The 113014-nt window shown below is 70.7% G+C and carries 114 protein-coding genes (2 of these 114 only partly in view); 63 read left to right on the top strand and 51 right to left on the bottom strand.

Annotation, left to right across the window (positions count from 1 at the left end; all coding sequences use genetic code 11):
* Window positions 1–859 carry the 3' portion of a CaiB/BaiF CoA-transferase family protein gene (locus tag ND450_RS22770; RefSeq protein ID WP_305885230.1) on the top strand. It extends 140 nt beyond the left edge of the window, so only the last 859 of its 999 coding nucleotides appear in the window; the start codon falls outside the window, past its left edge; its stop codon occupies window positions 857–859.
* Window positions 860–870: 11 nt separating this feature from the next.
* Window positions 871–1800, top strand: coding sequence for an LLM class F420-dependent oxidoreductase (locus ND450_RS22765; RefSeq protein WP_253320774.1), 930 nt, complete (start codon window positions 871–873; stop codon window positions 1798–1800).
* 18 nt (window positions 1801–1818) lie between these two features.
* Here the strand turns inward: ND450_RS22765 and ND450_RS22760 are convergent, their stop codons facing one another.
* The 6 genes from ND450_RS22760 to lpdA form a co-directional block, all read right to left on the bottom strand.
* A complete protein-coding gene (locus ND450_RS22760; protein WP_253320773.1) occupies window positions 1819–2229 on the bottom strand; it encodes a hypothetical protein in 411 nt (136 codons plus the stop codon).
* 126 nt (window positions 2230–2355) lie between these two features.
* A complete protein-coding gene (gene lipB / locus ND450_RS22755) occupies window positions 2356–3081 on the bottom strand; it encodes a lipoyl(octanoyl) transferase LipB (protein WP_253320772.1) in 726 nt (241 codons plus the stop codon).
* Window positions 3038–3616, bottom strand: a complete 579-nt coding sequence (locus ND450_RS22750) for a phosphatase PAP2 family protein (RefSeq protein WP_253320771.1) — start codon at window positions 3614–3616, stop codon at window positions 3038–3040. The genes lipB and ND450_RS22750 overlap by 44 nt, the downstream gene beginning before the upstream one ends.
* Window positions 3613–4503 (bottom strand): TIGR01777 family oxidoreductase, encoded by an 891-nt coding sequence (locus ND450_RS22745; protein ID WP_253320770.1) that lies wholly within the window; start codon window positions 4501–4503, stop codon window positions 3613–3615. The genes ND450_RS22750 and ND450_RS22745 overlap by 4 nt, the downstream gene beginning before the upstream one ends.
* A gap of 170 nt (window positions 4504–4673) precedes the next feature.
* Entirely contained in the window at window positions 4674–6431 is a 1758-nt protein-coding gene (gene sucB, locus ND450_RS22740) for a 2-oxoglutarate dehydrogenase, E2 component, dihydrolipoamide succinyltransferase (protein ID WP_253320769.1), read from the bottom strand.
* Window positions 6432–6482: 51 nt separating this feature from the next.
* Window positions 6483–7871: a dihydrolipoyl dehydrogenase gene (gene lpdA, locus ND450_RS22735; protein WP_245786492.1), complete on the bottom strand. Its 1389-nt coding sequence runs from the start codon at window positions 7869–7871 to the stop codon at window positions 6483–6485.
* Window positions 7872–8054: 183 nt separating this feature from the next.
* Between lpdA and ND450_RS22730 the strand changes: the two genes are divergently transcribed.
* Window positions 8055–8381 (top strand): oxidoreductase, encoded by a 327-nt coding sequence (locus ND450_RS22730; RefSeq protein ID WP_089922483.1) that lies wholly within the window; start codon window positions 8055–8057, stop codon window positions 8379–8381.
* On the opposite strand, the gene ND450_RS22725 is transcribed toward ND450_RS22730, so the two are convergent.
* The 3 genes from ND450_RS22725 to ND450_RS22715 all read right to left on the bottom strand — a co-directional run bounded on the left by ND450_RS22725 (window position 8378) and on the right by ND450_RS22715 (window position 11538).
* Window positions 8378–9340 (bottom strand): MerR family transcriptional regulator, encoded by a 963-nt coding sequence (locus ND450_RS22725; protein WP_253320768.1) that lies wholly within the window; start codon window positions 9338–9340, stop codon window positions 8378–8380. The two genes, ND450_RS22730 and ND450_RS22725, sit on opposite strands and share 4 nt — an antisense overlap.
* Before the next feature lie 34 nt (window positions 9341–9374).
* Complete coding sequence (locus ND450_RS22720; protein ID WP_253320767.1) at window positions 9375–9842, bottom strand: OsmC family protein; 468 nt, start codon at window positions 9840–9842, stop codon at window positions 9375–9377.
* Window positions 9843–10065: 223 nt separating this feature from the next.
* Complete coding sequence (locus tag ND450_RS22715; RefSeq protein WP_253320766.1) at window positions 10066–11538, bottom strand: leucyl aminopeptidase; 1473 nt, start codon at window positions 11536–11538, stop codon at window positions 10066–10068.
* Between the two features lie 198 nt (window positions 11539–11736).
* On the opposite strand from ND450_RS22715, the gene ND450_RS22710 reads away from it, so the two are divergent.
* Window positions 11737–12984 carry an APC family permease gene (locus ND450_RS22710; RefSeq protein ID WP_253320765.1) on the top strand — a complete coding sequence of 416 codons (1248 nt, stop codon included), beginning with the start codon at window positions 11737–11739 and terminating at the stop codon, window positions 12982–12984.
* Here the strand turns inward: ND450_RS22710 and ND450_RS22705 are convergent.
* Window positions 12923–13192, bottom strand: coding sequence for a hypothetical protein (locus ND450_RS22705; protein WP_253320764.1), 270 nt, complete (start codon window positions 13190–13192; stop codon window positions 12923–12925). The genes ND450_RS22710 and ND450_RS22705 overlap by 62 nt on opposite strands.
* Window positions 13193–13284: 92 nt before the next feature.
* Here ND450_RS22705 and ND450_RS22700 point away from each other — a divergent pair, with 92 nt between their 5' ends.
* On the top strand, window positions 13285–14376 hold the full coding sequence (locus ND450_RS22700; RefSeq protein WP_253320763.1) for a branched-chain amino acid aminotransferase: 1092 nt from the start codon (window positions 13285–13287) through the stop codon (window positions 14374–14376).
* On the opposite strand, the gene cobS is transcribed toward ND450_RS22700, so the two are convergent.
* The 3 genes from cobS to cobU are packed head-to-tail and all read right to left on the bottom strand — an operon-like array spanning window position 14373 to window position 16709.
* Window positions 14373–15074, bottom strand: coding sequence for an adenosylcobinamide-GDP ribazoletransferase (cobS, locus tag ND450_RS22695; protein WP_253320762.1), 702 nt, complete (start codon window positions 15072–15074; stop codon window positions 14373–14375). The genes ND450_RS22700 and cobS overlap by 4 nt on opposite strands.
* A 10-nt stretch (window positions 15075–15084) precedes the next feature.
* Window positions 15085–16128 (bottom strand): nicotinate-nucleotide--dimethylbenzimidazole phosphoribosyltransferase, encoded by a 1044-nt coding sequence (gene cobT, locus ND450_RS22690; RefSeq protein WP_089922491.1) that lies wholly within the window; start codon window positions 16126–16128, stop codon window positions 15085–15087.
* A 41-nt stretch (window positions 16129–16169) separates the two neighbouring features.
* Entirely contained in the window at window positions 16170–16709 is a 540-nt protein-coding gene (gene cobU, locus ND450_RS22685; protein WP_253320761.1) for a bifunctional adenosylcobinamide kinase/adenosylcobinamide-phosphate guanylyltransferase, read from the bottom strand.
* A 16-nt stretch (window positions 16710–16725) separates the two neighbouring features.
* Between cobU and ND450_RS22680 the strand changes: the two genes are divergently transcribed.
* Window positions 16726–16926 (top strand): hypothetical protein, encoded by a 201-nt coding sequence (locus tag ND450_RS22680; protein WP_089922493.1) that lies wholly within the window; start codon window positions 16726–16728, stop codon window positions 16924–16926.
* Between the two features lies 1 nt (window position 16927).
* Here ND450_RS22680 and ND450_RS22675 read toward each other — a convergent pair whose 3' ends face one another.
* The 3 genes from ND450_RS22675 to ND450_RS22665 are packed head-to-tail and all read right to left on the bottom strand — an operon-like array spanning window position 16928 to window position 19201.
* Complete coding sequence (locus ND450_RS22675; RefSeq protein WP_089922494.1) at window positions 16928–17914, bottom strand: aldo/keto reductase family protein; 987 nt, start codon at window positions 17912–17914, stop codon at window positions 16928–16930.
* A 31-nt stretch (window positions 17915–17945) separates the two neighbouring features.
* Window positions 17946–18575 (bottom strand): trans-aconitate 2-methyltransferase, encoded by a 630-nt coding sequence (locus tag ND450_RS22670; protein WP_253320760.1) that lies wholly within the window; start codon window positions 18573–18575, stop codon window positions 17946–17948.
* Window positions 18575–19201 (bottom strand): DUF3043 domain-containing protein, encoded by a 627-nt coding sequence (locus ND450_RS22665; protein ID WP_089922495.1) that lies wholly within the window; start codon window positions 19199–19201, stop codon window positions 18575–18577. Before ND450_RS22665 ends, ND450_RS22670 begins: the two co-directional genes overlap by 1 nt.
* A gap of 42 nt (window positions 19202–19243) precedes the next feature.
* Here ND450_RS22665 and ND450_RS22660 point away from each other — a divergent pair, with 42 nt between their 5' ends.
* Window positions 19244–20353, top strand: a complete 1110-nt coding sequence (locus ND450_RS22660) for a glycerate kinase (protein ID WP_253320759.1) — start codon at window positions 19244–19246, stop codon at window positions 20351–20353.
* A 169-nt stretch (window positions 20354–20522) separates the two neighbouring features.
* On the top strand, window positions 20523–20894 hold the full coding sequence (locus ND450_RS22655) for an iron-sulfur cluster assembly accessory protein (RefSeq protein ID WP_089922497.1): 372 nt from the start codon (window positions 20523–20525) through the stop codon (window positions 20892–20894).
* Window positions 20895–21133: 239 nt separating this feature from the next.
* Here the strand turns inward: ND450_RS22655 and ND450_RS22650 are convergent, their stop codons facing one another.
* Window positions 21134–21307, bottom strand: a complete 174-nt coding sequence (locus tag ND450_RS22650) for a hypothetical protein (protein WP_253320758.1) — start codon at window positions 21305–21307, stop codon at window positions 21134–21136.
* 157 nt (window positions 21308–21464) lie between these two features.
* Between ND450_RS22650 and ND450_RS22645 the strand changes: the two genes are divergently transcribed.
* Both ND450_RS22645 and ND450_RS22640 read left to right on the top strand, forming a co-directional pair.
* Window positions 21465–22397 carry a carbohydrate kinase family protein gene (locus ND450_RS22645; RefSeq protein WP_253327977.1) on the top strand — a complete coding sequence of 311 codons (933 nt, stop codon included), beginning with the start codon at window positions 21465–21467 and terminating at the stop codon, window positions 22395–22397.
* 7 nt (window positions 22398–22404) lie between these two features.
* Window positions 22405–23169, top strand: a complete 765-nt coding sequence (locus ND450_RS22640; RefSeq protein ID WP_253320757.1) for a class I SAM-dependent methyltransferase — start codon at window positions 22405–22407, stop codon at window positions 23167–23169.
* Between the two features lie 37 nt (window positions 23170–23206).
* Here the strand turns inward: ND450_RS22640 and asnB are convergent, their stop codons facing one another.
* A complete protein-coding gene (gene asnB, locus ND450_RS22635; RefSeq protein ID WP_253320756.1) occupies window positions 23207–25135 on the bottom strand; it encodes an asparagine synthase (glutamine-hydrolyzing) in 1929 nt (642 codons plus the stop codon).
* A 193-nt stretch (window positions 25136–25328) separates the two neighbouring features.
* Between asnB and coxB the strand changes: the two genes are divergently transcribed.
* Together coxB and ND450_RS22625 are read left to right on the top strand one after the other, a co-directional pair.
* Window positions 25329–26261 carry a cytochrome c oxidase subunit II gene (gene coxB, locus ND450_RS22630; RefSeq protein ID WP_245786494.1) on the top strand — a complete coding sequence of 311 codons (933 nt, stop codon included), beginning with the start codon at window positions 25329–25331 and terminating at the stop codon, window positions 26259–26261.
* 12 nt (window positions 26262–26273) lie between these two features.
* Entirely contained in the window at window positions 26274–26690 is a 417-nt protein-coding gene (locus tag ND450_RS22625) for a cytochrome c oxidase subunit 4 (RefSeq protein WP_089922501.1), read from the top strand.
* A 153-nt stretch (window positions 26691–26843) separates the two neighbouring features.
* Here the strand turns inward: ND450_RS22625 and ND450_RS22620 are convergent, their stop codons facing one another.
* The 4 genes from ND450_RS22620 to ND450_RS22605 form a co-directional block, all read right to left on the bottom strand.
* A complete protein-coding gene (locus tag ND450_RS22620) occupies window positions 26844–27524 on the bottom strand; it encodes a 1-acyl-sn-glycerol-3-phosphate acyltransferase (protein WP_253320755.1) in 681 nt (226 codons plus the stop codon).
* Between the two features lie 183 nt (window positions 27525–27707).
* Window positions 27708–28757, bottom strand: a complete 1050-nt coding sequence (trpD, locus tag ND450_RS22615; RefSeq protein WP_253320754.1) for an anthranilate phosphoribosyltransferase — start codon at window positions 28755–28757, stop codon at window positions 27708–27710.
* A 7-nt stretch (window positions 28758–28764) separates the two neighbouring features.
* On the bottom strand, window positions 28765–29175 hold the full coding sequence (locus tag ND450_RS22610) for a hypothetical protein (protein ID WP_253320753.1): 411 nt from the start codon (window positions 29173–29175) through the stop codon (window positions 28765–28767).
* Window positions 29176–29240: 65 nt separating this feature from the next.
* Window positions 29241–29654: a hypothetical protein gene (locus ND450_RS22605; protein WP_253320752.1), complete on the bottom strand. Its 414-nt coding sequence runs from the start codon at window positions 29652–29654 to the stop codon at window positions 29241–29243.
* 93 nt (window positions 29655–29747) lie between these two features.
* Between ND450_RS22605 and ND450_RS22600 the strand changes: the two genes are divergently transcribed.
* The 4 genes from ND450_RS22600 (at window position 29748) to ND450_RS22585 (ending at window position 34018) form a co-directional block, all read left to right on the top strand.
* Complete coding sequence (locus ND450_RS22600; RefSeq protein WP_253320751.1) at window positions 29748–30356, top strand: heme-copper oxidase subunit III; 609 nt, start codon at window positions 29748–29750, stop codon at window positions 30354–30356.
* A 61-nt stretch (window positions 30357–30417) separates the two neighbouring features.
* Window positions 30418–31230, top strand: coding sequence for a c-type cytochrome (locus ND450_RS22595; protein ID WP_253320750.1), 813 nt, complete (start codon window positions 30418–30420; stop codon window positions 31228–31230).
* A complete protein-coding gene (locus ND450_RS22590) occupies window positions 31227–32357 on the top strand; it encodes a ubiquinol-cytochrome c reductase iron-sulfur subunit (RefSeq protein WP_089922508.1) in 1131 nt (376 codons plus the stop codon). The genes ND450_RS22595 and ND450_RS22590 overlap by 4 nt, the downstream gene beginning before the upstream one ends.
* Window positions 32354–34018 carry a cytochrome bc complex cytochrome b subunit gene (locus tag ND450_RS22585; protein WP_253320749.1) on the top strand — a complete coding sequence of 555 codons (1665 nt, stop codon included), beginning with the start codon at window positions 32354–32356 and terminating at the stop codon, window positions 34016–34018. The genes ND450_RS22590 and ND450_RS22585 overlap by 4 nt, the downstream gene beginning before the upstream one ends.
* Window positions 34019–34099: 81 nt before the next feature.
* Here ND450_RS22585 and ND450_RS22580 read toward each other — a convergent pair whose 3' ends face one another.
* Entirely contained in the window at window positions 34100–34387 is a 288-nt protein-coding gene (locus ND450_RS22580; RefSeq protein WP_030465012.1) for an Lrp/AsnC family transcriptional regulator, read from the bottom strand.
* A gap of 190 nt (window positions 34388–34577) precedes the next feature.
* On the bottom strand, window positions 34578–36278 hold the full coding sequence (locus ND450_RS22575; protein WP_253320748.1) for a DEDD exonuclease domain-containing protein: 1701 nt from the start codon (window positions 36276–36278) through the stop codon (window positions 34578–34580).
* 170 nt (window positions 36279–36448) lie between these two features.
* Between ND450_RS22575 and ND450_RS22570 the strand changes: the two genes are divergently transcribed.
* From ND450_RS22570 to ND450_RS22555, 4 genes are all read left to right on the top strand, one after another.
* The gene (locus ND450_RS22570; RefSeq protein ID WP_371927394.1) at window positions 36449–37828 is read left to right on the top strand and encodes an NYN domain-containing protein; all 1380 of its coding nucleotides are present in this window, start codon (window positions 36449–36451) and stop codon (window positions 37826–37828) included.
* Window positions 37829–37893: 65 nt separating this feature from the next.
* A complete protein-coding gene (locus ND450_RS22565) occupies window positions 37894–38898 on the top strand; it encodes a C40 family peptidase (protein ID WP_253320747.1) in 1005 nt (334 codons plus the stop codon).
* Window positions 38899–39006: 108 nt separating this feature from the next.
* Window positions 39007–39774: a basic secretory family protein gene (locus ND450_RS22560; RefSeq protein WP_253320746.1), complete on the top strand. Its 768-nt coding sequence runs from the start codon at window positions 39007–39009 to the stop codon at window positions 39772–39774.
* A gap of 10 nt (window positions 39775–39784) precedes the next feature.
* Complete coding sequence (locus ND450_RS22555; RefSeq protein ID WP_253320745.1) at window positions 39785–40888, top strand: glycosyltransferase family 4 protein; 1104 nt, start codon at window positions 39785–39787, stop codon at window positions 40886–40888.
* A 94-nt stretch (window positions 40889–40982) separates the two neighbouring features.
* On the opposite strand, the gene ND450_RS22550 is transcribed toward ND450_RS22555, so the two are convergent.
* The gene (locus ND450_RS22550) at window positions 40983–43850 is read right to left on the bottom strand and encodes a BTAD domain-containing putative transcriptional regulator (RefSeq protein WP_253320744.1); all 2868 of its coding nucleotides are present in this window, start codon (window positions 43848–43850) and stop codon (window positions 40983–40985) included.
* Window positions 43851–44097: 247 nt separating this feature from the next.
* Entirely contained in the window at window positions 44098–45894 is a 1797-nt protein-coding gene (locus ND450_RS22545) for a long-chain fatty acid--CoA ligase (protein WP_253320743.1), read from the bottom strand.
* A 98-nt stretch (window positions 45895–45992) separates the two neighbouring features.
* Here ND450_RS22545 and ND450_RS22540 point away from each other — a divergent pair, with 98 nt between their 5' ends.
* The 6 genes from ND450_RS22540 to ND450_RS22515 are packed head-to-tail and all read left to right on the top strand — an operon-like array spanning window position 45993 to window position 50255.
* Complete coding sequence (locus tag ND450_RS22540; protein ID WP_089928373.1) at window positions 45993–46373, top strand: polyketide cyclase / dehydrase and lipid transport; 381 nt, start codon at window positions 45993–45995, stop codon at window positions 46371–46373.
* Between the two features lie 58 nt (window positions 46374–46431).
* The gene (locus ND450_RS22535) at window positions 46432–47220 is read left to right on the top strand and encodes a metallophosphoesterase (RefSeq protein ID WP_253320742.1); all 789 of its coding nucleotides are present in this window, start codon (window positions 46432–46434) and stop codon (window positions 47218–47220) included.
* A gap of 23 nt (window positions 47221–47243) precedes the next feature.
* Window positions 47244–47684 (top strand): SRPBCC family protein, encoded by a 441-nt coding sequence (locus ND450_RS22530; protein ID WP_253320741.1) that lies wholly within the window; start codon window positions 47244–47246, stop codon window positions 47682–47684.
* Complete coding sequence (locus ND450_RS22525; protein WP_253320740.1) at window positions 47681–48889, top strand: ArsA family ATPase; 1209 nt, start codon at window positions 47681–47683, stop codon at window positions 48887–48889. Before ND450_RS22530 ends, ND450_RS22525 begins: the two co-directional genes overlap by 4 nt.
* Before the next feature lie 23 nt (window positions 48890–48912).
* Window positions 48913–49269, top strand: a complete 357-nt coding sequence (locus tag ND450_RS22520; RefSeq protein WP_253320739.1) for a hypothetical protein — start codon at window positions 48913–48915, stop codon at window positions 49267–49269.
* A 14-nt stretch (window positions 49270–49283) separates the two neighbouring features.
* Window positions 49284–50255, top strand: a complete 972-nt coding sequence (locus tag ND450_RS22515; RefSeq protein WP_371927782.1) for an ROK family glucokinase — start codon at window positions 49284–49286, stop codon at window positions 50253–50255.
* A 2-nt stretch (window positions 50256–50257) separates the two neighbouring features.
* On the opposite strand, the gene ND450_RS22510 is transcribed toward ND450_RS22515, so the two are convergent.
* The gene (locus ND450_RS22510; RefSeq protein WP_256557241.1) at window positions 50258–50590 is read right to left on the bottom strand and encodes a DUF3140 domain-containing protein; all 333 of its coding nucleotides are present in this window, start codon (window positions 50588–50590) and stop codon (window positions 50258–50260) included.
* 50 nt (window positions 50591–50640) lie between these two features.
* Here ND450_RS22510 and ND450_RS22505 point away from each other — a divergent pair, with 50 nt between their 5' ends.
* Window positions 50641–50856, top strand: a complete 216-nt coding sequence (locus ND450_RS22505) for a DUF2945 domain-containing protein (RefSeq protein ID WP_253320737.1) — start codon at window positions 50641–50643, stop codon at window positions 50854–50856.
* A gap of 245 nt (window positions 50857–51101) precedes the next feature.
* On the opposite strand, the gene ND450_RS22500 is transcribed toward ND450_RS22505, so the two are convergent.
* Window positions 51102–51587, bottom strand: a complete 486-nt coding sequence (locus ND450_RS22500) for a hypothetical protein (RefSeq protein WP_245786738.1) — start codon at window positions 51585–51587, stop codon at window positions 51102–51104.
* Window positions 51588–51762: 175 nt separating this feature from the next.
* Between ND450_RS22500 and ND450_RS22495 the strand changes: the two genes are divergently transcribed.
* From ND450_RS22495 to ND450_RS22475, 5 genes are all read left to right on the top strand, one after another.
* Window positions 51763–52497, top strand: a complete 735-nt coding sequence (locus tag ND450_RS22495) for a 1-acyl-sn-glycerol-3-phosphate acyltransferase (protein WP_253327974.1) — start codon at window positions 51763–51765, stop codon at window positions 52495–52497.
* 21 nt (window positions 52498–52518) lie between these two features.
* A complete protein-coding gene (locus ND450_RS22490) occupies window positions 52519–53031 on the top strand; it encodes a polyadenylate-specific 3'-exoribonuclease AS (RefSeq protein WP_253320736.1) in 513 nt (170 codons plus the stop codon).
* 76 nt (window positions 53032–53107) lie between these two features.
* The gene (locus ND450_RS22485) at window positions 53108–54136 is read left to right on the top strand and encodes a 6-phosphofructokinase (protein WP_089928455.1); all 1029 of its coding nucleotides are present in this window, start codon (window positions 53108–53110) and stop codon (window positions 54134–54136) included.
* Between the two features lie 299 nt (window positions 54137–54435).
* Window positions 54436–54792: a putative quinol monooxygenase gene (locus ND450_RS22480; RefSeq protein WP_253320735.1), complete on the top strand. Its 357-nt coding sequence runs from the start codon at window positions 54436–54438 to the stop codon at window positions 54790–54792.
* Window positions 54793–54794: 2 nt separating this feature from the next.
* Window positions 54795–56591, top strand: coding sequence for an FAD-dependent monooxygenase (locus ND450_RS22475; protein ID WP_253320734.1), 1797 nt, complete (start codon window positions 54795–54797; stop codon window positions 56589–56591).
* A 33-nt stretch (window positions 56592–56624) separates the two neighbouring features.
* Here ND450_RS22475 and ND450_RS22470 read toward each other — a convergent pair whose 3' ends face one another.
* The 4 genes from ND450_RS22470 to ND450_RS22455 form a co-directional block, all read right to left on the bottom strand.
* Window positions 56625–57002: a nuclear transport factor 2 family protein gene (locus ND450_RS22470; RefSeq protein ID WP_253320733.1), complete on the bottom strand. Its 378-nt coding sequence runs from the start codon at window positions 57000–57002 to the stop codon at window positions 56625–56627.
* A complete protein-coding gene (locus tag ND450_RS22465; protein ID WP_253320732.1) occupies window positions 56999–57448 on the bottom strand; it encodes a cupin domain-containing protein in 450 nt (149 codons plus the stop codon). The genes ND450_RS22470 and ND450_RS22465 overlap by 4 nt, the downstream gene beginning before the upstream one ends.
* Window positions 57417–58925, bottom strand: a complete 1509-nt coding sequence (locus tag ND450_RS22460; RefSeq protein ID WP_253320731.1) for an NAD(P)/FAD-dependent oxidoreductase — start codon at window positions 58923–58925, stop codon at window positions 57417–57419. The genes ND450_RS22465 and ND450_RS22460 overlap by 32 nt, the downstream gene beginning before the upstream one ends.
* 77 nt (window positions 58926–59002) lie before the next feature.
* Window positions 59003–59785 carry an IclR family transcriptional regulator gene (locus ND450_RS22455; protein WP_253320730.1) on the bottom strand — a complete coding sequence of 261 codons (783 nt, stop codon included), beginning with the start codon at window positions 59783–59785 and terminating at the stop codon, window positions 59003–59005.
* A gap of 39 nt (window positions 59786–59824) precedes the next feature.
* Between ND450_RS22455 and ND450_RS22450 the strand changes: the two genes are divergently transcribed.
* The 4 genes from ND450_RS22450 to ND450_RS22435 are packed head-to-tail and all read left to right on the top strand — an operon-like array spanning window position 59825 to window position 62948.
* A complete protein-coding gene (locus ND450_RS22450; protein WP_253320729.1) occupies window positions 59825–60595 on the top strand; it encodes an SDR family oxidoreductase in 771 nt (256 codons plus the stop codon).
* 12 nt (window positions 60596–60607) lie between these two features.
* The gene (locus ND450_RS22445) at window positions 60608–61138 is read left to right on the top strand and encodes a cupin domain-containing protein (RefSeq protein ID WP_253320728.1); all 531 of its coding nucleotides are present in this window, start codon (window positions 60608–60610) and stop codon (window positions 61136–61138) included.
* Window positions 61135–62019, top strand: a complete 885-nt coding sequence (locus ND450_RS22440) for an alpha/beta fold hydrolase (protein WP_253320727.1) — start codon at window positions 61135–61137, stop codon at window positions 62017–62019. The genes ND450_RS22445 and ND450_RS22440 overlap by 4 nt, the downstream gene beginning before the upstream one ends.
* Window positions 62019–62948, top strand: a complete 930-nt coding sequence (locus ND450_RS22435; RefSeq protein WP_253320726.1) for a 2,3-dihydroxyphenylpropionate 1,2-dioxygenase — start codon at window positions 62019–62021, stop codon at window positions 62946–62948. The genes ND450_RS22440 and ND450_RS22435 overlap by 1 nt, the downstream gene beginning before the upstream one ends.
* 20 nt (window positions 62949–62968) lie before the next feature.
* On the opposite strand, the gene dmpG is transcribed toward ND450_RS22435, so the two are convergent.
* From dmpG to ND450_RS22420, 3 genes are read right to left on the bottom strand one after another with little or no spacing between them, the layout of a single operon-like run.
* The gene (gene dmpG, locus ND450_RS22430) at window positions 62969–63967 is read right to left on the bottom strand and encodes a 4-hydroxy-2-oxovalerate aldolase (RefSeq protein ID WP_253320725.1); all 999 of its coding nucleotides are present in this window, start codon (window positions 63965–63967) and stop codon (window positions 62969–62971) included.
* The gene (locus ND450_RS22425; protein WP_253320724.1) at window positions 63964–64881 is read right to left on the bottom strand and encodes an acetaldehyde dehydrogenase (acetylating); all 918 of its coding nucleotides are present in this window, start codon (window positions 64879–64881) and stop codon (window positions 63964–63966) included. The genes dmpG and ND450_RS22425 overlap by 4 nt, the downstream gene beginning before the upstream one ends.
* A complete protein-coding gene (locus tag ND450_RS22420) occupies window positions 64882–65661 on the bottom strand; it encodes a 2-keto-4-pentenoate hydratase (protein WP_253320723.1) in 780 nt (259 codons plus the stop codon).
* A gap of 80 nt (window positions 65662–65741) precedes the next feature.
* Here ND450_RS22420 and ND450_RS22415 point away from each other — a divergent pair, with 80 nt between their 5' ends.
* Window positions 65742–66506 carry an IclR family transcriptional regulator gene (locus ND450_RS22415; protein WP_253320722.1) on the top strand — a complete coding sequence of 255 codons (765 nt, stop codon included), beginning with the start codon at window positions 65742–65744 and terminating at the stop codon, window positions 66504–66506.
* 39 nt (window positions 66507–66545) lie between these two features.
* Here the strand turns inward: ND450_RS22415 and ND450_RS22410 are convergent, their stop codons facing one another.
* Window positions 66546–67553 carry a DUF2891 domain-containing protein gene (locus ND450_RS22410; protein ID WP_253320721.1) on the bottom strand — a complete coding sequence of 336 codons (1008 nt, stop codon included), beginning with the start codon at window positions 67551–67553 and terminating at the stop codon, window positions 66546–66548.
* A 176-nt stretch (window positions 67554–67729) separates the two neighbouring features.
* Here ND450_RS22410 and ND450_RS22405 point away from each other — a divergent pair, with 176 nt between their 5' ends.
* Entirely contained in the window at window positions 67730–69118 is a 1389-nt protein-coding gene (locus ND450_RS22405) for a class II 3-deoxy-7-phosphoheptulonate synthase (RefSeq protein WP_253320720.1), read from the top strand.
* A 73-nt stretch (window positions 69119–69191) separates the two neighbouring features.
* Here ND450_RS22405 and pknB read toward each other — a convergent pair whose 3' ends face one another.
* The gene (pknB, locus tag ND450_RS22400) at window positions 69192–71216 is read right to left on the bottom strand and encodes a Stk1 family PASTA domain-containing Ser/Thr kinase (RefSeq protein ID WP_253320719.1); all 2025 of its coding nucleotides are present in this window, start codon (window positions 71214–71216) and stop codon (window positions 69192–69194) included.
* Window positions 71217–71293: 77 nt separating this feature from the next.
* Here pknB and ND450_RS22395 point away from each other — a divergent pair, with 77 nt between their 5' ends.
* Window positions 71294–71659: an Rv2175c family DNA-binding protein gene (locus ND450_RS22395; protein WP_229905306.1), complete on the top strand. Its 366-nt coding sequence runs from the start codon at window positions 71294–71296 to the stop codon at window positions 71657–71659.
* A gap of 152 nt (window positions 71660–71811) precedes the next feature.
* On the opposite strand, the gene ND450_RS22390 is transcribed toward ND450_RS22395, so the two are convergent.
* The 3 genes from ND450_RS22390 to ND450_RS22380 all read right to left on the bottom strand — a co-directional run bounded on the left by ND450_RS22390 (window position 71812) and on the right by ND450_RS22380 (window position 75726).
* Window positions 71812–72984: a squalene/phytoene synthase family protein gene (locus ND450_RS22390; protein WP_371927393.1), complete on the bottom strand. Its 1173-nt coding sequence runs from the start codon at window positions 72982–72984 to the stop codon at window positions 71812–71814.
* The gene (gene mptB / locus ND450_RS22385) at window positions 72981–74429 is read right to left on the bottom strand and encodes a polyprenol phosphomannose-dependent alpha 1,6 mannosyltransferase MptB (protein WP_253320718.1); all 1449 of its coding nucleotides are present in this window, start codon (window positions 74427–74429) and stop codon (window positions 72981–72983) included. Before mptB ends, ND450_RS22390 begins: the two co-directional genes overlap by 4 nt.
* A gap of 193 nt (window positions 74430–74622) precedes the next feature.
* Window positions 74623–75726: a polyprenyl synthetase family protein gene (locus ND450_RS22380; RefSeq protein ID WP_371927781.1), complete on the bottom strand. Its 1104-nt coding sequence runs from the start codon at window positions 75724–75726 to the stop codon at window positions 74623–74625.
* Between the two features lie 68 nt (window positions 75727–75794).
* On the opposite strand from ND450_RS22380, the gene metF reads away from it, so the two are divergent.
* Complete coding sequence (metF, locus tag ND450_RS22375) at window positions 75795–76676, top strand: methylenetetrahydrofolate reductase [NAD(P)H] (protein ID WP_089924350.1); 882 nt, start codon at window positions 75795–75797, stop codon at window positions 76674–76676.
* Between the two features lie 35 nt (window positions 76677–76711).
* Here metF and ND450_RS22370 read toward each other — a convergent pair whose 3' ends face one another.
* Complete coding sequence (locus ND450_RS22370) at window positions 76712–77290, bottom strand: DUF3153 domain-containing protein (protein WP_245786562.1); 579 nt, start codon at window positions 77288–77290, stop codon at window positions 76712–76714.
* A 183-nt stretch (window positions 77291–77473) separates the two neighbouring features.
* Between ND450_RS22370 and ND450_RS22365 the strand changes: the two genes are divergently transcribed.
* A complete protein-coding gene (locus ND450_RS22365; RefSeq protein ID WP_253320716.1) occupies window positions 77474–79126 on the top strand; it encodes a DUF885 domain-containing protein in 1653 nt (550 codons plus the stop codon).
* A 48-nt stretch (window positions 79127–79174) separates the two neighbouring features.
* Here the strand turns inward: ND450_RS22365 and ND450_RS22360 are convergent, their stop codons facing one another.
* Complete coding sequence (locus tag ND450_RS22360; protein ID WP_253320715.1) at window positions 79175–79669, bottom strand: VOC family protein; 495 nt, start codon at window positions 79667–79669, stop codon at window positions 79175–79177.
* A 24-nt stretch (window positions 79670–79693) separates the two neighbouring features.
* Here ND450_RS22360 and ND450_RS22355 point away from each other — a divergent pair, with 24 nt between their 5' ends.
* Window positions 79694–81265, top strand: coding sequence for an alkaline phosphatase D family protein (locus ND450_RS22355; protein ID WP_253320714.1), 1572 nt, complete (start codon window positions 79694–79696; stop codon window positions 81263–81265).
* Here the strand turns inward: ND450_RS22355 and ND450_RS22350 are convergent.
* Window positions 81242–81988, bottom strand: coding sequence for a maleylpyruvate isomerase N-terminal domain-containing protein (locus ND450_RS22350; RefSeq protein ID WP_253320713.1), 747 nt, complete (start codon window positions 81986–81988; stop codon window positions 81242–81244). The genes ND450_RS22355 and ND450_RS22350 overlap by 24 nt on opposite strands.
* The gene (locus ND450_RS22345; protein WP_089924465.1) at window positions 81985–82416 is read right to left on the bottom strand and encodes an SAV_6107 family HEPN domain-containing protein; all 432 of its coding nucleotides are present in this window, start codon (window positions 82414–82416) and stop codon (window positions 81985–81987) included. The genes ND450_RS22350 and ND450_RS22345 overlap by 4 nt, the downstream gene beginning before the upstream one ends.
* 203 nt (window positions 82417–82619) lie before the next feature.
* Here ND450_RS22345 and ND450_RS22340 point away from each other — a divergent pair, with 203 nt between their 5' ends.
* From ND450_RS22340 to ND450_RS22325, 4 genes are all read left to right on the top strand, one after another.
* Window positions 82620–83108, top strand: a complete 489-nt coding sequence (locus tag ND450_RS22340; RefSeq protein ID WP_253320712.1) for a YbaK/EbsC family protein — start codon at window positions 82620–82622, stop codon at window positions 83106–83108.
* A complete protein-coding gene (locus ND450_RS22335) occupies window positions 83105–83668 on the top strand; it encodes a GNAT family N-acetyltransferase (protein WP_089924334.1) in 564 nt (187 codons plus the stop codon). Before ND450_RS22340 ends, ND450_RS22335 begins: the two co-directional genes overlap by 4 nt.
* A 119-nt stretch (window positions 83669–83787) precedes the next feature.
* Complete coding sequence (locus ND450_RS22330) at window positions 83788–84417, top strand: GntR family transcriptional regulator (protein WP_253320711.1); 630 nt, start codon at window positions 83788–83790, stop codon at window positions 84415–84417.
* Window positions 84414–85400 carry a 1-aminocyclopropane-1-carboxylate deaminase gene (locus ND450_RS22325; RefSeq protein ID WP_253320710.1) on the top strand — a complete coding sequence of 329 codons (987 nt, stop codon included), beginning with the start codon at window positions 84414–84416 and terminating at the stop codon, window positions 85398–85400. The genes ND450_RS22330 and ND450_RS22325 overlap by 4 nt, the downstream gene beginning before the upstream one ends.
* 488 nt (window positions 85401–85888) lie before the next feature.
* Here ND450_RS22325 and ND450_RS22320 read toward each other — a convergent pair whose 3' ends face one another.
* A complete protein-coding gene (locus ND450_RS22320; protein ID WP_253320709.1) occupies window positions 85889–90430 on the bottom strand; it encodes an ATP-dependent helicase in 4542 nt (1513 codons plus the stop codon).
* 109 nt (window positions 90431–90539) lie between these two features.
* Between ND450_RS22320 and ND450_RS22315 the strand changes: the two genes are divergently transcribed.
* The 7 genes from ND450_RS22315 (at window position 90540) to ND450_RS22285 (ending at window position 97183) form a co-directional block, all read left to right on the top strand.
* Window positions 90540–92402: an Hsp70 family protein gene (locus ND450_RS22315; protein WP_253320708.1), complete on the top strand. Its 1863-nt coding sequence runs from the start codon at window positions 90540–90542 to the stop codon at window positions 92400–92402.
* Window positions 92403–92455: 53 nt separating this feature from the next.
* Window positions 92456–93712 (top strand): MFS transporter, encoded by a 1257-nt coding sequence (locus tag ND450_RS22310; RefSeq protein ID WP_253320707.1) that lies wholly within the window; start codon window positions 92456–92458, stop codon window positions 93710–93712.
* A gap of 9 nt (window positions 93713–93721) precedes the next feature.
* Window positions 93722–93916, top strand: coding sequence for a DUF3046 domain-containing protein (locus ND450_RS22305; protein ID WP_177230101.1), 195 nt, complete (start codon window positions 93722–93724; stop codon window positions 93914–93916).
* A gap of 147 nt (window positions 93917–94063) precedes the next feature.
* The gene (gene recA / locus ND450_RS22300; protein ID WP_089924312.1) at window positions 94064–95110 is read left to right on the top strand and encodes a recombinase RecA; all 1047 of its coding nucleotides are present in this window, start codon (window positions 94064–94066) and stop codon (window positions 95108–95110) included.
* A gap of 13 nt (window positions 95111–95123) precedes the next feature.
* The gene (locus tag ND450_RS22295; RefSeq protein WP_089924309.1) at window positions 95124–95633 is read left to right on the top strand and encodes a regulatory protein RecX; all 510 of its coding nucleotides are present in this window, start codon (window positions 95124–95126) and stop codon (window positions 95631–95633) included.
* 75 nt (window positions 95634–95708) lie between these two features.
* A complete protein-coding gene (locus tag ND450_RS22290; RefSeq protein WP_177230100.1) occupies window positions 95709–96167 on the top strand; it encodes a MarR family winged helix-turn-helix transcriptional regulator in 459 nt (152 codons plus the stop codon).
* A gap of 215 nt (window positions 96168–96382) precedes the next feature.
* Window positions 96383–97183 (top strand): alpha/beta fold hydrolase, encoded by an 801-nt coding sequence (locus ND450_RS22285; RefSeq protein WP_253320706.1) that lies wholly within the window; start codon window positions 96383–96385, stop codon window positions 97181–97183.
* A 54-nt stretch (window positions 97184–97237) separates the two neighbouring features.
* On the opposite strand, the gene ND450_RS22280 is transcribed toward ND450_RS22285, so the two are convergent.
* Complete coding sequence (locus tag ND450_RS22280; protein ID WP_253320705.1) at window positions 97238–98035, bottom strand: serine protease; 798 nt, start codon at window positions 98033–98035, stop codon at window positions 97238–97240.
* 145 nt (window positions 98036–98180) lie between these two features.
* Between ND450_RS22280 and ND450_RS22275 the strand changes: the two genes are divergently transcribed.
* From ND450_RS22275 to ND450_RS22265, 3 genes are read left to right on the top strand one after another with little or no spacing between them, the layout of a single operon-like run.
* Window positions 98181–98942, top strand: coding sequence for a hypothetical protein (locus ND450_RS22275; RefSeq protein WP_253320704.1), 762 nt, complete (start codon window positions 98181–98183; stop codon window positions 98940–98942).
* A 42-nt stretch (window positions 98943–98984) separates the two neighbouring features.
* The gene (locus tag ND450_RS22270; protein ID WP_253320703.1) at window positions 98985–99752 is read left to right on the top strand and encodes an RNA ligase family protein; all 768 of its coding nucleotides are present in this window, start codon (window positions 98985–98987) and stop codon (window positions 99750–99752) included.
* Window positions 99745–100878, top strand: a complete 1134-nt coding sequence (locus tag ND450_RS22265) for an AAA family ATPase (protein WP_253320702.1) — start codon at window positions 99745–99747, stop codon at window positions 100876–100878. Before ND450_RS22270 ends, ND450_RS22265 begins: the two co-directional genes overlap by 8 nt.
* A gap of 3 nt (window positions 100879–100881) precedes the next feature.
* Here ND450_RS22265 and ND450_RS22260 read toward each other — a convergent pair whose 3' ends face one another.
* Complete coding sequence (locus ND450_RS22260; RefSeq protein WP_253327973.1) at window positions 100882–102066, bottom strand: DUF4142 domain-containing protein; 1185 nt, start codon at window positions 102064–102066, stop codon at window positions 100882–100884.
* A 308-nt stretch (window positions 102067–102374) separates the two neighbouring features.
* On the opposite strand from ND450_RS22260, the gene ND450_RS22255 reads away from it, so the two are divergent.
* The 3 genes from ND450_RS22255 (at window position 102375) to ND450_RS22245 (ending at window position 106110) form a co-directional block, all read left to right on the top strand.
* Window positions 102375–102902, top strand: coding sequence for a sigma-70 family RNA polymerase sigma factor (locus ND450_RS22255; RefSeq protein WP_253320701.1), 528 nt, complete (start codon window positions 102375–102377; stop codon window positions 102900–102902).
* Window positions 102903–102904: 2 nt separating this feature from the next.
* Window positions 102905–103336, top strand: coding sequence for a zf-HC2 domain-containing protein (locus ND450_RS22250; RefSeq protein ID WP_253320700.1), 432 nt, complete (start codon window positions 102905–102907; stop codon window positions 103334–103336).
* A gap of 236 nt (window positions 103337–103572) precedes the next feature.
* The gene (locus ND450_RS22245; protein ID WP_253320699.1) at window positions 103573–106110 is read left to right on the top strand and encodes a LuxR family transcriptional regulator; all 2538 of its coding nucleotides are present in this window, start codon (window positions 103573–103575) and stop codon (window positions 106108–106110) included.
* A gap of 3 nt (window positions 106111–106113) precedes the next feature.
* On the opposite strand, the gene eda is transcribed toward ND450_RS22245, so the two are convergent.
* The 3 genes from eda to edd all read right to left on the bottom strand — a co-directional run bounded on the left by eda (window position 106114) and on the right by edd (window position 109004).
* Window positions 106114–106749 (bottom strand): bifunctional 4-hydroxy-2-oxoglutarate aldolase/2-dehydro-3-deoxy-phosphogluconate aldolase, encoded by a 636-nt coding sequence (gene eda, locus ND450_RS22240; RefSeq protein WP_253320698.1) that lies wholly within the window; start codon window positions 106747–106749, stop codon window positions 106114–106116.
* Between the two features lie 146 nt (window positions 106750–106895).
* Entirely contained in the window at window positions 106896–107081 is a 186-nt protein-coding gene (locus ND450_RS22235) for a hypothetical protein (protein WP_253320697.1), read from the bottom strand.
* Window positions 107082–107147: 66 nt separating this feature from the next.
* The gene (gene edd / locus ND450_RS22230) at window positions 107148–109004 is read right to left on the bottom strand and encodes a phosphogluconate dehydratase (RefSeq protein ID WP_253320696.1); all 1857 of its coding nucleotides are present in this window, start codon (window positions 109002–109004) and stop codon (window positions 107148–107150) included.
* Window positions 109005–109231: 227 nt separating this feature from the next.
* On the opposite strand from edd, the gene ND450_RS22225 reads away from it, so the two are divergent.
* The 4 genes from ND450_RS22225 to ND450_RS22210 all read left to right on the top strand — a co-directional run bounded on the left by ND450_RS22225 (window position 109232) and on the right by ND450_RS22210 (window position 112996).
* Window positions 109232–109522, top strand: coding sequence for a hypothetical protein (locus ND450_RS22225; protein WP_253320695.1), 291 nt, complete (start codon window positions 109232–109234; stop codon window positions 109520–109522).
* A gap of 86 nt (window positions 109523–109608) precedes the next feature.
* Complete coding sequence (locus ND450_RS22220; protein ID WP_089924259.1) at window positions 109609–110373, top strand: hypothetical protein; 765 nt, start codon at window positions 109609–109611, stop codon at window positions 110371–110373.
* A gap of 8 nt (window positions 110374–110381) precedes the next feature.
* Complete coding sequence (locus ND450_RS22215; RefSeq protein ID WP_253320694.1) at window positions 110382–112250, top strand: fumarate reductase/succinate dehydrogenase flavoprotein subunit; 1869 nt, start codon at window positions 110382–110384, stop codon at window positions 112248–112250.
* Window positions 112247–112996: a succinate dehydrogenase/fumarate reductase iron-sulfur subunit gene (locus ND450_RS22210; protein ID WP_089924256.1), complete on the top strand. Its 750-nt coding sequence runs from the start codon at window positions 112247–112249 to the stop codon at window positions 112994–112996. Before ND450_RS22215 ends, ND450_RS22210 begins: the two co-directional genes overlap by 4 nt.
* Here ND450_RS22210 and ND450_RS22205 read toward each other — a convergent pair.
* Window positions 112983–113014: the end of a response regulator transcription factor gene (locus ND450_RS22205; RefSeq protein WP_253320693.1), read on the bottom strand. It continues 625 nt past the right edge of the window; the window shows 32 of its 657 coding nt (coding positions 626–657); the start codon falls outside the window, past its right edge; it ends in the stop codon at window positions 112983–112985. The genes ND450_RS22210 and ND450_RS22205 overlap by 14 nt on opposite strands.

Here is a 113014-nt window from a genome sequence, read left to right as displayed (position 1 = left end):
GGACGCCTCCCGCGACTTCCTGTTGCGCGGCAGGCGTTCGGTGTCGGCGGACCTGAAGTCCGCCGAGGGCCGTGCCGCCGTTCTCGCGCTGATCTCGTCGGCCGACGTGGTGATCGAGGGCTTCCGCCCCGGCGTGCTGGAGCGGCTCGGCCTCGGGCCGTCGGACTGCCTGGCGGTCAACCCCGGGCTGGTCTACGCGCGGATGACGGGCTGGGGGCAGGACGGACCGCTCGCGCAGCGCGCCGGCCACGACATCAACTACCTGTCGGTGACCGGGGTGCTGCACGCGATCGGCAAGCCGCCGCTGAACCTCGTCGGCGACTTCGGCGGCGGCTCGCTCTACCTGGTGCTCGGGGTGCTGGCGGCGTTGTGGGAACGGCAGCGCACCGGCCGCGGCCAGGTCGTGGACGCGGCGATCGTCGACGGGGTGGCGTCGCTCGCGCAGATGATCTGGTCGATGAAGGCGCAGTCGGTGTGGGAGGACGCGCCGGACTCCAACCTGCTCGACGGCGGGTGCCCGTTCTACTCGATCTACGAGTGCGCGGACGGCCGTTCCGTCGCGGTGGGGTCGCTGGAGCCGCAGTTCTACGCCCTGCTGGTGTCCGGTCTGGGGTTGTGCGCCGACGACCTCCCCGCGCAGATGGACCGCGCCTGCTGGCCGTCGCTGCGCAAGACGTTCACCGAGGTGTTCCTGACCAGGACGCGTGACGAGTGGTCGGAGGTGTTCGCTGGCACGGACGCGTGCGTGAGCCCCGTTCTGACGCTGGAGGAAGCCGCCTCGCATCCGCACCTCGTGGCACGCGGGGTGTTCACGCAGGAAGGCGCGGCCGTTCCTGCACCGCGGTTTTCCAGCGACTAGATTTGGTCTTCGTGGAACTGCGCATCTTCACCGAGCCCCAGCAGGGGGCGAGCTACGACGACCTGCTCCGGGTGGCGCGGACGGCCGAGGACGCCGGCTACGGCGCCTTCTTCCGCTCCGACCACTACCTCAAGATGGGGTCGGTGGAGGGACTGCCCGGCCCGACCGACCCGTGGATCACGTTCGCCGGCCTCGCCCGCGACACGTCGACGATCCGCCTCGGCACGCTGATGACCGCCGCGACGTTCCGCCACCCCGGGCCGCTGGCCATCAGCGTCGCCCAGGTCGACCAGATGTCCGGTGGCCGCGTGGAGTTCGGCATCGGCGCCGGCTGGTACGAGGCCGAGCACACCGCGTACGGCATCCCGTTCCCGCCGCTGGGGGAGCGCTTCGAGCGCTACGAGGAGCAGGTCGCGATCATCACCGGCCTGTGGGAGACCCCGGAGGGCGGCACGTTCTCGTTCGAGGGCAAGCACTACACGTTGACGGACTCGCCCGCGCTGCCCAAGCCCGCGCAGGACCGCGTGCCGTTGCTGATCGGCGGCATGGGAGCCAAGCGCACCCCGGCGCTGGCCGCGTCCTACGCCACCGAGTTCAACCTGCCGTTCGTCGGCATCGACGCCGCCGTCGAGCAGTTCGCCCGCGTCGACGCCGCGTGCGAGGAGATCGGCCGCGACCCGAAGGAGCTCATCCGCTCCGTCGCCCTCGTCGCCGCCGTCGGCCGCACCGACGCCGACGTCGCCCGCCGCGCTGCCGCGATCGACCGCGAGGTCGGCGAGCTCAAGGAGAACGGCCTGGCCGGCACCCCCGCCGAGGTCGTCGACCGCATCGGCGCGTGGCGTGACGCGACCGGTGTGCAGCGCGTGTACCTGCAGGTCCTCGACCTGGCGGACCTCGACCACATCACCGAGATCGCGTCGGACGTGGCGCCCCAGCTCTGATATATCGGGTATTGGATATCAGGCGAGCGCTTTGCGCACTGCCGAAGGCATCGGCATCACGTAGCCCGCGAAGCGCCGCCGATATCCGATGTATCGCAGTTGCAACCCCGGTTCGTCGAGGTAGCGCTTCTCCAGGCCGTCCTGGCCGAGCACGACCTTCAGGCCGCACCCGAGCATCGACGGCGAGTCGAGCCCGAAGCGCGCCCGGAGCACGTCCGCAGCCGCGTGGTCGCCGAACTCCAGCGCGGCCCGCCGCACGGACTCGACCGGCACGACCAGGTACGGCTCGTCGGCGCGGACCCCGTCGCGGTGCGCGATGCCGAGCGCGGCCAGCGCCTTCTGGTGCGCGCCGCCGTCGAGCCCGAGGTGGTACTGCTCCCACTCGCCGACCTGGATCTCACCGGACCACGTGCGGACAGGAGCGGCCACCGCCGCCGGTCCTGTCCCGAGCCCCGTGGACGTCAGTGCCGTGATTCCGGCAGCAGTGAACAATTGGCGTCGGGACAACCTCACGACGCACCCTCCTCCGCAAGCCTGCGGTTCCCCGCCGCAGGGCTACGGAATGCTAGCGAAGGTGATACCCGCCGCGACGGGGCCAGAGCGGGTCAAAGTGCGGTCCGTCAGGGGGAGCGTTCCGTCGAGCGCCGCGAGCACGGAGTCACGGGCGAGCGGCAGGACCTCGGCGACGGTGACGTCACGGCCCAGTTCGTGCGAGAGGGAAGCGACGCCCGCGTCCGCGATGCCACACGGGATGATGTCGCCGAACGCGTCGAGGCTCGCGTTGCAGTTGATCTCGAAGCCGTGCATGGTCACGCCGCGCTGCACGCGGATGCCGATGGCGGCGACCTTGCGCTCCGGGCCCCGGTCGTCGGCGGGGATCCACACGCCGCTGCGGCCCTCGACCCGGCCGGTGTGCACGCCGAGCTCGTCGCAGACGTCGATCAGGCCCTGCTCGACGCGTCGCACGTAGTCGACGACGTCGATCGGGTCGGAGAGCTTGACGATCGGGTACCCGACGAGCTGGCCGGGGCCGTGCCAGGTGATCTTGCCGCCGCGGTCGACGTCGATGACCGGGGTGCTGCCGCCACGCGGGCGCTCCTCGTCGAGGGTGCGCTTGCCGCAGGTGTAGACGGGCGGGTGCTCCAGCAGCAGGAGGGTGTCGGGGCCGCCGGCGGTGCGTGCCTCGGCGACCTCCTTCTGCAGGTCCCACGCCGCCATGTAGTCGATGAGCCCCAGCTCACGGATGACGACGGGGTCTGACGTGGTGCGACACGAGTTCACGACCCGACGTTACCAACCCCAGCACCATCGCGGCCAAGAGACCGACGCCCGTCACACCCAGCACGGCGCCGACGACGTCGGTGACCCAGTGCATCTCGAGGACGATCCTCGCGAACCCCGCGACCAGCACCGCGAGCACCGCCCACAGCACGCCTCGCTTCAGCAGCACGACCATCGTGAACCCGACCGACGCGACCGCGACCGTGTGCCCGCTCGGGTAGCTCGGCAGGTGGTACTCGACGGGCCGCACGCGGTCGAACAGGAACCGCGTGAGCAACGTCGCGCAGCAGACCGCGTGCAGCGCCAGCGCCTTCCACAACCGCGCGTCGCGCCGCTTCCAGGCGAGCACGAACAGCACGGCCGCGAACGCCCAGCCGATCGTCGGCCCCATCACGAGGCTGACCGCGAACGCCGTCGCCTTCAACCACTCCGGCCGGGGCAGCGCGTCGTGCACCCACACGTCCAGCCCGGTCGTCTCGGGGAGTCCCAGGAGGATCCACGAGATCACGAGCACCGCCGCGACAGCCCGCGTCATGCGACCGCCGCGGTCAGCGCGGAGGGCAGTGCCGGGTGCAGGAAGTGGAACCCGCGGCTCTCCAGCACCTTCGGCGTCAGGCCGGGGCCGGTCAGCAGCAGCTCCTGCGCCATCTCACCGCCGAGCAGAGCCTTGAGCGCGAACGCGGGCACCGTCCACGGCGTCGGCCGGCCCAGCGCGTGGCCGACCGCCTTGGTGAACTCGGCGTTCGTGACCGGCGCCGGGCCCGCGACGTTGACCGGCCCGCGGATGTCGTCGTGCTCGACGACGAACCGGTAGGCGGACACGACGTCGTCCAGCGAGACCCACGGGAAGTACTGCTCACCGGTCCCGAGCTTGCCGCCCAGGAAGAACTGGAAGACCGGCTTCAACCGGCCGAACACGCCGCCGGAGGGGGAGATGACGACGGCGGTGCGCATCAGCACGACGCGGACGCCGCCCTCCTGGGCCGCGGACGTCGCCGCCTCCCAGTCCTGGGTCAGCCGCGACATGAACGTGTGGCCGCCCGGCGCGTCCTCGTCCACGAGCCGCGAGCCGGTGTCGCCGTAGAAGTGGGCGCCCGACGAGCTGACCAGGGTCGGCACGCCGTGCTCGACGACCGCCGCCGACAGCACCTCGGCGGGCACGACGCGGCTGTCGTGCAGCACCTGCTTGCGGGCGTCGTCCCAGCGCTTGTCGCCGATGCCCGCGCCGCACAGGTTGACGACGGCGTCGACGCCGTCGAACGTGCCGTCGTCGATGCGCCCGGCGTACGGGTCCCAGCCGCGTTCGTCGGGAGCGGCGGCCTTGCGGCGCACCAGCCGCAGCACCTCGTGACCGGCGGCGCGCATGGACGCCACCAGGCTCGTTCCGATCAGGCCCGACGATCCCGCGATGACGACTCGCATACCTAGATCGTTCCCCACCGCGACGTCACCTGCACAGCCGCATCCGACATATCGGACCCAGGATGTGCCGAAGGCCACCCCGGTAAACCGGGGTGGCCTTCAGATCACACTGCTGCTCACATTGCGACTCGCAGTGCGGCGATATCCGATATATCGGATATCAGTCCTGCTCAGAGGCCGAGGTCGGCCTCGAACGCGCCCTCCTCGAGACGGTTCTTGACCGTCGTGAGGAAGCGGCCCGCGTCGGCACCGTCGACCAGGCGGTGGTCGTAGGTGAGCGCGAGGTACATCATCGAGCGGATCGCGATGGTGTCGTTGCCGTCCTCGTCGGTCATGACGACCGGGCGCTTCTTGACGACGCCGACGCCCAGAATGCCGACCTGCGGCTGCTGGATGATCGGGGTGTCGAAGAGGGCGCCGTTGCTGCCGAGGTTCGTCAGCGAGAACGTGCCACCGGCGAGCTCGTCCGGCGTGAGCTTGTTCGAACGGGCGCGCGCCGCCAGGTCACCGATCTTGTGGGCGATGCCCGACAGGTTCAGGTCACCGGCGTTGTGGATCACGGCGTTGAGCAGGCCGCGCTCCGTGTCGATCGCCAGACCGAGGTGCTCGGCACCGTGGTAGGTGACCTCCTTGCGCTCCTCGTCGATCGACGCGTTGAGCACCGGGTGGGCCTTGAGGGCCTCGATGGCGGCCTTCGCGAAGAACGGCAGGAAGGTGAGCTTCGCGCCCTCACGGGCCTCGAACGCCTTCTTGGCCTGGTTGCGCAGCCGGGCGATCTTGGTCACGTCGACCTCGAACACCTGGGTGAGCTGGGCCGACTGCTGCAGCGACTCACGCGTGCGCTGCGCGACGATCTGGCGCAGGCGCGGGAGCTTCTGCACGGTGCCGCGCTTGCCCGAGTTGTCGACCGCGGCCGGGGCGGCGGTGCGAGCGGCCGGAGCGGACGCCGCGGGAGCAGGGGCGGCGGGGGCCGGAGCCGGGGCCTTCTTGGCCTCGACGGCGGCGAGCACGTCCTGCTTGCGGATGCGGCCACCGACGCCGGTGCCCTTGAGCGAGCCCAGGTCGATGCCGTTCTCCGACGCGAGCTTGCGCACGAGCGGCGTGACGTACGGCGTGCCGTTCGCGTCGTCGCTCGAGGAAGCGGCGGCGGGAGCGGGCGCGGCCTGCGGGGCCGGAGCGGCCTGCGGAGCCGGTGCCTGCTGCTTCGGGGCCTCTTCCTGCTTCGGAGCGGGAGCCGGGGCGGCCTCCTGCTTCGGCTGTGCCGTCTCCTGGGGCTTGGCCTCGGGGGCGGGCGCGGCCTGCGGGCTGCCGGAACCGACGACGGCGAGCTTGCCGCCGACCTCGACGGTCTCGTCCTCACCGGCGACGATCTCGAGCAGCGTGCCCGCGACCGGCGAGGGGATCTCGGTGTCGACCTTGTCGGTCGAGACCTCGAGCAGCGGCTCGTCGACCTCGACGCTGTCGCCGACCTGCTTCAGCCAGCGGGTGACGGTGCCCTCGGTGACGGACTCGCCGAGCGCCGGCATCGTGACGTCGGTGCCCTCGGCGGAACCACCCGACTGGGCGGGAGCCGCGGGGGCCTCCTGGGCTTGTTCGGAAGGCTGCTGCGGCGCGGGCTGCGTCTGCTGCGGCTCGGGCTCCGGGGCGGACTCCTGCGCCGGGGCGGGCGCGGGCTCGGCGGAACCGCCGTCACCGTCACCGATGACCGCGAGCTCGCCGCCGACCTCGACGGTGTCGTCCTCCTGCGCGACGATCTTCTGCAGGACGCCGGCCGCCGGGGACGGGATCTCGGTGTCGACCTTGTCGGTGGACACCTCGAGCAACGGCTCGTCCACCTCCACCCGGTCGCCTTCCTGCTTCAACCACCGGGTGACCGTGCCCTCGGTGACGCTCTCACCGAGTGCGGGCATCTGGACGGAGAAGGCCATTGTTCGCTGACTCCTCGTGCTCTCGTGTGGCTGACTTTGTGTGGGGAACGGTCAGCCGTGCACGTGCAGCGGCTTGCCGGCCAGGGCGAGGAACGCCTCGCCGAGGGCTTCAGTCTGGGTCGGGTGGGCGTGGATCAGCGGAGCCACGTCCTCCGGGAAAGCCTCCCAGCTGTAGATCAGCTGGGCCTCACCGATGAGCTCGCCGACGCGCTCGCCGACCATGGTGATGCCGACGACCGGGCCGTCGGGCGCCTTGACGAGCTTCACGCCGCCGGCGGTCTTGAGGATCTGGCTCTTGCCGTTGCCCGCGAGGTCGTAGACGAACGTCTTGACGTCGCCGTACTTCTCCTTGGCCGCGGCCTCGGAGAGACCGACGGAGGCGACCTCGGGCTTGCAGTAGGTGACGCGCGGGATGCCCGCCTCGTCGATGACCTTCGGGTTCTGGCCCGCGATCTCCTCGGCCACGAAGATGCCCTGCTGGAAACCGCGGTGCGCGAGCTGCAGGCCCGGCACGATGTCACCGACGGCGTAGACGTTCGGCAGGTTCGTGCGCAGGCGCTCGTCGGTGATGACGAAGCCGCGCTCGATCTTGATCCCGGCCTCCTCGTAGCCGTGGCCCGCGCTGTTCGGGCCGCGGCCGACCGCGACGAGCAGCAGGTCGGCGTCGAGGACGTCGCCGTTCTCCAGCGTGACGGACACCGACGAGTCGGTCTGCGTCGCGCCGGTGAACTTGACGCCGGTCTTGAACTTGATGCCGCGCTTGCGGAAAGCGCGTTCCAGCTGCTTGGACGCGTACTCGTCCTCGGCCGGGACCAGGCGGGGCAGGGCCTCGACGATGGTCACGTCGGCGCCGAAGGAACGCCACACGCTCGCGAACTCCACGCCGATGACGCCGCCGCCGAGGACGACGACCTTCTCGGGGATGAAGTCGAGGTTGAGCGCCTGGTCGCTGGTGATGACCCGGCCGCCGATCTCCAGGCCGGGCAGGCTCCGGGCGTACGAACCGGTCGCGAGGACCACGTTCTTGCCGGTGTAGCGCTGGCCGTTCACCTCGACGGTGTTCGGGCCGACGAACGTGCCGGCGCCCTCGACGAAGGTGACCTTGTTGGCCTTCGCGAGACCCTGCAGGCCCTTGTAGAGCCGCGAGATCACGCCGTCCTTGTACGAGTTCACGCCGGCGATGTCGATGCCCTCGAGCGAGGACTTGACGCCGAACTGGTCGCCTTCGCGGGCGTTGTCCGCGACCTCGGCCGCGTGCAGCAGCGCCTTGGTCGGGATGCAGCCGCGGTGCAGGCAGGTGCCGCCCAGCTTGTCCTTCTCGACCAGGACGACGGACAGGCCGAGCTCGGCCGCGCGGAACGCGCAGGCGTAGCCACCTGAACCACCGCCGAGGATGACGAGATCGGCGTTGGTGGCCGACTCCAGTTCCGGCGAAGTCACTTCGGATCTCCTCGGGATTACTTACTACGCGCGGGTGCGCGCGAGGTACGCGGCCATCTTGTCACTAGTTGTCGAAGCGCGGTGATCCGGCATGGGGAACACCGCCTCCGAATCTCGATCATTCACCTACTCATAACACCCTTTCCTGGCACCATGGAGGTGGCAAGCCACAGGAGGTGCCCGATGGGGCTGTTCGACCGTTTCCGCAGGAAGCCGCGCCCAGGTGTGCTGCGTACCGCCTCCAACCAGGACACGAGTCACCTCGAGCAGTGGACCAGGAGCCGCCAGGGCGTCGAGGCCTATGTGGAACCGAAGACCACGGTGACCGAAACCACTGTGGTCCTGGTCGCCCACGACGGCGAGTGGACCCGCCGCCGGGTCGCGTCGCCGGATGCCGCGAGGTCGTTCGCACGCAAACTCGGCATGCCGATCTACGACGCCGGCATCGTCGGTTACCCCAAGCGCATGCGCGACTACACGGCGCGCCAGAAGAAGCTCGGCAACGGCTAGACGGCCCGGACCGCCGCGGCGATCCACGCCTCGCTCGCACCGGTGCCGACGTCCTCGGTCCGGTTGATCGCCGCCATCAGCGCCACGTACCGCTCCAGCACGCCCTCGAACTCCGCGACGGCCTCCCGCGCGTGGCGGTCCACGACCGGATCGGGTTCGCTCAGCGCGCGCCCGACGTCCGTCGTCCCGCCGGTGAGCCCGGCGAGCGAGGCGAGCAACCGCCCGCCGATCTCACGCCCGCGCGGCGAGCCGGGCTCCACTCCGGACCGTTCCGCCTCCCAGGCCTCGACCTCGATCAACCGGTGCGCCTCGACGCGCGCCATCACCTCCGGCGACGTCGCCCGGCCCGCGCCGGCCGAGGCGAAGGCGGTGTGGAAGTACGTGCGCACCTCGCGCCGGAAGTCCGCGTCCTGCACCAGGTCCGCGAGCTCGATCCACGCCTGCAACTGCTCGGTGTCCGGCTCCTGCGGCAACACGGGCCGCATCCGGTGCAGCTGCCCGACGAACGCCGGGTGCACCGCCAGCCCGTCCGTGACCTCACCCCAGAAGTCGTCGAGCAACCGCTCACGGTCCTCATCGGACAGTGACACGAGCGCGTGCATCAACGCGGTCCGCCGCGCACTGCTGCCTTGCCCCACAACGGTCCGCAGCACCGCTCGCCGCCCCTGCAACTGCCGCAGCTGCCGCTCGACGACCACGAGGTGCGCACTGGCGAGTTCGTGCAACGACATCTCGTCGGCCAGCACCCGCCGCACGTCCTCGACACCGGCCCCGAGATCGCGCAACGTCCGCACGAACTCCAGCCGCGCGATCGCCTCGACGTCGTAAAGCCGATAGCCGCCACCGGTGAGAGCGGTGGGCGGCACGACACCTTCGTCCGAGTAGAACCGGATGGCGCTCACACTCAACCCGGTGCGGCGCGCGACGTCCCCGATGGGGTAGAGCTGTTCGTCGGTCATGACAGCCACCCTGCTGTCTCGACCGGCTTGAGACTCAAGCCGTTTTCACGATCGGCTCGTGCCGCACCGGGAAGTTGACGCTGGCCGCGATGAAGCACATCGAATGGGCCTTCTCGTGCAACGCCTGCGCCGTCTCCCTGGTACCCGGATCGGCGACGGTGACGACGGGGTTCAACATCACCTCGGTCATCCGCCCGGACCCGTCCGGGTGCTCGGTCATCGTGCCGGTCGCGTGGTCGCGGTAGCCGGTGACCACGACGCCGTTGACCGACGCGAGGTGCAGGAACCACAGCATGTGGCACTGCGACAGCGCCGCGACGAGCAACTCCTCGGGGTTGTGGCGGGTGCGGTCACCCCGGAACGACGGGTCCGACGACCCGAGGATCGTCTCCTTGCCCTCGATCCGGATCTCGTGCGCGCGCTCGTAGGAGTTGTACCCGGAGGTCCCGCTCCCGGTGTTGCCGGTCCAGACGACGTCGGCTTCGTAGCGATGCGTCCCCATGTGGAAATCCTCCTCTCCTCGGGCTCGGAGGCCTAGCCCGTCGAGGCGGGCCGCCGAACGAGCAGGCCGGCGCTGCTCCCGCGGTTCGAACGAAATCCATTCGCCCGCCAAATCTCTACGAGGCCACCACCTCCCGCCCGTGTTGGCAGCGCGTCCCCCGTGGCCCTGAAAAGCAGAACGGGCGGAGACCCCGAAGGATCCCCGCCCGCTCGAACGAGAGAACTCAGCCGTTGGCCGCGATGTCCGCCAGCACGGCCGCGATGGTCCGCACCGGGACACCGGTGCCGCCCTTCGAGGTGTAGCCGTACGGCCCGCCCGTGTGGAACGCCGGACCGGCGATGTCGATGTGCGCCCACTGCACGCCCTCGGCCACGAACTCGCGCAGGAACAGGCCCGCCGCGAGCATGCCGCCCCAGCGGTGGCCGGTGACGTTCGCGAGGTCCGCGAGGCGCGAGTCGAGGTCCGCGCGCAGCTCCTCGGGCAGCGGCATCGGCCACGCCGACTCGCCGACGGCGGTGCCGATGGCGGCCACGCGGTCGCGGAACTCGTCGGAGCCCATGACGCCCGAGGTGCGCTTGCCCAGGGCGACGACCTGCGCGCCGGTCAGGGTCGCGGTCTCGATCAGGTAGTCCGGGCCGTCCTCGCACGCGCGCACGATGGCGTCGGACAGGATCAGGCGGCCCTCGGCGTCGGTGTTGAGGACCTCGACGGTCTTGCCGCCGTACATGGTGAGCACGTCGCCGGGGCGGTACGCGTCACCGGACGGCATGTTCTCCGCCATCGGGATCGACGCGATGATCTCCAGCGGGTACTTGAGCTTCGCGGCGAGCACCATCGTGGCGACGATCGCGGCGGCGCCCGACATGTCCGAGGTCATCTCGTCCATGCCCGCGGCCGGCTTGATCGAGATGCCGCCGGTGTCGAACGTGATGCCCTTGCCGACGAGCGCGACCTTCTTGGTGGCCTTGGCGCCCTTGTACGAGATGCGCACGAGGCGCGGCTGGCGGGTAGAGCCGCCGCCGACGCCCAGGATGCCGCCGAAGCCCTGCTTCTTCAGCGCCTTCTCGTCGAGCACCTCGACGTCGAGGCCGGCGGCGGTCGCGAGCTTCGCGGCGCGGTCGGCGAACGAGCCCGGGTAGAGGTCGTTCGGCGGCGTGTTGATGAAGTCGCGCGCGATGGCGACGGACTCGGCGATCGCCACGGCGGCCTTCAGCGCGGCCTTGTTCTCCTTGGAACCGGCGGCGTGCAGGTCGACCTTCGCGACCGGACCCTCGCCCTTCTCCGACTTGTACTCGGTGAACGAGTACGCGCCGAGCAGCGTGCCCTCGGCCGCGGCACCGACGTGCAGCGCGGCGAGCGTGTTGATCGCGCGCTTCTTGCCGCCGAGCGCGCGGGCGGCGACACCGGACGCGCGGCGCACCTGCTCCTCGCCGGCGGTCTTGCCCAGGCCCACGGCGAGAACCAGCGGAGCGGCGATCTTGCCGAAGGTCGGCACCTTCACGAGCTCGTCGGCCTTGCCGGACGCGCGCAGCGTGCCGAGCACGTCGAGCAGAGCGCCGTCGAACGCGGCGGCGACCGCTTCCGCACCGGGGGCGAGCTCCAGACCGTCCGCACCCTGCAGGGTGCCCACGACGACTGCGTCCGCGGCGGTGGTGCTCAGGTCACCCTCGGTGAGGGCCAGCTTCGGGGCTGTCACGTGCTGCTCCAGGGTTGTGCGTGCGGGGCTCAGGATCGTGACCCATGCTAAAGGTCGGATTGGTCCAGCCAAGCCCAGCCCCGCCACGTTCGCCGCAATCCGTGACGTTCACAGTTGCGCACAGTGGCGATTCGCCCGTTTCACGTATCAACCGACCGGGTGGTTACGGCCGGATGCCCCATCTGAGAACGTGTACGCGTGACCCACAAGCCACGCGAGGTCGTCACGACGGTCGCGCTCGGTCTTCCCGCGGTGCTCGGTGCGGGGGTCTTCGCCGGATTCGCCCCTGCCGCAGGTCTTGCGGGCTGGTGGGTGCTCCCGGCGCTGGCCATCTCCGCGTTCGCCGCCCTGTGCTCGGCCTTCTCCACCGCTGACCAGTCCCGGGCCTACCCGGACGTCGGCGGCGGTTACGGATACGTACGGGCTCAGCTCGGCGTGTGGCCCGCGAGGATGACGGCGAGCGCCCACCTGCTGGGCCGCGCCGCCATGGCGGGCGCCGTCGCGTTGATGTTCGGCGCGTACGTCGTGCCTGACCAGCCTGTGCTGGGCGCGCTCGCCCTCGTCGTCGCCACGGCACTGCTCGGCGCGGCCGGGTTCCGCTTCACCGCGGGCGTCAGCGTGCTGGTGTCGGTGGTCGTCCTCGGCGTGCTGGCGCTGGTCGTCGCGTCGAGCTTCTCGATCGCGCCCGTGCCGTCGGCGGGGGAGTCGGGCACCGTCAACGAGCTCGTCGGAGTCGCCGGGCTGATGTTCGTGGCGTTCGCCGGGTTCGAGCGGATCACCGCCCCGCACCGCGGCGAGCAGCCGCACCCGCCGTCCGTGCTGAGGATCGCGATCCCCGTCCTGATCGGACTGTCGTTCGCCGTCTACCTGGCCGTGGGCGCCGGTGTGCTCCGCCAGCTCGGCAGCGCGCGCCTCGCGTTGTCTCCCGCCCCGCTGCGGGACGCGCTCGTCGCGGCCGACGCGGCGGCCCTGGTGCCGCTCGTGCAGATCGCCGCGGCGGTGGCCGGTGTGGCCGCGCTGCACTTCGTCCTCGCGTCCGCGCACCGCACGCTGACCGGCCTCGCCGAGGACGGCGACCTGCCGACCCGCCTGCGGCCCGCCGCGCTGTCGATCGTCGTGGCCGTCGCGGCCGCGCTCGCCGTCGTGCTGATGCCGCTGGGGCTCGCGCTGGGCGTGGCGGCGTGCAGCACGTTGTTCTACTACGCCTTCACGAACGCGTCGGCGCGCGTGCTGTTGCAGAACGACCGGACGTGGCCGATGCGCACGGCCTGCCTCGGCCTCGGGCTCTCGGTGCTGCTCGCGATGAGCACGCCGGTGCCCGCGCTGCTCATCTCCCTCGCGGGACTGGGCGCGGGCACGGGCCTGATCGGCCTCTCGGCATCGGTCAGGACGACGCTGAAAGGAAAACGAGAAGCGTCACCACAACACACACCGCAAGGCCGATGACCCGGCCGTTCGTCGCGGGCTTGTCCTTGCTGATGCCGTAGTACATGGCCAGGAAGAAGATCGCCAGGAACACCGCGCCGACGACCCCGCCGACGCCGCCGACGACCCAGCCGTCCAGGAGGGTCATGCCGGTGCCCAGGACGAGCAGTGCTGCCTGCAAGACGGTGCGGACGTCGGCACCCGTCGAAGATCGCTGCGGCTCGGTCATGTCCGGGGACTCTATAAGCTGTGACTTAGTAGGACGTCCGAGTTTTGGGAAGTGGATTTTCCGTATCCCCACCTGCGGGTTACCGTGCTCCCATGACGAGCGCGTTGCCTTTCACCCGGACTCCCCACCCGCACCCGGCGACCCCGGAGCGCGTAGCGGAGGTACTTGCCAAGCCGGGCTTCGGGCAGCACTTCACCGACCACATGGTGACGATCCGCTGGAACCGCGAGAAGGGCTGGCACGACGCTGAAGTCGGCCCGTACTCCACCCTCGCACTGGACCCCGCGGCAATGGTGCTGCACTACGGCCAGGCGATCTTCGAAGGGCTCAAGGCCTACCGGCAGCCCGACGGTTCGATCGCGTCCTTCCGCCCCGCGGCGAACGCCGAGCGCTTCCGCGCGTCGGCCCGCCGCATGGCGATGCCCGAACTCCCCGACGAGCTCTTCCTGGAGTCCGTGCGGCAGCTCCTCGCGGTCGACGACCGCTGGGTGCCCTCGGCCGCGGAGGAGTCCCTCTACCTGCGCCCCTTCATGATCTCCACGGAGAAGGGCCTCGGCGTGCGACCCGCGTCCGAGTACCTCTACGTGCTGATCGCCTCTCCCGCCGGCTCGTACTTCGCGGGCGGCGTCCGCCCGGTGAGCGTGTGGCTCTCGACCGAGTACGTCCGCGCGGCTCCCGGTGGCACCGGCGCGGCCAAGTTCGCCGGCAACTACGCCGCGTCCCTCGTGGCGCAGGCGCAGGCCGCCGAGAAGGGCTGCGACCAGGTCGTCTGGCTCGACGCGGTGGAACGCCGCTGGGTCGAGGAGATGGGCGGCATGAACCTGTTCTTCGTCTTCGGGGACAAGGTGGTCACGCCCGAGCTGACCGGCACGCTGCTCCCGGGCATCACCCGGAACTCGCTGCTGGAGCTCGCCTCCGACCTCGGCCTGACCGTGGAGGAGCGCCGCATCTCGACCGACGAGTGGGAGAAGGCCAACGCCTCCGGTGAGCTCACCGAGGTCTTCGCTTGCGGCACGGCGGCTGTCATCACGCCCGTCGGCCACGTCAAGCACGCCGGCGGCGAGTTCGACGTCGCCGACGGCGGCACCGGTTCGGTGACGATGAAGCTGCGCGAGCGTCTGACCGGCCTGCAGCACGGCGCCGTCGCCGACACCCACGGCTGGATGACGACCCTCAAGTCCTAAGCGATCACCAGCACGGCCAGAAGCGCGATTTCGGCGGCAGCACCGAGCACATCACCGGTGATGCCGCCGAAACGCTTTCCGGTGTGCTTCACCAGCACCCACACGAGCGCGAACGCGACGACGACGGCGACGACCGCGCGCCATCCGAGCGGAACCGCCGCGGCCGCGAGCACCACCCACGTGCCGATGACCACCAACGGGTGCTGAGTGCCCGCAACGAGTGCACCGAGCCCCTCAGGTCGTGCGGCGGGCACGCCACGCATGCAGCAGATGCCGAACGCCGCCCGGCTCGTCGCGAACGCGAGCAGCACCACGCCCCAGTGCGCGTGGGGGAGTGCGGCGGCCTGCGCGCCCAGCACCACGATCAGCGAGACGACGCCGAACGGCCCGGCGCCGCCGTCCTTCATGACCTTCAGCGCGCGTTCCGGCGGCCCATAACAACCGAGCCCGTCGGCGACGTCCGCGAGCCCGTCGAGGTGCATACCGCGCGTGAACAGCGCGACGACGCCGACGACCAGGAACCCGGCCACGAGCGCCGATATATTGGATATCGCGAGCGCTTGGAGCACGCCGACGACCAACGCGCCGATGACGACGCCGACGACGGGCGTCCAGGCGATGGCCCGGCCCGCCGCTCCGCGATCGACGTCGTCGACGCGCAGCGGCAGGACCGTCAGCCAGGAGAACGCCAGTTTCACGGGCGGAGCGTCATTCCTTGTTCGTCACGCCGGCGCTCTCGAACGTCGCCATCTCCGCGAGCACCTTCACCGCCGAGACCAGCAACGGCAGCGCCGCCACCGCGCCGGAACCCTCGCCGAGCCGCATGCCGAACTCCAGCAGCGGCTTCAGGTTGAGGTGCCCGAGCGCGATCGCGTGCGCGGGCTCGGCCGACTCGTGCCCGGCCACCCACCACGCGCGCGCACCCGGCGCGAGCTCCTCGGCGACGACCGCGGCCGCGCCGACGACGACGCCGTCGAGCACGACCGGCGTCTTGCGCACGGCGGCCTGCGCCAGGAAGCCGGCCATCGCGGCGATGTCGGCGCCACCGGCCGTGGCGAGCAACGACACCGGGTCGCTGATCTGCAGGCGGGCCCGGCGCAGCGCGTCGCGGATCGCCGCCGTCTTGCGCATCCACGCCTGGTCGTCGATGCCGGTGCCGCGCCCGACGACGGAGACGGGCTCCGAGCCGGTGAGCGACGCGATCAGCACGGCGGCGGGCGTCGTGTTGCCGATGCCCATGTCGCCGGCGACGAGCACGTCGGCGCCCGCGTCGACCTCCTCGTCGGCGAGCGCGCGGCCCGCCGCGATCGCGAGCTCGCACTGCTCGCGGGTGAGCGCGTCCTCGCGGTCGATCGACCCGGACGAGCGCCGCACCTTGTGCTGGCTGACCGCGGCCGGGGTGTCCGCGTCGACGGCCATGTCGACCACGCGCACCGTCGCGCCCGCGACCTGCGCGAGCACGTTCACCGCGGCGCCGCCGGTGAGGAAGTTCGCGACCATCTGGCCGGTCACCTCGCTCGGGAACGCCGACACGCCCTGGGCGGTGATGCCGTGGTCGCCCGCGAACACGACGACCCGCGGGCGCACGAACGGCTTCGGCGGCACGACGCCCTGGCAGGCCGCGACCCAGTTGCCCAGCTCCTCGAGCCGCCCGAGCGAGCCGACCGGCTTGGTCAGCACCGCGTGCCGGGCCTCGGCCTCGCGCAGAACGGTCTCGTCCGGCGGTTCCACCGGCGGGAACTCGGTGCTCACCTGGTCGCTCCTAACCCTGCTCGTGATCAACCCTGTTGTGATCAACGCAGTTTCAACGGGATGCCGGCGACGAGGAGCGTGACCTCGTCGCACACCTCGGCGACGCGCGCGTTGAGCGCACCGAGGTGATCGCGGAAGAGCCTGCCAGAGCGCGTCGACGGGATGACGCCGAGGCCGACCTCCGCCGTCACGAGCACCAGCCGCGCCCGGCACGTGGCGACCGAACGCACGAGCTGGTCGAGGTGGGGAGTGACCGAGTCCGAGTGGCCGCCCTCCCACGCACGGGCGTCGTCCAGCACGCCGACCAGCCACGTCGACAGGTCGTCCACCAGGATCGGCGGGTCGTCGTACTGCGTCGCGGTGAGCAGGGCGGGCAGGTCGGCCGGAGCGGACGCCTCGACCGTGTGCCACGTGGACGGCCGCCGCGCCACGTGCAGGGCGATGCGCGCGTCCCAGTCCGGGTCGTCGGGATATCTGCGCGCCGTGGCGACGTAGGTCACGACCTGCTCCGTGAGCAGGCCTTCCGCGTGCGCCGACTTGCCTGAACGCGCTCCTCCGAGCACGAGCGTGCGAGGTGACAAGGGTTAGCCTTCGTCCGTGGAATACCGCTGGCGGTACCAGGATGCACACGGACGCGACGTCGCGGGCCCGGATGTGATGTTCGCGGACCAGACCGAGGCCGAGGAGTGGTTCGGCGCCCAGTGGCGTGACCTGCTCGACGCCGGGGTCGAGCAGGTCACGCTGCTGCGTGCGGAGTCCGAGGTGTACGGCCCGATGAGCCTGCACCCGGCCGAGTAGATCAGCCCTGGGCGGTGAGCCGCGGGTCGTCGGTGACGAGGCCCTCCAGGACGGCGTCGATCTTCTTCAGCAGTTCGGCGTCGAGCTTCACGCCGACGGCCTTGACGTTCTCCGTCACCTGCTCGGGACGCGACGCGCCGATGATCGCGGAGGCGACGTTCGGGTTCTGCAGCACCCACGCCACGGCGAGCTGGGCCAGCGTGAGACCGGCCTCCTCGGCGATCGGCTTGAGGTTCTGCACGGCGGTGAGGACGTCGTCGCGCATCCACCGGGCGATCATCTTCGAGCCGCGCTCGTCGGCCGCCCGCGAGCCCTCCGGCAGCTCGGCGCCCGGCAGGTACTTGCCCGTCAGGACGCCCTGGGCGATCGGCGAGAAGACGATCTGTGAGATCCCCTCACGCTCGGAAGTGGGGATCACCTGGGGCTCGATCACGCGCCACAGCATCGAGTACTGCGGCTGGTGGGAGACCAGCGGCACGTTCAGCTCGCGGGCGAGGGCGGCGCCGCGCGCGATCTGCTCGGCCGTCCACTCCGAGACGCCCAGGTAGAGGACCTTGCCCTGCCGCACGAGGTCGGCGAAGGCCGTCATCGTCTCCTCCAGCGGGACGGTCTCGTCCCACCGGTGCGCCTGGTAGAGGTCGACGTAGTCGGTCTGGAGCCGCTTCAGGGACGCGTTCGCGGACTCCATGATGTGCTTGCGGCCCAGGCCCCGGTCGTTGGGGCCGCCCGGGCCGGTCGGCCAGTAGACCTTCGTGAAGATCTCGAGGGACTCGCGGCGCTCGCCCTTCAGCGCGCGTCCGAGCACCGATTCCGCCGCTGTGTTCGCGTACACGTCGGCGGTGTCGTAGCTGCTCACACCCGCGTCGAGGGCCGCGCGCACACACGCGGTGGCGGCGTCCTCCTCGATCTGCGAGCCGTGGGTCAGCCAGTTGCCGTACGTGATCGCGCTGATGTTGAGGCCGCTGCGCCCGAGACGTCGAAACTCCATGCTCGCAGCCTAGACCAGATCGTTCGTGCTGCTAATGAACTTCCGGAGCGTGCCACACCATGGAATACCGCCAGAACAGGTGCCGCCGGATCCGTGCGCCGGGCACGATCTCGGCCGCCGCCGCACGGATCTCGTTCAAGGTCGGGGCGTGCATCACGACCGGCATCTCGGGGTCGTGCGGCTCCTCGCCACCACCCAGGGCCTTCACGAGCCCGACGAGCGCGTTCGCGGGCAGCGTCACGAGCTCCATCGCCCTGTCCGCCCGCGTCGCCGTCCTGTACAGCCCGACGACGACCAGCCTGCCGCCCGGCCCGACCAGCTCGGCGAGCCGGGTCAGGCCCACCCGCAGCGGCAGGTGGTGCAGGCTCGCCTCCGCGGTGACGACGTCGTACCGACCGAGGTCGTGGGTGAGCACGTCACCGTGGATCCACCGCACCCCGGCGCTCGTCGCGCTCGCCCGTTCGATCATGCGGGCGCTGGCGTCGATCGCGGTGACCTCGTCGGCCCTGATCTGCCGCGCCAGCTCGCCGAGCCCGCAGCCGACGTCGAGCGCCGACCCGGCCCGGGACGGCAACTGCCGGAGGAGCCATCGGCGGTACCACGCGTTGTGGTTCCACCGGAGCTTCTCCGGCAGCTGGAGCCTGCGAGGCTTCTCGCGCACTACTTGAGGGTGTCGCCCGGCTTCACGCGCGGCTTGGGCACGCGCAGCTTGCGGATCTGGCTCGCGCGGATGAACGAGTACCAGCCGATCGACAGGCCCTTGATCGGCTCGGTCGGGAACTTGGCCCGCACCCGCTTCGTGACGAGGCGGCCGAGCACGATGCCCTCGATGACCATCGCGAGCAGCATGAACGTCGTCGCGAGCGTCGCGTACCGCTGCACGGCCAGCGACGGCGTCAGCAGCGCCACGAACACCAGGATCGCGAGCGGCATGAACAGGCCCATGAGGTTGCGGCGCGAGTCGACGAGGTCGCGGATGTACGCCTTCACCGGACCGCGGTCGCGCGGCAGCAGGTACTTGTCCTCGCCCGCCATCATGCGCTGACGGCGCTCGGTGGCCGCGGCACGGCGCTCTTCCTTGCTCACCTTGTTGCCGCGCATGCGCTTGAACGCCTCGCGCTGCGTGCGGGGAGGCGGCGGGACCGGACCGGTGCGCCGACCCTGCGCCTCACGCCTCTTGGGCGTGGGCCGGCCCTTGCCCGCGGTGCGGGTGGACTCGGCGACCTCGTCGGTCGCCTCCGTGGCCGTGGCTGCGGTGTCGTCGGAGTTGCGGCGCAAGAACCTCACACCATCAGGGTAGGGCAGCGGGTTTTCTGTACCTTTCGCGAGGTGCGCGTACTCATCGCCCCGGACTGCTTCGGCGGCACCCTGACCGCCCGCGAGGCCGCCGACGCCATCGCCACCGGCTGGCACGAGGCCAAGCCCGACGACGTCGTCGTCCAACGCCCGCTCGCCGACGGAGGCCCCGGCTTCGTCGACGTCCTGCACGCCGCGACGGGCGGCGATATCCGATATATCACCGTCACCGGCCCGCTGGGCGAGCCCGTCGAGGCCCGCTGGCTCAGCGTGCGCGCGGACGGCCCTGATGCAACCGGTCGACACGTTGCATACATCGAGTCCGCGGAAGCCTGCGGCCTCCACCTCATCCCGAAGGAGCTCCGCCCACAGGTCTGCGAGACGGCGACGACGCGAGGCGTCGGCGAGTTGATCGCGGCTGCCGTCGCGTCCGGGACGGGCGCGGATGACAACGATGTCATCCCGGCCGGTGCCAGCCGCGTCGATGTCGTCATCGTCGGACTGGGCGGCTCCGGCACGACCGACGGCGGCGCCGGCATGCTCGCCGCCCTGGCCGAGGCCGACGGCGCCGCCGGCGTCGACCTGACCGGTGTATCGCTCGTCGCCGCGTCCGACGTCGAGAACCCGCTTCTCGGCCCGCACGGCGCCGCCAGGACGTTCGGCCCGCAGAAGGGCGCGTCCCCGGAAGCCGTCGAACGCCTCGAAGCGAAGCTCGCCGCCATGGACGTCCTCAAACCCGTATCCGATATATCGGGTGCCGGGGCGGCGGGTGGCCTGGGCGCCGCGCTGCTCTCCCTGGGCGCGACGGTGACGTCGGGCGCGGGTCTCGTCCGCGAACTCACCGGCCTCGACGCCGCCCTGGACGACGCCGACGTCGTCGTCACCGGCGAAGGAAGCTTCGACTGGCAGTCCCTGCGCGGCAAGCTCATCACCGCCGTCGCGGGCGGCGCCGCTGAACGCGGCATCCCGTGCGTCGCCGTCGCGGGCCAGGTCAGCGTCGGCCGCCGCGAGATGGGCGCGGCCGGCGTCCAGGAGGCGTACTCGGTGTCCGAGCACGTCGGCTCCGTGCAGAAGGCGATGGAGGAGGCCCGCGACAGCCTCGTCACGACGGCCAGGCACGTCGCGAACCAGTGGTCTCGCTGAAGTGCGTGTCCAGCGCTGATATATCGGCCGGCCCGAGCGTGGTCCACGTGACAGTCGACACCCGGGGCGACATGACGTGTCGTTGTGGGACCATGGGAAGTGGAACAAGGCGGGGCACGCCCGTGTTGTTGATGGGTGAACCGCCCGCAAAGGACCTCTTAGGAGAGCCATGACGACCGCTCAGGATGCCGCTTCGACCGCCTCCGAGGCGCCCAGCCACGGCGTGACGCTGACCGATGCGGCCGCCGTCAAGGCCAAGGCGCTGCTGGACCAGGAGGGTCGCGACGACATGCACCTGCGCATCGCCGTCCAGCCCGGTGGTTGCGCAGGCCTTCGTTACCAGCTGTTCTTCGACGAGCGTGCGCTCGACGGTGACGCGATGGTCGACTTCAACGGCATGAAGGTCGCCGTCGACCGCATGAGCGCCCCGTACGTCGAAGGCGCCGTCATCGACTTCGTGGACACGATCGAGAAGCAGGGCTTCACGATCGACAACCCGAACGCCGGCGGGTCGTGCGCCTGCGGCGACTCGTTCCACTAAGGCGACCACGCGGAGAGGCCGCGTTCCCGCATCGACGGGAACGCGGCCTCTCCGCGTGTGGACCGGAAACCCCTGCCGGGTGAGACCCGGACGCGAGACCCGGGGTCAGCTTTTTCGTCGAGGGCTGGCGCTGGGAGCCCGACCCTGGAAGTCAGACGCCGGAGGTCGGAGACCAGGCCCCTGAGACGGAACCACGGCCACCGGATCCTGGAGCCCGCGCCGGACCAGATCTCCGAAGGTCACACGCCGTATTCGGCGAGGCCTTCGACCTGGTGGGCGCACCGCTCGTCGACCTGCCACGGCGCGGCGTCGCGCGGGGCGGGGAGGGGGTGCTCGGGGTGGATGAGCACGACGGGGAGCTGCGCGCAGTCCTCGATCAGTTCACTCATCGTGGTCGCCTCTGGGATCGTCACACCGTGACCGTATGTCGGCGGTCTGACCTGCGATAGCCCTACCAAACAGTAGTCTTCACGCGGTACTCGTCCGGGTGAGTTGTCACGTAGCGCAACAAAGAAAAGAGGAGCCGACGTGCCCCTAGCCGTGTGCGGCAGCATCGCGACCGACCATCTGATGCACTTTCCGGGTCGTTTCGCGGACCAGCTGGTCGCGGAGCGTCTCGACCGCGTGTCACTGAGCTTTCTGGTCGACGACCTGGTGGTCCGTCGCGGTGGCATCGGCGCGAACATCGCGTTCGGCCTCGGTGTGCTCGGGGTCAGGCCTGTGCTCGTCGGCGCCGTCGGCAAGGACTTCGACGACTACCGCTCGTGGCTCGAGCGGCACGGCGTCGACACGTCCGGTGTGTACGTGTCGGAGGTCGCGCACACCGCGCGGTTCGTCTGCACGACGGACGCCGACATGTGCCAGATCGCCTCGTTCTACGCGGGCGCGATGGCCGAGTCGCGCAACATCGAGCTCGCGCCGATCGCCGGTCGTGTCGAGAACCTCGAGCTCGTCGTCATCAGTCCGGACGACCCCGCGGCCATGCTCCGCCACGCCGAGGAGTGCCGTCAGCGCGGTTACAAGTTCGCCGTCGACCCGTCGCAGCAGCTCGCCCGCATGGACGGCGCCCAGGCGCGCGCGTTCGTCGAGGGCGCCGAGTACCTCTTCAGCAACGACTACGAGTGGGAACTGCTGCTGCAGAAGACCGGCTGGACCGAGGCCGACGTCCTCGCCCGCGTCGGCAAGCGCGTCACCACGCTCGGCGCCAAGGGCGTCGAGATCGTCGACCGCGACGGCTTCTCGCTGCACGTCCCCGCCGTCCCCGAGGTCGCGAAGACCGACCCGACCGGCGTCGGCGACGGCTTCCGCGCGGGCTTCCTGGCGGGCATCACCGCGGGCCTGAGCATCGAACGCGCCGCTCAGCTGGGTTCGTTCATCGCCGTCGAGGTGCTCGAGACCGTCGGCACGCAGGAGTGGGTGATCGAGCGCGAGGCGGCGCTCGCCCGCATTCGTGGCGCGTTCGGTGCGGAAGCCGCTGAGGAGATCGCCCCCGTCCTGCCATGATCGGACAATGGGGACGTACCTGTTCGGCGACACCGCTGAGTCGCCCGACCCGAAGTTCGACGCGCTGAGCTCCCTGCTCGACGCGGGCACGTTCGCCCGCGTCGAGCAGCTGGGTGTCGCGGACGGCTGGCGCTGCCTCGAGGTCGGAGGTGGCGGGGGATCGGTGGCGAACTGGCTGGCCGACGTCGTCGCCCCGTCCGGGCACGTGACGGTCACCGACATCGACGTCAGGCGGCTCGAGGAGCGTGACAACGTCACGGTCCTGGAGCACGACGTGGTATCCAATATATTGCCGGGCAACGCGTTCGACCTGGTCCACGCCCGCCTGGTGCTCTTCTACCTGCCCGCTCGCGAACTCGTCCTGCGCAAGCTGCGCGACTCGCTGCGGCCCGGCGGCTGGCTCGTGCTGGAGGAGTTCGACTGCCTCCCGCTCGAAGTCCTCTCCGCCGCTCCCGACGACGCGAAGCTGATCATGCGGGTGAAGAACGCCCTGCTGACGCTGCTGGACCAGGCGGGCGCCGAACTGGCGTGGGGTGCGCGCATCGAGAGGGCGCTGCTCGACGCCGGGCTGAACGACGTCAGCGGCTCCCGCGACGTGCAGGAGTGGGAGGGCGGGTCCGCCGGCTGCCGGTTGCTCGCCACGACCGCACGCCTGGTGCGCGCGAAGCTCCCGCTCACCGACGCCGAGTTCGACCGCTACCTGGAACTGATGGCGTCTCCCGAGGTCGTCCTCAGCTCGTACGCGATGTGCAGCGCGCAGGGACGCCGGTAGAACGGGAGAGGGCCCCTCCGGAGAGGGGCCCCGCGACCTACAGCTTCACCGGGTAGTGCGGCTCCGGCACCACCGGCTGGATGCGGCCCTCGACGAAGATGCCGTGCCAGATCATGAACACCAGCAGCGCCCAGATGCGGCGGCTGTGGTCGAGCACACCCGAGCGGTGCTCCTCGATCAGCCGCAGCACCGCGGTCTTGTCGATGTACTGGTCGGTCTGCGACGCGCGCACGACGTCGACGGCCCAGTCGTGCATCTCGTCCTTGAGCCAGTGCCGGATCGGCACCGGGAAGCCGAGCTTGCGGCGGTTCAGCACGTGCGCCGGCACGATGTCGCGGATCGCCTTGCGCAGCGCGAACTTCGTCGTGTCCTTCGTGATCTTCAACTCACTCGGGATCTGCGACGCGATCTTGAAGACCTCGGGGTCGAGGAACGGGACGCGCAGCTCCAGCGAGTTCGCCATGGTCATCTTGTCGGCCTTGACCAGAATGTCGCCGCGCAGCCACGTGAACAGGTCGACGTGCTGCATGCGCGTCACCGGGTCCCAGGCGGCGGACTCGCGGTACGGCTTCGCCGTCACGTCCATGTGGGACACCGACGGGTCGTACGTCTTGAGCACCTGGCGCAGGTGGTCGTCGAGGAAGATGCGCGCGTTGCCGTAGTAGCGCTCCTCCAGCGTCAACGCGCCACGACGCAGCAGGTCCTTGCCGCGCACGCCGTGCGGGATCTTCGTGGAGACCTTGCCCATCGCCTTGCGCAGCGCGCCCGGCACCTTCTCGAAGCCCGCCAGCGACAACGGCTCGCGGTAGATCGTGTACCCGCCGAACAGCTCGTCCGCGCCCTCACCGGACAGCACGACCTTCACGTGCTGACGCGCCTCACGCGCGATGAACCACAACGGCACGAGCGCCGGGTCGGCCACCGGGTCGTCGAGGTACCAGGTGATCAGCGGCAGGGAGTCCATCATCTCCTGCGCGCTGACCGTGCGGACCACGTGCTTCACGCCGATCAGCGCCGCCGACTCCGCGGCCACGTCGACCTCGGAGAACCCCTGGCGCTCGAAGCCCGTGGTGAACGTGATCAGGTCCGGGTTGTGCTCCTTGGCCAGGGCCGCGACGACCGTCGAGTCGATGCCGCCGGACAGGAACGAGCCGACCGTCACGTCCGCGCGCATGTGCTTGGCGACCGAGTCGCGCAGCGCGGCCGTGATCTCGTCGTACAGCGCGTTCGCCTCGGCCTCGCTGCGGACCGTGCGGACCTTGAACTGCGCCGGGAAGTACCGCTCGAACCGCGGCGACTCGCCCGGGACCAGCGTGAACGAGTGCCCGGACTCGACGCGGTGGATCGAGTCGTGCAGCGACTCGGGCTCCGGCACGTACTGCAACGTGAGGTAGTGCTGCAGACCCTTCACGTTCATCTTCGGCGCGATGCCGATCGAGGACGCGATCTCCAGCAGGACCTTCTTCTCGCTGGCGAACGCGACACCGCTCTGGCCCTGCGCCCAGTACAGCGGCTTGATGCCGAACGGGTCGCGGCCGCCGAACAGGACCTCGCGCTCGGCGTCCCAGATGATGAACGCGAACATGCCGCGCAGCTTCGAGATCGCCGCCGGGCCGAGGTAGTGGTACGCGGCGACGATGGTCTCGGTGTCGCCGTCGGTGTGGAACACCGCGCCGTGCTTCTCGGTGAGCTCGGCCCGCAGCTCGAGGTAGTTGTAGATCTCGCCGTTGAAGTTGATCGTGTACCGGCTCGGCGACTCCGCCGGACCCCAGGTCAGCGGCTGGTGGGAGTGCTCGATGTCGATGATGGCGAGGCGGTTGAAGCCGAAGACGACCTCGTCGACCCGACGGGTGCCGCTCTCGTCCGGACCGCGGTGCCGCATGCAGCGCAGCGCCGCCTCCACCGCCGGACGTGCGTTCTCAGCCTCGTTCTCGCTGGGGCAAACAAGTCCTGCCAGGCCGCACAAGGCTCTCGCACCTCTCAAAAGACATGAAGGGGAAGACCACGGGGAAGTCCCCAGTATGCCGAAAGGGCTCCGTGTGACCGAAACTGCACCGCAGCGGCGGTGCCCCCAAGGGGTGAGCGAGGTTGCGCTGGGCTACGCTCCCGCTTGATCCGTTGGCATGACCAGTAGTTGTGAACGAGGAGGCGGGCGAGCAGTGGGCCTGAAGGAGGGCACCAGGGCATCCCGGCTGGTGAAGACCGCTGGGCTTGTGAGCCTGGTCGGTATCGGGGCCACCGGTTGCTCCACGGACGAGGTGCTGCGCTTCGGATGGCCGCAGGCCGTCACGCCGCAGGCCGAGAAGATGCGCGAGCTCTGGACCTGGTCCGTGATCGCCGCGCTCGTCGTCGGCGTCATCGTGTGGGGCCTGATCCTGTGGTCGGTGGTGTTCCACCGCAAGAAGTCGGAGGAGCTGCCGCGTCAGACGGCGTACAACCTCCCGCTGGAGATCGTGCTCATCGTCGTGCCGACGGTGATCGTGGCGGTGTTGTTCTACTTCACCGCCATCACGCAGAACTACGTCACGGACAAGTCGGGCAAGCCCGACGTGAACGTCGACGTCATCGCGTTCCAGTGGAACTGGGAGTTCCAGTACCCGGACCACAAGACCGAAGAGGGCAACGTCGTCAGCACGGTCGGCACCTCGGGCGAGGTCCCGATCATGGTGCTGCCGGCCGGCAAGCGCATCCAGTTCACGCTGCGCTCGACGGACGTCATCCACTCGTTCTTCGTGCCGGAGTTCCACTTCAAGCGCGACGTCTTCCCGCAGCCGGAGAAGAACAACCAGGACAACGTCTTCCAGATCGATCAGATCGACCGTCCCGGTGCATTCGTCGGCCGCTGCGCCGAGCTCTGCGGCTCGTACCACGCGGTGATGAACTTCGAGGTCCGCGCGCTCGAGCAGGCCGACTTCGACAAGTACATCGCGCTCCGCAAGGAGATCAACGAGAAGACGGGCAAGCCGTACACCACGGCCGAGGCCCTCTCCCAGGTGAACTGTGACGAGTGGTGCTCACCGCTGGCCACGACGACGACCCCGTTCAACACCGACCGGACGGCTCGTGAAGCCTCCGGTGCGGGCCAGAAGTAGGGACATTCCGCGATGAAGATCGAAGCTCGCGTATTCGACCTGGTGATGGCCTTCTCGTTCCTGATGGCCGTCGTCTACGGCTACTGGACGCACCTGGCGACCGGCCACGTCGAGCCCACCGGCACGGTGGCGCTCGCGCTGACCGGTGGCCTGGCCCTCATCACCGGCACCTACTTCCGGTTCGTCGCCCGCCGCATCGAGGTGCGGCCGGAGGACAACCCCGACGCCGAGGTGTCCGACGGCGCCGGTGAGCTGGGCTTCTTCAGCCCCGGCTCGTACTGGCCGGTCGGCCTCGCGGCCGCGGCGGCGACCACGGGTGTCGCGGTGGCGTTCTGGCACGTGTGGCTGCTGGTGATCGCCGTCGTCATGGTGCTGATCATGGTCGGTGGCCTGGTGTTCGAGTACCACACCGGTCCCAACCACGACTGATATCCGATATACCGGATATCGCTCAGGTTCGTTCGAGGCCCTCTCCGTCACGGAGGGGGCCTCGAATTTTTGCCGCCGATATGTGATACATCGCATATCGCACGAAAAAGGCCCCCTCCGTGACGGAGAGGGCCTTCGTGGTTCACGCGAGAATCACGCCGCCGCGGGCACCGGGGTCTTCTGGTACGCGTCGACGTACTCCTGACCGCTCAGGTCCAGGATGCGGTAGATGATCTCGTCGGTGACGCTGCGCAGCACCGGCAGCGACTCCTGCATGCCGTCGTAGCGGCTGAAGTCGAGCGGCTCGCCGAAGCGGACCGTCACCGGGACGATCTTCGGGAACCTGCTGCCGACGGGCTGCACCTTGTCCGTGCCGATGATGCCGACCGGGATGACCGGGGCGCCGGACTCGAGCGCCATGCGGGCGACGCCCGTGCGGCCGCGGTGCAGCATGCCGTCGAGCGAGCGCGTGCCCTCGGGGTAGATGGCGAACGCGTCCCCGCGCGCGAGGATCTCGGCGGCCGTGTCGAGGGCCGCACGGGCGTCGCGGCCCTTGCCGCGGTGCACCGGCACGTGGCCGAGCGAGGAGAAGAACCAGCGCGACAGCGAACCCTTGAGGCCCGTGCCCGTGAAGTACTCGGCCTTCGCGAGGAACGACACACGGCGCGGCACGACCATGGGGATCACGACGCTGTCGATGAAGCTGAGGTGGTTGGCCGCGAGGATGACGGGGCCGTCGGTGGGGATGTTCTCCAGACCTTCGACCACCGGGCGGTAGACGAGACGGGCTGTGCGAGCGACGACGTGCTTCATCACCGGGTAGAGGAAGGCCATGACTCCAGCATTCCAGGTGACGATTGCCACGGCGTTACCACGTGAGGCGCATCTCCGGCCGATCACTCGCTCGGGCTAGGCCGATGCGGCGTCCGTGCGAGCAGGGTCACGCGCCGACGACGACGCGTGACCGAAACCGCTCCGCGGCTCCCGCAATGCGTGCTCCGGGGCCTACTCCGGGGCCTACTTCGGGGACGCCTTCAACGCCTGCGAGAGCTCCACCCAGCGGCTCAACAGGCCCGCCGCGGCACCGGAGTCGATGGCACCGGCCGCGCGGCTCAGCGAGGCCGTCAGGTCCGCGTGCAGGTCGTCGGAGAACCCGCCGTGCGCCGCGATGGCCCCGGCCGCGTTCACGAGCACCGCGTCCCGCACCGATCCGGTCTTTCCCGCCACCAGGTCGCGGACCACCTGGGCGTTGACCGACGGGTCGCCGCCCTTCAGGTCCTCCTCGCGGGCGGGCTTCACGCCGAGCACGGCCGGATCGATGGTCGCGGTGCGCACCACGCCGTCCTGCGCGAGCCACGCGGACGTCGTCGTGGTCGTGGTGATCTCGTCGAGGCCGTCGTCGCCCCGCACCACCAGCGCCGTGTTGGCGCGCCGGGCGAACACGCCGGCGATCAGCGGCGCCGCGGCCGCCCGCGCGCAGCCGATCAGGCCGACGGTGGGCTGCGCGGGGTTCGTCAGGGGGCCGAGCAGGTTGAACGACGTCGGGATGCCGATCTCGCGCCGCACCGGGCCCGCGTGGCGGAAGCCGGGGTGGAACACCGGCGCGAAGCAGAACCCGATCCCGAGCTCGCGCACGGTCTCCCGCACGCCCTCGGCCGGCAGGTCGATCGCGACGCCCAGCGCCTCCAGCACGTCCGCCGTGCCGCACTGCGACGACGCGGCCCGGTTGCCGTGCTTGACGACGGGCACGCCCGCGGCGGCCGTCACGATCGCGGCCATCGTCGAGATGTTCACCGAACCGGAGTGGTCACCGCCGGTGCCCACGATGTCGGTCGCCCGCACGTCCACCGTGAACCGGTTCGCGTGCTCGAGCATCATCGTCGCGAGGCCGTCGACCTCCTCCGGCGTCTCGCCCTTGGCGCGCAGCGCGACGATGAACGCCGCGATCTGCGCCGCCGTCGCCTCGCCCGACATCACCTGGTCCATTCCCCAGGCGGTGTCGTCCGCGGTCAGGTCGACGCCGTCGAGCAGCCGGTTGAGCAGCGAGGGCCAGGTGCGCTGGCTCATGACGGGATCAGCCCTTGACGACGGGCACAGCCGAGCCCCGCAGCACCTCGGCCACGGTCTCGGCGGCGGCCAGCGGGTCGAGCGGGTGCACCAGCACCGCGTCCGCCTGCGACCAGGTCGCGAGCCACCTGTCGTCCTTGCGGCGCACGGCCACGACGACCGGCGGGCAGTTCGTGATCTCGTCCTTGAGCTGGCGGGACAGGCCCATGCCGCCGGTCGGCTGGGCCTCGCCGTCGAGGATCAGCAGGTCGACGGTGCCGTTGTCGACCTCGTAGAGGACGTCCGCGATGGTGCCGACCTCGAGGTACTCGACGCGGGACAGGTCCGGCGCGGGACGGCGGCCGATCGCAGTGATGATCGTCTCACGCACCTCGGGACGGTGGCTGAACACCAGGATCTTCGTGGTCTGCGTGCTCATCTCTGGGCCCTCCGCTGCGACTGCCGACTGCGGTCCTGAAGAAAGTGACCAAGGTCGCCGTGATGCTATCGGGCGGGCTCGCCCGGCTTCTGCAGGGCGTCCCACCCCAGGGCCTCACCGCCGAGCCGCTGCGCCAGCGAGGCCATCCGCGACCGCTCCTGGGCGCAGTGCAGCGCGTCCAGCTTCTGCACCCGACTGATATGCGATATATCACCGGCGACCAGCACCCAGCCTTCCGGCGTGAGCAGCTCTCGCGCGCGTTCTACCTGGTCAGCGGGGATGCGCACGTGGTGCCGGAGCACGGCGAGGTCGTCGGCACGCCACCGCGGGGACCGCGCCAGGGCGGCCGAATCGGCCTCCGCGATGTCGAACGCCTCGACCACGACGACGAGGTCCGGGTCGTCGACGGCCAGCGACGGCTCCTCCTCGCGACCCAGGAACCTGCGCAGCACGTCGCGCAATCGGCCCAGCAAGCTCATTCGTCGATCTCCTCGCGATCACCCTGCGTGTGACCCGCCCGGCCCAAGATCTGCCCAGGACCCGATGGGCGGACGGAAATAGCGCAAGCAATAATGCTGCTCGTGACCACGGCAGCGCCTTCAATCGGCCAGCGCGTGCACTCGCTGAACCGCCCGAACATGGTCAGCGTCGGCACGATCGTCTGGCTGTCCAGCGAGCTCATGTTCTTCGCTGGCCTCTTCGCCATGTTCTTCACGGTGAAGGCCCAGAACGAGGGACCTTGGCCCCCGCCCCCCACGCACCTGAACATCCCCTACGCGTCGGTCTTCACGATCATCCTGGTCGCGTCGTCCTTCACCTGTCAGTGGGGCGTGTTCGCGGCGGAGCGGGGAGACGTCTTCGGTCTGCGTCGCTGGTACATCGTGACGCTGATCATGGGTGCGATCTTCGTGGGTGGTCAGGCGGGTGAGTACATCGAGCTCGTCGAACACGGCACCACGATCCCGTCCTCGGCCTACGGCACCGTCTTCTACCTGACGACCGGCTTCCACGGCCTGCACGTCATCGGCGGTCTGATCGCGTTCGTATACCTGTTGATCCGGACGAAGCTCAGCAAGTTCACGCCGGCACAGGCCACCTCCGCGATCGTCGTGTCGTACTACTGGCACTTCGTCGACGTCGTGTGGATCGGCCTGTTCGCCATCATCTACATCGTGCCCTGACCCAGCCGGCACGCAGCCAAGCCACGAGCTCCCGAACTGACAGCAAGGGTTGCCGCACACCATGACCACCACGACGAAACGCCCCCGCGGCGCCCGCACCAAGCTGCGCCGCCGGGTCGCCGGACTGCTCGCACTGGGCTTCGGCCTGCTGAGCGCCGGCATGCTGTTCGCCGCCTTCGCGCCCCAGGCGCAGACCGCCCAGGCGCAGCAGCAGGACGCACTGGTCCGCCAGGGCGAGCAGATCTACCTGAACACCTGCCTGAGCTGCCACGGCTCATCCCTCGAAGGTGTGAAGGACCGCGGGCCGAGCCTCGTCGGCGTCGGCGACGCCGCGGTGTACTTCCAGACTTCCTCCGGCCGCATGCCCATGGCACGGCAGGAGGCGCAGGCCATCCGCAAGCCCGCGAAGCTCTCCCCCGAGGAGATCAACGCGCTGATGGCCTACATCACCGCGAACGGTGGCGAGGGCCCGAAGAAGCCCTCCGAGTCCGGTGAGGCCCTGCGCGGCGACAACCCCGCCCGCGGTGGCGAGCTCTTCCGCCTCAACTGCGCCAGCTGCCACAACTTCACGGGTCGTGGTGGCGCGCTGTCCTCCGGCAAGTTCGCACCGGCGCTCGACGGTGTGACCGAGGAGCAGATCTACACGGCGATGCTGAGCGGTCCGCAGAACATGCCGAAGTTCGGCGAGCGCCAGCTCACGCCGGAAGAGAAGAAAGACATCATCGCGTACGTCAAGTCGGTCACCGACGGGAACAACAACTCCGGCGGCAACGCCCTGGGTGGGTTCGGACCTGTTTCCGAGGGCTTGATCGCGTTCATCGTGGGCATCGCCGCGCTCATCGGCGTGACCCTCTGGATCGGAGCCAAGGCATGAGCGGCGACAAGCCGACCGAGCTGCCCAGCGAGGCAGAGCTCGCGGAGATGAGCCGGGACGACCTCGTCAAGCTCGGCACGAAGATGGACGGCGTCGAGCTCGTCCACTACGAGGAGAAGTTCCCGGTCCCCGGCACCCGCGCCGAGCGTCGCGCTCAGCGTTCGGTGGCCGTGTGGTTCCTCGTCTCGGCGCTGTCGGGGCTCGCGTTCCTCGGCGTCTTCCTGTTCTGGCCGTGGGAGTACGAGTCCCCGTCGAACGAGTCGGGTCACTTCCTGCACAACCTGTACAACCCGCTGATCGGCCTGTTCCTGGGCCTGTCGGTGGTGGGCCTCGGCATCGGCGCCCTGCTGTACACCAAGAAGTTCCTGCCCGACGAGCTCGCGGTGCAGCAGCGCCACGACGGCCCGTCGACCGCGGTCGACCGCGCCACGCTGGTCGCGGAGCTCGCCGACGCGGGTGAGCGCAGCGGCATCGGCCGCCGCAGCCTGATCAAGCGCACCGCGGGCCTCGGCGCCGGCGTGCTGGGTCTCGGTGTCGCCGCCGTTCCGCTGGGCGCGCTCGTCAAAAACCCGCACTCGGACAACGAGACCAAGAACTCGCTCTGGCACACCGGCTGGAAGCCGGAGAAGCCGGGCGAGAAGGTCTACCTGCGCCGCCACACCGGCAACTTCCACGAGGTCTCCCTCGTGCGTCCCGAGGACGTCGAGCCCGGCGGTTTCGAGACGGTCTTCCCGTTCCGCGAGTCCGAGCGCGACGACGAGCACGCTTTGGTCGCCGCCCTCAAGCGCGCCGACGCCCCGGTCATGCTCATCCGCATGCGCCCGAACCAGGCGATCACCAAGCGCGCGGGCCAGGAGGACTTCAACTACGGTGACCTCTACGCGTACTCGAAGATCTGCACGCACCTGGGTTGCCCGACGTCGCTGTTCGAGCAGCAGACCGGTCTGCTGCTCTGCCCCTGCCACCAGTCGCAGTTCGACGTCTTCGAATACGCGAAGCCGCGGTTCGGCCCGGCGACCCGTCCTCTTCCGCAGCTTCCGATCACTGTGGACGAAGAGGGATACTTGGTAGCCCGCAGTGACTTCATCGAGGCTGTGGGTCCGGCGTTCTGGGAGCGGAAGTCATGAGTGCCATCACCACGCCGACGAAGCCGGCCAACGCGGCCGCGCGCGTCGCAGGGGCGGCGGCCAACGCTGCCGACGAGCGGTTCCACGCGGCCTCTGGCCTGCGCAAACAGCTGAACAAGGTCTTTCCGACGCACTGGTCGTTCCTGCTCGGTGAGATCGCGCTGTACAGCTTCATCGTGCTGTTGCTGTCGGGTACGTACCTGGCGTTGTTCTTCGACCCGTCGATGACGGAGGTCACTTACAACGGGGCGTTCGAGAACCTGCGCGGGATCGAGATGTCGCGGGCGTTCGCGTCCACTCTGGACATCTCGTTCGAGACCCGTGGCGGGTTGTTCGTGCGTCAGGTGCACCACTGGGCGGCCCTGCTGTTCATGGGCGCGATCGTGGTGCACATGTTCCGGATCTTCTTCACCGGTGCGTTCCGCAAGCCGCGTGAGATCAACTGGGTCATCGGCATCGTGCTGTTCATGCTGGGCGCGATCGAGGGCTTCCTGGGCTACTCGCTGCCCGACGACCTGCTCTCGGGTACGGGCCTGCGGGTGATGGCGGCGCTGCTGATCTCGTTCCCGGTGATCGGTACGTGGCTGAACTGGCTGATGTTCGGCGGGGAGTTCCCGGGCACGGACATCATCCCGCTGCTCTACACCGCGCACATCCTGATCATCCCGGCGATCATCCTGGGTCTGATCGCGGCGCACCTGGCGCTGGTGTGGTACCAGAAGCACACGCAGTTCCCCGGTGTGGGCCGCAAGGAGACCAACGTCGTCGGTGTCCGGATCATGCCGGTGTTCGCGGCGAAGGGCGGTGGTTTCTTCGCCATCGTCGTCGGCGTGATCGCGATCATGGGTGGGGTGTTCCAGATCAACCCGATCTGGAACATCGGCCCGTACAACCCCGCGCAGGTCTCCGCCGGGTCGCAGCCGGACTGGTACATGGGCTGGACCGACGGCCTGGTGCGGATCTGGCCGGCGTGGGAGTTCTACCTGGGCAACTACACGATCCCGGCGCCGTTCCTGCCGTTCATCCTCGGTCTGCCGCTGCTGACCGGCATCGCGGCGGCGTATCCGTGGATCGAGCGCCGGATGACCAAGGACTACGCGCACCACAACCTGCTGCAGCGCCCGCGCGATGTTCCGGTGCGCACGGCGCTGGGCTGGATGGCGATCACGTACTTCATGGTCCTGCTGCTCATGGGTGCGAACGACATCTTCGCCTACCAGTTCGACATCTCGTTGAACCTGACGACGTGGATGGGCCGCATCGGCATGCTGGTGCTGCCGCCGGTGGCGTATTTCGTGGCGTACCGGATCTGCATCGGCCTGCAGCGCGGGGACCGTGAGGTGCTCGAGCACGGTGTGGAGACGGGCATCATCAAGCGCCTGCCGCACGGTGAGTTCATCGAGATCCACCAGCCGCTGGGCCCGGTGGACGACCACGGCCACCCGATCCCGCTGGCCTACCAGGGTGCGTCGGTGCCGAAGAAGATGAACAAGCTCGGCTCGGCCGGTCACCCGGTCGCGGGCAGCACGTTGTCGCCGGACCCGGTCGAGGAGACCGTGGCCCTGCAGAACGCGCGCAGGCACATCCACGCCTCCGAGGGCACCAGCTCCCAGGACGAGGCGAGCGAGCTCGCCGGCAGGCCCTCCGACCCGAAGGCCTGACCTCCAGCTGAACGACCGAAAGGCCCCCGTGAACTTCTCACGGGGGCCTTTCGGTCGTTGGAGGCTCCAACTTGCCGGTTCCTACTGGGCGTCGTCCAGGCCGATGGAGAACGCGGCCTCGTCGTCGCGCTTGGAGTAGCTGCGGAACGCGATGTGCGTGTCGGTGTTCAGCACGCCGGCGACCTTGCTGATCTTGCCGGGCACCAGGGCGGCGAGGTCCTCGTGCTTGCTCACTCGCACCAGCGCGATCAGGTCGACGTCACCGGCGCAGGAGTACACCTCGGTGACTCCGTCGATGTCGGCGATCTCCTGCGCCGCCTCGGGAATGCGTTCGGCGGCGGCCTGGATCAGCACGATGGCGGTGACCACGGCGTCCTCCTCGGGTCTTGGGCTCCGGTGTCTCAAGCACCCGTAGTCTGCCCTACCGGCTGATCAGGGGCGTGAGGACGTCACCGCTCATGACGCGCGGCCGGCGTGCGGACGGACGCAACGCTCGGCACCTCGGACCCGCACACCGAAAACCCGTACGGCGTGGTCCGCCGCCACGGTCTCTGACAGGTCAGTTCCAGTGGTCGTGGATCGGGCGGGCGCTCGCCGCCTGCTCGGCCCACGGGAGCCAGGCCGCGGCGGCGCCGGCGGGGGACGACCACGGCTCGTCCGCGTAGACGAGGCGGGTGCCCGGCTGGTCGAGCCAGCGCAGGACGACACCGGCCTCCTCCGGGGGCGCGCCGCGCAGCGGGCCCGGTGTCGGGACGACCGTCTCGGCCGAGGCGACGAGCGCGTCGACCACCGGCATCGGGCGGGTACCGCGGCGGGCCACCCCGGCGGAGGCGAGGCGGCCGTGGCGGACGACCGCGAACTCCCAGCCGCCCTCGCGGTCCGGTCGTGCGGCCACGAGCTGGGGGAGTGCGGCGAGGGCCGCGAGGCGTTGTGCCCGGTCCAGGGACCTGACCAGTCCCGCCAGGCGGTCGCGGCGGCGGGCGGCCTCCTCGAAGCGTTCGGCCGAGGCCAGGCCGTTCAGCTGGGTGACGAGGGTGCGCAGCGGGTCGGCGCTGCGGCCGACGACCAGGTCGCGCACGGCGATGACGGCGGGGGAGTACTCGTCGACCGTCTGCTTGCCCGCGCAGGGAGCGCGGCAGCGGTCCAGTTCGGCGAGTGCGCACGGGGAGGCCCGCTGGTTCGTGGCCGGGATCTTGATGGTGCACGAGCGCAGCGGCACGGCGTCCAGCAGGGCCTCGGCGACCGCCTCGGCCGCCTTGCGGGTGCGGAACGGGCCCAGCGCGCCGTCCCGCGGGACCTTGACCAGGGAGATCCGGGGGAACGGCTCGTCGGTCAGGGTCAGCCACCAGGCGTGGTGCGGGTTCTTGGAGCGGCGGTTGTAGGCGGGGCGGTGAGCGCGTAAGAGGCGCAGTTCGCGCACTTCCGCCTCCAGTGGGTGGGCGCACTCCACCGCGTCGACGCGGACGGCGAGCGCGACCATCTCCCGCAGCCTGCGGCGGCCCTCGCTCGCCGTGAAGTACTGGCGGACCCGGCGCCGCAGATCGGAGGCCGTGCCGACGTAGAGCACCTCCTCCTTCGGGCCGCGGAAGAGGTAGACGCCCGGCGTGTTGGGCAGGTGGGCGGCCAGCGAGCGCTTGCGGCGCTGCTCCGGTGTCACCTCCGGCAGGTACGCGAGCAGTTCTTCCAGCGAGTGCACGCCCACGTTGCCGACGCGCTCCAGCAGCGCGTGCAGCACCTCGACCGTCGTGCGGGCGTCGGCCAGGGCGCGGTGCGTCGGCTTGGTCTCCGTGTGGAAGAGGTCCGAGAGCGCCGACAGGCGGCACGACGGCGCCTCGTCGCGGCTCAGCACCCGCCGGGCGAGCTTCACCGTGCACACGACCGACGGCTTCGGCCAGCGGTAGCCGTGGCGTTCGCAGGCGGCCTTCATGAAGCCGACGTCGAAGCCCGAGTTGTGCGCGACCAGCACCGCCCCCGCCGCGAACTCGAGGAACGCGGGCAGCACCGTCTTCATGGTCGGCGCGCCCGTCACCATCAGCTGCGTGATCCCGGTCAGCTGCGCCACCATCGGCGGGATGCCGCGCTCCGGGTCCACGAGCGTGGCGAACTCGCCGAGCACCTGGCCCCCGCGCACCTTCACCGCGCCGATCTCGGTGACGGCGTCCTCCTCGTTGCTGCCGCCCGTGGTCTCGAGGTCGAAGACGACGAACGTCGTGTCGCGCAGCGGCGTCCCGAGCTCGTCGAAGGACAGTTGTCCGGTCACGCGGCTGACGTTAGCGACGGGGTCTGACAATTTTCGCCGGCGATCTTCGGGAGTGCCCTGACCTGCGGTTGCTCCATTGGAGTGGAGTTCAGGTGATCTTTTCCAGATCGTTGTTGCCGCCGCGGACACGTCCGTGCGCCGCTCGAGTGCGAGGGCTCTAGCCTGTGGGGGTGTCCGAACCGGTGCCCGAGCACGAGATCGACCAGCCTGCCGCGGAGGCGGGTGAGTCCGCAGGGGAATTCGCAAACGAATCCGCAAACGAATCCACTGTGGACTGGTCGGCGCTGCCGGAACCGTTGCGGGTGAGGCTCGCGGAGCTGGGCGCGGACGCGCTGGGTGAGATGGCCAAGGTCGACGTGCCGCAGCACCTGCGTCCCGTCGCGAAGTTCGCCCCGACGAAACGTGCCCGGCTCGGTGGCTCGCAGGTCGTGGCGGGGCTGCGGGACTCGGCGAACTTCCGCACCGCCGTGGTCGAGTGGCTGCGCAAGAACAGGCCGTCGACGCTCGAGGTGACCTCGCCGGACCCGGTGACGGCGGCCGCCGCGGCGGTGCTGACCGGCGACGACGTGGCACCGCACTACGTGGAGCTGGTGTCGCGGCGGGTTGGCGACGCGACGCTGCGGGCCGAGAGGGACGCGGCCGTCGTGCGCGCCGAACGGCTCGAAGGCGAGTTGGAACGGTTGCGGGCCGAACGCGCCCAGCTCGACGGTGCCGCCGAACGCGTCCGCGCGGAGGCCGAGGTCGAGCTGGAACGCCTGCGCAAGCGGTTGCGCGAGCAGGGCGTGAAGCTGCGCGAGGCCAAGGACGCCGCCGAGGCCGCCGCCGCCGAGGTCGGCAAGATCCAGGAACGCACCGACGACGAGGTCAAGCGCCTGTCCGCCGAGCGCGACCGGGAACGCGAACGCGCCGAGACCGAGCGCGGCAAGGCGCAGCGCGCGATCGCCGACGCCGAGGTGGCGCGCCAGTCCGCGCGCGAGGCCCGGCAGGCCGACGAGGTGCGCCTCGCGTTGCTCGTGGACACCCTCGACGGCGCCGTGACGGGACTGCGCCGCGAACTGGCCCTGGGCGGCAGCGGACCGCGTCCCGCCGATCTCGTGCGGGGTGCCAGCGCCTCGCAGGGGACCGTCGGCCGGGTCGAGGACCCGGCGGCGCTCGACCGGCTGCTGGCGTTGCCCGCGGTGCACCTGGTGGTGGACGGCTACAACGTCACGAAGACCGGTTATCCGGAGCTGTCGCTGTCGGACCAACGCGACCGGCTCGTGCACCAGCTGGCGGTGCTGGCCGCGCGCACGGGCGCCGAGGTGACGTTGGTGTTCGACGGCGCCGGTGTGGTGGCCGTGCCCGCGGCGGCCCCTCGTGGCGTGCGCGTGCTCTTCAGCGATCCCGGTGTTCTGGCCGATGACGTCATCCGTGCCCTGGTCACGGCGGAGCCCGAGGGGCGTCCCGTGGTGGTGGTGACGTCCGATCGCGCGGTCGCCGACTCGGTGCGCCGCCGGGGTGCGCACCCCGTCCCGTCCGCCGTGTTGCTGGCCCGTCTCGGGCGAGTTTGATCACCCGGTAGCCTGACGCCGTCGATCTTGACGGTCTGGTTCTGGCGAAGGGGATCGGCGACCTCATGTCGCGCAACTCCACCCGTGTTCTCGTGGTTCTCCTGATGTTGTTGACGGCCGCTCCCGCTGCTTCGTTAGCGGCACAGCCGGCGGATCCCGCGCGCGCGTACGCGGACCTGACAGCGCAGGCGACGAAGCTCAACGAGGAGGTCCTGCGCGCGCAGGAGGACCTCGACCAGCGCAGGGCCGAGCTCGACCGAGCGACCGCGACGGTGGCGGCGGCGCAGCAGGTCGAACGGCAGGCCAAGCGCGACCGCGACGACTTCCAGGGCCAGGTCGACCTCATCGCCCAGGCGTCGTTCGAGGGCGCCCGGTTCAACCAGCTGTCGGCGCTGCTCGTGGCGGACTCGCAGCAGGACTTCCTGAACCGCCTGGAGATGATGCGGGTCCTGGCCGCGGACAAGGCCGAGTCGCTCGCCCGCCTGTCCGGCGCGGTGGAGAAGGCCCGCCAGGCGCACCAGGTGGCCGAGAACGCGCGCGCCCGCGCCGCGGAGACCACCGCGGCGGCCGAGAAGCTGAAGGGCGAGCTGGACGGCCGCAACCAGGCGTTGCAGGCGCAGATCACCGAGGTGCGGACGGCGCTGACGCGGCTGCCCACCTCCGTCGTGAACCAGCTGCGCGATCCGGGGGACCGCTCGCCGATCAGCACGCCGTCCGGGGTGGCGGGCACCGCGCTGACGTTCGCGCTGGCGCAGCGCGGCGACGAGTACAGGTACGGCGGCACGGGCTTCGACCAGTGGGACTGCGCGGGGCTGACGATGAAGGCGTACGCGGCCGCCGGGATCACGATCCCGCGCACGTCCGGCGGCCAGGCCGGGGTCGGCCGCGTGGTGTCGCGCGACGACGTCCGCGCGGGCGACCTGATCGTCTACTACGCGAGCCGGTCGCACGTCGCCATGGCCGTCGACGGCACGCGGGCCGTGCACGCCTCCACCGAGGGGCAGCCGGTGAAGATCGCGCCCATCGACGCCATCGGGCCCATCGCGGTGATCCGCCGCATCGAGGGCTAGTGGTGTGGCTCAGGACGTTGCCGGTGTATTCGTGGTCAGACGGCGACGGATCCTGCTGAGCGCGGATGCGCCGCCAACGTTCTGTGCCACGCCACTAACGTTGCGCCGGTGAGGCACCTCCGGACGTTGCTGGCGATCACCGTCGCCATGACGTTCCTGCTGGGCGTCACCGTCGCCCTGCGGCCGGTCGAGGCGCCGCCGCTCGTGGCGCCCCGATGCGACGAGAGCGTGCTGACGACGGCGTCGGGCACGGTGACCAGCAGTTCCTGTGACGGTGAGCTGGCGTCACGCGTGTCAGGCCTGCTCGACACGTCCGTCGACGGCGTCGCCGATATATTGGATATCAGCTGGGTGAGGCGCGTCGACGTCGTCGTCCCCGCGTCCGGCAGCGAGTTCGTGACGCTCGTCGGGCCGGCGTTCGCCGACATGGCCGGGGTGGCCATCAGGGACGGCTCCGGGCAGCGCGTCGTCCTCAACCGGGTGCGTGCGGCGGCGTTGTCGGACCTGGAGCTGAAGGTGCTGCTGCGGCACGAGATCACGCACGTCGCGACGCGCGACCTGACGTCGGACTCGGCCCCGCTCTGGCTGGTGGAGGGGTTCGCCGACTGGGTGGCGTTCCACGGCCTGGGGTTGTCGCTGCGGCAGACCGCGCCGTTGCTCACGCCCGAGGTCTCGGCACTGCCGGTCGACTTCGGCGGTGCCGGCCGCGACCTCGCCTACCAGCAGGCGTACTCGGTCGTGGTCTACCTGGAGTCGGGGCTGGGGGAGCGTGGCGTCGTGGACTTCTACCTGCGGTACGCGTCGTCGTCCGCGGTGGACTCCGGCGTCGTCGACGTGGCGGGCTGGCGCGATTTCCTGATCAAGAGCATCGGATAGCGTTGGGTTCGTGCGCCGAACCTTGCTGGTGACCAACGACTTCCCGCCCCGCCCCGGTGGCATCCAGTCCTACCTGCACTCCCTGGCGACACGGCTGCCCCAGGACTCGCTCGTCGTGTACGCGCCGAAGTGGAAGGGCTCGGACGAGTTCGACGCCGAACAGCCGTTCCCCGTGGTGCGGCACCCCACGTCGCTGATGCTGCCGACGCCGGACGTGCTGTCCCGCGCCCGCGACATCGCCCGTGCCGAGTCGTGCGAGGCCGCGTGGTTCGGAGCGGCGGCACCGCTCGCGCTGATGGCGCCGTCGCTCGGGCTCAGCCGCGCGGTGGCGAGCACGCACGGGCACGAGGTCGGCTGGTCGATGCTGCCGGTCGCACGGCAGGCGTTGCGCGCGATCGGGTCCGGTGTGGACGTCGTGACCTACGTCAGCCGCTACACCCGCTCGCGGTTCGCGGCGGCGTTCGGCCCAATGGCGGCGCTCGAACACCTGCCGTCCGGAGTGGACACCGAGCAGTACCGCCCGGACCCGGCCGCGCGCGCCGAGATGCGCCGCCGCTACGGCCTCGGCGACCGGCCCGTGGTCGTGTGCGTGTCCCGCCTCGTGCCGCGCAAGGGCCAGGACGTCCTGATCCGCGCGCTGCCGCTGATCCAGCGGTCGGTGCCGGACGCGGCGCTGCTGATCGTCGGCGGTGGGCCGTACCGGGGAACGCTCGAGAAGCTGGCCGGCGGTTCCCGGGACGTCGTGCTGACCGGCTCCGTGCCGTGGGAGGAACTGCCCGCGCACTACAACGCGGGCGACGTCTTCGCGATGCCCTGCCGCACGCGCGGCCGCGGCCTCGACGTCGAAGGGCTCGGCATCGTCTACCTGGAGGCGTCCGCGACCGGGCTGCCCGTGGTGGCCGGACGGTCCGGCGGCGCTCCTGAGACCGTGCGGGACGGCATCACCGGCAACGTCGTCGACGGCCGCGACGTCGAGAACGTCGCCGAACGCGTCGCGTCGCTGCTCGCCGATCCCGAGATGGCCGCGAAGATGGGACGTGCGGGGCGCGAGTGGGTCAGCGACCACTGGCGCTGGGACCAGCTGGCGCACCGGCTCGAAGGCCTCATCGGCTGATATCCGGTATATCGGCCGGGTCGGCGGACCAGGCTCCCAGGTGGGGCGCTGGGCTCGGTGTCGTCTGCTCGGCGTGCGCGACGGGTGGGCGGCCTCAGGCGAGTTCGCGGGCCCTGTTCTCCAGCGCGCGCAGCCCCAGTTCCGCACCGCGCCGCGCCGCCTGGTCCGCGGTCGACCGGGCGTCGGCGTCGCGGTCCAGGTCGCGCAGCACCACGGCGAGGTCGATGAGCGCCCGGACCTCGCCCGAGGCGTAGCCGATCCGCCGTGCCGTCGTCAGGGCCTGCTCGAACAGGCCCGCGGCGGAGTCGAGGTCGGACAGGGCGCGGCGGGTCTCGCCGAGGGTGAGGCGGACCGACGTCGCCACCTGCTGGTCGCCGCCGTCCGCCACCAGGGACAGGGCCCGCGACGCCAGCGAGAGGGCCTCCAGGGTGTTGCCCGAGGCGAGTTCCAGGGCGGCGAGGTTCTCCAGCGCCTCGGCCTCGCCGGCGGGGACGTTGCCGATCTCCAGGGCCCGTTCGAGGTGGGCGCGGGCCTCGTCCAGGCGTCCCTGCAGGCGCAGCGCCATGCCGAGGTACGTGTGGCTGTCGGCGTTCGGGGCGAGGGCCAGCGCCTGCGAGAAGTGGTCGACGGCGCCGTCGACCTCGCCCAGTTCCACGGCCAGCTGGCCCAGGTTGTAGAGGCCGGTGCTGACGCTGTCCGCCGAGGACGGGCGCAGCATCTCCAGGCAGCGCAGCAGGGCGTCCCGGGCGGCGACCAGGTCGCCCGAGCGGCGGTGCACCAGGCTGAGGTTGTTGAGCACGCCCGCCTCGGCGTCCCTGTCACCGAGCTCCCGGTAGAGCTCGACGGCGTGGTCGTGGTGCTCGACGGAGCGCGCGTACTCGCCCAGGCGCAGGTAGAGGGTGCCGAGGTTCGCGTGCATCGCGGCCTCGGCCGGGCGGTGGGCGGACGCCTGCGCTGCCTGCAGGCCGTGGTGCGCGGTCGCGAGCCACTCGCCCACGTGCTGGCCCATCCAGAGGTAGCCGCGCAGCGCGTCGGCCAGTTGCCAGGCCATCGTGGCCGGGCCGTGCTCGGCGGCGTGCCGGATGGCGGCGATGAGGTTCGGGCGTTCCGCGTCGAGCCACGTCAGGGCCTCGGCCGCGGTCGAGATCCGCGGGGCCGGGCCCGTGGACGACGACGGGAGCCGCACGATCCCGGGGTAGAGCAGCTCGGCGCAGCGCTCGACGCCGCGCAGGTAGTGGTTCAGCAGGGCGGTCCACGCCACCTGCTGCTCGGCCGGGGTGTCCGACTCCTCGCGCAGCGCGGCGGCGTAGCGGACGAGCTCGTCGTGGAACCGGTAGCGGCCCGGCGCCGGGGACACCACCAGCCGCGCGATCGCCAGCACCGCCAGCAGGCCGTCCGCGTCGACGTCGGCCAGCGCGGAGGCGGCCTCGGCGGTGAAGTCCGGTCCCGGCACCACCGACAACAGCCGGAACAGCCGCTGCGGCGCGGGAGGTAGCGCGGCGTACGCGAGCTCGATCGGCGAGCCCGAGATCGTCACGTCGTCCCGTCCGGCCAGGTACGCGGCCGCCACCCGCAACGCGAGCGGCAGGTGCCCGCACCGCTGCGCCAGCTCCCCGTGGTAACCCGGCCCCAGCAGGGTCGACAGCAACGACTCCGACTCGGCCGGCGAGAACACGTCCACCGGCACCGTCCGCGCGCCGTTCAGGGCGATCAGCCCGCGCAGGTCGTCGCGCGACGTCACGAGCACGCGGCAGGACGCCGTCCCCGGCAGCAGCGGACGCACCTGGTCGGGCGCGGAGGCGTTGTCGAGCACCAGCAGCATCCGCCGGCCCGACAGCAACGACCGCAGCATCGTGCTCTGCTCGTCCGCGTCCGGCGGGATCTCGTCCGGCGGCACGCCCAGCGCCCGCAGGAACCTCGACAGCACGTCCACCCCGTCCGCGGGCGCGCCCAGGGCGTAGCCGCGCAGGTCGACGTACAGCTGCCCGTCCGGGAACCGGTCCCGCAGCAGGTGCGCCACGTGCACCGCCAGCGTCGTCTTGCCCACCCCCGGCGGCCCCGCCAGCGTCACGATCGGCACCGACCCCGTGACCAGCCCGGAGATCCGTTCCACGTGCGCGGACCGCCCGGTGAAGTCCGCGATGTCGTCCGGCAGCCGCATCGGTGCCGCGGGCTCCCGCACGACGGCAGCGGGCTTCACCACCGGCGCCGCGAGCTCCGGCGACCCGACCAGGATCGCCTGGTGCAGCGACCGCAGCTCGGCCGAGGGGTCGATGCCCAGCTGCTCGTCCAGGGTCCGGTCGAGCTGCCGGAACGCCTCCAGCGCCTCCGCCTGCCTGCTGCTGCGGTACAGCGCGAGCATCAGCTGCGCCCAGAACCGCTCCCGCAACGGGTGGTCGCGCGTCAGCCCGAACAGCTCCGGCAGCAGGTCCGCGTGGTTGCCCAGCGCCAGCTCGACGTCGACCCGCTGCTCGTGCACCGTCATCAGCAGCTCGGTCAGCCGGGGGGCGTGCTCGGCGTACAACGTCTCGGACGGTACGTCGGACAACACCGGCCCGCGCCACAGCTCCAACGCCTCGGCGAACGCCTTCCGCGCCGTGACCAGGTCAGCCGAGGAGACCGCCGCACGGCCGCGAGCCGCCGCCTCAGCGAACTGATGCGCGTCCACGGCAGACGGATCCACACGCATCCGATAGCCGTCAGCCGCGGTCTGGATCAGCGAGGGGTCGCCCAGAGCCGCACGCAACCGCATGACGTACGTCTGCAACGTGCCACGCGTGCGCGCGGGAGGTGTGTCCCCCCACACGTGCTCGACGAGTTCCGTCACGGGAACGACGCGGTTCGGTCGCAGCAGCAACGCCGCCAGCAACGCTCTGTGCTTGCCCGCTCGCAGTACGACAGCGGCGCCGTCCAGGCGCACCTCCAGCGGGCCGAGCAGCCGGAACTGCGGACCCGAAGCCATTGCCTTCCCCTCGCGCGAGCCGGACGATCCCCGTCTGCCCGACAGCCTATGCGCGCTCTGTCGCCGGGTGACATCGGCGCGTCAGCGATACGTCAGCGCCGTCGGGCAATCTTCTCCACGTCCCGGTCGGGGGGCCGGGGCAACAAACTTCTCGGGTTCTGCGGAGTTCTCCGCGGATCACGATCGCTGGGGGTCGAAAGGCCCAGGAGCTTCGCAGAGCTCCTGGGCCTTTCGCGCTTTCCGCCCGCTACTTCGCGTAGATCGCGTCGATGTCCGCCGAGTAGGTCGTCGCCACGACGGAGCGCTTCAGCTTCAGCGACGGCGTCATCTCGCCGCCCGCCTCGGTGAAGTCGACCGGCAGCACCCGGAACTTGCGGATCGCCTCGGCCTTGGACACCGACTTGTTCGCCTCGTCCACCACGGCCTGGATCTCGGCCAGCAGGTCCGCGTCCTCGATCAGGTCCGGGACCTCGGCCGACGCCGGCTTGCCGTGCGACTCCTTCCACGACGGGAAGAACTCCGGGTCGATCGTGATCAGCGCGCCGATGAACGGCTGCTTGTCGCCGACGACCATGCACTGCGAGATCAGCGGGTGCGCCCGGATGCGGTCCTCGAGCTGCGCGGGGGAGACGTTCTTGCCACCGGCGGTGACGATGATCTCCTTCTTGCGGCCCGTGATCTTGAGGTAGCCGTCGGAGTCGAGCTCGCCGATGTCGCCGGTGTGGAACCAGCCGTCCTCGAGGGCCTCCTTGGTGGCGGCCTCGTTGTTCCAGTAGCCGGTGAAGACGATGTCGCCCTTGATCAGGATCTCGCCGTCCTCGGCGATCCTGACCGACGTGCCGGGCACCGGCAGGCCGACCGTGCCGACCTTCTCCTGGCCGCGGAACGTCACGCACGCCGCCGCCGACGTCTCGGTCAGGCCGTAGCCCTCGTAGACCGGGACGCCCGCACCGCGGAAGAAGTGCGACAGCCGGTCGCCCAGCGGCGCGCCACCGGACACCGCCGCCATCGCGCGGCCACCGAGGGCGGCGCGCAGCTTCGAGAACACCAGCTTGTCGAACACCGCGTGCTTGATCCGCAGGCCGATGCCGGGGCCGCCGTCGTCCAGCGCCTGGCTGTACGCGACGGACGTGGCCTCGGCGGCGTCGAAGATCTTGCCCTTGCCGCCCGCGTGCGCCTTCTGCTTCGCGCCGTTGTAGACCTTCTCGAACACGCGCGGCACCGCGACGACGAACGTCGGCCGGAACTGGCCGAGGTCCTCGACGAGGTTCTTGACGTCGGCCGTGTGGCCCAGCGTCACCCGCGAGTACACGCACGCGAGGTACAGGGCGCGCGCCAGGATGTGCGCGAGGGGCAGGAACAGCAGCAGCGAGTTGCCGGCCGTGAGGATCTCCGGGAACCGCGACAGCGCCGACCGCACCTCGGACAGCAGGTTGCGGTGCGTCAGCGTGCAGCCCTTGGGACGGCCGGTGGTGCCGGACGTGTAGACCAGCGTCGCCGTGTGCTCCGCCTGGACCTGCCCGCGGCGCTCGTGCACCTGCTCGTCGGTGATCTCGGCACCCAGCGCGGTCAGCTCGTCGACCGCCGCGGCCGAGCCCTCGACCTGCCACACGTGGCGCAGCTCGGGCAGCTTGCCGACGACCTCGTCGACCAGCGCGCGGTGCTGCGACGCCTCGACGAACACCGCCTTCGCGCCGGAGTCGGACAGGATCCACTCGATCTGGTCCGCCGACGACGTCTCGTAGATGGGCACCACGACGCCGCCCGCCGCCCAGATGGCGAAGTCGAGCAACGACCACTCGTAGCGCGTCTTGGACACGAGGCCGACCCGGTCGCCGAGCTCCAGACCTGCTGCTACCAGGCCCTTCGCGACGGCCATCACCTGCGCGGCGAAGTCACGCGCGGTGATGTCGACCCAGGTGCCGTCGACCTGCCTGCGGAAGCTGACGGCGTTGCCGAAGCGCTCCGCGTTGGCCCACACCATGTCGGTGAGGTTCTCCTCCGGAGCCACAGCGGCGGTGGCGGGGACGCTGAACTCGCGCACGTCAACCTCCGTACGGTGAAATGTTACTGGTCGGGAAACTTAGCGTGTGATTCCGGCGATACAAAGGTCGGTACGCCCTTCCGTTACCTTTTGTCCTCATGGCCAGCGTGGACGTCGTCGACGAGACTTTCCTCGCGGTACCACCCAGCGTGGTCGCCGCGGCTTTCGCCTCGCCCCCGGCATGGCGGGAGTTCTGGCCCGACCTCGAGCTCGACGTCTACGCGAACCGCGGTGACGAGGGCCTGCGCTGGACCGTCGGCGGGGCGCTCGTCGGCACGATGGAGGTCTGGCTCGAACCCGTCCTCGACGGCACCGTGCTGCACTACTTCCTCCGCGCTGATCCGCCCTCCGGCTCGTTCACGCCGCGCGACGCCCGCCGTGAGGTGCAACGCCGCCAGCTCGACGCGAAGTCGGTCTCGCTGGGGCTCAAGCTGACCCTGGAGGACGGTCGCCCGGCCGGCTGCCCGCCGGCAGGGTGATCTTGCTCGACTTCCGTCTCGCGGAACACCTCCATGCGGCGTCAACTAAGTTGGAACCGTGCGGGTTCACGTGGTTTCCGATGTCCACGGCAACGCCGAGGCGCTGGCGCGCGCCGGTGACGGGGCCGACGCCCTCGTCGTGCTCGGCGACCTGATCGACTTCGTCGACTACCACGACCACTCCAAGGGCATCCTCGGCCGCGTCTTCGGGCCGGAGAAGGTCGGGATCTTCGCCGAACTGCGGCGCGGCACCCGGCGCGCGGACACGGCGAGCTACATCCGGTCGCTGTGGGACGGTCTCGCCGACGCGCGGTCCGTCGTCGAGGAAGCGGTGCTGGAGCAGTACCACGCGCTGTTCAGCGCCATGTCCGCGCCGACGTACGCGACACCGGGCAATGTGGACAGTCCGCAGCTGTGGCCGCGGTTCGCCGGCGACGGGGTGCACGTCCTCGACGGCGAGGCGGCGGAGATCGGCGGGCTCAAGTTCGGCTTCGCGGGAGGCGGGCTCGCGGTACCGGGACTCGTCCGCAACCCCAACGCGCCGTGGTTCCCGTACGTGCGCACGGAGGAGGACATGGCGGACGCGCTGGACCGGATGGGGCAGGTCGACGTGCTGTGCACGCACATCCCGCCGTTGGTCCCGGAACTGACCTACGACGTCGTCGCGCGACGGCCGGAGTGGGGTTCGCGGGCCGCGCTGGACAAGATCCACCGCGAACGTCCGCGCTGGTCGGTGTTCGGGCACGTGCACCAGCCGTTGGCCCGGCGCGTGCGCCTCGGGCACACCGAGTGCGTCAACGTCGGGCACTTCCAGCGCAGCGGCAAGCCTCACGTCCTGAACTGGTAGCCACGCGAGTAACCTCCACGTCTATGGCCGACGAGTCCACTCAGTCCATCGTCATCGACGCTCCGCCAGAGAAGATCATGGCGATCATCTCGGACTTCCCGTCGTACCCGGACTGGGCGAACGGGATGAAAGAGGTCGAGGTCCTCGACACCTCCGACGACGGCCGTGCCCAGCAGGTGCGGTTCGCGATCGACCAGGGCCCCGTCAAGGACGAGTACACCCTGGCCTACGACTGGGCGGCCGACGGCCTGTCGGTCAAGTGGCACCTCGTCAAGGGCACGATGCAGAAGGCGCAGCAGGGCAGCTACGTGCTCGCGCCGTCCGGCACCGGCACCAAGGTCACGTACACGCTGTCGGTGCAGCTGGTGATCCCGATGATCGGGCTGTTCCGCCGCAAGGCCGAGAAGCTGATCCTCGACACCGCGCTCAAGGAGCTCAAGAAGCGCGCGGAGAAGGCGGCTTGAGCCGGGTCCTGCTCTTCACCGGCAAGGGCGGGGTCGGCAAGACGACGCTGTCCGCTGCCACGGCCGCCTCGCTGGCCGCGCACGGGCGCAAGGCGCTCGTGGTCTCCACCGACCCCGCGCACTCGCTGGGCGACGCGCTCGACGTGCGCCTCGGCGCCGAACCGTCCGAAGTGGACGGATCAGGCGGCCTGTTCGCGTGCCAGATCGACCCGCGCGGCCTCGTCGACGAGGCGTGGGGCGAGCTGCGCGGCCACCTGCGGACCGTGCTCGCGGGCGCCGGCGTCGACGAGCTCGACGCCGAGGAGCTCACCGTGCTGCCGGGCGTCGAGGAACTCCTCGCCCTGGCCGAGGTGCGCAGGCTCGCGGCCTCCGGGCCGTGGGAGGTCGTGGTCGTCGACTGCGGGCCGACCGCTGAGACGTTGCGGCTGCTGTCGCTGCCCGAGGCGTTCGCCGGGTACCTCGAACGGCTCTTCCCGACCCACCGGCGGGTGGTGCGCGGCCTGCTCGCGGGCGTCGCGGGCACCGGGACCGTCGAGAAGTGGGACGCGACGGCCGACGCGCTGAGCCGTCTCGCCGAACGGCTGGACGCGCTGCGCTCGATGCTCGCCGACCCGTCGTCGTGCTCGGTGCGGCTGGTGCTGACACCCGAACGGGTCGTCGCCGCCGAGACCCGCCGCACGCTGACCGCGCTGGCGCTGCAGGGCATCCGCGTCGACAGCGTGATCGCCAACCGGCTGGTGCCCTCACCGGGGGCCGCGCGCGGTGCCGCCGCCACCTGGCTGCGCACCCGCCGCCAGGAACAGGACGCGGTGCTCGCCGAGCTGACCGGCATCGGCGAGATCCGCACGGTCGACCACCGCGCGTCGGAACCCGTGGGCGTGACGGCGCTGCTGGAGGTCGCCGACCAGCTCTACGGCGACGCGGACCCGTTGCCGGGCGACGCGGAGGCGGCGTCGATGCTGGAGGTGTCGGGCAGCGGACGCGGGCTCGACGCCCGGTACTCGCTGCGGATCGCGTTGCCGCTGGCCGACGACACGGAGCTCGACCTCGCGCGCGTCGGCGACGACCTCGCGCTGACCGTGGACGGGCGGCGCCGGCTCGTGGCGCTGCCGTCGTTGCTCAGGCGCTGCATCGTCACCGGTGCGGAGATGGACTCGGGTGGCGTGACGGTGGGATTTCGTCCCGACCCGTCGCTGTGGCGATAAATCGGGGCGCTAGGAGCCAGTAGATGACCCAGGACAACACCGGCAAGCTCGCCGAGGAGCTGCGGCTGCTCATCGACACCGCCGCCGAGCGCATGCAGCCGTGGCTGCAGCGCGTGGCCGAGGCGGGCGACGGCGCGCACACGCCCGAGACGTGCGGCTGGTGCCCGTTGTGCAACGGCGTGGCGCTGCTGCGCGGCGACCGCTCCGAGCTGGCCGCGAAGGCCGCCGAGCACGCGGCGGGCCTGGTCGCGGTGCTGCGCGCGGCCCTGCGCGAGCCCGGTGCGCCCCCGGCACCCGCCGCGGAGGAGCCCGCGCAGGACTCCGGCCACGACGCCGGGCAGCGCGTGCAGCACATCAAGGTCGTCAGGAAGACCGACTAGTGCTCACCGTCGGAGTGGACATCGGCGGGACCAGCGTGCGCGCGGGTGTCGTGGACCCGCGCGGCTCGGTCCTCGACACCTCCCGCGCCCCCACCCCCACGAGCGAGCGCGCCCTGGAGGACGCGATCGTCGCCGCCGTCGAGGAGGTGGCGGACCGCCACACCGTGACGGCGGTCGGCCTCGCGGTGGCGGGGTTCATCGCCTCGGACCGCCGCACGGTCCGGTTCGCGCCGCACCTGGCGTGGCGGCAGGTCAACGTCGCCGAGCGCATGAGCGACCGCCTGGGCATGCCGGTGGTGCTGGAGCACGACGCGAACGCCGCCGCCCTGGCCGAACACCGCTTCGGCGCGGCCCGCGGCGCCAAGACCGCCGTGCTGGTCGCCATCGGCACGGGCATCGGCGCCGCGCTGCTGCTCGACGGCGAGGTCTTCCGCGGCGCGCACGGCGTCGCCCCCGAACTGGGCCACCTGCGCGTCGTCCCGGACGGCCGCCCGTGCCCGTGCGGCAAGAACGGCTGCTGGGAGCGCTACTGCAGCGGCACGGCCCTGAGCGCCACGGCCGTCGAACTGCTGGCCAAGCACCCCGGTGTGTCGACCGTCCTCGCCCGCGAGGCCGCGGGCGACTCCCGCGCGGTGACCGGCCGCCGGGTGGCGGGCGCGGCGCGCGACGGCGACCCGCTCGCCAAACGCGCGATGGCCGACCTGGCCCGGTGGCTCGGCGAGGGCCTGGCGCTGGTCGCGGACGTCTACGACCCCGAGGTGATCGTCATCGGGGGAGGGGTGTCGACGTCGGCGCCGCTGTTCCTCGACGACGCCCGCGAGCGCTACGCCTCCGTCGTCACGGGCGCGGGCCACCGGCCGCTGGCCAGGATCCGCACGGCGCAGCTCGGCGACGACGCCGGCATCGTGGGCGCGGCGACCCTGGCCCGCGAGACGGCGGCTCAGCTGACGACGCGCGGCTCCAGGAACCACTCGCGCCGCTCCTAGGGCTACTTCTTGAGCGGGTCGTGACCCCAGTTCATCAGCGAGTAACGCCAGCGGCTGTCCTCGACGTCCCCGCCCGGCCGCTGGGCGAGGTGGCGGTGGACGTAGCCGACGACCTTGCGCATGTGCTTGAGGTCGTCGTCGGTCAGGTCGTCGCGCTTCTTGCGCAGCAACGACACGATGCGCCGGCCCGACGCGTGTCCGGTCGACTCGCCGGACTGCTTGTCGCCGACCTCCTTGGACTCGTCGGTGCCGAGCCACTTCTCCAGCGTGCCGGCGGTCATGTTGACCGCGTCGCCGAAGTCCTTGCGCGTCTGCTCCTGGTCGTCGTCGCTCACGTTGGTCCTCCCGCTCGGGTTGGTTCGTCCGAGTGGGGTACCCCGCGTTCATGACGAAGCACCCCTACAAGCCCGGTGACGAGGTCGAGTGGTCGAGCCACGGTTCGACGACGCACGGCGAGGTCAAGGAGGAGATCACCACGGAGACGGAGGCGGCGGGGCGGAAGGTGAAGGCCTCGAAGGAGGAGCCCCAGTACCGCGTGGAGAGCGCGAAGAGCGGCAGGGACGCGGTCCACAAGCCGGAGGCGCTGCGCAAGACGAAGTGAACGTCCGCGGTGGGCGACGTCGGGGGTTGTTCGCCCACCGCGAACGTCCGGGTCTAGCGGCCCAGCAGGCGCAGGATGCGCGGGCGACGGCGCTTGGCCACGTCCTTCTTGCCGAGGGTCGCCATGGCGCGGGCCATCATCAGGTGCTGCATCTGGTCCATGCCCGACACGGTAAGCATGACCGAATCGTTATCTGAAGGTTTGAGTGGCCGTTATCACGCCGTTACCGGACGGGCCGTGACGTGTCACACCTGGGCGCCGTCGTCCCACCCGGAGTCGGGCGGCGGGGTGTTGCGCATGCGCAGGATCAGCCAGCCGACGCCCGCGCAGAGCGCCACCAGCGACAACGGCGTGCCGACGCTCGAGTGCAGTCCGAAGATGCCGGGCGCGACCAGCAGGAGGATGCCGAGCACGAAGAGACCGAGGGCGGCGAACGTCGAGGCGCGCAGCACGGGGAACGGCGGAGGCTCCGGCGGCACGTAGTGGTCCTCGTCTGCCGGGTCGCGTGGTTCGGGCTCTTCTTCCACGTCAGGGGGGATGTCGTCGGCGACGTCGTCGCGCGCCTTCGCGCCGCCCGGCTCCGTGCCCTCCGGGCTCGCGTCGTCGAGGTCGAGCCAGTCCTTGCCGACCCCGTCCCGCTCGAGACCCGCGACGATCTCGGCAAAGAGCTCGTCGACGTTCTCGGGGCCGTCGGTCGAGTCGCGCCGGGCGTTCATCCAGAGCCTCTCCAAGTGCCGCCACCCTCTGACCCCTCATCGTTGCACGGGCCGGATGTGTTGCGGGTTACGGCAGTCGGCTCAGCGCGCGCGTCACGCACTAACCCGGGATTCGTTGTGTGAGGTGCCGTCGGCTCCGTAGGCTGGATGCCGGGATCAAGGTTCGGTGTCTAGGGAGGCGCTTCCCGCTGTGCTGTACTGGATCATGAAGCACGTCCTCCTGGGACCGATCTTGCGGCTGTTCTTCCAGCCCAAGATCATCGAGGGCGCCGAGAACATCCCCAAGGAGGGCGGGGCGATCCTGGCGAGCAACCACCTCGCCGTCTCCGACTCGTTCTTCCTGCCGCTGATGCTGTCGCGGCGCGTCACCTTCCCGGCCAAGATCGAGTACTTCACCGGCACGGGCCTCAAGGGCAAGCTGCAGAAGTGGTTCTTCTCCGGCGTCGGCCAGGTGCCGATCGACCGGTCCAGCGCCTCAGCCGCGCAGGGGGCGCTCGACACCGGCGTGCGGATCGTGCGCGAGGGCAAGCTGCTCGGCATCTACCCCGAGGGCACGCGCTCGCCCGACGCCCGCCTGTACAAGGGCAAGGTCGGTGTCGCCTGGATCGCGCTGGAGTCCGGCGCGCCGGTCATCCCCGTGGCGATGTTCGGCACGGACAAGGCCAACCCCATCGGCTCCCGCATGTGGAAGCCGCACCCGATCCGCATCAAGATCGGCAAGCCGCTCGACTTCTCCCGCTACGAGGGCCTGTCCGGCGACAGGTTCGTGCTGCGCTCGATCACCGACGAGATCATGTACTCGTTGATGGAGCTCTCCGGCCAGGAGTACGTCGACGTCTACGCGGCCAAGGCCAAGGAGCAGACCGCCGACGTGCCCGAACAGGGCAAGAAGAGCGACCGGGTGCCCGAGACGAAGGTGAGCTGACCGCACCCCTAGGGTGTCGCGGTGCGGTTTTTCTACGACTGTGAGTTCATCGAGGACGGGCTGACCATCGACCTCGTGTCGATCGGCGTGGTCGACGAGGAAGGCCGCGAGTTCTACGCCGTGTCCACCGAGTTCGACCCCGATCGCGCGGGTCCGTGGGTGCGGCAGAACGTCCTCAACCAGCTGCCCTCGCCCGCGGACAAGGCATGGCGCAGCCGCGAGCGCATCCGCGAGGACCTGCTCGACTTCCTCGGCGCCCGCAACGCCGCCCGCGACGAGGTCGAGCTGTGGGCGTGGTTCGCCGCGTACGACCACGTGGCGCTGGCGCAGCTGTGGGGCGCCATGCCGGCGTTGCCGCGCGCCCTGCCGAGGTTCACCCGCGACCTGCGCCAGCGCTGGGACGACGTCGGCCGCCCCAAGCTGCCGGCCCCTCCTGCCGACGTGCACGACGCCCTCGCCGACGCGCGGCACAACCTCGCGCGCTGGAAGGTGATCGAGGAACACCGCAGGAAAATCGGCTTTCCTGTCCGCTGAGTGAGACCCCACGTTGCTGCACCGATACAGCTCGTGAAAGTCTGCGTGACACAGAACACGAGAGATGGGGAAGCAGATGCGCATCGGTGTGCTCACTGGCGGTGGTGACTGCCCCGGTCTGAACGCCGTGATCCGGGCCGTGGTCCGCAAGGGGATCAAGGCGCACGGCTGGGAGATCGTCGGGTTCCGCAACGGGTGGCAGGGCCCGATCGAGAACCTCACCAAGTCGATCGACCTCGCGGACGTCGAGGAGATCCTGACCCGCGGTGGCACGATCCTGGGATCGTCGCGCACGAACCCGTACAAGGTCGAGGGCGGTGTCGACCGCATCCGCGAGACCATCGCGGCGAACAACATCGACGCCATCGTCGCGATCGGCGGCGAGGACACCCTCGGTGTCGCCAAGCGCCTCACCGACGACGGCATCGGCGTCGTGGGTGTGCCGAAGACGATCGACAACGACCTCGGCGCCACGGACTACACGTTCGGCTTCGACACGGCCGTCCACATCGCGACCGAGGCCATCGACCGCCTGCGCACCACGGCCGAGTCGCACCACCGCGCACTCGTCGTCGAGGTCATGGGCCGTCACGCGGGCTGGATCGCGCTGCACTCCGGCCTCGCCGGTGGCGCCAACGTCATCCTCGTCCCGGAGCGCCCGTTCAACGTCGACAAGGTCGTCGAGCACGTCGAGCGCCGCTTCGAGAGCGAGTTCGCACCGATCATCGTCGTCGCCGAGGGCGCGATCCCCGAGGGCGGCGCCGAGGTGCTGCACTCCGGTGAGCGCGACGCCTTCGGCCACGTCCGCCTCGGCGGCGTCGGCCAGTGGCTCGCGGAGGAGATCGCGGACCGCACCGGCAAGGAGTCCCGCGCGGCCGTCCTCGGCCACATCCAGCGCGGTGGCACGCCGACCGCCTACGACCGCGTCCTCGCGACCCGCTTCGGCCTGCACGCCGTCGACGCCGTCGCCGCCGGTGACTTCGGCACGATGGTCGCGCTGCGCGGCACCGACATCGTCCGGGTGAAGCTGTCGGAGGCGACGGCCGAGCTCAAGACGGTTCCGGCGGAGCGCTACGAAGAGGCCGAGGTCTTCTTCGGCGCGTGATGCCCGGGCTGGCCCGCGGGGGTGAGCTCCGGCTCCTGCCTGCGGGCCTGGCGCCTGGGTTCGGCTGCCAGCCGCACGCTGGCAGGCGTCCCTCGGGTCGGCCCACCCCCGATATATCGGATATCGCCTGCGAATGCCGGGTGTCGACGCACCGTCGACGCCCGGCATTCGGCTTGTATACCGGCGGCACACGCACCCCTCCGCGCGCAGTCCCGCTCGCTGGGACTCGCGCTGTGACCGCCCTCTCCCCGGCTGCGATGGTGAATTCACCATCCGTTGAGCAGTTGGAGGAGACCCCGATGAGCGACGTGCGAGTCGTCCTGCCCGAACCGGACGCCGACGAGACCGGTCCGTACACGCACCTCGGCTTCGCGCAGGCCAGGCCTGGCCACGAGGACGAGGTCGAGGCGTTGATCCTGGGCCTGGTCGAGCCGTTGCGCGCGGAGGAGGGCTCGATCGAGTTCCACGTCCACCGCGACCGCGCCGACCGCTCGCGGTTCGTGATCTACGAGGTGTTCCGGTCGAAGCAGGACCTCGAGAAGCACCTCGCCGAGCCGTACGTGCAGGAGTTCGTCCGCGCGGTCCAGCCCCTGGTCACCGGGCCGCTGGTCCAGCAGTTCCTGCGCATGTCGAGCGACCTGCCGGCGGGGAGGTAGCCGTGGGTCTGCTGATCTTCGCCGTCGTCACACTGCTCTTCCTCCTCACCCGCCGCCTGTGGGGACGGCTGACCGGCAACCCGCTGCCGCAGGTCACCGCCCGCCCCGGCGGAGGGTTCCTGGCCGGCCTCGGCAGGTCGCGCACCCGTCCGGAACCGACGGTCGCGCCACCCAGGACCACCGGACCGCGGCTCGCCCGCTACGACTGCGACGTCCTCGTCGTCGGCGCGGGCCCGAGCGGCCTGATGACGGCCGCGCTGCTGGTCCGCCAGGGCGTCAGGGTGTGCGTGGTCGACGCCGGCACCGGGCCGGCCACCGAGTCGCGGGCGTTCGCCGTGCAGGCGCGCACGGTCGAGCTGTTCAGGAGCATCGGGCTCGCGGACGAACTGCTCGCGCGCGGTGTCGTCACCACAGGCATCCGGTTCCACATCAGGGGCAGGCACGTCGGCGGTCTCGACTTCGACCGCGCGAAGGCCGCGACGACGCCGTACCAGTTCATCCTCATGGCGCCGCAGTCCGAAGTGGAGGAGGTGCTGCTCCAGGACCTCGCCCGGCACGGCGTCACGGTCCGGCGCGACACTCGGCTCACCCGGCTGCACCAGACCGAGAACGCGGTCACGGCGTTGGTCGGGGAACGCACGATCACCGCCCAGTACGTCGTGGGCGCGGACGGCGCGCACAGCACCGTGCGGCAGCAGCTCGGGCTCAGCTTCGACGGCGACAAGTACGGCCAGCGCTACCTCCTGGCCGACTGCAGGGTCGAGTGGCCGCTCGACCACGCGCACTTCCGGGTGTTCGTGAACCGCGACCGCATCGGTCTTTTCCTGCCGCTGCACGGCGCCGAGACGTCCCGGGTCATGGTCACCGACTTCGGCGACCCGAAGGCCGAGTTCGACCTCGGCACCCTGCAGACCGAGCTGCGCAAGGCGATGAACCTCGACGTCACCCTCAGCGAGCCGATCTGGACCAGCCGCTACCAGGTCCACCTGCGCGGCGTCGACGACTACCGGCGCGGGCGGGGGTTCCTCGTCGGCGACGCCGCCCACATCCACTCCCCGGCGGGCGGCCAGGGCATGAACACCGGCCTGCACGACGCCGCCAACCTCGCCTGGAAGCTCGCGACGGCGATCAACGAGGACGTCGACCTGCTCGACACCTACTCCGCGGAACGCCACCCGGCGGGTGTGCGGCTGCTGAAGTTCACCGACCGCCTCTACCGGGTCGCGGCGGGACTGCGCGGCTGGAAGGCGTGGTTGCGCGACACCGCGGGCCCGTTCCTCGTCGGCCGGATGTCGGCGGCGCCGATCCCGCACCGCAGGTCGTTCCACCGGCTCTCGCAAATAGGCCTCGGCTACCGGCCCAGCGAGATCAACGTCAACGCGCTGCTGCATTCGCTGGAGGGCCCGCTAGCCGGGCACCGCGTTCCCGACGCCCGGATCAACGACCGGGAGCAGGTGTTCGACCTGCTGCAGGGCTACCGGCTGCACGTGATCGCGTTGTCCCGCAGGCACCTCAGCGCCGACGAGATCACCGTCCACACCGGAGCGCTCCAGGAGCTGGGCGTCGAAAGCCACCTCGTCGCCCGCGTCGAGGCCAGGCCGGACCCCCGCGTGCACCGGGCCGACGACACACAGGTGTTCGACCACTTCGGACTCACCGAGCCGGATTCGCAGGCCCTGTACGTGATCCGGCCGGACGGCCACGTCGCGTGGCGCTGCGACGAGCTGGACTTCGAGGCCTGCCAGCGGTTCCTCGCGACGGTGCGCCGCCCGGCCACCCAGCAGGTCGAAGCGGCATAGCGAAAGGGGCCCGGACGAGTCCGGGCCCCTCGTTCACGCCATCGTGGGCGATATGTCCATGTGCACGCGGTAGTCGACGATCTCGTCGCCGGACAACCAGATCACCGTCACGCAGGGCAGCGCGAGCTGCTTGCCGTCCGGTGCCTCGGTCTCGATGGTGAACCGGCAGAACAGCTGGTCCCCGACCTCGGCGACCTGGTCGACCACGTGCCGCACCCACGGCAACGCCCCTGCCGCACCCGCGGTCGCGGCCACCACGGCGGCGCGGCCGATCAACGGCTCGTTGTTGCCGAAGACGTAGGTGGCGTCCTCGGCGAACCAGGCGCCGAACGCCTCGGCGTCTCCGGCATCCACCGCGGCGCACATCTGCCGCACCATGTCGGTGCGGTCGAAACCAGGCCGCGGGCTCATGGCTTCTTCTGCAGTGAAAGGCCGTGCTGCACCATGATCTCCGCGACCAGCTTCATGTCGCGTGGCCCCGGCGGCAGTTCGGACAACGCCTGGTAGTAGTTCTCGAGCCCCGGCGGCGACACGACCGCGACCACGCGCGTCTCCTCGTCGAACGGGTTGTGGAACATGTGCGGCACCCCGCGCGGCATCAGCAGCGAATCCCCCTGCCCCAGCACGTGTTCCTCGCCGTCCAGCTCGACGACGACCCGGCCCTGCACGCACGTGAAGAGCTCGTCCTCGCGCGAGTGGATGTGGGTGGGCGGCCCGCCCAGGTTCGGCGGCACGACGTACTCGAACAGCGAGTAGGCGCCCTTGGTGTCCGCTCCGGTCAGCCGCGTGTAGATGCCCAGGCCGATCGCGCCGACGTTCGTGCCCTCACCGCTGCGGTAGACGTGATGCTTCTTCACGGGGGTTTCCATGGTCTCCAACCTCATTTCGACTGATCCGGGCGAGGAGCTGGGGAGTGACCCTGCGGTACGCCGAGGGCGCGACCGGGTTGAACCAGTGCGACGCGCGGGTGAGCTTGCTGATCTGCAGGCCGAGGTCCGCGAGCACCTCGTCGGCGTTCTTCAGCGAGAACGGGATGATCTTCGTGCCGCGGCAGTGGTGGGTGTTCGTGGCCTCGTCCATGAACGCGAGCTGCGCCGCCACGTCCGCCCGGCGCGTCTCCGGGTCCGGCAGGGAGAGCGCTCCCGCCAGGTCGGCCGCGATCCACAGCGCCGCCATCTCCGCGTTCAGGGGGCTGAAGAACGACGAGTTGTAGCCGTTGAAGTACAGGCCCGGCACGCCGAGCGGCTGGATCTGCCGGTACAGCGCGAAGTTCCCGCGCTCGTCGAACAACCGCTCCTGCACCGCTTCGGGCAGGAACGGCACGCCCTGCGTGAACCCGGTGGCGCAGACGACCAGGTCGGCGGGCAGCACGGTGCCGTCGGAGAGTTCGGCGCCGCCCGCCTTCAGCCGGGCGATCGTCCGGTCGCGGTGCACGCGGATCTCGCCGGACTCGACGCCCTCGAAGAACCCCTCGGTGGCGAGGCCGATCGCGCCCTTGACGATGTCCTCCATCTGCCCGGACGGCACCAGGTCGTGCTTCGCGAGCCCGAACTGCCTCACCGACACCGTGCCGAGCGAGTTGAGCAGCGAGCGCCGCAGGCCGTTCGCGGGGCCGTGCAGGAACTTCTCGACCCCGCGCAGGAACCGGTAGCGGAACAGCGCCTCGCCCATGCGGGTCAGCAGCAGCATCTTGAAGTTCACGACGCCGGCGATCTTGCGCGGGACCTTCCACAGGAGCTGTCTCGCGATGACGTCGGTGCTCGCGGCGACCCCGCTGATCGGCACCGTCACGTCGCACGCCGACTTGCCGTACCCGACGACGAGCGCGTGCTTGTCCCGCGCCTCCTCGACGTCGAGGAACTCGGTGCCCGCGAGCACCTTCCCGCCGGCCGCCTCGAACTCGTCGCGGCCCGGGAAGTCCGGCACGACCGGTTCGCAGAACACGCCGTTGGCCACGACCACGCGGTCGTAGCGGTACGTCGTGCCGGTGTGCGTGGTCAGCTCCCAGCCGCCACCGGCGGGCACGACGGACGTCACCGTCGTCTCCAGGCGCAGGCACGCGTCGACACCGAAGTGCCACGTGTAGGCCTCCAGGTACGCCTGCACCTGCGCGCCGGTCGGCCACTCCGGCAGGTCCGCCGGCATCGGGAAGTCCGAGAACGAGTACTGGGCCTTCGGGCTCTGCGTGGTGAGACCGGGGTAGCGCCTCGTGCGGCTCCACACACCGCCGACGTCCGGCGTCCGGTCGAACACCTCGACCTCGTGCCCTGCCTGCAACAACACCTTCGCGGTGGTCAGGCCGGCGACACCGGCGCCGATGATCGCGACACGCATCCTGGGCCTCCTCGCTGAGGACGTGACGGACCACACTGTGGAGCGCTGCCGCGGCCGCGACCAACCAGGAGTCCCGGCTAGTGGGACTCCCAGCGCCGGGTGGAGTACGCGCGGGTCGCCGCCGAGGCCGCCATCCGCACGGCCGGGCCGATCCGCTCCGGGCGCACCGCGGCGCTCGGGCCGGTCACCGACAGCGCCGCGGCGACCTCACCACCGGCGTTGAAGATCGGGGCGGCGATGCAGCTGATGCCGACGTTGCCCTCCTCGCGTTCGTAGGCCCAGCCCTGGTCGGGGATCGCGGCGAGCTCCCGGCGCAACGCCGTCGGGCTCGTGGTCGTGCGGGGCGTGCGGCGGTCCAGGCCCGCGGCGATGACCGCGTCCACAGTGGACGCCTCGGAGAACGCCAGCATCGCGCGGCCGAGGGCGGAGCAGTGGGCCGGGATCGTGCCGCCGACCTGGTGCAGCATCGGCATCGGCCGATGACCGGCGATCTTCTCCACGACCAGCACGCGGGTGCCGTCGAGAACGCCGAGCTGGACCGTCACGCGGGCGGCGGCGTACAGGTCCTGGAGGAACGGCAGCACGGCCTCGCGCAGCTCGTGCCGCACGGGCACCAGGCTGGAGAGCTTGAACAGGCCGGTGCTGATCCGGTAGCGGTCGTGCGGCTTGTCGAGCCAGCCGAGCTCGATCATCCGCGCCGCCGTCCGGTGCACCGTCGAGCGCGGGAGCCCGGATCTGCGCACCAGTTCGGCCAGGCCCAGCTCGCGGTGCGTCACGTCGAAGGCGTCCAGGATCGCCGCCGCGCGTTCGAGTGAACCGCTCGGCTCGGTGGACTGCGAGTCCCGGCCACTGGGACTCATCCTTGGCCAACCATCCGCACACGGCGACTGTAGGAGCTCATGGACGCAAACACCACGCGGGTCGCGCTCGTCGGGGGCGGCGCCGGAGGAATCGGTGCGGCGACGGCCGCGGCGCTCATCGAGAGCGGACATCGGGTGGTGCTTGCAGGACGCACCGAATCCACGCTGAAGGAGACGGGCGCGGCACTCGGCGCGGACCACGTGGTCTGCGACCTGGCCGATCCGGGCGAGGCCGCCGCCGTCGTCGACGAGGTCGTCGACCGGTGCGGGTCGCTCGACGTCCTGGTCGTGAACGCGGGCGGTCCGTCGCCCGGCGGGATCCTCGAGGTCTCGGACGCCCAGTGGCACCGCGACCTCGACCTGCTGCTGCTCGGCCCGCTGGCGTTGCTGAGGGAGGCGTTGCCACCGATGGCGGCGCGCGGGTTCGGGCGGGCCGTGGCGATCACGTCGACGGCCGTGCGGCAGCCGCAGCCCGGTCTCGCGTCGTCCACGGTGCTGCGCGCCGCCGTGACGTCGGCGATGAAGCTCGTATCGCGGCAGTTCGCGGCGAACGGCGTCACGGTCAACTGCGTCGCCCCCGGTGCGACCCTGACGCCCCGGCGGCAGGAGGTGCTGCGGCGCAGGGCCGAGGCGGCGGGCGTGGACTACGACACCGCGGCCGCCGCGGACCTCGGGGACATCCCGGCCCTGCGCGCCGCGGATCCGGGCGAGATCGCCGCCGCGGTGGCGTTCCTGGTTTCACCGCAGGCCTCATACGTCAACGGGACCGTGCTGACCGTCGACGGCGGCCGCACCGAGTTCGCACTCTGAAGGAGAAACGCGTTGGCCACCTCAGGACCCGACTTCGCCATGACCGACTTCCTCGGGGCGCTCACGCACGCCGTGCGGCCGAACGGCGCGCGGCCGCTGGTCGTGCACGACGACGAGCTGGAGACGATCCCGCCGGGCGCCGTGCCGAACCCGACGACGCTGCGGATCGCGGGCAGGCTGCCGACGTCGACGTTCGAGCTGTTCCGCCAGGTGATCCCGCCGGGTGAGAGCTCGGACATGCAACGGCACCACCACGAGACGGTGCACTTCGTGATCTCCGGCGAGGGCCACAGCGAGATCCAGGACGGGGAACCGGAGAAGTACGAGACCGTGTCGTGGACGACCGGCTCGTTCGTCTACACGCCGCCGTGGACGTGGCACCGCCACTACAACGACTCCACCGAGCACCCCGTCGAGTTCCTGACAATCGAGAACTCCCGGCTGCTGGCCCTCTTCGGGCTCGCCCGCAGGCAAAGCGCCGGCCTCGCGACCTTCGACGAGGCCCGCGCCCGCTTCGACACACCTCCCGGGGAGGACCAGTGATTCCCGAGCACGTCAGCATCTGGGGCGAACTGTCGCACGTGGACCACACCGTGCGGCACGTCGACGTCCCGGTGCGCGGCCACACCGTGCGGACCAGGGTCCTGCAGGCCGGTTCCGGCCCGGAACTCGTGCTGCTGCACGGCACCGGCGGCCACCTGGAGGCCTACTCCCGCGACATCGCGGGACTGGCGGAGGACTTCCACGTCACCGCCTACGACATGATCGGCCACGGCTGGTCCGACCTGCCCGACCTGCCGTACACGACCGACGTGCTGGCCGAGCACCTCGTCGGGCTGCTGGACGCGTTGGGCGTCGAGCGCGCGCACCTGTCCGGTGAGTCGCTGGGCGGCTGGGTGGCCGCTTGGGTCGCCGCGCACTTCCCCGAGCGCGTCGACCGTCTCGTGCTGAACACGCCCGGCAACATCGCGAACAAGCCCGAGGTCATGCAGCGCATGCGGGACAGCACCATGGCCGCGGTGCTCGACCCGAGTGAGGAGACCGTGCGGCGGCGGGTGGAGTTCCTGTTCCACCACAAGGAGATGGTCACCGACGAACTGGTGAACCTGCGTCGCCAGGTCTACTCGCGGCCGGGGTTCGCGCAGGCCATCACCAACACGCTGGTGCTGCAGGACCCGGTGGTGCGCAAGGACTTCGCGTGGGACCCGGCGTGGGTCGGCGAGGTCGCGGCGCCGACGTTGCTGCTGTGGACCAGCCACGACCCGACGGGCGGGCTGGACGAGGCCGACCTGCTGCTGAGGTGGCTGCCGGACGCGCGGCTGCACGTCATCGACGACGCCGGGCACTGGCCGCAGTGGGAGAAGGTCTCCGAGTTCCTCGACACGCACCGCACGTGGTTGCTGCACGGAAAGGACCCGTCCTGATGGCCGAGATCATCGGTTTCGCCGGGATGTCGCACAGCCCGTTCGCGACGCTGCTGCCACCGGACGGCGCCGGGCCCGGCTCGGTGTTCCTGCGGGACGCCGACCGGGTGCGCAAGGCCGTGGACGAGCTGGCGCCGGACGCGATCGTCGTGATCGGGCCCGACCACTTCCACGCCAACTTCTACGACGTGATGCCGCCGTTCGTGCTCGGCGTCGAGGAGGCGGTGGGGTTCGGCGACTTCGGCAGCAGCTCGGGCCCGTTGCCGGTGGAGCGGACGCTGGCGTGGTCGGCCCACGGCGGGCTGGCCGGAGCGGGGTTCGACGTGTCGCTGTCGTACTCGCTGACCGTCGACCACGGCATCGTGCAGAGCTACGAGATGATCACCGGCGGCACGACGCTGCCGTTGGTGCCGCTGGTGGTCAACACGGCGGCGCCGCCGCTGCCGTCGCTCGACCGGTGCGTCGGGATGGGCCGGGCGCTGGGGGCGGCGCTGCGGTCCTCGGAGTTCCCCGGACGGGTGCTGGTGGTCGCGTCCGGCGGGCTGTCGCACTGGTTACCGTCCAACGACCCGCGCGACCCCTCCGTGGTGGGGGAGCGGCGCGAGTCGCTGATCCGGGGACGGGCCTACGTCCACGAGTTCGCCGCCGCGCGGGAGCCGCGGGTGAAGGCCATGGGAGGCAACCCGGACGCCCGCGTGAACGCCGCGTGGGACGAGTGGTTCCTCGACCGGCTGGTGGCGGGGGAGGCGGGCGAGGTGGCCTCCCTCGGGCACGAGGCGCTCGAGGACCACGCCGGCAGCGGCGGGCACGAGATCCGCTGCTGGCTCATCGGGCAGGTCGCCGTCGGCCTGCCGCTCGTGTGGACGAGTTACGAGCCCGTGCCCGAGTGGATCACGGGCATGGGCATCGGAACCACGTTCCCCGTATGAGCAGTGCTGTGTGAAGCCGTCTACCGCGTGAGGTCCAGGGCGATGTCGGTGAGCATGTCCTCCTGACCGCCCACCAGGCGCCGGCGTCCCGCCTCCAGCAGGAGCGTGCGGACGTCGGCGCCGGTGCGCCGGGCGGCCGTGTCGGCGTGGCGCAGGAACGAGCCGTAGACGCCCGCGTAGCCCAGGGTGAGGCTCTCGCGGTCGACGCGGACCGGGCGGTCCATCAGCGGGCGGACCAGGTCGTCGGCGGCGTCTTGCAGCGCGAACAGGTCGGCGTTGTGCTGCCACTCCTGGAGGTTCGCGACGGCCACGAACGGCTCGATCGGGCAGTTGCCCGCACCGGCACCCAGTCCGGCCAGGGAGGCGTCGACCCTGGTCGCACCCTCCTCGACGGCGGCGATGGAGTTCGCGACCGCCAGTGAGAGGTTCTCATGGGCGTGAATGCCTATTTCGGTCCGCTCGTCGAGAACGTCCTTGTACGCGCGGATGCGGTCGCGGACGTCCTTCGGCAGCAGGCGGCCGCCGGAGTCCGTCACGTAGACGCAGTTCGCGCCGTAGGACTCCATCAGCTTCGCCTGCCGCGCGAGCTCCTGAGGTTCGGCGAGGTGGCTCATCATCAGGAACCCGGACACGTCCATGCCGAGGTCGCGCGCGCCGGCGATGTGCTGCGCCGAGATGTCGGCCTCGGTGCAGTGCGTGGCGATGCGGACCGACTGCACGCCGAGGCCGTGGGCGCGCTTGAGGTCGTGCAGCGTGCCGATGCCCGGCAGCAGCAGCGTCGTGAGCTTCGCCCCGGTCAACGCCCCGGCGGCGGCCTCGATCCACTCCCAGTCGGTGTGGCTGCCGGGGCCGTAGACGAGCGAACCGCCGCTCAGGCCGTCGCCGTGCGACACCTCGACGGCGTCGACACCCGCGTCGTCCAGCGCCTTCGCGATCTCGGCGACCTTCTTCGGGTCGATGCGGTGCCGCAGGGCGTGCATGCCGTCCCGGAGCGTCACGTCCTGGATGTAGAGCTTCATGCGCGCACCACCGCCTTCGCCATGGTCTCGGCGACCCGGACGGCCGCGCTGGTCATGATGTCGAGGTTGCCGGCGTAGGCGGGCAGGTAGTCGGCCGCGCCCTCGACCTCCAGCAGCACCGTGACCTGGTGCGTCACCGGCTCCTCGGTGAGGGTGGCCGGCTGGTCGACCGGGTCGATCTGCACGTTCTGCTTCAGCCGGTAGCCGGGGACGTACGCGGCGACCCGGGAGATCATCCGCTCGACGGACTCGCGGATCTCCTCGTGCGTCTCGGGGTCCGGTGCGTGCACGAGCGCGAGGACCGTGTCGCGCATGGTGATCGGCGGGTCGGCGGGGTTGAGCACGATGACGGCCTTGCCCCGCTTCGCGCCACCGACGTCCGCGATGGCCTGCGCCGTCGTCTCGGTGAACTCGTCGATGTTCGCCCTGGTGCCGGGCCCCGCGCTGCGCGACGAGATCGAGGCGACGATCTCCGCGTACGGCACGGGCGTGACGGAGTTGATCGCGGCGACGACCGGGATCGTGGCCTGACCGCCGCAGGTGACCATGTTGACGTTCGGGGCGTCGAGGTGCTCGTCGAGGTTGACCGTCGGCACCACCATCGGCCCGATCGCGGCCGGCGTGAGGTCGATGACCTTCTTGCCGTGTGCCGCGAGGACCTCCGCGTGCTTGGCGTGGGCGCCCGCCGAGGTCGCGTCGAACACGATCTCGATCTCGTCGAACCCCGGCAGGGCGACGAGCCCCTCGATGCCGTCCGAGGTCGTCGCGACCCCGAGCCCGCGCGCCTTGGCGAGGCCGTCCGACTCGGGGTCGATGCCGACCAGCGCCGCCACCTCCAGCACGGACGACCGCTTGAGCACCTTGATGACGAGGTCGGTGCCGATGTTGCCCGACCCGATGATCGCGACCTTCACTTACGCCTCCTCGGGAGCGAACGTGGCCCGGACCGTGCCGAGGCCGGTGATGGTCGCCTCGACCTCGTCGCCCGCCTGCACGGGCACCATGGGACCGAGCGCGCCGCTGAGCACGACGTCACCGGCCCTGAGCGGGTCGCCCAGCCGCACGGCGGTCTCGGCGAGCCAGGCGAGGGCGGTCAGCGGATCGCCCATGCAGTCGGCGCCGGCGCCGGTCGAGCGCTCCTCGCCGTTGACCGACAGCACCGCGGACACGTCGCGCGGCGTGACCTCCGACAGCTCCTTCTGCTCGGTGCCGAGCACGTAGAGAGCAGAGGAGGCGTTGTCCGCGACGGTGTCGGCGAACGTGATGTTCCAGTTCTCGATCCGGCTGTCGACGATCTCCAGCGACGCCTGCGCGTACGCGACCGCCGCCGCGACCGTCTGCTCGTCGAACGGGCCTTCGGCCAGGTCGGCCTTCAGCACGAACGCCACCTCGGCCTCGACCTTCGGCTGCAGCAGGCGTTCGGTCGGGACCACGTCGCCGTCCTTGAACGCCATGTCGTCGAGCAGCACCCCGAAGTCAGGCTGGTCAACGCCGAGCTGCCTGCGCACCGCGGGCGCGGTCAGGCCGATCTTGCGGCCGACCGGTTTCGCGCCCGCGGCGACGCGTGCCGCGATGTTGTGCTGCTGCACCGCGTACGCCTCGGCGTCACCGATGACGTCCCGCACCGGCGCACACGTGATCCTGTCTCGCGCGGCCGTGGCCAGGCGCTCCGCCGCAGTCTGGACTTCGTTCATACGGCACATCGTGGCGGTGCTCCCGGTCCGGAGGGGACCTTCGAGTTCCGCTGAGCGGAACCGAATGGCACGATCGGGTGGTGACGGACGTCCCGAACACCCTGCTGGGCAAGGTGATGTCGGTGCTGAACGCGTTCGGCGCCGACGACGACGAGCTCGGCTTCGCCGAACTGGGCAGGCGCACCGGCCTCTCCAAGGCCACGCTGCACCGCCTGCTGGGCGAGTTGGCCGAGGTCCGCCTCCTCGACCGCGGCCGGCGCGGGTACCGCCTGGGCAGCCACCTGTTCCAGCTGGGCATCCGCGCGTCGGTGGAACGCCGCCTGGTCGAGGTCTCCACGCCGTACCTCGAAGACCTCTACGAACGCACCCACGAGACCGTCCACCTGGGACTGCTCGAAGGCCACGAGGTCGTTTACGCCGCCAAGATCGGCGGTCACCGCCAGGCGTCCTCGCCGTCGCGCCTCGGCGGACGCATGCCCCTGCACGCCACCGCGATCGGCAAGGCCCTGCTCGCCCACGCGCCCACGGGGCTGCGGGGTGAGGTGCTGGGTTCCCCGCTGGCCCGCCTCACCCCGCGCACCGCCGTCACGCCCGGGATGCTCCGCCAGCAGCTGACCAAGATCCGGCAGACGGGCGTCGCCTACGAGTTCGAGGAGTCGAGGGTCGGTCTGGCCTGCGTGGCGTCACCGGTGCTGGGCGACGACGGCACCGCGGTGGCGGCGGTCAGCGTCGCGGGACCCACCACGCGGTTCGACCCGCGCACGCACGCGGCGTCGGTGCACGCGGCGGCGACGGGCATCGCGCTCACCCTCGTCCGCCGCGCGAGCCTGACCTCCGGCCACTGATATCCGATATATCAGCTGGCGCGAACGTCGCGCAGGTGGTCAGAAGGCCTTCACGTCGAGGTAGGCGCCGAACGTCCCGAGCCAGTGGTCGGCCATGTAGCCGTGCCCGCCGAACACGTAGCTCCACCCTGCCTCGCGGTGCGCCGCCGAGGCCGTCCGCGCCAGCGACGCGTACCGGTGCCCGTCCGGCAGCGCGTCCGCGACCGCCTCCCAGTTCCAGGCGCGCGACAACGCGAGCCCGGCCAGGTGCGAGCCGTAGGGGTCGCCGGGGTCGTCGACCGGGAACGGCTCGCGCAGCACGCGCCACCGCTCCGCCTCGAGGTCCGGCAGGAAGGCGTCGAACCAGTCGGCGAACGCGGCCGGGTCCAGCGCGCGGCGCATCAGGTCGGCCGTCGTCAGCGCGGGCGACAGGAAGTCGGCGGCGTCCGGCTCGAAACCGCCGTAGCCGGCCTCGTCCCCGTGCCACCGCAGTGCCGCCTCAGCGCACGCGGTGGCCAGTTCGGTGTCGCCGGTCGCCCTGGCGGCGTCGAACACGAGGCTCGTCGCGAACGCGGTGTTGCCGTGCGTGCCGGTGCGGATCGGCAGGCGCGCGACCGAGATCCACTCGAGCCACCGGTCGCGCAGGACCTCGGCGATCGGAGCGACCGACCACGGCAGGTCCGAGGTGCGCAGCTCGGCGTCGAGCAGCAGCAGCCACGCCCACCCGTACGGGCGCTCCCAGTACCGGCCGGCCGGGGAGGCGAAGAACGCCGCCTCGACGGCGCAGTTGTCCGGCGTGACCAGCTTGTCGAGGGCGTTGCGGGCCGTGTCCGCTCCCGTGAGGGAGGGGCGTAGCCGCAGCAGGCGCACGGCGAGCCACGTCTGGTGCACGCACGAGTGCCAGTCGAACGACCCGGCGAACACCGGGTGCAGCACCCGCTGCGGCACGAGCCGGTGGTCCCCGTCGATCACGTGCGTCCAGTGGACCGGGTGGTCGCGCTGGATGTTGTCGATCGCGATGCCCAGCAGCCGGGTCGCGGTGCCGTCATCCAATCGGGTGGCATCCATGGCCCACATCATGCAGTGCGGCATCTCGATTGGGCAGAGGGAGATAGTTGACAAGTAACAGACCTCACTCGGCCGGGGGTAACGCCCGCTACGCCGGATGACGCCTGGTCCGCACCCCTGGAACCGCTGACAGGCCCGGCCCGGTCTCTCAGTGTGGGACAACTAGGATGAGCAGCGTGAACTGGACCGTGGACGTGCCCATCGACACGCTTCCCGAGCTTCCGCCGCTGCCTCCCGAGATGCGCAAGCGCCTGGACGACGCCCTGTCGCGCCCGGCCGCCCAGCAGCCCGAATGGCCCGACGCCGAACAGGTGCGTCGCGTGCGGACCGTGCTCGAGAGCGTGCCGCCGATCACCGTGCCCGCCGAGATCGACCGGCTGCACACGCAACTGGCGCAGGTCGCGAACGGTGAGGCGTTTCTCCTGCAGGGCGGTGACTGCGCGGAGACGTTCGCTGACAACACCGAGCCGCACATCCGCGCGAACATCCGGACCCTGCTGCAGATGGCCGTGGTGCTGACCTACGGCGCGAGCCTTCCCGTGGTGAAGGTCGGCCGCATCGCCGGCCAGTACGCCAAGCCGCGTTCGTCCGGCATCGACGCCCTCGGCCTGCCGTCCTACCGCGGCGACATCATCAACTCCCTGGTCGCGACGCCGGAAGCCCGCGTCGCCGACCCCGGTCGCATGATCCGCGCCTACGCGAACGCCGGCGCGGCCATGAACCTGCTGCGCGCCCTCACCGGCGCGGGTCTCGCCGACCTGCACCGCGTGCACGACTGGAACCGCGACTTCGTGCGCACCTCGCCCGCCGGCGAGCGCTACGAGGCCCTGGCCGGCGAGATCGACCGCGGCCTCAAGTTCATGTCCGCGTGCGGCGTGAACGACCAGTCGCTGCACGGCACGGAGATCTTCGCCTCGCACGAGGCGCTGCTGCTCGACTACGAGCGCGCGCTGCTCCGCCTCGACACGAACGGCGAGGAGCCCCGGCTCTACGACCTGTCGTCGCACTTCCTGTGGATCGGTGAGCGCACCCGTCAGCTCGACGGCGCGCACATCGCGTTCGCCGAGATGTTGGCGAACCCGATCGGTCTCAAGATCGGCCCGACGACGACGCCGGAGATGGCCGTCGAGTACGTCGAGCGCCTCGACCCGCGCAACCAGCCGGGCCGCCTGACGCTCATCTCGCGCATGGGCAACCAGAAGGTGCGCGACGTGCTCCCCGCCATCGTGGAGAAGGTCGAGGCCAGCGGCCACAAGGTCATCTGGCAGTGCGACCCGATGCACGGCAACACGCACGAGTCGTCGACCGGCTACAAGACCCGGCACTTCGACCGCATCGTCGACGAGGTCCAGGGCTTCTTCGAGGTGCACCGCCGTCTCGGCACGCACCCCGGCGGCATCCACATCGAGCTCACGGGTGAGGACGTCACCGAGTGCCTCGGCGGCGCCCAGGAGATCTCGGACGACGACCTCGCCGGCCGCTACGAGACGGCGTGCGACCCGCGTCTGAACACGCAGCAGTCGCTCGAGCTCGCGTTCCTCGTCGCCGAGATGCTGCGCTCCTGACGGGTTCACTGAAGACGAGCTGAAGAACGAAGGGCCCCGCGTCGAGAACGCGGGGCCCTTCGCTTCGAACCGGTCAGAGGCCGACGATGGTGATCTCGGTTCCCCGCCTCACCCGCGTGCGCGGGGGGATCGACTGGTTCACGACGGTCGCGTTGTTGCTCTTGTTGAACTCGACCCTCACCTTCAGACCGGCCCGTTCGAGCTCCTCCTTCGCCTCGCGCACCTTCTTGCGGGAGACGTCGGGCACCTCGACCTCGCTGTTGTTCTGGTAGAAGACCGTGACCTTCTTGTTCTGGGTCGGGTCCAGCACCGTGCCCGCGGGCGGGTCCGTCCGCACCACGCGCGAGTTGCCGTTCTCCGGGGCCTCGTCGCCCCCCGCGTCGACCGGCTCCAGACCGGCGCGCTGCAGTTCGGCGTCCGCCTCGGTCTTCGTCTTGCCGGTGACGTTCGGCACCGGCAGGCGCGGCGGCGGGCCCTTGCTCATGATCAGGGTGACCGGCGAGTCGAGGTTGAGCGCCGTGCCGGGACGCGGGTCGATGCCCACGACCTTGCCGATGGGCACGGTGTCGTGGAACGCGTCCTTCGAGGCGTCCTTGGTGACCTTCAGGCCCGCGGCCTGGATCTCCTTGGTCGCCACGGCCTCGTCGGTACCGGCGGTGATGAACGGCACCACGGGCTTGCCGCGCGACACGACCAGCTTGACCTGCTGGTTCTTGCGCAGCTCCGCGCCGGGACCGGGGTCGGAGCTGATGACCGTGCCGTTGGGGACGTCGTTGGACGGCACCTTCTCGACGAGGCCGGTGAGGTCCGCCTGCGAGAGCAGCACCTGCGCGTTCTGCTCGGACTGCCCCGCCACCGACGGCATCTCCGTGTAGCGGTTGGCGGAGACGTACCAGGTGAACAGCCCGACCGCGACCACCACGACGCCGGCCACGGCGCCCCAGATCGTGTAGAGCCGCTTGCGCCGCTTGCGCTCCTCCTCGAGCTTCTCGGCCTCCGACTTCCGCTTCTGCGCGGGCCGGCGGCGCGGCTGCTCCGGCCGCTGCATCGTGCGCGTCGCCGAGGCCGGGATGCCGGGAGGAGGCGTCGGCGGGCCGGTGCTGATCGTCGTCATCGCCGAGTGGAGCGGCGGCTTCGGCACGACCGGCCTGGTCAGCTCGGCGGCCGACGGGGGAGTGGCGCCGACGGCGACGGGCACCGGTCGCATGATGACCGTCCTGTCGTTCTCGGGCGCCGAACCGGGAACGGGCACCGGCTGCGGCGTGAGGCCCAGCTCCGTGCCCACGCGCTCCAGCTCGGCCAGGAACGCGTCGGCGTTCGCGGGCCGCAGCACCGGGTCGCGCCGCGTGGCCTTGCGCACGAGCGTGTCGAGCGCCAGCGGGACGTCCGCGACCGACGGGACGTCCGAGTTCACGTGCTGGTAGGCCACCGAGATGGGCGTCTCGCCGCGGTAGGGCGCCTGACCGGCCAGCATCTCGTAGAGCACGATCCCGGCCGAGTAGACGTCACTGCGCGCGTCCGCCGTGCCGGTCTCCACCTGTTCGGGTGACAGATAGGCGACGGTGCCGAGGATCTCGCTGTCACTCGTGACACCGTTCCCGCCGATCGCGCGGGCCAGCCCGAAGTCCGCCACCTTGACCTGGCCACCGGGTCCGATCAGCACGTTCTCCGGCTTCACGTCCCGGTGCACGAGCCCGGCGCGGTGAGCCGCGCCCAACGCCGACAACACGGGGCCGAGGATGCTCAACGCGACGGCGGGAGCGAGCTTGCCGCGCTGGTTGAGCAGGTCACGGAGGTTGCCGCCGTCGATCAGCTCCATCACCAGGTACACCTGGTCACCGTCGACGCCCTGGTCGTGCACGGACACCACGGCCGGGTGGTGCAGCTGGGCCGCGGCCCGCGCCTCGCGCTCGAAGCGCGCCACGAACGCGGGGTCCGCGGTCAGGTGAGGATCCATCACCTTGATGGCGACATCGCGATCGAGGCGGGTGTCACGACCTCGATAGACGGTGGACATGCCGCCTCGCGCCAGCACGGCGTCCACCCGGTAGCGCTGCTCCAGCAGTCCACCCATCACGTTCGAAACCGACCTCTCCACAGTGCGAGATGGTAAAGCTCAGGATGACCCGGTTGGCGGAAGGGCGTTCCCAGTTCGGTTATGGCATCGTGACCCCCGTGAGTGCGATTCCTGCCGCTGCGGATGTACTGGCTGCCGACCTGGAGGTTCTTCCTCTCCCCGAGGTGGCCGACCGAATGGGACTTCCGGTCACCCGGGTCCACCAAATGCTGCGCGACGGGCAACTGCTCGCCGAGCGGCGGAACGGCGTCCTCGTCGTTCCCGAGGCGTTCCTCGCCGCCGGAACCGTGGTGAAGGGTCTGCCCGGCACCATCACGGTGCTGCGCGACCAGAACTTCTCCACCGAGGAGATCCTGCGCTGGCTCTTCACGGAGGACGACAGCCTCCCTGGCACTCCGATCGAAGCATTGCGCGGAGACCGTGGGCGCGAGGTAAAGCGACGCGCGCAGGCCATGGGTTTCTGAGACACCGACAGCAGCGGTTCCGGGCGTCTTCGCAGGTGGGAGATGCCCGGAGCCCCGCTGCGCCGAACCACGCCGGGCCGAACCACACCCGGCCGAACCACACCCGGCCGAACCCCAGTGGGCCGAACCTTCGCGCGTCCCTAAAGCGGGGCTCACCTCGACGTCCCCGGTGACGCTTCCGCGGTGACGCCGGGGGTCACATCCGGGGTCACCGCGGGCGTTGCGTTCAGGGCTGACGCCGTGTCGGACCCCGCGACGCTGTGCGTGCCCGCCGCTGCGGTCGGCGCCGCGCCTTCTGGGGCCACCGCCGTGGCCGGTACCGGGTCGGCCTCCGTGTTCAGCGCCGGGCTGACCTCTCGAGTCAGCTCTGTGGCGGTCACCGGGTCGACTCCTGGGCCCACTCCCGGACTCACCGCGGCCCCCACCCCCGGCACCGCCGCTCCACCCACCCCCGGCGTCCTCAGCCGCGCCACGAGGGCCCTGCCGGCGCCCGGCAGCGCCACCGCGAGCCGACGCGCGTTCGGCACCGCCACCCGCCGCCACAACACCTCGCAGCCCACGAGCCCGAGGATGTCGCGATACAACGTGTATGCAGTCCGCACACAGGGCCGCGACGCCGGCGACAGCATCTCGATCCCCGGCTCCGCCGACCGATATATCGCATATGAGTGTGCGACGAGGTCGTCGAGCACCCGTCGCACGCGAGTGTCCGGGCGCTGGTGCGAGCGGCACCACTGCAGGAGGTCGCGGTCGACGCCGTGCGCGCCGAGGACGTCCTGCGGCAGGTAGACGCGACCGCGGTCGAGGTCCTCGCCGACGTCGCGCAGGAAGTTCGTGAGCTGGAACGCCACCCCGAGCCGGGCCGCGTGCGGTGCGGCCTCCTCGCGGGACACCACGGTGCCGAGCACCGGCAGCATCTGCAGGCCGATGACCTCCGCCGAGCCGTGCACGTAGACGCCGAGGGCGTCGAGGTCGGCGTACTCGGTCACGTCGAGGTCCATCCGCATCGACGCGAGGAAGTCGGTGAACAGCGACCCGTCGATGTCGTAGCGGCGCCTCGTGTCCGCCAGTGCGTGCAGGACCGGGTTCGACGGCGGCTTCTCCAGCAGGCGTTCCAGGCGGTCCAGCTCACCCGCGCGGTCGGTCACCCCGGCCGCGTCGACGATCTCGTCGGCCCACCGGGCGAACGCGTAGAGGGCGTGCACCGCGGGCCGCTGATCGGGGCGCAGCAGCGTCGTCGCCAGGAAGAACGTCCTGCCGTACCGCGCGTTGATGCGGCGGCACGCGGCATAGGCGTCGCCCAGGTCCACGGTGCCGTGGCTCATTCGTAGCGGGAGGACAGGCCGAACGGGTCCGGCTTCACCAGCGACCGCGCCGCGAGTGCCGACACCAGCAGCGCGAAGAACAGGTAGCCCCACGAGTACAGCGCCGTGTCGCCGTTCGGGAACGTCACCAGCAGCAGGAACAGCGACGCGATCGTCACCGCGACCAGGCCCGCCGTGCTCCACGCGAACCCGGCGGCGAGCGCCAGCGGCCAGCTGAAGTACCAGGGCAGCGTCGCGGGCGAGAGCAGCGCCACGGCCAGCATCGTCAGCGCGCCGCGGCGGATCGCGTCGCGCACCTCGCCGTCGCGCGACGCCCACCACTGCGTGTACGCGATCCAGATCAGGACCACGGAGCCCAGGGCCCGCGCGACGCCGATGAAGATGCCGCCGTCGACGTAGACGAACCAGTTCACGACCATGCGCACGAAGTCGCCGACCGCGCTCGGCACCGACAGCCAGTTGATGATCATCGACGAGCTGCGCAGCGCCGGGATCCAGCCGAGGTTCACCCCGGCGACGAGCGTGCACACGGCGAACGTCCCGAGGAACGCGACCAGGCCGGGCACCAGCGCCTTGCGGAACTGGGCGCGTTTGTCGCCGTCGAGGCGCGCGGCCCAGATCCACACGAGGAACGGCACGACCACGACCGCCGTCGCCTTCACCGAGAACGCGAGGGCGAGCAGCACGAACCCGAGCACGTGCCTGCGGTCGAGCACCAGCAGCACGCCCGCGGCCATCAGGCCGACCATGAGCAGGTCGTTGTGCGCGCCGCCGATCAGGTGGATCAGGGTCAGCGGGTTCGCCGCGACCAGCCACAGCGCGATCGCCGACTTGCCGCCCAGGTGCCTGCTCAGGCCCGGCAGCGCCCAGCACAACAGCACGAGGCCGCCCGCCAGGGAGAAGCGCATGGCCACGACGCCGAGGATGACGCTCGCGTCCGTGATCCACACGATCGCCTTCGCGACCAGGATGAACAACGGCCCGTACGGCGCCGGCGTGTGCTGCCACACCCAGCTCACGTTCTCGGACAGCGTGCTCTGCAGGACGGCGGGCCCGACCGTGTACGGGTCGTAGCCGCTGAGCGCGAGCTGGCCCTGCGCCAGGTAGCTGTAGATGTCCTTGCTGAACAGCGGTGGCGCGAACAGCAGCGGCAACGTCCAGACCGTCACCGCGACCAGCACCGCGAAGTCGCCGATCTCACCCCACCGCACGAGGCGGCCGAGCCGGATCCACGCCCAGATGACGAGACCCAGGCCCAGGTACAGGACCATGCTCGCCAGGTCGCGGCCGTGGCCGTAGCGCAGCCAGCTCAGCCCGACCTGGGCGAGCAGCGGGTCGCGCTCGAGGATCGCGCCGGCACCCATTCCCCCGAGCGCGATCAGCGCCACGCCCAGCAGACCGAGCATGGTCGTGCGGATGGGGATGGCGTAGGTGTTCGCGCGCACGACTGGTTGAAGCTCCTGTATCGACGCCTCGGAGCTCGTGCGGGGGAGGGACGGAGTTGCTGCCATCGCCCGAACATCGTTGCACAAGGCGCGGAAGCGTCAGCAGGCAACGGGCCACACGGTGACGAGGAGTTAACCAACTCTCAGGAACCGTGAGGGGAGCCGAGTGGAGCAACGGTGAAGATGATCGACTTCAGAAGGTCCGCTTCGTCGAGCTGATCGCGAGGTCGGCGAGCTTGGTGGCGGCCGGCTCGGCCACGGGTGCGGCGTCGAGGGCGGCCAGCGCGCTCTTCGTCAGCTCCTCGATGCGCTCCTCGACGGCGTCGACGGCGCCGACCTTCACGAGCGCCCGCCGGACCTCCTCGACGGTGTCGAGGTCGAGGTCGGGCTTGCCGAGAGCGATATCCAATATATCGGCGCCGTACTGCATGCCCAGCGCGACGAGCAGCGTGCGCTTTCCCTCGGCGAGGTCGTCGCCCGCGGGCTTGCCGGTGACCTCGGGGTCGCCGAACACGCCGAGCAGGTCGTCGCGCAGCTGGAACGCGACGCCGATGTCGGCACCGAACGCGCGCAGCCCGCCGATCAGCTCGGGCGACGCTCCCGCCATCGCCGCGCCCATGTGCAGCGGCCGTTCGACGGTGTACGCGGCGGTCTTGAGCCGGTCGATGCGCACCGCGGCGTCCGGGGACGAGTCGCCCCGCGCCTGCGTGAGCACGTCGAGGTACTGGCCCGCGAGCATTTCGGTGCGCATGTCCCGCCACGGCTCGCTCATCCGGCGCAGCACCTCCGGCGGCAGCCCGGCGGCGAAGAGCATGTCGTCCGCCCACGCCAGCGCGACGTCGCCGATCAGCACGGCCGCCGACATGCCGAACCGCTCCGAGGACCCCAGCCAGCCCTGCTCGCGGTGCCGCGCGCCGAACGCGATGTGCACGGTCGGCCTGCCCCGGCGCACCGACGAGGCGTCCATCAGGTCGTCGTGGATCAGCGCGCACGCCTGGATCAGCTCCAGCGAGCTGACGGCCGTGAGCACCTCGCCCGCGAGCTCGCCGTCGGGGTCGCCCCCGGCCGCGCGCCAGCCCCACCACGCGTAGGTCGGGCGGATGCGCTTGCCGCCGCCCAGCACGAAGTCGGAGAGCGCGTCGACCGCGCTCGCGAAACTCGGGTCCATCGCCTCGCCGGACGCGCGCCGGGAGGCCAGATAAGCGGTCAGCGCTTCGTCGACGTGCTGGGGCAGGGCAACATCGATTGGGTGGTGGGACACCCGTCCATGGTCCGCTGTGTCCGGGGACACCCGCATGTCGGGGCATGCGTTCCACATGGTGAGCCCGTGTCCCACCTGGCGGAAGTACCACTAGGGTTGGTGTCATGACGTCGGTGGTGGAGCGGCTCCAGGGGGAGTCACCCAAGTTCTCGGTGGAGTTCCTGCCACCCCGGGACGCGGAGGACGAGAAGGTCCTGTGGAAGGCCGTCCGCGAACTGGAAGGCCTCGACCCGGCGTTCGTCTCGATCACCTACGGCGCCGGCGGGTCGCGCCGCGACCGCACGATCCGCGCCACCGGCCGGATAGCGCAGGAGACGACGCTGCTCCCCGTCGCGCACCTCACGGCCGTCGAGCACTCCGTGGCCGAGCTGCGCAACGTCATCGGCTGGTACGCGGCGATCGGCGTGCGGAACATCCTCGCGCTGCGAGGCGACCCTCCCGGCGACCCGATGGGCGAGTGGGTCGCGCACCCCGAGGGCCTGTCCTACGCCGACGAACTCGTCGCGCTGGTCCGCGAGCTCGGCGACTTCTGCGTGGGCGTGGCGGCGTTCCCGTACGGGCACCCGCGCTCCACCGACCTCGACACCGACCTGAAGTACCTGCTGCGCAAGCTCAACGCGGGCGCGGACTACGCGGTGGCCCAGCTGTTCCACGCGCCGGAGCCGTTCCTGCGGATGCGCGACCGGGTGGCGGCGGCGGGCTGTTCGGCGGCGATCCTGCCGGGGATCATGCCGATGCTGTCGCCGCGCGGCCTCGCCAAGATCGTGGAGCTGTCCGGTGCCGACCTGCCGCTCGACGTGTCGCGCCGGCTGGAGCCGTACGCCGACGACGTCGCGGGGTTCCGGGCGACCGGCATCGACATCGCGACCGAGATGTGCCAGCGCCTGCTCGACGAGGGCGTTCCCGCGCTGCACTTCTACACGATGAACAGGGCGAAGGCGACGCGCGAGGTGCTGGGGCGCCTGGGTCTGGTCACCCGCGCCTGAGCGAGGGCCTTAAGCGAGCGCCCTAAGCAAGCGCCCTAAGCAAGCGCACTGCGCTTGTGCGCGATGAGGGCGAGCACGACCACGATCAGCGCGGCACCGCCGGTGAGGCCCGCGACCAGCAGCGCCCAGCCGAAGAACGACTGGGAGTTCTCACCCGCGTACTGCACTGTGGCCTGCAGCATCGACGCCTGGCCGGGCTTCGGAGACCACGCGATCGTGTTGTTCTCCTCCTCGCGGCCGTTGGTGTTCACGATCTTGCCGGGGAAGCTGACCTTGACCTGGATGTCCGCGCGTTCCACGGGCACCTGGGTCAGGTCGACCGACCCCGACAGCGTGACAAGATCACCCGACCGGCGGAAGTTGAGGCTGTAGCGGCTGTTCGACGAGCTCGTCGCCGTCGACAGAGTCCGCATCTCGTCGAACGTCAGGCCGTTGAAGAACAGCTGCGTGCCCGCGTACTGCTCCACCCGGTACTCCTTGGTGGTGACGCGGCTCTCGAGCTCCGGCGGCACCTTGAGCTGCGGGCCGGGGTCGTTGTCCTGCGTCGGCGGTGTCGCCGCGACGATCTCACCCGAGATGCGGTCGTCCTCCGAGACGGCCATGGCGGCGTACACGCGAACGCAACCACTCAGCGAAAACAGGGTGAGCAGCAAGAAGACCGGCAGCAGAAGTGCCCGGGAACGACGCACGGCCGACATCCTGCCAGCACGGCCCGAACGACGCAGGTCCCCTCCGAAGGTCGTGAGCTTGACTAACTACCTTTTGGCGTCGAGAGGCGCGAGGTAGCGTCACGGAACATGGCATCCGTGCACGACATCAGCAACAAGTTCGTCCGCGACCTCGTGGCGCTGGACCCCATCACCGCCACCAGTCTCGGCTTCTCGGGATCCGACGACCAGCTGACGGACCTCTCCCCGGAAGGACACGCGGCGCGCGACGAACTCGCCGTCCGCGCACTCGCCGACGTCACCGGCGCGCAGCCCGCGGATGCCTCGGAAGAGGCCGCCCGCGCCGTCTTCCTCGAACGGGTGGGCCTCGAGCACGAGATGTACGAGGCGGGTGTGACCGAGTCCTCGCTGAACGTCATCGCGAGCCCGATCCAGTCGGTGCGCGACATCTTCGACCAGATGCCGACCGACACGCCGGAGCAGTGGGCCACGATCGGCCGCCGCCTCGCCGCCGTGCCCGCCGCTCTGGACGGTCTGCGCGCCTCTCTCTCGCACGCCGCCTCACGCGGCAACGTCTCAGCGCTGCGTCAGGTCACCAAGGTCGCCAAGCAGTGCGACACGTTCGCCACGACGTTCTTCGGCCCGTTCGTCGCGTCCGCCGACGTCGACGGTTCCGTGCGTTCCTCTCTCGACGCCGGTGCCTCCGCCGCTTCCGCCGCGTACGCGGACTTCGCTTCGTTCCTGCGCACGGAACTCGCCCCCAAGGCACCGGAGAAGGACGCGGTCGGCGAGGAGCGCTACCGCCTCGGCTCCCGCTACTTCACGGGGTCGAAGCTCGACCTGGCCGAGGCCTACGCGTGGGGCTGGGAGGAGTTCCTCGGCATCGAGGCCGAGATGAAGGAGGTCGCGGCACGGCTGAAGCCGGGCGCCTCGCTGGCGGAGACCGCGGCGTTCCTCGACGAGAACCCGCGCTACCAGGTGCACGGCCAGGACGGCCTGCAGGCGTGGATGCAGGAGCTGTCCGACAAGGCCCTGCTCGACCTGCGCGACGTGCACTTCGACCTGCCGGACGCGCTCATGGACCTCGAGTGCAGGATCGCCCCGCCCGGCGGTTCCGTCGGCGCCTACTACACGCAGCCGACCGCGGACTTCTCCCGCCCCGGCCGCATGTGGTGGTCGATCGCCGAGGGCAAGTCGGTGTTCCCGACCTGGCGCGAGACCTCGACGGTCTACCACGAGGGCGTGCCGGGCCACCACCTCCAGTGCGCGACGGCCGTGTACCAGTCGGCGACCTTGAACGACTTCCAGCGCCTCCTGTGCTGGGTGTCGGGCCACGGCGAGGGCTGGGCGCTCTACGCGGAACGCCTCATGCGCGAGCTCGGCTACCTCGACGACGACGCCGACCTGCTCGGCATGCTCGACGCGCACCTGTTCCGCGCGGCCCGCGTCATCATCGACATCGGCATGCACCTGGAGCTGGAGATCCCGGCCGGCACCGGCTTCCACCCCGGCGAGCGCTGGACCCCCGAGCTCGGCCTCGAGTTCATGCTGACCCGCACGCTGCAGGAGCCCGCCGCCTCCCGCGACGAGCTCGACCGCTACCTCGGCTGGCCGGGACAGGCGCCCTCGTACAAGCTCGGCGAGCGCCTGTGGCTCGCGGCGCGCGAGGACGCGCGGGCCCGCAAGGGCGCCGACTTCGACCTCAAGCGCTTCCACAAGGAGGCCCTGGAGATGGGCGCGATGGGCCTCGACACCCTGCGCGAGCGACTGGCCGCGCTCTGACCCTCGGCCGATATATCGGATATCAGTGGCGTGGCCGCTCTCGGGCGGTCACGCCGGATCGGCCCACCGGACGCGCACGCGGTTCGTGATCGGCTCCGGGTCGTCGGTGCGCACGAACTCGAGCCACGGCCCGGGCTCGGGGCGGACCGAGGCGAACCCGTCACCGCTGCGCGCCACCGGGTGCCCGGTCGCCTCGGCGGACGCCAGCGGGTCGCGCGAGTCGACGACGACGGCGGCGATCACGCCGGGGTACTCGGGCCGGGGTTCGAGGACGCAGAACTCGTTGCCCTGCGGATCGCGCAGCACCACCCACGGCACGTCGGCCTGACCGACGTCGGCGTGTTCGGCGCCGAGCTTGAGCGCCCGCGCGACGATGTCCGCCTGGTGCTCGGGCGAGGTCGAGGCCAGGTCGATGTGGATCCAGTTCTTCTCGATCTTCGGCGCGTCGCTCCACACGAACGTCAGCTCGATCTCGTCGCCCGCGAACTCGGACCAGAACGCGGCCAGCGCCGGGGGATCTGCCGACTCGAACGTGATTTCCACGCGTGCGAGGGTACTGTCTCGCGCGTGGCGAAGCTGGTGCTCGGACCGCTCCTCAGATATGTCGACGACACGTCCGCGACGTTGTGGGTCGAAACGGACGCCTCGTGCGAGGTGAAGATCGCCGGCAGCACGGCGCGCACTTTCCAGGCGGGCAACCAGCACTACGCGCTCGTCCGGCTCGAGGGTCTGGGTCCCCGCACCGAGTACGACGTCGAACTCGACGGCGAGAAGGTCTGGCCGGAACCCGGCAGCGAGTTCCCGAAACCGGTCATCCGCACGGGCCAGGTCCGCCGGATCGCCTTCGGGTCGTGCCGCGCCGCCCCGGACCAGCCGCTCGGCCCGGACGCGCTGGACGCGTTCGCGCAACGGCTCATGGCCGTCCCGGAGGAGGAGTGGCCGCAGGCGATGATCCTGCTGGGGGACCAGGTCTACGCCGACGAGCCCACCGACTCCACGAAGCAGTGGCTGCGCGACCGCCGCAAGGACACCGACGAACCCGACGGCGAGGTCGTCCACTTCGGTGAGTACGCCCGCCTCTACCACGAGACCTGGGGCGACCCGGAGATCCGCTGGCTGCTGTCGGTGGTGCCGACCGCGATGATCTTCGACGACCACGACGTGCGCGACGACTGGAACACCTCCGCGGCGTGGCGCGCGCAGATGGCGGAGAAGCCGTGGTGGCGCGACAGGATCCGCGGCGCCATCTCGTCGTACTGGGTCTACCAGCACCTGGGCAACCTCAGTCCGGCCGAGCTCGCCAAGAACTCCTTGTACGCCAAGGTGAAGGCCCAGGGCACGGACGTGCTGCCGATGCTGCTGGAGTTCGCCGAGGCGGCCGACAGGGAGACCGAGGGCCGCAAGTCGACGTGGTGGAGCTTCCGCCGCGAGTTCGGCCGCATCCGGCTGCTCATGGTCGACACGCGCTCCGGCCGCATCCTCGAAGAGGGCAAGCGGCAGATGATCAACGACGACGAGTTCGACTGGATCGAGCAGAACGTCGACCAGGCCGACGAGTACGACCACCTGCTGATCGGCTCGTCGCTGCCGTGGCTGATGCCGCACGCGCTCAGCCACTTCCAGTCCCTCAACGAGATCGGCGCGAACAAGCCGGGCTGGCAGGGCAAGGCGGCCGAGGGCATCAGGCAGGCCGTCGACCTGGAGCACTGGCCCGCGTTCCGCGAGTCGTTCGACCGGCTCTCGCGCATGATCGAGAAGGCCGGCAACAACGGCGCCGCGACGGTGTGCGTGCTGTCCGGCGACGTCCACCACAGCTACGTCGCCGAGGCCGAGTTCCCCAGTCCCACCAAGGCGGTGGTCGCGCAGCTCGTGTGCTCGCCCATCCACAACGAGGCGCCGAAGGTGCTGCGGCCGGCGTTCCGGTTCTCGTGGTCGCGCGTGGCGTCGAAGATCTTCCGCCGCCTGGCCACGTGGGCCGGTGTCCCGCAAGACCTGGTGCACTGGCGCAAGACCAGCGGCCCGCACTTCGGGAACTCGATCGCGCTGCTGGACGTCGACGGCCGCCTCGCCCGCTACCGGTTGCTGTCGGCGACGGGCGAGGAGACCGCGTCCGTCCTACTTGGTCGCGAGACGGAGTAGCGCCCACAGCTGCGCGATCGCGTCGTCGTCGCCGTAGGTCGTGACCATGCGGTCGGGCAGCCGTCCCCACAGCCAGCGGTACATCGTCATCGGGCTCGCCGACACCTGCGCGTCGGCGGCGTGCGCGTCCTCCGGGTCGACCACGCGCCACGCCGACGCGCCCTGCGGGCCGCACCGCGTGAGCCACAGGTGGTCCTCGACCTGGATGGCGACGAGGCTGTCCCGCGACCCGCGCACCCCGAGCACGTCGAGCTTGTGCCCCAGCCACAACGTGAGCACCTCGTCGACGCCGTCGACCGCGACCTCGTCGTCGACGGCACCGACGTCCATGCCCGCGGCGCCCTGCACGTCCATGCGGTGCACCGTCGTCTCGTGCGCCAGCCGTCGCCGCCAGAACCCGAAGTCCTGCCGGTCGGGCCACCACGTCGCGCACGGCTCGTCCTCCCCGTGCGCCTCGAGTTCGGCGATCACGGCCTCCGCGCCCGACCGCATGAACTCGAGCGGATCCTCTTCCGGCGCCGGGTAGTCGCGCCACTCCCCGGCCTCGGGCTCGCGGCCGAGCCTGATCCAGGCCAGTGCGCCGCGATAGCCGCCGCCGACGTGCCTCACGGTCTCCCCGAGGTTCAGCCCGGGGCAGGCGGGCACGCCCTTGTGCGGCGGCTGGCCGATCGCGGACATGGCGAGCAGATCCGCCTCACGGCGCAACACGTCGAGCAGGTTCACCGCCTCGCCTCGCTCATCACGCGATCGACGAGCGTCACGAACAGATGGGTCTGACGCACCAGATCGTCAGCCGTGCGCGCGTTGACGTGCCTGGTGATCCCCGCGAGCACGGCGGCCCGCGTGGACGACCACGACGCGAAGAAAGCGGCCCACTCGCTCATCTCGGGCGCGATCGCGCCGAGCAGCACCCAGGCGCTGGTCGGCCTCGACCGCCCGCGATGGGGCCGTCCGCGCAGGGCGAGCACCGCGGCGGCGGCGCGCAACGCGGCCAGGTAGGCGGTCGCGAACCGCTCCGACGGCTCGGGCGTGCGCTCCGACTCGGCGAGCGAGTCGCGGGCCTGCCGGAGCAGGGCGAGCGCGGACGCGGGTGGCAGCGGAATCGGGATGGGGACGGGGAAGGCTGCCGGATTCGAAAGATCGGCTGTCATCTCGGCCTCCTCGTGGCGTCGGTGAACGACGTCACCGCCGAGGGGAAGCCGGCGGCTCTCGGAGGTGGGGTGCTTCCCCCACCCCACCTCCGAGGCATGGTGAGACTCGAACACATGTTCGAGTCTCCATCAGCGTAGCTCCCAGCCGATGGATTCCTCAACCCGCCCCACCACGTGGGCGTGAGTCGTGGTCTGATGGAGACGTGAGCTCGCTCGAACACCCCGGAATCCGCAAGGTAGCGGAAGCCCTCCCGGCCGCCACCGCCGCACGCATCGTCGTGCTGCCGGACGCCGTGCGGACCGCGGCGGCCGCGGCGCAGGCGGTGGGCGTGCAGGTCGGCGCGATCGCGAACAGCCTGGTCTTCGCCGCCGTGCGCGACGGAGAGGCGGCCCCGCTGCTCGTCCTGACGTCGGGCGCGCACCGCGCGGACACGTCGCTGATCGCCGGGCTGGTGGGCGCGGACGCGGTCAAGCGCGCCGACCCCGAGTTCGTCCGCGAGCACACGGGCCAGGTCATCGGCGGTGTGTCCCCGGTCGGGCACCCGGCGCCGATCGAGACCGTGGTGGACGAGTCGCTGTCCGGCTACGACGAGATCTGGGCGGCCGCGGGCCACCCGCACGCCGTGTACCCCACGACCTTCGCGGACCTGGTGGCGCTGACGGGCGGACGCGTCGCGGCGGTGGCGTCATGACGGCCTCGCCGCGCCTGGAGCGCATCGTCGAGATGACGGCCGCGGAGCTGAACGAGCGGCTGGGCGAGGCGCTCGCGCTGTACGTGACGGCGATGAACTACCCGCCCGCCACCGTCGAGCAGCGCGCGCCGATGTGGCTCGCGCACATGATGCGCGAGGACTGGCGCTGCGTTGTCGCGCTGGGGGAGCAGGACGAGCTCGTCGGCATCGGCTACGGCTACCGCGGCGCGGCCGGCCAGTGGTGGCACGAACAGGTGCGGCGCGGCCTGATGCAGGTGTCGCCGCCCGCTGTCGTCGACGAATGGCTCACCGACTACTTCGAGCTGACCGAACTGCACGTGCTGCCGCGCGCTCAGGGCCGCGGCCTCGGCGAGGACCTGCTCCGCAGGCTCATGGAGGGCGTGCCGTCCTCCCGCGTGCTGCTGTCCACCCCCGAAGGCCCGAGCAAGGCGTGGAAGCTCTACCGCCGCGTCGGCTTCCTGGACGTGCTGCGGCACTACCAGTTCACCGGCGACCCGCGCCCGTTCGCGGTCCTCGGCCGAACGCTGCCGATCACCTAGGCCTCCCGGCTTTTCCGGCCTGCTCGACGTCGTCGAGCAGGCCGTTTTCGTGCGCGGACGTCTCATCGTCGCTCGGCGAGGGGTTGCGATCACCTGACCCCGTCCCTACGCTCACCAATATGCAATATATTGGATATGGGTCACTGAAGGAGCGGGCGGCGGCCGAGATCCGGTCAGCGATCGTGCGCGGTGACCTCGAGCCGGGCACGCCCATCAAGGACGTCGAGCTGGCGGAGCGGCTCGGCCTGTCCCGCACCCCGGTGCGCGAGGCGCTCGCGACGCTGACCGACGAAGGCCTGGTCGAGACCAAGCCGCACGCCTACACCCGTGTCACCGCGCTGGAAGCCGAACCCGTGCGCGACGCACTCGTCGTCGTGCAGTCCATGCACGCCCTCGCCGCCGGCATCGCGGTGCCGAGGATGTCGGACGAGGACATCGCCGCGATGCGCACCGCGAACAAGGCCTTCAAGAAGGCGCTCGACGCCGACGACGCCGTCGCCGCGCTGGCCGCCGACGACGAGTTCCACGCGGTGGCCGTCCGCCGCTGCGGCAACTTCGCGATCGCCGCGACCATCGACCGCTTCACCCCGCTGGTGCGCAGGGCCGAGCACAGCCGGTTCTCCTCACCGAACGCCCGCCACTCCGTCACCCAGCACCAGCAGATCATCGAGGCGTGCGAGAAGGGCGACGCCGCGCTCGTCACCACGCTGGTCGACGAGAACTGGAGCACCCTGGAAGAGGAACTGTGACCAGATTCCCGCTGCTCTTCGGGCCGTCGCCGGTCCACCGCCTCGACCGCCTCACCGCACACCTCGGCGGCGCCGCGGTCTGGGCCAAGCGCGAAGACTGCAACTCCGGCCTCGCCTACGGCGGCAACAAGACCCGCAAGCTCGAGTACCTCGTCGCCGACGCGCTGGCCACCGGCTGCGACACGCTCGTGTCGATCGGTGGCATCCAGTCCAACCACACCCGCCAGGTAGCGGCCGCCGCGGCCCGCGCCGGCCTCAAGGCCGTGCTGGTGCAGGAGAGCTGGGTCGACTGGGCCGACGTGGGCAGCGACCGCGTCGGCAACATCCTGCTCAGCCGCATGATGGGAGCCGACGTCCGCCTGGTGGACGCCGAGTTCGGCATCGGCGTCAAACCGGCCTGGGAACAGGCGATCGAGGAGGTCCGCGCCGCCGGCGGCAAGCCCTACCCGATCCCCGCCGGAGCCTCCGACCACCCGCTCGGCGGCATGGGCTTCGCGAACTGGGCGGACGAGGTCCGCCAGCAGGAGGCGCAGCTCGGCGTCTTCTTCGACACGATCGTCGTCTGCTCGGTCACCGGCAGCACCCAGGCGGGCATGGTCGCGGGCTTCGCGAACGACACCGGCCGCCGCGTGCTGGGCATCGACGCCTCCGCCAAGCCCGCCGAGACCCTCGCCCAGATCACCCGCATCGCGCACAACACCGCCAAGCTGCGCGAGGTCACGGTGTCCGAAGAGGACATCCTCCTCGACGACCGCTTCCACGCCGGCACCTACGGCATCGCCGACGACTCCACAGTGGACGCCATGCGCCTGGGTGCGAGCCTCGAGGGCATGATCACCGACCCGGTGTACGAGGGGAAGTCGCTGGCGGGGCTCATCCACCTCGTGTCGTCGGGGGAGATCGGTCGCGACTCCACGGTGTTGTACGCGCACCTGGGCGGGCAGCCGGCTCTGAACGCCTACAGCTCGCTGTTCCCGCGGTAGTTCGGGGAGGGGACCGCGCGGGGCTCGATTGGGGGGGCGACGCGGGTGATGCGGATGACGCGGGTGACGTTGTGGGCGGGAGCGTTGCCCTGGGCCGGACCGAGCCGAGCGGGCCGGGCGAGCCGGCTGAGCTGGGCGAGCCGGGCCGGGCGCGTGGCGGTTCGGGCGTGACCGGCGAATTGTCGCGCCGGGCGAGGAGCGCGAGAGCAACGGTTGGGGGCGAGAGGAGCACGCCAAGTCCATCGAGGCCGGAGGTGTGCGAGCCCCGCCCACCCCGCCCAACCCAGCCCCGGCCCAGCTCGCCGGGCCTGCCGCGGCCAGCCGGGTCAGGCCTGGTCCGGCACGTCCAGTCCGGCCCGGCCGGCTCGTCCAGCCAGCCGCCCGGCCTGCCAAGCTCGGCTCGACCAGCCCGGCCCGGCCGGCTCGTCCAGCCAGCCGCCCGGCCTGCCAAGCTCGGCTCGACCAGCCCGGCCCGGCGGAGGCTTGGGTCAGGCCCGCAGGCGCAGGCCCTTCGGGGTTGCGCGGAAGCCCGCCTCCTGCAGGACCGTGGCCAGGTGCGAGGTCAGCGCCACCTCGCCGTCGGCCCGCTGGACCGCTAGCTGGCCCAGCCAGCCGTCGCGGACTGCTCGGCTCAGGGCGTTCGCGGCCGTGCGGAGGGTCGGGTCGTCGTCGGTGAACGAGAGGAGGGACTTGCCTCCTCGTTCCACGTACAGGGCGGGCATGCCGTCCACCAGGACGGCCAGCGCGCCTGCCTTGCGGGCCGGCCTGTGCTTGCCTTCGCCGAGCGGGTCCGGCCACGCCAGGGCGGCGCCGTAGGGCTGGGCCGGGTCGGCCGCGGCCAGGACCACCGCGGTCTGGTCGGCCTGGGACTGCTGGCCCGGTGGGCGGGACAGCGCCCTCAGGCGGTCGACCGCGCCCCGGGCCGCGAACTGGGCGGCGCCCAGGCCTTCCACGACGTAGCCGCGGATGACCTGGCCCGACTCCTCCATGGCCCGCAGCACCTTGTAGACGCCGCTGAAGCCGCCCGTCACGCGCTCGGTGTCGAGGGCGCCCCTGGTGAGGACGCCGTGGCGTTCCAGGAAGGCCTCGGCCCGCGCGTGGGCTCGGCGGGTCGGGCTTTCGGCCGGGGTCACCGCGAGCGACCAGCGGCCGGCGGCGGTGGGCGGGCCCGTGCGGGAAGGCATGTCCGGGCGGGAGCGCAGGCGGGCGTAGCGGCCTCGGGGGGCGGCTCGGCGGGGCTTGTGGGCGGCGCCGCCGCCCGACACGAGGGCTCGCAGCGGCGACAGCGTGTCGTTCGTGACCAGGCCCGCCCAGACGAGGTCCCACAGCGTGCCGACGACCTCGGCGTCGGTGCACGTCACGGACGCCGACGCCCGGTCGACCACCTGGCGGAAGAACAACGCCCCGCCGGACAACGCCTCCAGGACCGCCGTGTGCAGCGGTGACTCCGGGATCGACTCCGGCACCAGGTCCGGCAGCAGCAGGTCGGCCACGTCGGTCGGGGCGAGCGCGATCCAGCCGTCGCCGCCCGCCAGCGCGCCGCAGCCCGTCCACGTCACCTCGCCGGACGCCGTCAGCTCGTCCAGCAGCGCCGGGTAGTAGCCCGGCAACCTCGACGGCAGCAGCAGCGACTCCAGCGCGCTGGCCGGAAGTGGTGCGCCGGCGAGCTGTTCCACCACCGAGAACACGTCGTCGAGCGTCGGCGCCGCGCGCAACCGGCGGCCCAGCCCGTGCCACTGCGGCAGGAACCTGCCCAGCGCGGCCGGTTCGACCGGCTCCACCTCGGACCGCAGCCGCGCCAGCGACGCCCGGCGCAGGCGGCGCAGCACGTCCGCGTCGCAGTACTCGGTGTGCGTGCCGCCGGGGCGGAGTTCGCCGCGCGCCAACCGGCCTGTGGCCGCCATGCGTTCGAGCACGCCCGTCACCACGGCCACGCCCAGGCCGAAGCGCGCGGCGGGTTCCGAGGCGGGGAACGGACCGTGCGTGCGGGCGTAACGGCTCAGCAGCTCGCCCAGCGGATCCGCCACCGGTTCGGTGAACGCCTCCGGCACGCCGACCGGGAGGGCGACACCGAGCGCGTCGCGGACCTTGCCCGCGTCCTCGATCGAGATCGTGCGTTCCTCGCCGGCGATCCGGACCCGGATGACCCGGCGCTGCGCCAGCAGCTCGTCCAGCCACTCGCGGGGCACGCCGCGTTCGAGCGCCTCCGCGTCCGACAGATCTCCGAGGAACCGCAACAGGTCCGCGGCGTCCTCGGCGTGACGCGGGCGGCGGTCCTCGGAGAGGCGCTGCAGGCTCTGCTCGACCTCGGCGACGACCTCCGGGTCGAGCAGCTCGCGGATCGCCTCCGAGCCGAGCAGCTCCGCGAGCAGCGTCGAGTCGAGCGACAGCGCCGCCGCCCGCCGTTCCGCCAGCGGGGCGTCCGCCTCGTAGAGGAACATGCCGACGTACCCGAACAGCAGGCTGCGGGCGAACGGCGACGGCGACGGCGTCTCGACCTCGACCACGCGCACCTTGCGCGCGCGGACGTCCGACATCAGCTCCTTCAGGCCCGGCACGTCGTAGACGTCCTGAAGGCACTCGCGCATCGCCTCCAGGACCACCGGGAAGCTCTCGTACTTCGCGGCGACCGACAGCAGCTGCGCCGACCGCTGACGCTGCTGCCACAACGGGGTGCGCCGCTTCGGATCACGCCGGGGCAGCAGCAGCGACCGGGCCGCGCACTCGCGGAACCGGGCCGCGAACAACGCCGAACCGCCCACCTCCGCGACCACGATCTGCTCGACCTCGTCGGGGTCGAGCAGCACGTCCTCCGCGCCCGCCGTCACCTCCGCGCCCTCGTAGTCCAGCGCGTCGGGCAGCCGCAGCACGATGCCGTCGTCGGAGTGCGCGGCCTGCACCTCCACACCGCGCTTCTCGCGCAGCCGGGCCGCGATCGCCAACGCCCACGGCGCGTTCACCTGGGCGCCGAACGGGGAGTGCACGACGAGCCGCCAGTCGCCCAGCTCGTCGCGGAACCGTTCCACCAGAACGGTCCTGTCGTTCGGCACGTGCCGGGTGGCCTCCCGCTGCTCGCCCAGGTACGCCAGGAGGTTGTCCGTCGCCCACTCGTCGAGTCCGGCCGACACCGCCCGTTCGCGCGCGGCCGAATCCTCCATCGTGGACACTTCGCGCAGGAACTTCCCCATCGCACGGCCGAGTTCCAGCGGACGGCCGGGGGCGTCGCCCTTCCAGAACGGCATCCGCGCGGGCTGCCCCGGCGCGGGCACCACGATCACCCGGTCGTGCGTGATGTCCTCGACCCGCCACGACGACGTGCCCAGCAGGAACGTGTCGCCGACCCGCGACTCGTAGACCATCTCCTCGTCGAGCTCGCCGACGCGCGAGCCCGGACCGTTCTCCGACGGCGGCGTCATGACGGTGTACATCCCCCGGTCGGGGATCGTGCCGCCGGACGTGACCGCCAGCCGCTGCGAACCAGGACGGCCGCGCAGCTCGGAGTTGACCCTGTCCCAGGTGATCCGCGGCCGCAGCTCGCCGAACTCCTCGGACGGGTACCGGCCGGACAGCATGTCCAGCACCGCGTTCAGCGCCGAGTCGGGCAGCCCCGCGAACGGTGCCGCCCGCCGCACGAGCGCCGTCAGCTCCTCGACCGTCCACGTCTCCATCGCCACCATCGCGACGACGTGCTGCGCCAGCACGTCGAGCGGGTTGCGCGGGAACCGCACGGCCTCGATCGCGCCGTCCCGCATCCGCTCCGCCACCACCGCGCACGACACCAGGTCGCCGCGGAACTTCGGGAACATCACGCCCCGCGACACCGCGCCCACCTGGTGCCCGGCGCGGCCGACGCGCTGCAGCCCGGACGCGACCGACGGCGGCGCCTCCACCTGCACCACCAGGTCGACCGAGCCCATGTCGATGCCGAGCTCCAGCGACGACGTGGCCACGACGCAGGGCAGGCGCCCCGACTTCAGGTCCTCCTCGACGGAGGTGCGCTGTTCACGTGACATCGAGCCGTGGTGCGCACGGGCGACGGACGCGGTCTTCTGCACCGTCATCCCCGACTGGCCGATCGCCTCGGCGGGGAACGACTCCAGCTCTGAAGCCTCTTCCGCGAGCTCGTTCAGGCGCGCGGTCAGCCGTTCGGCGAGCCGCCGCGAGTTCGCGAAGACGATCGTGGACCGGTGCGCCCGCACCAGTTCCAGTACGCGCGCCTCGACCGACGGCCAGATCGACGTGCGCTGCTCCGCGCCCGCGGCGGAGCCCGACACCTCGCCGGTCGGCTGGCCGAGCTGCGCCATGTCCTCGACCGGCACCTCGACCTCGACCTCGATGACCTTCGGGGTCTTCGGCTGCACGACCGACACCGGCCGCCCGCCGGCCAGGAACGTGCTGATCTCCTCGACCGGCCGCACCGTCGCCGACAACCCGATCCGCTGAGCCGGCCTGTCCAGCAGCGAATCCAGCCTTTCGAGTGACAACGCCAGGTGCGCGCCGCGCTTGGTGCCCGCCACCGCGTGCACCTCGTCGACGATCACCGTCTCGACGCCGCGCAGCGACTCCCGCGCCGACGACGTCAGCAGCAGGAACAACGACTCCGGGGTCGTCACCAGCACGTCGGGGGGCGTGCGCCCGAACGCCCTGCGTTCCTCCGGGGACGTGTCGCCCGTCCTCATACCGACCGCGATCGACGGCTCCGCGAGCCCCAGCCGCTGCGAGGCCTGCCGGATGCCGGTCAACGGCGCGCGCAGGTTGCGCTCGACGTCCACCGCCAGGGCTTTCAGCGGCGAGACGTACAGCACCCGGCAGCGCCGCTTCGGCTCCTCCGGCACGGAGGACGACGCCAGCCTGTCGAGCGCCCACAGGAACGCGGCCAGCGTCTTGCCCGAGCCCGTCGGGGCGATGACCAGCGCGTGCTCGCCCGCCGCCGCGGCCGCCCACGCCCCGGTCTGGGCCTGCGTGGGCGCGGCGAAGGCCCCGGCGAACCACTGCCTGGTCGCCGGTGAGAATGCCTCCATCACGTCCATGGCGACCATCATGACGCCGGGGTCCGACAATTTCTGATTACGCAGGTCCGAGCACCCGCCGAAGCCCGCTGTGGCACGATCACCGGGTACGTCCTTCGAGGGGAGCACGGTGCGCGTCCTGTCCGTCGACCTGGGCACCGCCAACACGGTTGCGGTGCTGTCCGACCACGGTGTGGTGGATGTGGACGGGGGGCCGACGATGCCCTCGTCCGTCTACCTCGACGAGGACGGCTCCCTGCGCGTCGGCAGGGAGGCGGAGCGGCGTTCGCGCCAGGACCCGTCGCGCTACGAGGCGAACCCCAAGCGCCACATCGACAAGGCGACGATCAGGCTCGGCGAGCAGAACCTGCCGACCAACGACGCGCTCGCGGCCATCTACGCGCGCGTCATGGAGGCCGTGACGGCGCTGCTGAAGGGCGAGCACCTCGACGAGATCCGCCTGACGCACCCGGCCGAATGGGGCCCGAGCAGGCGCAACAAGCTGCTGTCCTCGGCCAGGCTCGCGGGCATGACCGGCGAGCTCGTGCCCGTGCCCGAGGCCATCGCGGTGGCCTCGCTCGGCGGCGGCCGCCCCCTCGCCGTCTACGACTTCGGCGCCGACACGTTCGACGTCTCCGTGCTCGACTCCGAGCACCGCATCCTCGCCGACGGCAGCCTCAGCGACGTCGGCGGCCTCGACATCGACCAGGCGCTGCTGGAGCACATCGGCCGCATGGTCTCGCACAAGGACCCGGCCGGCTGGCAGCGGCTGCTGCGCCCCACCACCGTCGACGATCACCGCGCGCGCCTCGGCCTGCGCGAGGAGCTGCGGCTCGCGAAGGAGGACCTCTCCGAGCTGCCCCAGGTCGAGGTGCTGATGCCGGAGCCGTTCGAGAAGGTCGTCATCACCCGCGCCGAGCTGGAGGCCCTGGTCAGGCCGAGCCTGATCCGCAGCACCGAGGTGCTCATCTCCACGGTCCGCAAGGCCGGTGTCACGCCCGAGCACGTCTACCTCGTCGGCGGCTCCTGCCGGATGCCGCTGGTCGCGCAGGTGATCGCGGAGAAGGTCGGCATCGTCCCGACCAACCCCGACCACCCGGAGACGATCGTCGCGTCCGGCGCGCAGGTCGTGGACCGCGCGACGATCACGCTCAAGCCCGAGGACGACAAGCCCAAGTTCGTCGAGCCGCCCACGGTCGTGACCGCGCCGGTCAGCCCCGCCGTGAGCGGCCCGCACCCGGTCAACCCGAACGTCAGCGGCCCGAACCCGGTGATCAGCGGCTCCTACCCGAGCGGGTCGTACCCCAGCGGTTCCTACCCGAGCGGGTCCTACCCGAGCGGCGCGTACTCGGGCAGCGGCACCTACCCGGTGAACCCGAACGTCAGCGGCAGCTACCCGACGAACTTCCCGCAGCAGAAGGCGCCGAAGAAGGACAACAGGAAGGTCCTCGTCGGCGCCGGCGCGGCGGTCCTCGTGGTCGCGGGCATCATCGGCGCGGTCGTCGCGCTGTCCGGTCCCGGCCTGCCCAGCGCCGACGAGTGCAAGGACGACACCTCGCAGGACGGCCAGGGCTTCACGAAGTGCCTGCGCCAGCTCGCGGGCACCGTGCCGGACGGCGGCGGCTGCGAGAAGGCCGACTCCGCGCAGATCACCGGCATGGAGGAGATCAAGGGCACCGTCGTGAGCTGCACGATCCGCGACGGCTACGCGGTGCAGTACATCCTCACCGACAGCGTCACCGGTGCCGAGAACAACGCCGACGCCATCGCGAAGTCGTTCCAGACCGACCGCGTCGAAGCCGACTGGACCGGCAACGGCCTGCAGGGCGCCTACCGCGTGGCCACCTCCAGCGGCACCGGCGTGCTGGTGTTCACGGCCAAGGACCGCCCCATGTTCGGCATCCTCACCAAGACCGCCGAGGAGAACGCGGACGAGCTCAAGGCCGACGAAATGGCCGATTTCTTCGAGAAGTCCGTGCAACCGGGTGAGTAACCGCCCCTGATGGACCTGTCGGCGCGCCGCCGGACCGTGCCACGATCGTGATCATGGTGACCGTCGCGCCGCAGGTCGAACGCGTGCAGCGCAAGGTCGTCCGCGTCCTGACCGGCACCCAGGTGCTCGGGTCGGCGGCCGTGACGATCGGCCTCGCGTTCAGCACGCTGATCGCCGCCTCCCTGTCCGGGTCCGAGGCCGTCGGCGGGCTCGCGCAGACCGCGGCCGTCGCCGGTGCCGCGCTGCTCGCCCTGCCCGGTGCCCGCCTCGCCCAGCGCGGTGGACGGCGTCCCGCGCTCGTCCTCGGCTACGGCATGGGCGGGCTCGGCGCACTGGTCGCCGCCGTCGCCGTGGGGCTCGGCCTGTGGCAGCTGCTGCTGGTGGGGCTGCTCCTGTTCGGAGGGGCCTCCAGCGCGAACTACGCGGCCCGTTATGCCGCAACGGACCTGGCGCATCCTCACCGCCGTGCGCGTGAACTCTCGCGCGTGGTGTGGGCGGCCATGATCGGCGCCGTCATCGGTCCCAACCTCGCCGACCCCGCCGGGCGGGTGGCAGGCTCCCTCGGCCTGCCGGCGGACGCGGGGCCGTTCCTGCTGGCGGCCGTCGTGCTCGGCGCCGCGGTGCTGGTGATCCAGTTCGGGCTGCGGCCGGACCCGCTGGTCGTCGTGAAGAGCACACGACCGGTTGAACCTGCGCACTGCGCGGGCGGCTCGAGCGCGGCCCCCGGTGGCCTGAAGGTCTGGGGAACGCTCGGGCCGATGGCCAGGCTTGCACTCGTTGGTGTGACGTTGTGCCACACGGCGATGGTCGGGCTGATGTCGATGACGCCCGTGCACATGAACCACTCGGGGTCGTCGTTGCGCGTGGTCGGCGTGGTGATCAGCCTGCACGTAGCCGCGATGTACGCCGCGAGCCCGTTGTTCGGGTGGATGGCGGACCGGCTGGGCCGCGTGCCGGTGCTCGCGCTCGGCGCGTCGCTCGTGGTGGCGGCGTCCGGGGTCGCGGGGATGGCGCCCTCGCACGCCGCCCCGCAGCTCGCCGTGGGACTGGCGCTGCTCGGGTTCGGCTGGTCGGCCGGGCTGGTCGCCGGGTCCGCGCTGCTGACGGAGTCCGTGCCGGTGGACGACCGGCCCGCCGCGCAGGGACTCTCCGACCTGGTGATGAACGTCGGTGGTGCGGTCGGGGGAGCGGTGTCCGGGATCGTCGTCACGGCGTGGTCCTACGCGGCGCTCGGGCTGATCGTCGGGTTCACCGCGCTGCCGTTGCTCGTGGTGTGCCTCTTCGCGTCCCTGCGAAAGCCGGTTCGTTAGGGTCGTTCGGTGCGCATCACCATGTTCCGCAAACTCATGGCGGGGGAGTTCGGCCAGCTCAGGGCCGAGATGATCGCCCACGACCACGTGCTGTCGTCGCTCGGCGGCCGCACCGCCGACCAGGCCCTGGAGGCCGGGATCGGCGCCAAGGAGGTCTGGGTCGCGGTCTGCGACGCCTTCGAAGTTCCCGAGAACCGCCGCTGAGATGGCGGTTCGGAGTGTCACGTGTGCTCGAACACGTGTTCGGCTACAGTGGCCGCGACCCCCGGCTTCGCAGAATTGTCAGACCCCGCCAGTAGCGTCAGGTCCAACATGACGAAGCAACGGCAGACGACAAAAGGTGGACCCAAGATGGCACCCGCAGCACCCGACCGGGACAAAGCGCTCGAGCTGGCCCTGGCGCAGATCGACAAGCAGTTCGGCAAGGGCTCCGTGATGCGCCTCGGCGAGGAGGGCCGTGCCCCGATCGAGGTGATCCCGACCGGCGCGATCGCGCTGGACGTGGCGCTCGGCATCGGCGGTCTGCCGAGGGGTCGCGTCGTCGAGATCTACGGTCCTGAGTCCTCCGGTAAGACCACCGTCGCCCTGCACGCCGTCGCGAACGCCCAGAAGGCCGGCGGCATCGCCGCGTTCATCGACGCGGAGCACGCCCTCGACCCGGAGTACGCGAAGAAGCTGGGCGTCGACACCGACGCGCTGCTGGTGTCGCAGCCCGACACCGGTGAGCAGGCGCTGGAGATCGCGGACATGCTGGTCCGCTCCGGAGCGCTCGACATCCTGGTCATCGACTCGGTCGCCGCCCTCGTGCCGCGCGCCGAGATCGAGGGCGAGATGGGCGACAACCACGTGGGTCTGCAGGCCCGCCTCATGAGCCAGGCGCTGCGCAAGATCACCGGTGCGCTCAACGCGTCCGGCACGACCGCGATCTTCATCAACCAGCTGCGCGAGAAGATCGGCGTGATGTTCGGCTCCCCGGAGACCACGACCGGTGGTAAGGCGCTGAAGTTCTACGCCTCCGTGCGCCTGGACGTGCGCCGCATCGAGACCCTGAAGGACGGCGGCGAGCCCGTCGGCAACCGCACCAGGGTCAAGGTCGTGAAGAACAAGGTCGCGCCGCCGTTCAAGCAGGCCGAGTTCGACATCCTCTACGGCAAGGGCGTCAGCCGCGAGGGCTCGCTCATCGACATGGGCGTCGACCAGGGCATCCTGCGCAAGTCCGGTGCCTGGTACACCTACGAGGGCGACCAGCTGGGCCAGGGCAAGGAGAACGCCCGCAAGTTCCTGCTGGACAACCCGGACATCGCGAACGAGATCGAGAAGCGCATCAAGGACAAGCTCGGCATCGGCGCCACCCTCGACGCCGAAGAGGCGGCTCCCGCCGCGCCGGTCGAGTTCTAAGAGGTAGTGGGGTTTGGACGAGGCTGAGGAGCAGCGCAAGGCGCGGGACATCTGCTACGCGCTGCTCACCGCTCGGGCCCGCTCACGGCAGGAGCTGCACGACGCCCTGCTGCGCAAGGGGATCAGCGCCGGTGCCGCCGAGGTCGTGCTCGGCAAGTTCGACCGCGCCGGCCTGATCGACGACGCGCAGTTCGCCGAGATGTGGGTGCGTTCCCGGCACACGTACAACGGTCTGGGCCGCCGTGCCCTGGCCATGGAACTGCGCCGCAAGGGCGTGGCGGACGAGGTGGTGGCCGAGGCCGTCGCCGCGGTCGACGGCGAGGCCGAGGAAGAGCGCGCCCGCGAGCTCGTCCGCAAACGCCTGCGCACCCTGTCCGGCGTGGACGAGACGACGAAGATCCGTCGGCTCGTGGGTGCGTTGGCGCGCAAGGGTTATGCGGAAGGTCTCGCCTACCGCGTGGTGCGCGACGAACTGCGCAACGAGGGAGCCGAGGCGTCGGCACTGGACGAGCCCTGGTCGTAGACCGGGGCCGGCCGGTTCGCCGTGCCGCACTCGATCACGCCGCCCGGCCGGGTCGTGCCGAGTAGCCTGAATCGCGTGAGCACTACTCCCGATGCGCCGTCCGCCGTGACCCCCACGGTCTCGGACCTGCTCTGCTTCGACCTCTACACGACGTCGCGGGCGGTCACCGGCTTCTACCGCCCGATCCTCGACAAGGCGGGCATCACCTATCCGCAGTTCCTGGTGATGTTGCTGCTGTGGGAGCGGGACTCGCGGCCGATCCGGGAGCTCGTGCGCGAGCTCGACCTGGAGTACAGCACCCTCTCGCCGCTGATCAAGCGGCTGGAGAAGGGTGGTCTGCTGGTGCGCGTGACGCACCCCGACGACGAGCGGTCCGTGCTCGTGCAGCTCACCGACAAGGGCCGTGACCTGCGGTGGATCGGCGCTGAGATGTTCAACCAGCTCGGCGCGGCACTGGGCATGACGCTGGAGGAGATCGCCATCCTCCGCAAGGCGCTGCAGCGGGTGAAGCACGGGGCCGAGCGCGAGGCGTGACGCCTGGGCAAGGCCGCCAGATGGAGTGACCGGCCCCCGGAGACCCTTGGTGCGGCTGACGCGAAGGAGCGATCGGCGGCGTCGCCTCCCGGCGCCGACCAGTGGCCTGAAACACATCGCGTGCGAGGTAACTCGTCGGGTAACTTACATCGTGCACGACCTAATCGAACGCGATGCACCACCGCCACGGTGCCCGATGAGAGAGTGAGAGACCAATGCGAGTTCGCAAGGTGTTCGCGGTTCTGGGGACGCTGCTGGCGCTGGCCGCCGTTGTCCCGTCCGGCGCGGGTGCCGCGGAGAACGCCGAGAAGAAGGGCGCCAAGAAGCCGACCGTCGTGCTGGTGCACGGCGCGTTCGCGGACGGGTCCAGCTGGAACGGTGTCGTCGAGCGCTTGCAGCGCAAGGGATATCCGGTGGTGGCGGTCGCGAATCCGCTCAGGTCCGTCACCGGTGACGCGAACTACCTCAAGCAGGTGCTGGCCACGATCGAGGGCCCGATCGTCCTCGCCGGACACTCCTACGGCGGCATGGTCCAGTCGCAGGCGGCGCTCGGCAACCCGAACGTGAAGGCGCTCGTCTACGTCGCGGCGTTCGCGCCGGAGAAGGGCGAGAGCGCTCTCGAACTGTCGAACAAGCTGCCCGGCAGCACCCTCGGTGAGGCGGTGCGGCCCATCGCCCTCGGCGACGGCACCACCGACCTCGTGATCGCGCAGGACAAGTACTGGCAGCAGTTCGCGGCGGACGTGTCCCGCGAGGACGCGACCCTGGCGGCGGCGACCCAGCGCCCGATCAACGACACCGCGCTGAACGAGAAGGCAGGCGAGCCCGCCTGGAAGACCATCCCGTCGTACTTCGTGGTGGCGGGCAAGGACAAGAACATCCCGATCGCCGCGCAGAAGTGGATGGCCGAGCGCGCCCACGGCCGTGCGGTCGTCGAGGTCCGGGGAGCCTCGCACTCGGTGGCCGTGTCGCACCCGGACATCGTGGCCGACCTGATCGTGCGTGCGGCGCGGTAGGGGGAGGGACGGAGGAGCCGGGACGCGGGCAGGGGCGTCCCGGCTCCTTCGCGTTCAGGGCTTCGCGACCTCGCAGCCGGGAAGCGTCAGGTCCAGCCGGGTGCCGGGGGCGAAGCAGGCGGCGAAGCCGTACGTCTGCTGGCCGTAGTTGGTGTCCTTGCGGACCGTGATCTGGCCGGTGGCGTCGACCTCGCACGGGTTGTTCATCGTGCAGCGGCCGCCGCTCTCGTTGCCGGTGTTGTTGACGCCGACGACCTTGCCGCTCGCGGCGTCGATGATCGGCGAACCCGAAGTGCCGCCGATGGTGTTGCACGAAGGCGTGTAGCGCAGCGAGTCGTTCCAGGTCCAGCTCGCCTCCCTGACCTGGTGGACGAAGTCGTCGACCTGGCAGGAGTAGATCCTCGTCCAGTAGCCGGAGACGATCCGGATCTCCGACTTGGTGACGGGGCGCGTGGCCGACAGTTCCAGCGCGCGGCTGCCGTGCTGTTGCTGGATCTGCTGGTAGGACCTGTCGAGCCGGTAGAGCGCGGCGTCGGTGCCGGTCATGGTCGCGTAGACGAGCCTGGTGCCCTGCAGTTTCGCGATCTGCGTGCCGGATCCGCCGAGCAGCGTGAAGGTGCGGTCCGACGGCTGGTCGACGAGCACCTGGCCCGGTTTCATCAGGTCGACGCAGTGTCCGTTCGTGAGCACGAGCGCCTTGTCCTCGGGCGCCGAGGAGGGCAGGCGGACGAGCGAGCCGGAGCAGTTGCTGAGCTTCACGGTGCCGCTGAAGTCCACCGCGGCCTGGGCGGGCGCCGGTACGACGCCGAGTGCGGCGATCGCGGCCAGCAGAGTTCCGACGAGTCGAACCATGCACTCATCGTAGTCAGTCAGCTACCTTCAGGAGTCGGCCGCCTGGCCTCTTGTAGTTCGATCGGGTGAGCGCGTTCGGTGGTGCTAACGGGTGAAGCGGACCAATCGACGTGGTGGTCACATGTCAACGCCGACAGGAGCCGTGATGACCTACCCGCCGCCCGTCTACGCCCAGCCCCCGGTCGCACCGCCGAAGCCCGCGAGGTTCGGCGCGCTCGCCTGGACCGCGGTGATCCTCGGCATCGTCGGTGTCGTCGGCTCGTGGGTCATCTTCCTCAACAACCTCACCGCGGTCGCCGCGTTCGTCGGGATCGTGCTCGGCGTCATCGCGTTGTTCGGCACCCGCAAGGTACTCGCGCTCGTCGGCGTCGCCCTGTGCGTCCTCGCGATCGTGCTGACGGTGGTCGCGCAGCAGGCCGCCGTGAAGGAGCTCGACAAGATCCTGAACGGGGACGTGAACCAGGGGCAGGTCAGTGCGCCCGGCGAGACCGCGAAGCAGAACGCGCTCGCCGAGAACCCGACGTGGGGCAAGCGGTACTCGTGGGCGAACGGCCTCTCGGTCGACGTCGCCGCGCCGGTCGCGTGCACGCCCGGCAAGTTCGCGTCGCCGTCCACCATCACCCGCGCGGTGAAGTTCGAGGTCACCATCACGAACGGCACCACCGCCGCGTTCGAGACCGCGCTGATGTCGATGGGCACCGACGCGCAGTTCAACGGGCAGAAGGCCGAGAGGGTGTTCGACAGCGGTGGTGCCTGCGACAGCACGGTCGACTCGGCGACCGTGCTGCCCGGCAAGGCGTACACGTTCCACGTCGCGTACTCGGTGGGCGCGCAGCCCGGTGAGATGCAGCTCGTGTTCGAGCCGACCTTCAACTCCGACAAGGCGGCGTTCGTCGGCCAGGCGTAAACCGGTGGCCCGCGAGCACGCCGGCGGGTTACAAATCGGGGCATGTTGCGCAAGTACCCGCGAACGCCCCACCTCGAGGGCTCGCGCCTGCAACCGGGCGACGAGGACCTCGACCAGGTGCCGTTCCGCGCGATCGCGGGGCGGCACCTCGTCGTCGAGGAGAAGCTCGACGGTGCCAACGCGGGCATCAGCTTCGACTCCGGCGGCGTGCTGAAACTCCAGTCACGCGGCCATTTCCTGGCGGGTGGGCCGCGGGAACGCCAGTTCGCGCCGTTGAAGGCGTGGGCCGCGACGCACCAGGGCGTGCTGTGGGAGAGGCTCGGCGCGCGGTACGTGCTGTACGGGGAATGGTTGTACGCCAAACACACCGTCTTCTACGACGCGCTGCCGCACCACTTCTGCGAGTTCGACGTGCTCGACCGCTCGTCGGGCGAGTTCCTGTCCACTCCGGAACGGCGGCGGCTGCTCGATGGCACGCCGGTGGTGTCCGTGCCGGTGCTGCACGAGGGTCCGCTGCGACGCCTGAAGGACCTGACCGCGTTGGTCGGTCCGTCCACGTGCCGCACCTCCGGCTGGCGTGACGCGCTGGTCGGCGCGGCGCGCGCGGCCGGTCAGGACCCGGAGGTCGTCATCGCGGAAACGGACTCGGACGACGACATGGAAGGCCTCTACGTCAAGGTGGAGGAGGACGGGCGCACGGTCGGGCGCTACAAGTGGGTGCGGCCGACGTTCCTCACCGCTGTGCTCGACTCGGGCAGCCATTGGCAGGATCGCCCGATCCTGCCGAACCAGGTGGCGGCCCGTGTTTGAGGAACTCTGCCCCTCCGGTCCTGAGTGGACGCTGGACTGGGACGCCGTGCGCGCGGCGTTCCCGTGGGTGCGGGCCATGGAGGGCGTGCCGCAGGACCCGGTGCACCACGCCGAAGGCGACGTCGCCACGCACACCCGGATGGCGTGCGAGGCCTTGGTGTCGTTGCCCGAGTGGCGTTCGCGTCCTCTCCCGGATCGGGTGCGGTTGTTCGCGACGGTGCTGCTGCACGACGCCGCGAAGCCGTTCCGCACCCAGATCGCCGACGGCCGCGTCACCGCGCACGGCCACTCGCGCGCCGGTGACCTGCTGGCACGCAGGCTGTTGTGGGAGATGGGACGCCCGATCGCCTGGCGCGAGCACGTCGCCGCGCTGGTGCGGCACCACCAGGTCCCGTTCTGGGCGCTGGAACGGCCCGACCTCGACCGCATCGCGTTCCGGGTGAGCCTGCTCGCGCGCAACGACGACCTGGCGACGCTCACCCGCGCCGACATCTTCGGCCGGATCTGCGGTGACGCGGAGTCGGTGCTGGAGAACATCGCGCTGTTCGAGGAGTACTGCCGCGAGCGTTCGTGCCTGGACCGCCCGCGCGTCTTCCCGTCCGACCACGCCCGCTTCCAGTACTTCCGCACGCCCGGCCGCGACCCGGACTACGCCGCCTACGACGACACGCGCGTCGAGGTGACCGTGCTGTCGGGCCTGCCGGGCGTCGGCAAGGACCACTGGATCGCGCACAACAGGCCGGGTCTGCCGGTGGTGAGCCTCGACGCGGTGCGTGCCCGGCTCGGCATCGCGCCCGACGGCGACCAGCGCGCGGTGGCCGCCGCCGCGTTCGAGGAGGCCCGCGTGCTGTTGCGGGCGGGGGAGCCGTTCGTCTGGAACGCCACCAACATCTCCCAGCAACTCCGCGAGCGCTGCATCGGGCTCGCCGCGGACTACCGCGCCCGCGTCACCCTGGTCGGGCTGGAAGCACCGAAGGACGTGGTCCACGCCCGCAACCGCGCGCGTCCGGCGCCGGTGCCGGCCGCCGTGATCGACCGGCTCGTCGACAGGTGGGAGGCGGTCGACCCCACCGAGGCGCACACCGTCGAACGCGTGGACACGGCACCGCGGTCGAGCGGCGGGTAGCGGTCAGCGGCGGTGTTCGCCGTGGTGGCCGACCGCGCGGACGAGCCACAGGGTGCCCGCGCCGGCGACGACGAGGACGACGATGCCGGTCAGGAGGGCGACGCTCGTCGACGGCCCGCCGCCCTCCTGCGGCGGCGGGCCGCTGCTGGACTTCGACTGCGCGATGGCGGGGACGTCGGTCATCTGCAGCGAGTTCGCCTTCACCAGACCGGTGCCCTCGAGCAGCAGCATGTGCTTGAGCAGCAGGGTCAGGGCGGTCTGTGACGCGATGCGCGCGGGAAGGCTCTTCGTCGTCGCGCGCGAGTGGGCGACCTGGGTGATGAGCGAGCCGTCGGCCGCGCGGGACAGGTTGGCGTACATGGTGTCGAGCTCCGCACCCGAGCTGGACGAGATGGCGTTCGCCCACGACTTCTGCTCCGTCGTGGGCTCGGACGGGAGGTCCACGCCGATCTGGCGGGCGGCCTCCGTGACCGCCTGGGTCAGCTGGGTGTGCTCGGCGGCGAGCTGACCCGCGACCTTGCGGACCTTCGCGTCACGGGCGCGATCCGAGCTCTCGCGGCTCGCCGGTTTCTGCCACAGGGAATGCCGGGTGAGCAGGACGAGCAATTCCCGGTCCGACGGTTCGACGTTCTGGCCGAGGACGCGGACCGCGTTCACCTGCGCCTTGGCGGTCACCAGTTCCAGTGCCGACGGGTCGACCTTGCCGGTGTTCTCGAGGACCGTCATCGTGCGGATCAGCGTTTGAACGGTTTGGTGGGAAAGCGTCCGGATCTCGGTGTTCTGCGTTGTCGCCCGCGTTTGGACCGCCATCACCAACAGCCCGCCCTGCGCTTGCCGGACGATCGTCGCGTAAGCGCGGTCGTGGTTGTCACCGGTGCGTTCCGCCATCTCGTCGATGAGTGACTGGTGTTCACCGCTGACGTCGTTCTGCATGATCACGCCGAGTTCCTGCGCTGTTTTCCGGAGGTCGACGTCGAGCCGCGAATGGCCCTCGAAGATGTCCCGCCCGGCATTGCCGATGGCCGCGTCCGTGGTACGCGAAGGCACTTCTTTGCTCACCGGGACGAGCCACGAGTTCAGTTGGCGCAGGGATACCAGGAACGAACGGTCCGACGAGGTCACTTCCGTCGATTGGGCACGGGCCGGGACGGCTCCGATGAAAGCCCCCAGGAATACGACGGACAACATGGTGAACAGCGCCGCGCGCTGCCCCAGAGTGCCCAAACGGTGACGCATAGTGCCCGTTCCTCCCCACGATCGAGCTGCCTTCGAAGGTGATACGAGCAGGTGAGATCGGAGTTCACGGAACACCTGACGATGCTGATGTGATGTGGATCACAGTATATTCCGCGAACCATTAGCGCTCGATTTACGTACCCGAGAGGTTTTCGCGTTCGCGCTGTACCATTCAATGGATTCCACGCTCGGCCACCGAGTCGCTAGGACTGCCGCCCGAAGCGAACCCGTCGCCGATATCTGGGGAGGTCGTCAGCTTCATGGGTGATCAGGGCAAGGTCGCACAAGCCCACCAGGACGAAGAATTGCTCACGCTGCTCTACGGGCAGTTTCAGCGGATGCTGTACTCGCAGGTCCTGTGTCTGACCAACTACGACCGCCAGTGGACGGAAGACGTCGTCCAGGAGACGTTGATCAGGGCTTGGCAGAACTCCGCGCACCTCGTTCGCGAACCGGGGATGTTGCGCGGCTGGCTTTGTACTGTGGCTCGTCGCATTGTGATCGACGGATGGCGCAGCCGCCAGGCGCGCCCGCAGGAAGTGGAATTGTTGCGCCCGGACATCGCCGAATACCCGGACGACACGGAACAAACACTTTCGGTGATGGTTATTGTCGACGTAGTACGCCAATTGAGTGATGAACACCGTTCAGCGGTCTACGAAACGTATGTCATGGGACGAACGGTGAAGGAGGCGGCGATCGTTCTCGGAGTCCCGGAAGGAACCGTCAAGTCCCGGCTCTACAAAGCGATGCACACGATCCGCCGGGCGCTGCAGGACAGGAGCTAGTGATGGTGATCCGTCAACCACATCACGGGCACGCGGGAGCGGAGCAGGAGCAAGATCAGGAAGACCGCACGGGCCAGGAGGCTCCGTGCGGTGACGTGGCGGCGTTCGCGCTGGGTGTGCTCGACCCGGCGGAGCACGTCGCCTTCTCCCGGCACCTAGCCGGGTGCGAGAACTGCCGCCGGGACGCGGCCGACTTCGGTGAGTTCGCGCCGGTGCTGCGGCCGGTGCTGCGGGAGAACCCGCCCGGCGCGCGCCGGCCGTGCTCGATCGCGCGCAGCGTCCTGGTGGTGGCGGCGGGCGTCGTGGTGGCCATCGCCGCGGTGCTGTCGGTCGTGGAATCGCTCGCTTCGCACGCCGACCCCGTCGACGTCAGCACACTCATCCGCGCCGAGCCCGCTCACGACGAGCTGTTCCCGCTGCTCGAACGCAGATGAGTCCTGGTGGGAGCCGGTGAGCAGGCAGGCGAGGCGCACCCATGCGCGCACCAGCCCGGCGAAGATCATCGCTCGCTCTCACCCTCCGGCTGCGAACAGCTCGCAGTTCCGTCGACCGTTACCTGTGGGTAAGTTTGCCCGACGACGAAGCGCAGGTCTCTACGGTCGCCACCGAAGGAACACCGGCACCTTCGACCTGAGGTCCTCTCGGTACCGAAGGCAGGGAGTGGACAGCGATGACATCTCCACTACTCGGCAGGGACGCGGAACTCGCGGCTCTCGGACGCCTGCTCGACGACGCGGTCGCGGGAACCGGCTCGTGCGTCGTCGTCACCGGCGGGTTCGGCATCGGCAAGACGGCGGTGCTCGACGCGCTCGCCGCCGAGGCCCGCGACCGCGGCTTCACCGTCCGCCTGGCCAAGAGCGCGCGTCTGGAGAGCCACCTCCCCGGTGCCGTGGTGCGCCAGCTCGCGCCGTGCCTCGCGAACGAGCACGACCTCGAGGAGCTGTACGCGCGCGCCGCGAACTCCGCCGGCAAGGCGCCGATCCTGATGGTCGTCGACGACGTGCACGTCGCCGACACCTTCTCCAAGCGCGCCATCGCCTACCTGCGTCCCCGGTTGCGGCACATGCCGGTCGTCATCGCACTCGGCGCGTCCCAGGGATATCTGGCCACGGACGAGGTCACGCTGCCCGAGATCGCCGGTTCCCACCCGAACCGCCTCGACCTCGACGGCCTCGACGTCGCCGCCGTCGGCGTCCTCACCGAGCACCTCCCCGGCCGCGACCCGAAGCGCTGTCACGAGCTCACGGGCGGCAACCCCTACCTGCTGCAAGCCCTGCTGCGCGAGGAAGGCGAGGGATCGGCGTCCGTCGGCGAGCTGATCGGCATGCGGCTGCGCGAGTACGCGGGAGCCGCCGAGGTGGCGCGCTCCGCGGCCGTCCTGGACTCCGACGCCGGCATCGAACTGCTGTCCGCGCTCACCGGTTTCGACGCGCTGCCCGCCGTGGACATGCTCGTCCGGCTCGGCGTGCTCGCCGACACCGACCCGCTGACGTTCCGGTATCCGTTCGTGCGCAACAGCATTCTCGCCGACATGCCGATCGCGGTCCGGTCCGCCGCGCACGCCCGCGCCGCATGGCTGCTGTTCGAGTCGGACGCGCCGCACGAGCGCGTCGCCGAGCACGTCCTGAAGGCCAGATCCGTCCGCTTACCTTGGGCCGTAGGCCTGTTGCGCGAGGGCGGCGGCGTGGAGCACCTGGAACGAGCGCTGGAGGAACACCTGTCCGAACAGGACAGGCTCGCGATCGAGGTCCAGCTGGGACACACGGAACACCTGCAGGACAACGCGTCCGGCCGCGACCGCGTGCGCGACGCGTTGATGCGGTGCGAGGACCCGCACCTGTCCGCGGACGTCGCGCTGGCGTTGATCCGGCGCATGTGCACGGGCACGGACGCGCACTTCGCCGTCTCGCTCGCGATCATGGTCGTCGCCCGGCTGCTGCCGGAGGACCGCGACATGGTCTGGAACCTCGTCTGCACCACCTACCTGCTGGCCGCCAACCGCGACGCGCGCATGGCCAACTGCGCCGGCAAGTACTTCGACGACCTCGTCGGCGAGACCCCGCAGGCCCCCGACCTCCAGCGCGCCCGGTCGGCGTTGCTCGCCATCGGCAACGCGCGCAGCGGTGACTCCTACGCCGAAGCCGTCGGGCACGCGCTCGACGCACTCGAGGGCGACTGGGTCGACGTGTTCGGCGAGCCCTACGTGTTCACGTTCCTGCTGCCGGTCCTCGTCGACAACCCCGAGCACAGCACCAAGTTCTGGCTCTCGCACAGCACCGCGCCGGTCTCGCACGACCCGCACCTGCGCCGCGGGACGCTCAGCATGATCGCCCGCGCCTCCGCGTTCCACAACAGCGGTGACCTGGCGCGCGCGTACACGTTCCTGACGCCACCTGTGTCGACCGGCGACCCGGACTGCCCCGCCGTCGTGCTCGCGACCGCGAAGCTGGCCGAGGTGTGCATCGAGATGGGGCAGTTCGACGAGGCCGCCCCGCTCGTCGCCGAGGACGGGAACCTGCTGCAGCACATCAACGTCGTCTACGCCCGCGGCCGGCTCAAGCTCGCGTCCTGCCACGCGGAGGGCGGGCTCGAGGACCTGCTGGACGCGGGCAGGCGCCTCGCCGCACGCGAGATGCCCAACCCGGCGCTGATGCCGTGGCGTCACCACGCCGTGCGCGCCTATCTGGCGCTGGGAAACCGCGACGACGCGGCACGGCTCGCGCACGAGGAACTCGACCTGGCCAAGCGGTGGGGATCGCCGAGGGTCGTCGGGACGGCGTTGATGAGCGTCGGCATCAGCACCGACGACGTCGACGTCCTCGCCGAGGCGGAACACCTCCTCGCCGCGACACCGCACCGGCTGCTGCACGCCCAGTCGTCGTACTGGCTCGGGCACCACCTGCGCCGCAAGGGCCGTGCCGACGCGACCGAGCACCTGCAGCGGTCGTTCGACCTGGCCCGGCACCTGAGCGCGCACCCGCTGGCCAAGCTCGCGGGCGACGAGGTCCGCGACGGGGACGACCAGGTCCAGGGCCTGACCAAGCAGGAGAACCGGGTCGCGCGGATGGCGGTGCAGGGCCTCACGAACCGGCAGATCGCCGAAGCCCTGCACCTCACCCGGCGCACCGTGGAGCTGCACCTGTCGAGCGCCTACCGCAAGCTCGGCATCGCGGGACGGGCCGAGCTCGTCGCCGCCCTGTGGTCCTGAGCTCTAGCCGAGCCGGGACGCCTCGCGGGCGAGCGTCTCGATGCGGTCCCAGTCGCCGGCCCGCAGCGCGTCCTTGGGGGCGAGCCACGAGCCGCCGACGCAGCCGACGTTCGGCAGCGCGAGGTAGTTCGGCGCGCTCTGCGGCGTGATGCCGCCGGTCGGGCAGAACCGGATGTGCGGGATCGGCCCGCCGATCGACTTGAGGTAGTCGACCCCGCCCGCCGCCTCGGCAGGGAAGAACTTGAGCGCGTCGAGCCCGCGCTCGGCCAGCCGCATCACCTCGGACACCGTCGCCGCGCCGGGCAGGTACGGCAGCCCGGTCGCGTCGGCGGCGTCGAGCACGCGGTCGGTGGTGCCGGGGGTGACGAGGAACGCCGCCCCGGCCTTGGCTGCCTGCTCGGCGTGCTCCGGTGCCGTGACGGTGCCGGCGCCGATCACGATCTCCGGCACCTCGCGCGCGACGTTCTCGATCGCGGCGAGCGCGGCGGGCGTGCGCAGCGTGAGCTCGATGACGCGGACGCCACCGCGCAGCAGCGCCCGGGCGAGCGGCACCGCGTGGTCGGCGTCGTCGACCACGACGACGGGGATGACGGGCGAGAGCGCGAGCAGGTCGGCTCCGGTGGTCGCGCCGTGGGTCACTGGTCAACTCCTTGATCGAAAACCGATATATCGCATACTGGCCGGCCGCCTGCTGGTGGCGTCTGGCGTGGGTGGGCGGCGTCGGCTGGTGGCCGGTGGGCCGCCGCCCGTTGGGGTGGGTCCGTCGACTTCGTCGACCGGGCTCGTCACGACTGTGCGACGAGTTCGTCGCGGGAAGCCCGCCGCTGTGGCTGACGCGACGACTTCGTCGCCCCACCGCGCCTGAGCGGCGAGCCCGACGACTTCGTCGTCCCACCGCACTCCACAGCAAGCGTGACGACTTCGTCGTCCGACCGTCCCCGCGCGGCGAACCCGTCGACTTCGTCGTCCACGGTCCCACCCGCTCACCAGCAGGTCAGCAGCACCCACGACCAATATATTGGTCGCGCCGCCCCCGACTAGTGGTGTGTGACCGGCGCGAAGTGGTCGGCCGTGATCGGCCCGAACACCGTCGCCCCGCGGTCGGCCGGCCCGACGCTGCGGCGCAACGCGCCGAACAGCTCCCGCCCGGTGCCCATCCACTCGCGGCTGGTCGGCGGGAAGTCCACCAGGGGCCGGGTCGCGAGCTCCTCCGCCGGCACCCGCACCTCCAGCGTCCCGGCGGTGGCGTCCAGCCGCACGACGTCGCCGTCGCGGACGCGGCCGAGCGGGCCCCCGACCGCCGCCTCCGGGGTCAGCTGGATGGCCGCCGGGATCTTGCCCGACGCGCCGGACATGCGGCCGTCGGTCACGAGGCCGACCTTGTAGCCGCGGTCCATCAGCACGCCGAGCGGCGGGGTGAGCTTGTGGAGTTCGGGCATGCCGTTGGCCTGGGGGCCCTGCTGGCGGACGACGACGACCACGTCGCGGTCGAGCTCGCCCGCCTTGAAGGCCTCCTGGAACGCCTCCTGGGTGGTGAAGACGCGGGCCGGGGCCTCGACGACGTGGTTCTCGTGCGCCACGGCCGAGACCTTGATGACCGCGCGGCCGAGGTTGCCGGAGAGCATGCGCAGGCCGCCGTCGGAGGCGAACGGGTCGGTGGCCGGGCGCAGGACGTCGAGGTCGAGCGAGCGGCCGGGGCCGTCGACCCAGGTGAGCTCGCCGTCGACGAGCTTCGGTTCCTGGCGGTAGCGGTCGAGGCCGTGGCCGGCGACCGTGGTGACGTCGCCGTGGAGCAGGCCGGAGTCCAGCAGGGTGCCGACGACGAACTGGACGCCGCCCGCCGCCTGGAAGTGGTTGATGTCGGCGCTGCCGTTCGGGTAGACCCGCGCGATCAGCGGCACGACCGACGACAGGTCCGAGAAGTCGTCCCAGCTCAGCTCGATGCCCGCGGCCGCGGCGATGGCGACGAGGTGCATCGTGTGGTTCGTGGAGCCGCCGGTGGCCAGCAGGGCCACGACGCCGTTCACGACGGCCTTCTCGTCGACGACGTGCGCGATCGGGGTGTAGCCCTCGCCCTTGGCCATCTCGACGGCGCGGCGGCCGGCGTGCTCGGTCAGGGCGCGCCGGAGCGCGGTCCCCGGCGGGACGAACGAGGCGCCGGGCAGGTGCAGGCCCATGACCTCGACGACCATCTGGTTCGAGTTCGCGGTGCCGTAGAACGTGCAGGTGCCGGGGGAGTGGTACGAGGCGGCCTCGGCCTCCAGCAGGTCGTCGCGTGACGCCTTGCCCTCCGCGTAGAGCTGCCGGACGCGGGCCTTCTCCTTGTTCGACAGGCCCGACTCCATCGGGCCCGCGGGCACCAGGATCGACGGCAGGTGCCCGAACGACAGCGCGCCGATCAGCAGGCCCGGCACGATCTTGTCGCACACGCCCAGCAGCAGGGCGGAGTCGAACATCTCGTGCGACAGGGCGACGGCGGTGGACATCGCGATGACGTCGCGGCTGAACAGCGACAGCTCCATGCCGTCACGGCCCTGCGTGACGCCGTCGCACATCGCGGGAACGCCGCCCGCGAACTGGGACACGCCGCCGGCGGTGCGCACCGCGTCCTTGATCCAGGCCGGGTACTCCTGGAACGGCTGGTGGGCCGACAGCATGTCGTTGTAGGACGACACGATCGCGACGTTGGACCTGCGCAGCGCGCGCAGCGCCGCCTTGTCGCCGCCGGTGATTCCGGCGAAGCCGTGCGCCAGGTTGCTGCACGCGAAGCCGGACCGGGACGTTCCGTCCTGCGCGGCGGCGGCCACGCGCTCGAGGTAGGCGCGGCGGGAGTCGGCGCTTCGAGCGGCGATCCGGCGCGTCACCTCGGTCAGAACAGGATGCAGTTCGGTCATGGGGGTCTCCGGGTCATCACGGGCCGTGGTGGGGCCCTCACGAGACGACAACGGTGGCGTCCCACGGACGGGCGTGACGCCACACACAGTAAGTCATGGCTGGTCGCAGACACAAAAACGATTCAGTAAGTGGGAGGGGGCCAGTTACGAATCTTGGCGTGTGGTGCTTGTCACATGGCTTGAGATTGGGCAGAGTGCGGGGCACGACCTTGGAACGGAGGTGTCCCATGAACTCCACGGAGATCGTCGAGCTGCGCCGGGTCATCGGTCAGATGCGGCACGCCGTCAGCAACCTGCGCGCCAGGTATGGCGACGTGGCGGCCGTGCAACGGCTGGCCAACGACGTAGAGCGCATGGACATCGACGCCACCGAACTCGTCGACCTGAGCACCCCGAGGCAGCGCGAAGCGCCTCAAATGGAACGCGAGGTCGTGGTCGTGCCCGACACGCCCTACGACGAGTCGCTCTGGAAGGACGCGGACGACGAAGGACTCGGTGGGTACCGGCACCGGACCTGACCCAGCCCGAACTCACGGCCCTCGCAGTCAGCGGGGGCCGTTACGCGTTTCCTCCACAACGACGTGGACCCCCGGAAAGGTGACCAATGGCGAGGGCAGAGATCGCCGCCAGGACTCTGCGCACGGACCGATGGTGGCTGCCACCGCTGACGACGTTCGTCGGCCTGCTGCTCATCTCGATCTACGCGGCGTTCCGCACGTTCCAGGGGAACTACTACTGGGTCGACGAGTACCACTACCTGACGCCCATGTACTCGCCCTGTCTGACCGAGGAGTGCATCCCGGCGGCATCGCACTTCGGTCAGTGGTTCCCGGCGCTGCCGGGGTTCCTCACCCCGCCGCTGCTGATCATCCCGTTCCTGCTCGGCTTCCGGATCACCTGCTACTACTACCGCAAGGCCTACTACCGCGCGGCCTGGGCGTCGCCGCCCGCGTGCGCCGTGGCCGAGCCGCACAGCAAGTACACCGGTGAGACCCGGTTCCCGCTCATCGCGCAGAACCTGCACCGGTACTTCTTCTACGCGGCCTCGATCCTGTTGCTGGTCAACATCTACGACGCGGTCTCCGCGTTCAGCACCGGACTGGGCCTCGGCAACATCATCCTGCTGGTGAACGTGGGCCTGCTCGCCGCGTACACGCTGAGCTGCCACTCGTGCCGCCACATCGCGGGCGGGCGGCTCAAGCACTTCTCGAAGCACCCCGTCCGCTACTGGACGTGGACGCAGATCTCCAAGCTGAACAACCGGCACATGCAGCTCGCCTGGGCTTCGCTGATCTTCGTCTGCCTCACGGACCTGTACGTCGCCCTGGTCGCCTCGGAAACGATCTCCGACCTCCGCTTCATCAACTAGGAGTGGTTTTGCCCGAGCTGGAAAGGCATTCGTTCGACGTTCTCGTCATCGGCGCGGGTGGTGCCGGTCTGCGAGCCGCGATCGAGGCCCGTGAGCACGGCCTGCGCACCGCCGTCCTCTGCAAGTCGTTGTTCGGCAAGGCCCACACCGTCATGGCCGAGGGCGGCATCGCCGCCGCCATGGGCAACGCGAACGAGAGCGACAACTGGCAGGTCCACTTCCGCGACACCATGCGCGGTGGCAAGTTCCTCAACAACTGGCGCATGGCCGAGCTGCACGCACAGGAGGCACCGCAACGGGTCTGGGAGCTCGAGACCTACGGCGCGCTGTTCGACCGCACCAAGGACGGCCGGATCTCCCAGCGCAACTTCGGCGGCCACGAGTACCCGCGCCTCGCCCACGTCGGCGACCGCACCGGCCTCGAACTGATCCGCACGCTGCAGCAGAAGATCGTGTCGTTGCAGCAGGACGACTTCAAGGAGTTCGGCGACTACGAGGCACGCCTGCGGGTGTTCCAGGAGTTCACCGTCACCGAGCTCGCGAAGGACGGAGACCGGATCGCCGGCGCGTTCGGCTACTGGCGCGAGTCCGGCCGGTTCGTGCTCTTCGAGGCGCCGGCGGTGATCCTCGCGACCGGCGGCATCGGCAAGTCGTTCAAGGTCACCTCGAACTCCTGGGAGTACACCGGCGACGGCCACGCGCTCGCGATGCGCGCCGGGGCCTCGCTGATCAACATGGAGTTCATCCAGTTCCACCCCACGGGGATGGTCTGGCCGCCGTCGGTGAAGGGCATCCTCGTCACCGAGTCGGTCCGCGGTGACGGCGGTGTGCTGCGCAACTCCGACGGCAAGCGGTTCATGTTCGACTACATCCCCGAGGTGTTCAAGGACAAGTACGCGGACAACGAGGAGGAGGCCGACCGCTGGTACACCGACCAGGCGAACAACCGGCGCCCACCGGAGCTGCTGCCGCGTGACGAGGTCGCCCGTGCGATCAACTCCGAGGTCAAGGCGGACAGGGGATCACCCCACGGCGGCGTCTTCCTCGACGTGTCCACGCGCCTTCCCGCCGAGGAGATCCGCCGCCGGCTGCCGTCCATGCACCACCAGTTCAAGGAACTGGCCGACGTGGACATCACCGCGCAGCCGATGGAGGTCGGCCCGACCTGCCACTACGTGATGGGCGGCGTCGAGGTCGACCCGGACACCGGTTCCTCCTCCGTGGCGGGGCTCTACGCGGCCGGTGAGGTCTCCGGCGGCATGCACGGCTCGAACCGGCTGGGCGGCAACTCGCTGTCCGACCTGCTGGTGTTCGGCCGCAGGGCGGGTGCCGGAGCGGCGGAGTACGTGCGGGCGCTGAAGGACCGTCCCGTCGTCGCCGAGGACATCGTCACCGAGGCACGGGCCACGGCGCTCAAACCGTTCCAGCAGGAGGGCGGTGAGAACCCGTACACGCTGCACATGGAGCTGCAGCAGTCGATGAACGACCTCGTCGGCATCATCCGCCGCGCCGGGGAGATGGAAGAGGCGTTGCAGCGGCTGGAGAAGCTCAAGGAACGCGCGCGGTCGCTCACCGTCGAGGGCCACCAGCAGTTCAACCCCGGCTGGCACCTGGCGCTCGACCTGCGCAACATGCTGCTCGTGTCGGAGTGCGTGGCGAAGGCGGCGTTGCTGCGCACCGAGTCCCGCGGCGGCCACACCCGCGACGACCACCCGTCGATGGACGCGGAGTGGCGGCGGAAGCTGCTGGTGTGCACGACTTCCGGCGACGGCGTCAGCGTCGTGGAGAAGCCGCAGATCCCGATCCGGTCCGACCTGCTGGACCTGTTCGACCGCACCGAACTGGAGAAGTACCTCACCTCCGAGGAGTTGTCATGAGCTACCAGGGGAAGTTCCGGGTGTGGCGCGGTGACGACTCCGGCGGCGCGCTGGAGGACTTCACCGTCGAGGTCAACGAGGGTGAGGTCGTGCTCGACATCATCCACCGGCTGCAGGCCACGCAGGCTCCGGACCTCGCGGTGCGGTGGAACTGCAAGGCGGGCAAGTGCGGCTCGTGCTCGGCGGAGATCAACGGGCGCCCGCGCCTGCTGTGCATGACCCGCATGTCGGTCTTCGAGGAGTCGGAGACGATCACGGTCACGCCGATGCGGACGTTCCCGATCATCCGCGACCTCGTGACCGACGTGTCCTTCAACTACACCAAGGCGCGCGAGGTCCCGTCGTTCGCGCCGCCGAAGGACCTGGCACCGGGCGAGTACCGGATGCAGCAGGTCGACGTCGAGCGCTCGCAGGAGTTCCGCAAGTGCATCGAGTGCTTCCTGTGCCAGAACACCTGCCACGTGGTGCGTGACCACGAGGAGAACAAGGAGGCGTTCTCGGGGCCGCGGTTCCTCATGCGGGTCGCCGAGCTGGAGATGCACCCGCTCGACACCGCGGACCGCGTCGACCAGGCGCAGGACCAGCACGGCCTCGGGCTGTGCAACATCACCAAGTGCTGCACCGAGGTGTGCCCCGAGCACATCCACATCACCGACAACGCGCTCATCCCGATGAAGGAGCGCGTCGCCGACCGCAAGTACGACCCGATCGTCTGGCTGGGCAACAAGCTCTTCAGGCGGTCCTAGCGACACCCTGCGGCACGA

Origin of the sequence: Lentzea sp. HUAS12 (assembly GCF_024125735.1) — a bacterium.
In the GTDB taxonomy this organism is placed as follows: Bacteria; Actinomycetota; Actinomycetes; order Mycobacteriales; family Pseudonocardiaceae; genus Lentzea; species Lentzea albida.
The sequence above is the reverse complement of the archived record's forward strand: the minus strand, read 5'-3'. Positions and strand labels throughout refer to the sequence as shown.

Coding starts and splice junctions, on each gene's coding strand:
- ND450_RS22750 (WP_253320771.1), bottom strand. CDS start 3,616: ATGACGCGGGCTGTCGCGGCGGTGCTCGTGATCTCGTGGATCCTCCTG.
- ND450_RS22745 (WP_253320770.1), bottom strand. CDS start 4,503: ATGCGAGTCGTCATCGCGGGATCGTCGGGCCTGATCGGAACGAGCCTG.
- sucB (WP_253320769.1), bottom strand. CDS start 6,431: ATGGCCTTCTCCGTCCAGATGCCCGCACTCGGTGAGAGCGTCACCGAG.
- ND450_RS22730 (WP_089922483.1), top strand. CDS start 8,055: ATGGGGCTGTTCGACCGTTTCCGCAGGAAGCCGCGCCCAGGTGTGCTG.
- ND450_RS22725 (WP_253320768.1), bottom strand. CDS start 9,340: ATGACCGACGAACAGCTCTACCCCATCGGGGACGTCGCGCGCCGCACC.
- ND450_RS22720 (WP_253320767.1), bottom strand. CDS start 9,842: ATGGGGACGCATCGCTACGAAGCCGACGTCGTCTGGACCGGCAACACC.
- ND450_RS22705 (WP_253320764.1), bottom strand. CDS start 13,192: ATGACCGAGCCGCAGCGATCTTCGACGGGTGCCGACGTCCGCACCGTC.
- ND450_RS22700 (WP_253320763.1), top strand. CDS start 13,285: ATGACGAGCGCGTTGCCTTTCACCCGGACTCCCCACCCGCACCCGGCG.
- ND450_RS22675 (WP_089922494.1), bottom strand. CDS start 17,914: ATGGAGTTTCGACGTCTCGGGCGCAGCGGCCTCAACATCAGCGCGATC.
- ND450_RS22655 (WP_089922497.1), top strand. CDS start 20,523: ATGACGACCGCTCAGGATGCCGCTTCGACCGCCTCCGAGGCGCCCAGC.
- ND450_RS22645 (WP_253327977.1), top strand. CDS start 21,465: ATGCACTTTCCGGGTCGTTTCGCGGACCAGCTGGTCGCGGAGCGTCTC.
- ND450_RS22640 (WP_253320757.1), top strand. CDS start 22,405: ATGGGGACGTACCTGTTCGGCGACACCGCTGAGTCGCCCGACCCGAAG.
- ND450_RS22625 (WP_089922501.1), top strand. CDS start 26,274: ATGAAGATCGAAGCTCGCGTATTCGACCTGGTGATGGCCTTCTCGTTC.
- ND450_RS22620 (WP_253320755.1), bottom strand. CDS start 27,524: ATGGCCTTCCTCTACCCGGTGATGAAGCACGTCGTCGCTCGCACAGCC.
- trpD (WP_253320754.1), bottom strand. CDS start 28,757: ATGAGCCAGCGCACCTGGCCCTCGCTGCTCAACCGGCTGCTCGACGGC.
- ND450_RS22610 (WP_253320753.1), bottom strand. CDS start 29,175: ATGAGCACGCAGACCACGAAGATCCTGGTGTTCAGCCACCGTCCCGAG.
- ND450_RS22605 (WP_253320752.1), bottom strand. CDS start 29,654: ATGAGCTTGCTGGGCCGATTGCGCGACGTGCTGCGCAGGTTCCTGGGT.
- ND450_RS22600 (WP_253320751.1), top strand. CDS start 29,748: ATGCTGCTCGTGACCACGGCAGCGCCTTCAATCGGCCAGCGCGTGCAC.
- ND450_RS22595 (WP_253320750.1), top strand. CDS start 30,418: ATGACCACCACGACGAAACGCCCCCGCGGCGCCCGCACCAAGCTGCGC.
- ND450_RS22590 (WP_089922508.1), top strand. CDS start 31,227: ATGAGCGGCGACAAGCCGACCGAGCTGCCCAGCGAGGCAGAGCTCGCG.
- ND450_RS22585 (WP_253320749.1), top strand. CDS start 32,354: ATGAGTGCCATCACCACGCCGACGAAGCCGGCCAACGCGGCCGCGCGC.
- ND450_RS22565 (WP_253320747.1), top strand. CDS start 37,894: ATGTCGCGCAACTCCACCCGTGTTCTCGTGGTTCTCCTGATGTTGTTG.
- ND450_RS22550 (WP_253320744.1), bottom strand. CDS start 43,850: ATGGCTTCGGGTCCGCAGTTCCGGCTGCTCGGCCCGCTGGAGGTGCGC.
- ND450_RS22540 (WP_089928373.1), top strand. CDS start 45,993: ATGGCCAGCGTGGACGTCGTCGACGAGACTTTCCTCGCGGTACCACCC.
- ND450_RS22530 (WP_253320741.1), top strand. CDS start 47,244: ATGGCCGACGAGTCCACTCAGTCCATCGTCATCGACGCTCCGCCAGAG.
- ND450_RS22520 (WP_253320739.1), top strand. CDS start 48,913: ATGACCCAGGACAACACCGGCAAGCTCGCCGAGGAGCTGCGGCTGCTC.
- ND450_RS22505 (WP_253320737.1), top strand. CDS start 50,641: ATGACGAAGCACCCCTACAAGCCCGGTGACGAGGTCGAGTGGTCGAGC.
- ND450_RS22485 (WP_089928455.1), top strand. CDS start 53,108: ATGCGCATCGGTGTGCTCACTGGCGGTGGTGACTGCCCCGGTCTGAAC.
- ND450_RS22480 (WP_253320735.1), top strand. CDS start 54,436: ATGAGCGACGTGCGAGTCGTCCTGCCCGAACCGGACGCCGACGAGACC.
- ND450_RS22470 (WP_253320733.1), bottom strand. CDS start 57,002: ATGAGCCCGCGGCCTGGTTTCGACCGCACCGACATGGTGCGGCAGATG.
- ND450_RS22460 (WP_253320731.1), bottom strand. CDS start 58,925: ATGCGTGTCGCGATCATCGGCGCCGGTGTCGCCGGCCTGACCACCGCG.
- ND450_RS22455 (WP_253320730.1), bottom strand. CDS start 59,785: ATGAGTCCCAGTGGCCGGGACTCGCAGTCCACCGAGCCGAGCGGTTCA.
- ND450_RS22450 (WP_253320729.1), top strand. CDS start 59,825: ATGGACGCAAACACCACGCGGGTCGCGCTCGTCGGGGGCGGCGCCGGA.
- ND450_RS22435 (WP_253320726.1), top strand. CDS start 62,019: ATGGCCGAGATCATCGGTTTCGCCGGGATGTCGCACAGCCCGTTCGCG.
- dmpG (WP_253320725.1), bottom strand. CDS start 63,967: ATGAAGCTCTACATCCAGGACGTGACGCTCCGGGACGGCATGCACGCC.
- ND450_RS22420 (WP_253320723.1), bottom strand. CDS start 65,661: ATGAACGAAGTCCAGACTGCGGCGGAGCGCCTGGCCACGGCCGCGCGA.
- ND450_RS22410 (WP_253320721.1), bottom strand. CDS start 67,553: ATGGATGCCACCCGATTGGATGACGGCACCGCGACCCGGCTGCTGGGC.
- ND450_RS22390 (WP_371927393.1), bottom strand. CDS start 72,984: ATGAGCCACGGCACCGTGGACCTGGGCGACGCCTATGCCGCGTGCCGC.
- ND450_RS22380 (WP_371927781.1), bottom strand. CDS start 75,726: ATGCGGGTGTCCCCGGACACAGCGGACCATGGACGGGTGTCCCACCAC.
- metF (WP_089924350.1), top strand. CDS start 75,795: ATGACGTCGGTGGTGGAGCGGCTCCAGGGGGAGTCACCCAAGTTCTCG.
- ND450_RS22365 (WP_253320716.1), top strand. CDS start 77,474: ATGGCATCCGTGCACGACATCAGCAACAAGTTCGTCCGCGACCTCGTG.
- ND450_RS22345 (WP_089924465.1), bottom strand. CDS start 82,416: ATGACAGCCGATCTTTCGAATCCGGCAGCCTTCCCCGTCCCCATCCCG.
- ND450_RS22335 (WP_089924334.1), top strand. CDS start 83,105: ATGACGGCCTCGCCGCGCCTGGAGCGCATCGTCGAGATGACGGCCGCG.
- ND450_RS22330 (WP_253320711.1), top strand. CDS start 83,788: ATGCAATATATTGGATATGGGTCACTGAAGGAGCGGGCGGCGGCCGAG.
- ND450_RS22320 (WP_253320709.1), bottom strand. CDS start 90,430: ATGGACGTGATGGAGGCATTCTCACCGGCGACCAGGCAGTGGTTCGCC.
- ND450_RS22310 (WP_253320707.1), top strand. CDS start 92,456: ATGGTGACCGTCGCGCCGCAGGTCGAACGCGTGCAGCGCAAGGTCGTC.
- recA (WP_089924312.1), top strand. CDS start 94,064: ATGGCACCCGCAGCACCCGACCGGGACAAAGCGCTCGAGCTGGCCCTG.
- ND450_RS22285 (WP_253320706.1), top strand. CDS start 96,383: ATGCGAGTTCGCAAGGTGTTCGCGGTTCTGGGGACGCTGCTGGCGCTG.
- ND450_RS22280 (WP_253320705.1), bottom strand. CDS start 98,035: ATGGTTCGACTCGTCGGAACTCTGCTGGCCGCGATCGCCGCACTCGGC.
- ND450_RS22275 (WP_253320704.1), top strand. CDS start 98,181: ATGACCTACCCGCCGCCCGTCTACGCCCAGCCCCCGGTCGCACCGCCG.
- ND450_RS22270 (WP_253320703.1), top strand. CDS start 98,985: ATGTTGCGCAAGTACCCGCGAACGCCCCACCTCGAGGGCTCGCGCCTG.
- ND450_RS22260 (WP_253327973.1), bottom strand. CDS start 102,066: ATGTTGTCCGTCGTATTCCTGGGGGCTTTCATCGGAGCCGTCCCGGCC.
- ND450_RS22255 (WP_253320701.1), top strand. CDS start 102,375: ATGGGTGATCAGGGCAAGGTCGCACAAGCCCACCAGGACGAAGAATTG.
- ND450_RS22250 (WP_253320700.1), top strand. CDS start 102,905: ATGGTGATCCGTCAACCACATCACGGGCACGCGGGAGCGGAGCAGGAG.
- ND450_RS22245 (WP_253320699.1), top strand. CDS start 103,573: ATGACATCTCCACTACTCGGCAGGGACGCGGAACTCGCGGCTCTCGGA.
- edd (WP_253320696.1), bottom strand. CDS start 109,004: ATGACCGAACTGCATCCTGTTCTGACCGAGGTGACGCGCCGGATCGCC.
- ND450_RS22225 (WP_253320695.1), top strand. CDS start 109,232: ATGAACTCCACGGAGATCGTCGAGCTGCGCCGGGTCATCGGTCAGATG.
- ND450_RS22220 (WP_089924259.1), top strand. CDS start 109,609: ATGGCGAGGGCAGAGATCGCCGCCAGGACTCTGCGCACGGACCGATGG.
- ND450_RS22210 (WP_089924256.1), top strand. CDS start 112,247: ATGAGCTACCAGGGGAAGTTCCGGGTGTGGCGCGGTGACGACTCCGGC.